Source organism: Streptomyces sp. CG4 (assembly GCF_041080655.1).
Lineage (GTDB): Bacteria > Actinomycetota > Actinomycetes > Streptomycetales > Streptomycetaceae > Streptomyces.
The window spans coordinates 3,205,838-3,321,180 of the sequence record NZ_CP163525.1 but is presented as its reverse complement, the minus strand read 5'-3'; the positions used below and the strand labels follow the sequence as shown (position 1 = coordinate 3,321,180).

At 68.1% G+C, this 115,343-nt stretch carries 94 protein-coding genes, 2 tRNA genes and 6 pseudogenes (2 of these 102 running past the window's edge); 48 read left to right on the top strand and 54 right to left on the bottom strand.

The annotated features are described in order from the left end of the window. Both AB5L52_RS14925 and AB5L52_RS14920 read right to left on the bottom strand, forming a co-directional pair. Positions 1 to 1,425, bottom strand: the 5' portion of a protein-coding gene (locus AB5L52_RS14925) for a SpoIIE family protein phosphatase (protein WP_369364449.1). Its footprint begins 975 nt before the window's first position; only the first 1,425 of its 2,400 coding nucleotides appear in the window; it begins with the start codon at positions 1,423 to 1,425; its stop codon lies off the left edge, out of view. Positions 1,426 to 1,537: 112 nt separating this feature from the next. Beyond that, positions 1,538 to 2,371: a lysozyme gene (locus AB5L52_RS14920; RefSeq protein WP_369364448.1), complete on the bottom strand. Its 834-nt coding sequence runs from the start codon at positions 2,369 to 2,371 to the stop codon at positions 1,538 to 1,540. A gap of 236 nt (positions 2,372 to 2,607) precedes the next feature. On the opposite strand from AB5L52_RS14920, the gene AB5L52_RS14915 reads away from it, so the two are divergent. Further along, positions 2,608 to 3,099 (top strand): MarR family transcriptional regulator, encoded by a 492-nt coding sequence (locus AB5L52_RS14915; protein WP_351023766.1) that lies wholly within the window; start codon positions 2,608 to 2,610, stop codon positions 3,097 to 3,099. A 101-nt stretch (positions 3,100 to 3,200) separates the two neighbouring features. Here AB5L52_RS14915 and AB5L52_RS14910 read toward each other — a convergent pair whose 3' ends face one another. Next, on the bottom strand, positions 3,201 to 3,989 hold the full coding sequence (locus AB5L52_RS14910; protein ID WP_369364446.1) for a protein phosphatase 2C domain-containing protein: 789 nt from the start codon (positions 3,987 to 3,989) through the stop codon (positions 3,201 to 3,203). Between the two features lie 384 nt (positions 3,990 to 4,373). Between AB5L52_RS14910 and AB5L52_RS14905 the strand changes: the two genes are divergently transcribed. The 5 genes from AB5L52_RS14905 to AB5L52_RS14885 are packed head-to-tail and all read left to right on the top strand — an operon-like array spanning position 4,374 to position 10,362. After that, a complete protein-coding gene (locus tag AB5L52_RS14905; RefSeq protein WP_369364444.1) occupies positions 4,374 to 7,535 on the top strand; it encodes a nitrate- and nitrite sensing domain-containing protein in 3,162 nt (1,053 codons plus the stop codon). Continuing rightward, positions 7,532 to 8,029 carry a roadblock/LC7 domain-containing protein gene (locus AB5L52_RS14900; protein ID WP_369364442.1) on the top strand — a complete coding sequence of 166 codons (498 nt, stop codon included), beginning with the start codon at positions 7,532 to 7,534 and terminating at the stop codon, positions 8,027 to 8,029. The genes AB5L52_RS14905 and AB5L52_RS14900 overlap by 4 nt, the downstream gene beginning before the upstream one ends. Then, complete coding sequence (locus AB5L52_RS14895; RefSeq protein ID WP_369364440.1) at positions 8,026 to 8,433, top strand: DUF742 domain-containing protein; 408 nt, start codon at positions 8,026 to 8,028, stop codon at positions 8,431 to 8,433. The genes AB5L52_RS14900 and AB5L52_RS14895 overlap by 4 nt, the downstream gene beginning before the upstream one ends. Next, on the top strand, positions 8,414 to 9,073 hold the full coding sequence (locus AB5L52_RS14890) for an ATP/GTP-binding protein (protein WP_351023754.1): 660 nt from the start codon (positions 8,414 to 8,416) through the stop codon (positions 9,071 to 9,073). The genes AB5L52_RS14895 and AB5L52_RS14890 overlap by 20 nt, the downstream gene beginning before the upstream one ends. Positions 9,074 to 9,108: 35 nt before the next feature. Further along, the gene (locus AB5L52_RS14885; RefSeq protein ID WP_351023752.1) at positions 9,109 to 10,362 is read left to right on the top strand and encodes a styrene monooxygenase/indole monooxygenase family protein; all 1,254 of its coding nucleotides are present in this window, start codon (positions 9,109 to 9,111) and stop codon (positions 10,360 to 10,362) included. On the opposite strand, the gene AB5L52_RS14880 is transcribed toward AB5L52_RS14885, so the two are convergent. From AB5L52_RS14880 to AB5L52_RS14865, 4 genes are all read right to left on the bottom strand, one after another. After that, positions 10,335 to 11,390 carry an NlpC/P60 family protein gene (locus AB5L52_RS14880; protein WP_369364438.1) on the bottom strand — a complete coding sequence of 352 codons (1,056 nt, stop codon included), beginning with the start codon at positions 11,388 to 11,390 and terminating at the stop codon, positions 10,335 to 10,337. The genes AB5L52_RS14885 and AB5L52_RS14880 overlap by 28 nt on opposite strands. A gap of 102 nt (positions 11,391 to 11,492) precedes the next feature. Continuing rightward, entirely contained in the window at positions 11,493 to 11,825 is a 333-nt protein-coding gene (locus AB5L52_RS14875; protein ID WP_369364436.1) for a hypothetical protein, read from the bottom strand. Continuing rightward, positions 11,812 to 12,465: a helix-turn-helix domain-containing protein gene (locus AB5L52_RS14870; RefSeq protein ID WP_351023744.1), complete on the bottom strand. Its 654-nt coding sequence runs from the start codon at positions 12,463 to 12,465 to the stop codon at positions 11,812 to 11,814. The genes AB5L52_RS14875 and AB5L52_RS14870 overlap by 14 nt, the downstream gene beginning before the upstream one ends. A 149-nt stretch (positions 12,466 to 12,614) precedes the next feature. Beyond that, the gene (locus tag AB5L52_RS14865; protein WP_351023741.1) at positions 12,615 to 13,553 is read right to left on the bottom strand and encodes a diiron oxygenase; all 939 of its coding nucleotides are present in this window, start codon (positions 13,551 to 13,553) and stop codon (positions 12,615 to 12,617) included. Between the two features lie 123 nt (positions 13,554 to 13,676). Here AB5L52_RS14865 and AB5L52_RS14860 point away from each other — a divergent pair, with 123 nt between their 5' ends. Together AB5L52_RS14860 and AB5L52_RS14855 are read left to right on the top strand one after the other, a co-directional pair. Next, positions 13,677 to 14,786, top strand: coding sequence for a ferritin-like domain-containing protein (locus AB5L52_RS14860; protein WP_369364434.1), 1,110 nt, complete (start codon positions 13,677 to 13,679; stop codon positions 14,784 to 14,786). Between the two features lie 92 nt (positions 14,787 to 14,878). Beyond that, positions 14,879 to 15,715, top strand: coding sequence for a hypothetical protein (locus AB5L52_RS14855; RefSeq protein WP_369368880.1), 837 nt, complete (start codon positions 14,879 to 14,881; stop codon positions 15,713 to 15,715). Here AB5L52_RS14855 and AB5L52_RS14850 read toward each other — a convergent pair. The 5 genes from AB5L52_RS14850 to AB5L52_RS14830 form a co-directional block, all read right to left on the bottom strand. Beyond that, positions 15,699 to 16,193 carry a DUF3291 domain-containing protein gene (locus AB5L52_RS14850; RefSeq protein ID WP_351023736.1) on the bottom strand — a complete coding sequence of 165 codons (495 nt, stop codon included), beginning with the start codon at positions 16,191 to 16,193 and terminating at the stop codon, positions 15,699 to 15,701. The genes AB5L52_RS14855 and AB5L52_RS14850 overlap by 17 nt on opposite strands. Before the next feature lie 45 nt (positions 16,194 to 16,238). Next, positions 16,239 to 17,696, bottom strand: coding sequence for a penicillin-binding transpeptidase domain-containing protein (locus tag AB5L52_RS14845; protein ID WP_369368879.1), 1,458 nt, complete (start codon positions 17,694 to 17,696; stop codon positions 16,239 to 16,241). Between the two features lie 23 nt (positions 17,697 to 17,719). After that, positions 17,720 to 19,081 (bottom strand): FtsW/RodA/SpoVE family cell cycle protein, encoded by a 1,362-nt coding sequence (locus AB5L52_RS14840; RefSeq protein ID WP_351023733.1) that lies wholly within the window; start codon positions 19,079 to 19,081, stop codon positions 17,720 to 17,722. A gap of 76 nt (positions 19,082 to 19,157) precedes the next feature. Next, a complete protein-coding gene (locus AB5L52_RS14835) occupies positions 19,158 to 20,408 on the bottom strand; it encodes a HAMP domain-containing sensor histidine kinase (RefSeq protein ID WP_351023731.1) in 1,251 nt (416 codons plus the stop codon). Continuing rightward, on the bottom strand, positions 20,405 to 21,199 hold the full coding sequence (locus AB5L52_RS14830; protein WP_351023728.1) for a hypothetical protein: 795 nt from the start codon (positions 21,197 to 21,199) through the stop codon (positions 20,405 to 20,407). The genes AB5L52_RS14835 and AB5L52_RS14830 overlap by 4 nt, the downstream gene beginning before the upstream one ends. A gap of 326 nt (positions 21,200 to 21,525) precedes the next feature. Here AB5L52_RS14830 and AB5L52_RS14825 point away from each other — a divergent pair, with 326 nt between their 5' ends. Further along, complete coding sequence (locus AB5L52_RS14825) at positions 21,526 to 22,329, top strand: NERD domain-containing protein (protein WP_369364431.1); 804 nt, start codon at positions 21,526 to 21,528, stop codon at positions 22,327 to 22,329. Positions 22,330 to 22,375: 46 nt separating this feature from the next. On the opposite strand, the gene ligD is transcribed toward AB5L52_RS14825, so the two are convergent. After that, complete coding sequence (gene ligD / locus AB5L52_RS14820) at positions 22,376 to 23,263, bottom strand: non-homologous end-joining DNA ligase (RefSeq protein ID WP_369364430.1); 888 nt, start codon at positions 23,261 to 23,263, stop codon at positions 22,376 to 22,378. Positions 23,264 to 23,304: 41 nt separating this feature from the next. On the opposite strand from ligD, the gene AB5L52_RS14815 reads away from it, so the two are divergent. Continuing rightward, positions 23,305 to 24,267, top strand: a complete 963-nt coding sequence (locus tag AB5L52_RS14815; RefSeq protein WP_369364428.1) for a Ku protein — start codon at positions 23,305 to 23,307, stop codon at positions 24,265 to 24,267. Between the two features lie 1,119 nt (positions 24,268 to 25,386). After that, positions 25,387 to 25,688 (top strand): annotated as a pseudogene (locus AB5L52_RS14810) (LysR family transcriptional regulator); the annotation flags it as partial. A 301-nt stretch (positions 25,689 to 25,989) separates the two neighbouring features. Here the strand turns inward: AB5L52_RS14810 and AB5L52_RS14805 are convergent. The 9 genes and pseudogenes from AB5L52_RS14805 to AB5L52_RS14765 form a co-directional block, all read right to left on the bottom strand. After that, positions 25,990 to 26,733: a 4'-phosphopantetheinyl transferase superfamily protein gene (locus AB5L52_RS14805; RefSeq protein ID WP_351573977.1), complete on the bottom strand. Its 744-nt coding sequence runs from the start codon at positions 26,731 to 26,733 to the stop codon at positions 25,990 to 25,992. Between the two features lie 363 nt (positions 26,734 to 27,096). Further along, complete coding sequence (locus tag AB5L52_RS14800; protein WP_351573974.1) at positions 27,097 to 27,996, bottom strand: alpha/beta hydrolase; 900 nt, start codon at positions 27,994 to 27,996, stop codon at positions 27,097 to 27,099. Then, entirely contained in the window at positions 27,993 to 28,943 is a 951-nt protein-coding gene (locus tag AB5L52_RS14795) for an aromatase/cyclase (RefSeq protein ID WP_369364425.1), read from the bottom strand. The genes AB5L52_RS14800 and AB5L52_RS14795 overlap by 4 nt, the downstream gene beginning before the upstream one ends. A gap of 33 nt (positions 28,944 to 28,976) precedes the next feature. After that, positions 28,977 to 29,762, bottom strand: coding sequence for a 3-oxoacyl-ACP reductase FabG (fabG, locus tag AB5L52_RS14790; RefSeq protein ID WP_369364423.1), 786 nt, complete (start codon positions 29,760 to 29,762; stop codon positions 28,977 to 28,979). A gap of 16 nt (positions 29,763 to 29,778) precedes the next feature. After that, on the bottom strand, positions 29,779 to 30,045 hold the full coding sequence (locus tag AB5L52_RS14785; protein WP_351573965.1) for an acyl carrier protein: 267 nt from the start codon (positions 30,043 to 30,045) through the stop codon (positions 29,779 to 29,781). 40 nt (positions 30,046 to 30,085) lie between these two features. Beyond that, positions 30,086 to 31,279: a ketosynthase chain-length factor gene (locus tag AB5L52_RS14780; protein ID WP_351573962.1), complete on the bottom strand. Its 1,194-nt coding sequence runs from the start codon at positions 31,277 to 31,279 to the stop codon at positions 30,086 to 30,088. Then, complete coding sequence (locus tag AB5L52_RS14775) at positions 31,276 to 32,547, bottom strand: beta-ketoacyl synthase (RefSeq protein ID WP_369364421.1); 1,272 nt, start codon at positions 32,545 to 32,547, stop codon at positions 31,276 to 31,278. Before AB5L52_RS14775 ends, AB5L52_RS14780 begins: the two co-directional genes overlap by 4 nt. After that, positions 32,544 to 32,876 (bottom strand): TcmI family type II polyketide cyclase, encoded by a 333-nt coding sequence (locus AB5L52_RS14770; protein WP_369368878.1) that lies wholly within the window; start codon positions 32,874 to 32,876, stop codon positions 32,544 to 32,546. The genes AB5L52_RS14775 and AB5L52_RS14770 overlap by 4 nt, the downstream gene beginning before the upstream one ends. Before the next feature lie 42 nt (positions 32,877 to 32,918). Beyond that, positions 32,919 to 33,194: pseudogene (locus AB5L52_RS14765) on the bottom strand (TcmI family type II polyketide cyclase); the annotation flags it as partial. A gap of 215 nt (positions 33,195 to 33,409) precedes the next feature. Here AB5L52_RS14765 and AB5L52_RS14760 point away from each other — a divergent pair. Next, positions 33,410 to 33,862: a nuclear transport factor 2 family protein gene (locus AB5L52_RS14760; RefSeq protein ID WP_351766873.1), complete on the top strand. Its 453-nt coding sequence runs from the start codon at positions 33,410 to 33,412 to the stop codon at positions 33,860 to 33,862. A 68-nt stretch (positions 33,863 to 33,930) separates the two neighbouring features. Here AB5L52_RS14760 and AB5L52_RS14755 read toward each other — a convergent pair whose 3' ends face one another. The 7 genes from AB5L52_RS14755 to AB5L52_RS14725 all read right to left on the bottom strand — a co-directional run bounded on the left by AB5L52_RS14755 (position 33,931) and on the right by AB5L52_RS14725 (position 40,200). After that, positions 33,931 to 34,125, bottom strand: a complete 195-nt coding sequence (locus tag AB5L52_RS14755) for a ferredoxin (protein WP_369364419.1) — start codon at positions 34,123 to 34,125, stop codon at positions 33,931 to 33,933. Positions 34,126 to 34,136: 11 nt separating this feature from the next. Then, positions 34,137 to 35,438: a cytochrome P450 gene (locus tag AB5L52_RS14750; RefSeq protein ID WP_369364417.1), complete on the bottom strand. Its 1,302-nt coding sequence runs from the start codon at positions 35,436 to 35,438 to the stop codon at positions 34,137 to 34,139. 18 nt (positions 35,439 to 35,456) lie between these two features. Next, positions 35,457 to 36,212, bottom strand: a complete 756-nt coding sequence (locus AB5L52_RS14745) for a response regulator transcription factor (protein ID WP_369364415.1) — start codon at positions 36,210 to 36,212, stop codon at positions 35,457 to 35,459. A gap of 84 nt (positions 36,213 to 36,296) precedes the next feature. Further along, a complete protein-coding gene (locus AB5L52_RS14740) occupies positions 36,297 to 36,728 on the bottom strand; it encodes a nuclear transport factor 2 family protein (RefSeq protein ID WP_369364413.1) in 432 nt (143 codons plus the stop codon). Between the two features lie 408 nt (positions 36,729 to 37,136). Beyond that, complete coding sequence (locus AB5L52_RS14735; protein ID WP_369364412.1) at positions 37,137 to 37,805, bottom strand: hypothetical protein; 669 nt, start codon at positions 37,803 to 37,805, stop codon at positions 37,137 to 37,139. Between the two features lie 198 nt (positions 37,806 to 38,003). Beyond that, positions 38,004 to 38,648, bottom strand: a complete 645-nt coding sequence (locus tag AB5L52_RS14730; protein ID WP_369364410.1) for a TcmI family type II polyketide cyclase — start codon at positions 38,646 to 38,648, stop codon at positions 38,004 to 38,006. Positions 38,649 to 38,685: 37 nt separating this feature from the next. After that, positions 38,686 to 40,200 carry an MFS transporter gene (locus AB5L52_RS14725; protein ID WP_369364408.1) on the bottom strand — a complete coding sequence of 505 codons (1,515 nt, stop codon included), beginning with the start codon at positions 40,198 to 40,200 and terminating at the stop codon, positions 38,686 to 38,688. 497 nt (positions 40,201 to 40,697) lie between these two features. Between AB5L52_RS14725 and AB5L52_RS14720 the strand changes: the two genes are divergently transcribed. Both AB5L52_RS14720 and AB5L52_RS14715 read left to right on the top strand, forming a co-directional pair. After that, on the top strand, positions 40,698 to 41,303 hold the full coding sequence (locus AB5L52_RS14720) for a TetR family transcriptional regulator (RefSeq protein WP_351579193.1): 606 nt from the start codon (positions 40,698 to 40,700) through the stop codon (positions 41,301 to 41,303). A 78-nt stretch (positions 41,304 to 41,381) separates the two neighbouring features. Next, positions 41,382 to 41,639 (top strand): transposase domain-containing protein, encoded by a 258-nt coding sequence (locus AB5L52_RS14715; RefSeq protein WP_351579195.1) that lies wholly within the window; start codon positions 41,382 to 41,384, stop codon positions 41,637 to 41,639. A 1,056-nt stretch (positions 41,640 to 42,695) separates the two neighbouring features. Here the strand turns inward: AB5L52_RS14715 and AB5L52_RS14710 are convergent. Both AB5L52_RS14710 and AB5L52_RS14705 read right to left on the bottom strand, forming a co-directional pair. Next, complete coding sequence (locus AB5L52_RS14710; protein ID WP_369364406.1) at positions 42,696 to 43,412, bottom strand: response regulator transcription factor; 717 nt, start codon at positions 43,410 to 43,412, stop codon at positions 42,696 to 42,698. Positions 43,413 to 44,048: 636 nt separating this feature from the next. Further along, a complete protein-coding gene (locus AB5L52_RS14705) occupies positions 44,049 to 44,336 on the bottom strand; it encodes a hypothetical protein (protein WP_369364404.1) in 288 nt (95 codons plus the stop codon). Positions 44,337 to 44,971: 635 nt separating this feature from the next. Between AB5L52_RS14705 and AB5L52_RS14700 the strand changes: the two genes are divergently transcribed. The 13 genes and pseudogenes from AB5L52_RS14700 to AB5L52_RS14640 all read left to right on the top strand — a co-directional run bounded on the left by AB5L52_RS14700 (position 44,972) and on the right by AB5L52_RS14640 (position 57,013). Continuing rightward, the gene (locus AB5L52_RS14700) at positions 44,972 to 45,934 is read left to right on the top strand and encodes a hypothetical protein (RefSeq protein WP_351579204.1); all 963 of its coding nucleotides are present in this window, start codon (positions 44,972 to 44,974) and stop codon (positions 45,932 to 45,934) included. 170 nt (positions 45,935 to 46,104) lie between these two features. Beyond that, positions 46,105 to 46,638, top strand: coding sequence for a hypothetical protein (locus tag AB5L52_RS14695; RefSeq protein ID WP_369364402.1), 534 nt, complete (start codon positions 46,105 to 46,107; stop codon positions 46,636 to 46,638). A gap of 4 nt (positions 46,639 to 46,642) precedes the next feature. Continuing rightward, positions 46,643 to 47,866 (top strand): MAB_1171c family putative transporter, encoded by a 1,224-nt coding sequence (locus tag AB5L52_RS14690; protein ID WP_369364400.1) that lies wholly within the window; start codon positions 46,643 to 46,645, stop codon positions 47,864 to 47,866. Next, positions 47,863 to 49,062, top strand: a complete 1,200-nt coding sequence (locus tag AB5L52_RS14685; protein ID WP_351579212.1) for a cytochrome P450 — start codon at positions 47,863 to 47,865, stop codon at positions 49,060 to 49,062. Before AB5L52_RS14690 ends, AB5L52_RS14685 begins: the two co-directional genes overlap by 4 nt. Before the next feature lie 217 nt (positions 49,063 to 49,279). Further along, positions 49,280 to 50,266 (top strand): annotated as a pseudogene (locus AB5L52_RS14680) (IS256 family transposase); the annotation flags it as partial. 552 nt (positions 50,267 to 50,818) lie between these two features. Then, complete coding sequence (locus tag AB5L52_RS14675) at positions 50,819 to 51,103, top strand: uberolysin/carnocyclin family circular bacteriocin (protein WP_351015377.1); 285 nt, start codon at positions 50,819 to 50,821, stop codon at positions 51,101 to 51,103. A 109-nt stretch (positions 51,104 to 51,212) separates the two neighbouring features. Further along, positions 51,213 to 51,743 carry a stage II sporulation protein M gene (locus AB5L52_RS14670; RefSeq protein WP_369364398.1) on the top strand — a complete coding sequence of 177 codons (531 nt, stop codon included), beginning with the start codon at positions 51,213 to 51,215 and terminating at the stop codon, positions 51,741 to 51,743. Positions 51,744 to 51,877: 134 nt separating this feature from the next. Continuing rightward, positions 51,878 to 52,366 (top strand): hypothetical protein, encoded by a 489-nt coding sequence (locus tag AB5L52_RS14665; RefSeq protein WP_351015371.1) that lies wholly within the window; start codon positions 51,878 to 51,880, stop codon positions 52,364 to 52,366. 70 nt (positions 52,367 to 52,436) lie between these two features. Then, positions 52,437 to 52,868: a hypothetical protein gene (locus AB5L52_RS14660; protein WP_369364396.1), complete on the top strand. Its 432-nt coding sequence runs from the start codon at positions 52,437 to 52,439 to the stop codon at positions 52,866 to 52,868. Positions 52,869 to 52,966: 98 nt separating this feature from the next. Further along, positions 52,967 to 54,577: a hypothetical protein gene (locus AB5L52_RS14655; protein WP_369364394.1), complete on the top strand. Its 1,611-nt coding sequence runs from the start codon at positions 52,967 to 52,969 to the stop codon at positions 54,575 to 54,577. Further along, complete coding sequence (locus AB5L52_RS14650) at positions 54,574 to 55,293, top strand: ABC transporter ATP-binding protein (RefSeq protein ID WP_351579225.1); 720 nt, start codon at positions 54,574 to 54,576, stop codon at positions 55,291 to 55,293. The genes AB5L52_RS14655 and AB5L52_RS14650 overlap by 4 nt, the downstream gene beginning before the upstream one ends. Further along, positions 55,293 to 56,258, top strand: a complete 966-nt coding sequence (locus tag AB5L52_RS14645; RefSeq protein WP_351579228.1) for an ATP-binding cassette domain-containing protein — start codon at positions 55,293 to 55,295, stop codon at positions 56,256 to 56,258. The genes AB5L52_RS14650 and AB5L52_RS14645 overlap by 1 nt, the downstream gene beginning before the upstream one ends. Beyond that, on the top strand, positions 56,252 to 57,013 hold the full coding sequence (locus tag AB5L52_RS14640; RefSeq protein WP_369364393.1) for an ABC transporter permease: 762 nt from the start codon (positions 56,252 to 56,254) through the stop codon (positions 57,011 to 57,013). Before AB5L52_RS14645 ends, AB5L52_RS14640 begins: the two co-directional genes overlap by 7 nt. Positions 57,014 to 57,420: 407 nt before the next feature. Here the strand turns inward: AB5L52_RS14640 and AB5L52_RS14635 are convergent, their stop codons facing one another. The 7 genes and pseudogenes from AB5L52_RS14635 to AB5L52_RS14605 form a co-directional block, all read right to left on the bottom strand. Next, entirely contained in the window at positions 57,421 to 57,669 is a 249-nt protein-coding gene (locus tag AB5L52_RS14635; protein ID WP_369368877.1) for a transposase, read from the bottom strand. Positions 57,670 to 57,771: 102 nt separating this feature from the next. Further along, positions 57,772 to 57,867, bottom strand: a pseudogene (locus AB5L52_RS14630) (maleylpyruvate isomerase); the annotation flags it as partial. A gap of 155 nt (positions 57,868 to 58,022) precedes the next feature. Beyond that, the gene (locus AB5L52_RS14625; protein ID WP_351579236.1) at positions 58,023 to 59,606 is read right to left on the bottom strand and encodes an amidase family protein; all 1,584 of its coding nucleotides are present in this window, start codon (positions 59,604 to 59,606) and stop codon (positions 58,023 to 58,025) included. Continuing rightward, positions 59,603 to 60,823, bottom strand: a complete 1,221-nt coding sequence (locus tag AB5L52_RS14620) for an MAB_1171c family putative transporter (protein WP_369364390.1) — start codon at positions 60,821 to 60,823, stop codon at positions 59,603 to 59,605. Before AB5L52_RS14620 ends, AB5L52_RS14625 begins: the two co-directional genes overlap by 4 nt. Positions 60,824 to 60,838: 15 nt before the next feature. Continuing rightward, a complete protein-coding gene (locus AB5L52_RS14615; RefSeq protein ID WP_351579242.1) occupies positions 60,839 to 61,393 on the bottom strand; it encodes a hypothetical protein in 555 nt (184 codons plus the stop codon). Positions 61,394 to 61,439: 46 nt separating this feature from the next. Next, positions 61,440 to 61,928, bottom strand: coding sequence for a hypothetical protein (locus tag AB5L52_RS14610; RefSeq protein WP_369364387.1), 489 nt, complete (start codon positions 61,926 to 61,928; stop codon positions 61,440 to 61,442). A 776-nt stretch (positions 61,929 to 62,704) separates the two neighbouring features. After that, positions 62,705 to 63,361 carry a TetR/AcrR family transcriptional regulator gene (locus tag AB5L52_RS14605; protein WP_351579245.1) on the bottom strand — a complete coding sequence of 219 codons (657 nt, stop codon included), beginning with the start codon at positions 63,359 to 63,361 and terminating at the stop codon, positions 62,705 to 62,707. Between the two features lie 120 nt (positions 63,362 to 63,481). Between AB5L52_RS14605 and AB5L52_RS14600 the strand changes: the two genes are divergently transcribed. Further along, entirely contained in the window at positions 63,482 to 64,489 is a 1,008-nt protein-coding gene (locus AB5L52_RS14600) for an N-acyl homoserine lactonase family protein (protein WP_369364385.1), read from the top strand. A 73-nt stretch (positions 64,490 to 64,562) separates the two neighbouring features. On the opposite strand, the gene AB5L52_RS14595 is transcribed toward AB5L52_RS14600, so the two are convergent. From AB5L52_RS14595 to AB5L52_RS14580, 4 genes and pseudogenes are all read right to left on the bottom strand, one after another. After that, positions 64,563 to 65,015 (bottom strand): hypothetical protein, encoded by a 453-nt coding sequence (locus tag AB5L52_RS14595; RefSeq protein ID WP_351579251.1) that lies wholly within the window; start codon positions 65,013 to 65,015, stop codon positions 64,563 to 64,565. 442 nt (positions 65,016 to 65,457) lie between these two features. Next, positions 65,458 to 66,096, bottom strand: a complete 639-nt coding sequence (locus AB5L52_RS14590) for a hypothetical protein (protein ID WP_369364383.1) — start codon at positions 66,094 to 66,096, stop codon at positions 65,458 to 65,460. A gap of 84 nt (positions 66,097 to 66,180) precedes the next feature. Beyond that, positions 66,181 to 67,092 carry an IS630 family transposase gene (locus tag AB5L52_RS14585; protein WP_369364381.1) on the bottom strand — a complete coding sequence of 304 codons (912 nt, stop codon included), beginning with the start codon at positions 67,090 to 67,092 and terminating at the stop codon, positions 66,181 to 66,183. 16 nt (positions 67,093 to 67,108) lie between these two features. Then, a pseudogene (locus AB5L52_RS14580) lies at positions 67,109 to 67,252 on the bottom strand (helix-turn-helix domain-containing protein); the annotation flags it as partial. Positions 67,253 to 67,555: 303 nt separating this feature from the next. Here AB5L52_RS14580 and AB5L52_RS14575 point away from each other — a divergent pair. The 3 genes from AB5L52_RS14575 to AB5L52_RS14565 all read left to right on the top strand — a co-directional run bounded on the left by AB5L52_RS14575 (position 67,556) and on the right by AB5L52_RS14565 (position 70,981). Then, a complete protein-coding gene (locus tag AB5L52_RS14575; RefSeq protein WP_369364380.1) occupies positions 67,556 to 67,933 on the top strand; it encodes a hypothetical protein in 378 nt (125 codons plus the stop codon). A 391-nt stretch (positions 67,934 to 68,324) separates the two neighbouring features. Continuing rightward, complete coding sequence (locus tag AB5L52_RS14570; protein ID WP_369364378.1) at positions 68,325 to 69,605, top strand: hypothetical protein; 1,281 nt, start codon at positions 68,325 to 68,327, stop codon at positions 69,603 to 69,605. 116 nt (positions 69,606 to 69,721) lie between these two features. Further along, a complete protein-coding gene (locus AB5L52_RS14565) occupies positions 69,722 to 70,981 on the top strand; it encodes a DUF4041 domain-containing protein (protein WP_369364377.1) in 1,260 nt (419 codons plus the stop codon). 579 nt (positions 70,982 to 71,560) lie between these two features. On the opposite strand, the gene AB5L52_RS14560 is transcribed toward AB5L52_RS14565, so the two are convergent. Beyond that, positions 71,561 to 71,624, bottom strand: a tRNA-Arg gene (locus AB5L52_RS14560). A gap of 864 nt (positions 71,625 to 72,488) precedes the next feature. Further along, positions 72,489 to 73,889, bottom strand: coding sequence for a hypothetical protein (locus AB5L52_RS14555; protein ID WP_369364375.1), 1,401 nt, complete (start codon positions 73,887 to 73,889; stop codon positions 72,489 to 72,491). A 263-nt stretch (positions 73,890 to 74,152) separates the two neighbouring features. Between AB5L52_RS14555 and AB5L52_RS14550 the strand changes: the two genes are divergently transcribed. After that, the gene (locus AB5L52_RS14550; protein ID WP_369364373.1) at positions 74,153 to 74,491 is read left to right on the top strand and encodes a hypothetical protein; all 339 of its coding nucleotides are present in this window, start codon (positions 74,153 to 74,155) and stop codon (positions 74,489 to 74,491) included. A gap of 285 nt (positions 74,492 to 74,776) precedes the next feature. Here AB5L52_RS14550 and AB5L52_RS14545 read toward each other — a convergent pair whose 3' ends face one another. The 7 genes and pseudogenes from AB5L52_RS14545 to AB5L52_RS14515 all read right to left on the bottom strand — a co-directional run. Further along, positions 74,777 to 78,931 carry a caspase family protein gene (locus AB5L52_RS14545; RefSeq protein WP_369364372.1) on the bottom strand — a complete coding sequence of 1,385 codons (4,155 nt, stop codon included), beginning with the start codon at positions 78,929 to 78,931 and terminating at the stop codon, positions 74,777 to 74,779. Between the two features lie 28 nt (positions 78,932 to 78,959). After that, positions 78,960 to 79,805 carry a hypothetical protein gene (locus AB5L52_RS14540; RefSeq protein WP_369364370.1) on the bottom strand — a complete coding sequence of 282 codons (846 nt, stop codon included), beginning with the start codon at positions 79,803 to 79,805 and terminating at the stop codon, positions 78,960 to 78,962. A 49-nt stretch (positions 79,806 to 79,854) separates the two neighbouring features. Further along, entirely contained in the window at positions 79,855 to 80,130 is a 276-nt protein-coding gene (locus tag AB5L52_RS14535) for a DUF3375 family protein (RefSeq protein ID WP_369364368.1), read from the bottom strand. 158 nt (positions 80,131 to 80,288) lie between these two features. Further along, the gene (locus AB5L52_RS14530) at positions 80,289 to 86,261 is read right to left on the bottom strand and encodes an AAA family ATPase (RefSeq protein ID WP_369364366.1); all 5,973 of its coding nucleotides are present in this window, start codon (positions 86,259 to 86,261) and stop codon (positions 80,289 to 80,291) included. Between the two features lie 147 nt (positions 86,262 to 86,408). Then, positions 86,409 to 88,889 carry a hypothetical protein gene (locus AB5L52_RS14525; RefSeq protein ID WP_369364364.1) on the bottom strand — a complete coding sequence of 827 codons (2,481 nt, stop codon included), beginning with the start codon at positions 88,887 to 88,889 and terminating at the stop codon, positions 86,409 to 86,411. Further along, positions 88,886 to 93,874, bottom strand: a complete 4,989-nt coding sequence (locus tag AB5L52_RS14520) for a DEAD/DEAH box helicase (protein ID WP_369368876.1) — start codon at positions 93,872 to 93,874, stop codon at positions 88,886 to 88,888. The genes AB5L52_RS14525 and AB5L52_RS14520 overlap by 4 nt, the downstream gene beginning before the upstream one ends. Positions 93,875 to 94,198: 324 nt before the next feature. Beyond that, positions 94,199 to 94,693 (bottom strand): annotated as a pseudogene (locus AB5L52_RS14515) (exonuclease domain-containing protein); the annotation flags it as partial. A gap of 1,078 nt (positions 94,694 to 95,771) precedes the next feature. Here AB5L52_RS14515 and AB5L52_RS14510 point away from each other — a divergent pair. Beyond that, positions 95,772 to 97,019, top strand: coding sequence for a tyrosine-type recombinase/integrase (locus AB5L52_RS14510; RefSeq protein WP_369364362.1), 1,248 nt, complete (start codon positions 95,772 to 95,774; stop codon positions 97,017 to 97,019). 301 nt (positions 97,020 to 97,320) lie between these two features. On the opposite strand, the gene AB5L52_RS14505 is transcribed toward AB5L52_RS14510, so the two are convergent. After that, positions 97,321 to 97,857, bottom strand: coding sequence for a nucleotidyl transferase AbiEii/AbiGii toxin family protein (locus tag AB5L52_RS14505; protein WP_369368875.1), 537 nt, complete (start codon positions 97,855 to 97,857; stop codon positions 97,321 to 97,323). A gap of 242 nt (positions 97,858 to 98,099) precedes the next feature. Between AB5L52_RS14505 and AB5L52_RS14500 the strand changes: the two genes are divergently transcribed. Further along, positions 98,100 to 99,296, top strand: coding sequence for an IS110 family transposase (locus tag AB5L52_RS14500; RefSeq protein WP_369362243.1), 1,197 nt, complete (start codon positions 98,100 to 98,102; stop codon positions 99,294 to 99,296). 32 nt (positions 99,297 to 99,328) lie between these two features. On the opposite strand, the gene AB5L52_RS14495 is transcribed toward AB5L52_RS14500, so the two are convergent. Together AB5L52_RS14495 and AB5L52_RS14490 are read right to left on the bottom strand one after the other, a co-directional pair. Beyond that, a complete protein-coding gene (locus tag AB5L52_RS14495) occupies positions 99,329 to 99,649 on the bottom strand; it encodes a hypothetical protein (RefSeq protein WP_369364361.1) in 321 nt (106 codons plus the stop codon). Positions 99,650 to 100,064: 415 nt separating this feature from the next. Then, a tRNA-Arg gene (locus AB5L52_RS14490) sits at positions 100,065 to 100,136 on the bottom strand. 233 nt (positions 100,137 to 100,369) lie between these two features. Between AB5L52_RS14490 and AB5L52_RS14485 the strand changes: the two genes are divergently transcribed. From AB5L52_RS14485 to glyA, 14 genes are all read left to right on the top strand, one after another. Beyond that, complete coding sequence (locus AB5L52_RS14485; protein ID WP_369364359.1) at positions 100,370 to 100,951, top strand: response regulator; 582 nt, start codon at positions 100,370 to 100,372, stop codon at positions 100,949 to 100,951. A 285-nt stretch (positions 100,952 to 101,236) separates the two neighbouring features. Further along, on the top strand, positions 101,237 to 102,370 hold the full coding sequence (gene nrtL / locus AB5L52_RS14480; RefSeq protein WP_369364357.1) for an ArgS-related anticodon-binding protein NrtL: 1,134 nt from the start codon (positions 101,237 to 101,239) through the stop codon (positions 102,368 to 102,370). Between the two features lie 54 nt (positions 102,371 to 102,424). Then, a complete protein-coding gene (gene lysA, locus AB5L52_RS14475; RefSeq protein WP_351023714.1) occupies positions 102,425 to 103,816 on the top strand; it encodes a diaminopimelate decarboxylase in 1,392 nt (463 codons plus the stop codon). A gap of 155 nt (positions 103,817 to 103,971) precedes the next feature. Beyond that, on the top strand, positions 103,972 to 105,264 hold the full coding sequence (locus AB5L52_RS14470) for a homoserine dehydrogenase (protein WP_351023711.1): 1,293 nt from the start codon (positions 103,972 to 103,974) through the stop codon (positions 105,262 to 105,264). A gap of 6 nt (positions 105,265 to 105,270) precedes the next feature. Continuing rightward, the gene (gene thrC / locus AB5L52_RS14465; protein WP_351023708.1) at positions 105,271 to 106,329 is read left to right on the top strand and encodes a threonine synthase; all 1,059 of its coding nucleotides are present in this window, start codon (positions 105,271 to 105,273) and stop codon (positions 106,327 to 106,329) included. A 227-nt stretch (positions 106,330 to 106,556) separates the two neighbouring features. Beyond that, positions 106,557 to 107,474, top strand: a complete 918-nt coding sequence (gene thrB, locus AB5L52_RS14460) for a homoserine kinase (protein ID WP_369364354.1) — start codon at positions 106,557 to 106,559, stop codon at positions 107,472 to 107,474. A gap of 403 nt (positions 107,475 to 107,877) precedes the next feature. Next, positions 107,878 to 109,830, top strand: a complete 1,953-nt coding sequence (rho, locus tag AB5L52_RS14455; RefSeq protein WP_351023702.1) for a transcription termination factor Rho — start codon at positions 107,878 to 107,880, stop codon at positions 109,828 to 109,830. Between the two features lie 415 nt (positions 109,831 to 110,245). Continuing rightward, a complete protein-coding gene (locus AB5L52_RS14450; protein ID WP_351023699.1) occupies positions 110,246 to 111,379 on the top strand; it encodes an LCP family protein in 1,134 nt (377 codons plus the stop codon). 150 nt (positions 111,380 to 111,529) lie between these two features. After that, entirely contained in the window at positions 111,530 to 111,754 is a 225-nt protein-coding gene (gene rpmE, locus AB5L52_RS14445; RefSeq protein WP_014675000.1) for a 50S ribosomal protein L31, read from the top strand. A gap of 106 nt (positions 111,755 to 111,860) precedes the next feature. Beyond that, complete coding sequence (prfA, locus tag AB5L52_RS14440) at positions 111,861 to 112,949, top strand: peptide chain release factor 1 (protein WP_351023696.1); 1,089 nt, start codon at positions 111,861 to 111,863, stop codon at positions 112,947 to 112,949. Between the two features lie 32 nt (positions 112,950 to 112,981). Beyond that, positions 112,982 to 113,827, top strand: a complete 846-nt coding sequence (gene prmC / locus AB5L52_RS14435) for a peptide chain release factor N(5)-glutamine methyltransferase (RefSeq protein ID WP_351023693.1) — start codon at positions 112,982 to 112,984, stop codon at positions 113,825 to 113,827. Positions 113,828 to 113,888: 61 nt separating this feature from the next. Continuing rightward, complete coding sequence (locus AB5L52_RS14430) at positions 113,889 to 114,536, top strand: L-threonylcarbamoyladenylate synthase (RefSeq protein WP_351023690.1); 648 nt, start codon at positions 113,889 to 113,891, stop codon at positions 114,534 to 114,536. Then, positions 114,533 to 115,210, top strand: a complete 678-nt coding sequence (locus tag AB5L52_RS14425; protein WP_351023689.1) for a protein-tyrosine-phosphatase — start codon at positions 114,533 to 114,535, stop codon at positions 115,208 to 115,210. Before AB5L52_RS14430 ends, AB5L52_RS14425 begins: the two co-directional genes overlap by 4 nt. Before the next feature lie 129 nt (positions 115,211 to 115,339). Next, a protein-coding gene (gene glyA / locus AB5L52_RS14420) for a serine hydroxymethyltransferase (protein WP_369364350.1) crosses the window boundary here: on the top strand, positions 115,340 to 115,343 show its 5' portion. It continues 1,235 nt past the right edge of the window; only the first 4 of its 1,239 coding nucleotides appear in the window; the start codon lies at positions 115,340 to 115,342; its stop codon lies off the right edge, out of view.

Below are 115,343 nucleotides of genomic sequence, written 5' to 3'. Positions count from 1 at the left end.
CACCCGCGCCCCGGACAGCGGGATCACGTCGAACCAGTCGCCGCCCACCCCGGCCCGGGTCGCGGCCGGCAGATAGCGGGTGGCGATCTCCAGGGCCGCCTGGTCGGGCAGCGTGTGCGGGAGCAGGCTCTGCTGCAGCGCCATGGTGGTGGTGCGGGCCCGCGGGTAGGCGGGGGCGCCTCCCTCGCCTTTCGGGCGGTGCGGGAGGGCCTGCCGGATGCCGGCGGCCGCCCTGGCCGTGAACTCCTGCGCCAGCCGCAGGTCCTCCGGGTCGAAGTCCCCCCGGCCGGGGCGCCGGCCGAAGAGCGCCACGCCGAGCGCGCTGTCCTGGACGAGCAGCGGTACGGCCAGGACGGCGCGCGCTCCGGAGGCGCGCAGCCAGGCTGCGCCCGGATCCGCCGCCGCCCACTCGGTGACGACCGGGTCCGTCGTCTCGTACAGCAGCGGCCGGCCCGCCGCCAGGCACTGGGCCGGCGGGGAGTCGGCCGGGCAGACGATCGCCTCGCCGACGCCGGTGCCGTAGGCGGGTCCGGCGTCGTCCGGGACGACGCGCAGCGCGGCGCGGCGCAGGACGACCGGGCCGGGTCCGGGGGCGGAGTCCTCGTCCGTGTCGCGCGGGGAGTCGAGCAGGTCGACCGCCATGACGTCGGCGAGCCGGGGGACCGTGACCTCGCCGAGTTCCTGCGCGGCGCGGGCCTGGTCCGCCGCCGTGCCGGCGCGCACCCCGATCTCGCCCGAGGGGCGGGAGCGGCCGGCCGAGTCCGGGCCGGGCACCTGCGCGGACAGGCAGACGGCGTGCACCCGGCCGCCGGCGTCCTTCAGCGGGGTGAGCACGGCGGTACGGCCGAACTGGGGGCCGAGCCGGGCCTGGGCCTCCTGCGGCCGGCCGGACTCCAGCGCCTGCCGCATCGACCGGTCGGCCTCCTCGCTCGCGACGCCGGGCACGATGTGCGGCAGCCGCAGTCCGCGGACGGCGGCCTCGGGCAGCGCGAGGGCGTGCTCCATCCGGCGGTTGGCGCGGACGAGCCGCAGATCGGCGTCGAAGATGGCCAGCGGGAAGGGGGACTGCAGGAAGGTCCACTCCTCCAGCGGTTCGCCGCGCGGCGGCTGCTGCCGGGCCGTCACGGCGCTCACCACGAGCCAGTCGGTGACCCCCGCGGCCGACGTCCGGCGGTGCGCGAGCACGCCCAGCTCCAGCAGCCGGCCGTCGCGGTGCCGCAGCGGGACCGTGCCGTTCCAGCGTTCGCGCCCGGCGACGATCCGCCGGGCCGTGGAGCCGTCGGCGGCGAGCAGCGCGGTCGCGGGCCGGCCGACGACGGCCGGGGAGTCGTAGCCGAGCAGCCGCTCCGCGCCTTCGCTCCAGCTCGTGAGGATGCCGTGCTCATCGATGGTGGCCGTGGCCGTGTATGTCGACTGTCGCTCCATCGCCGATCATCTCGCCCTTGCTCGGCAGGCTCTCCTGACCAGCATGATCCCGAGCGGCGCGGAGCACCAACGCAGTCACCGGGGCAACGGCCGCGGGCCACCCCGGCCGGGGCTACCCGTTCGCCAGCGCCTGCACCCGGTCGATCGCGCCGTTGAACGTGTCGTGGTCGCCGACGGCCGGGCCGGACGAGGTGTACTGCCACATCGTGTAGTACGGCCAGCCGGCCGGCAGCGTCCCCGGGTCCGAGGCGTAGCGGGCGATCCACAGCGGGCTGTTCGCCGCGAAGCCGCCGTAGTTCCCGGTGCACTGCGTCCACCAGCTGGTCGCCGTGTAGATCACGGGGTAGCGGCCGGTCAGCGACTTGTAGGTGGTGATGAAGTCGGCGATCCAGCCGACCAGCTGGCTCGCGGTCCTGCCGTAACAGGCCGCCCCGTACGGGTTCCACTCGATGTCGAGCGCGCCCGGCAGGGTCTTGCCGTCCTTGGACCAGCCGCCGCCGTGGCTGACGAAATAGCTCGCCTGGGCGGCGCCGCTGGTGGTGTCCGGGGTCGCGAAGTGGTAGGAGCCACGGATCATGCCCACGTCGTAGGAGCCGTTGTACTGCTGGGCGAAGTACGGGTTCGTGTAGTACGTGCCCTCCGTGGCCTTGGTGTAGGCCCAGCGCACCCCGCTGCTCCACAGGGCCGGCCAGGCGACGTTGCCCTGGTAGGCGGAGACGTCCACGCCCTCGGTCTGGGCGACGGCAGCGGGCGCGGGGGAGCCGTGGCCGCCGTCGTGCGCGAGGACGCCCATGCCCATGTGGGCGGAGCCGCGGCTGGGAGTGGTCGCAGCACGGGCCGCGGTGAGGGGAAGAGTGAGGGAGAGTGCCGTGAGCAGCGTTGTGACGAGGACGGCGAGGGGGCGGGGGCGGACGGGACGGTCGGAGCCGGGTCTGTGCACGGACATGACGTGCCTCCGGGGAGTGGGGTGGGGGGACGTGGCAGTGACCGTGGACCGGATGCCGCACTGGCGTGGGCATGCCATTTATTGCCTGATAAAGAAGCTACGCACGTAGACGACGGCGTGGGAAGGGGGTCCGGGCGGCGCCGTTGGTCTACGCCTGCGAAATACTGACGGAGCTGCGGCAATGACGACTTTTGGCAGAAACTTTCAGGACCGCGAAACCGAGCAGGGGTGCTGACGTGCACGAGGATGGAAACGGCGACGCACACTGCGGCGCCCACCAGGTGACGCCCAGTGGCGCAGACCAGGAATTCCTGGCGCTGGAACGGGAGTTGACCGTGTTGCTGCGGCGGGCCCGGGCCAACCAGGGCGAGATGGCCCGCGAGGTCCATCCCGACCTGGAGTCCTCCGCCTACGGCCTGCTCATCCGGCTGGACGAGTGCGGCGGCCAGCGGGCCACGGAACTCGCCGGCTACATCGGCGTGGGCAAGGCCACCATGTCCCGCCAGCTGCGGGCCCTGGAGGAGCTGGGCCTGATCGCCCGCGAACCCGACCCCGCCGACGGCCGGGCCTGGCTCGTCACCCTGACCGACGAGGGACGCGGCCGGGTCGGCAAGGTCCGCGAGGCGCGCCGCGCCCGCTACGTCAGCCAGCTCGCCCACTGGGACCGCAGAGAGGTGGCCGAACTGGCCCGGCTGCTGCACCAGTTGAACGGCGTCATGGAGAAGTAGCTCCCCGGAGCCTCTCGGCGCCTCTCGGAGCCCGCGAACCCGTGCGAAGCCCTCGAAGCCGTACGAACCCGTCCGGAGCCTTCGAAGCCGTTCGCGGAGGCTCACAGCTCGACGTACACCACCGTCGCGTCGTCGTGCGTCTTGCTGCGCCGCAGGTACGCCCGTTCCTCCCGGTCCGCCGTCTCCAGCTCCCGCACCCGGTCCACCAGCGACCGGGCGCCCTCCTTCGCGACCACCTCGAACAGGGCCCGCCAGTCGCCCTCGTGGAACTTCTCCGTCCAGCGGGTCGCGCCGTCCGTCAGCGCGGCCAGGGCGCGGACCTCGCTCCGGGGCACGGTGCCGGCGACCGCACGGGCGGCCACCGAGGGATCGGCGGCGGCCGTGAAGAAGCCGCCCTCCTTGTTGCGCAGCGTGGCGTCCACCAGGGCCTCGGTGGCGAGCGCGGAGCGCGGCAGCCGGTCCAGCCGGTCGTCCAGGACCGGGGTCACCGTCCCGCCGGGACCCTGCAGCAGCAGCGCGGAGTCGGACAGCACCAGAAACTCGACCGTGTCGGCGGACCAGCGCGCCAGGGCGACAGTTGCCTGAGGGGTTCGCGGGTGAGAAAGTTCACAGGTTTGCGCATGGGCCTCGGCGGTGCGGCCGATGGCTTGCGCGAGAATCTCCGAGAGCGTCAGATCTCTCCTCGAAACGGTCAGTTCGGTCAGCGCGCCGCCGAGCCGCGCCGTGAACCAGGGGACGGAATGCAGACACCCCGTCGCACTCCTCGGTGGAGTCACTCCGTCCAGGACGATCACGCAACCTCCCTGTCCGGAGGCGGGTAGTCCGACACCGGCGAAGTCCTCGTTGGGGCGGTTCGCGTCACCGGGTTCCGAAACGAGATCAGTTCGCATTCGGCCAGTCTGCACGAGCCCTTCACAGGATGCGCCAAAGGCTGGCAACCGCCCTTGAATTGCTACGACCTCGCAGGTCAGACGCCTGGTTTGGGAGGGAATACGACACTCCGGGAAGGCGTGGTGGCGAATACTGCCAAAGCCTGCCGCGCGCGTCCAACCGGCCTGCCGCACAAGGGCCCCGCGCGCGCCACGGGAACTTGCCCGCCAACTCTCCTCCGATGTTCACTCCTTCGGGTGGCGGGTCAGGTGATGCACGACCCCTGCCCATCGGCGCTGGGAGGGTCGGGAACCGTACGAACCGGGCGTAGGCACCACGTGGCACAGGGATGACAGGGCGCCACCCGGGCCCTTGGGGAGACGAGTTCAGGAGTGCGAGCACCGGTGCAGATGAAGCGGCCTCGGCGCACAGTCAGGCAGACGGCCCCCGAAGGGACCGCCCCGCAGACCCCCGTGGGCAGCGGTCGCCCCACCCATGTGCGCACCCGGCTGATCGTCGCCGTCGCCGTGGTGGCCGCCGCCGTCGCGGGAGCCGGCGTGCCCTCCCTGCTCACCGCCTCCCAGGACGTCAGTGACTCCCAGGACCTGGTGACGCTGGCCGGCCGCACCGAGGACGCGCTCGCCCTCGCGCACTCCCTGGCCGACGAGCGCGACCAGGTCACCTCCTACATCGCGGCCGGGCGGCCCAAGGCGAAGGCCCCCTCCGAGGACCGCAGCGCACGGGTCGACCGGCAGATCGAGGACCTGCGCGCCGAGGGCGACACCCCGGCGAGCCTGCGCGGCGACCTCGACGGCATCGCCGCCGTCCGGCACGACGCCCTCACCGGCCAGAGCGGCGCCCTCCAGGCCCACCAGGCCTACTCGGCGGCCATCACCGAACTGCACCGGCTCGCCGAGCAGCTCGCCGACCGGACACCGCCGCGGGCCGGCTCCGGCGCCCACGCGCTCGCCGAACTCGACTCCGCCGTCCAGCAGTCCGCGGCCGCCCGCGGGCTGCTGCTGGCCGCGCTGAACGTGCCGTCCACCACCCGGACGGTCATCAGCCCCGTCACCGGCCTGCCCACCACGACCGCCACCGGCTCCGCGGCCGATGCGAAGCAGCGCGACGAACTGACCGCCGCCGCCCAGCAGGCTCGGCTGCGCGCCGACGCGGCCCTCGCCGACTTCCGCGCGACCGCCCCCAAGGCGGCCGTCGACTCCTACGACTCCACGGTCACCGGCTCCGACGTCAACTCGGCGGACAAGTACCTGGCCACGCTCACCGGCCAGCCGACGCTGGCCGACAGCGAGCTGACCACCAGCACCAAGAAACTGGACGCGGCCCTTTCCGCCCGCATCGACCTGATGCGCGGCGCGGAAGCGGCCCTCTACGACCACCGCACCAAGGACCTGGCGACACTCCGGGACGACGACGTCACGGCCCTGGAGATCCGCATCGCCGTGCTCGGCGCCCTGATGCTGGTGGCCGTCGGCCTCGCCACCGCCATGGCCCGCACCCTCACCCGCCCCCTGTCCGTCCTGCGGCGCGGCTCGGCCCGACTGGCGGAGTCCGCGGACCCGACCACGCAGGAGCCGATCGGCTTCACCGGCCGCAACGACGAGTTCGCCCAGGTCGTCCGCTCGGTCAACGCCCTGCACGCGCACGCGGTCGCCCTGCGCGAGGAGACCGCCGCCGCGCACGAACGCGTCAGCACGCTGGAGACCGACCGCAAGCACCTGGTCGGACAGCGGCAGAAGATGGCCGACGCCCGCGAGGCCCTGCAGGCCGAGCTGAGCCAGGCCGCCGAGCAGCTGGAACGACTGCGCACCAGCGTCGGCGGCACGTTCGTGAACCTCTCGCTGCGCACCCTCGGCCTGGTCGAGCGCCAGCTCGCGGTCATCGAGGGACTGGAGGAGCGCGAGCAGGACCCGGAGCGCCTCGCCACGCTCTTCAAGCTGGACCACTTCGCCACGGTCATGCGCCGGCACAGCGAGAACCTGCTGGTCCTGGCCGGTGCCGAGCACGTCCAGCAGCACCACGGCGCGGTACCGCTGGTCGACGTCGTCCGGGCGGGCGTCAGCGAGATCGAACGCTACGAACGCGTCCGTATCGCCGCGCTCCCGCCGCACGCCCACGTGGCGGGCTTCGCCGCCGACGACCTCTCCCATCTGCTGGCCGAACTGATGGAGAACGCCACCTCGTTCTCCCCGCCGGAGCTGCCGGTGGAGGTCTCCGGCTGGCTGCTGGAGAGCGGTGAGGTGATGCTGTCGGTCCAGGACGAGGGCATCGGCATGGCGACCGACCGCCTGCACCGCCTCAACACCCGCCTGGCCGACTTCGACCCGGAGTCGCCGTACGACCAGGAGGCGGAGGACGGTCTCGGCCTCGGCCTGTACGTCGTCGCTCGCCTCGCCCACCGCCATGGCGTCCGGGTGCAGCTGCGCGAGCAGAAGCAGGGCGGCATCGCCGCGGTCGTGGTCCTGCCGGCCACCCTCCTGGCCGAGGCCCCGCCGACCGCACTGCCCCCGCAGCCCACCTCCATGAGCACCACGGCCACCTTCTCCCTCCCGGGCGCCGACGCCGAGGTCAACTCCAACGTCCTGCACGGCCGCACCAAGGACACGGACCCACTGGTGGCGCTGGCGGAACGGGCAGTCCGATCCGCCACCGCCAACCCGACCGAGGCCCCCACGCCTGCCTCCGGCGGTTCGGCGGGGGGTGTGGTTGGCGATGCGTTCGGTGGTCCGGCTGAACATGCGGTACGGGACTCTGCCGATGACGCGGCTGGGGAGTCCGCGTCTGCCTCCGGCGGTCCGGCGGAGGGCATGGTCCGCGATGCTTTCGGCGGTCCGGCCGAACATGCGGTCCGAGCGGCTGCCGATGACGTGACCGGGGGGCCCGTGTCTGCCTCGGGTGGTTTGGCGGGGGGCGTGGTTCACGCCGAACATGCGGTACGGGACGCGGCCGACGACGACCCGGCGGAGCAGCCGGTCCACGAACCGGTCCATGAACAGGCCACCCCGGTCGCCCAGGACGCGGAGACCCGCCCGAAGGCCCCGGCGGAAACGTTCGCCGAGTCGACGATGGAGCTCCTGCTCCCGGACATCACGGCCATGGCGGCCATGCCGGCCATGACACCCGAGGCGCCCGAGACACCCGGCCGAACGGACCTGGCACCCACGGCTCCGGCGGCCGCCGACGGTGGGGACGCCCCACAGGGGCCACCCGCACTCGACGACGAGACTCGCACGGGTGGTGCGGGTGGGAACACGGACGCCGAAGGCGGAGCCGAGGCGGACGCCGTACGGGCCGAGGCTCCGCAGGAATCCGCCGAGCCGGTCACGGCGAAGGGCCTGCCCAAGCGCACGCCCAAGATCACCGCACCATCGCAGACCCCGCGCCGGCGGACCGGCAGCGTCGACGCCGAAGCCCTCCGCAGGAGACTCGGCGGCTTCCGCCGCGGCGCCCAGGCCGGCTACCGCGATGTAGAGGCGGAGATCGCCGAACAGACCGGCCAGTTCAGGACACCAGCTACGGGGGGCACCGTCGAGGAGGCAAGCAGTTGACCGCGCCCAGTACCTTCGGACTGAGCAGTGAGGCCCGCAACCTGCACTGGCTGCTGACCAACCTGGTCGAGGAAGTCCCCGGCATCCAGTCCGTCGCCGTGGTGTCCTCCGACGGCCTGCTCCTGCTCTCGTCCGACCCCGCCCGCACCGCCGCATTCCGCGAAAAGCGCCCGGCAAAGGGCCCCAGGGGCTCCTCCGCCGACCTCGCCACCATCGTCTCCGGCATCGGCAGCCTCACCATCGGCGCCGCCAGGCTGATGGAGTTCGGCGCGGTCAGGCACACGATGATCGCGATGGAGGAGGGCAGCCTGTTCGTCATGTCGATCAGCGACGGCTCGCTGCTCGGTGTGCACGGCTCCGCCGAGTGCGACATGAGCGTCGTGGCGTACCACATGGCGCTGTTCGTCGGCCGCGCCGGCCATGTACTGACCCCCGAACTCCGCAGCGAGCTGCGTAAATCGCTGGAAGCCGAGTCGACCGGGAGTACCCGATGAGCGGGCCCATGAAGCTCCCCGTGCGCGGCGGCGACCGCAAACCCGCCCGCGTCCGCCCCTACTCGCTCACCGGCGGCCGTACCCGCTTCGGCCATGTCCTGCTCGTGGAGACGTTCGTTGCGGCACTCGAAGCCCCGGAGGAGCGGAAGGAGTTGACGAACGGGTCCCTCACCGGCCGGGTCATGCCGGAGATGCGGGCCATAGTCGAACTGTGCCGCCGTATGCGCACGGTGGCCGAGATAGCCGCGCTGCTGAAGATGCCGCTCGGCGTGGTCCGCGTGCTCCTGAGCGACCTCGCGGACCAGGGAAAGATCCGTGTGTACGGCACCGGCACCGGTCACGGCACCGGCCGCCCGGACCGTGCGCTGCTGGAAAGGGTGCTGAGTGGACTCCGCCGTCTCTGACGCCGCCGCCTCCGCCGTAGGAGGCACCCCCCTCGTCGCCGGTTTCGCCGAGCCCGACGACGACCTGAAGTCCTGGCAGACGGACCGCACCCGGGCCCCCATCGCCACGAAGATCGTGGTGGCCGGAGGCTTCGGCGTCGGCAAGACCACACTGGTCACCGCCGTCTCGGAGATCACGCCGCTGCAGACCGAGGCGCTGATGACCGAGGCGAGCGAGGAGACCGACGACCTCACCGCCACGCCGGGCAAGCTCACCACCACCGTGGCCATGGACTTCGGCCGCATCACGCTCGACGACGACCTGGTGCTCTATCTGTTCGGCACACCGGGCCAGCAGCGGTTCTGGTTCATGTGGGACGACCTGGTGCGTGGCGCGATCGGTGCGGTCGTGCTGGCCGACACCCGCCGGCTGAAGGACTGTTTCCCGGCGCTGGACTACTTCGAGAGCTGTGGGCTGCCGTACGTCGTGGCGGTCAACCACTTCGACGGCAGCGAGGTGTTCGAGCCGGAGGACGTACGGGAGGCGCTGACGATCCCCGCGCACATCCCTGTCATGATCATGGATGCGCGGCGTCGTATTTCGGCCATCGAGACACTGCTGGCCCTGGTCGGCCACGCGCTGGACGAAACCCCCGAGTAGTCCCCGAGCAGTACCCGTTAGGAGTCCCCACCCGCATGCGGAAGATACTCGTCGTCGGAGCCGGGCAGTCCGGCCTCCAGCTCGCCCTCGGCCTGCAGTCGCACGGCTACGAGGTCACCCTGATGTCGAACCGGACCGCGGACGAGATCCGCACCGGCCGGGTCATGTCGACGCAGTGCATGTTCGACACGGCACTGCGGCACGAGCGCGATCTCCAGCTGAACTTCTGGGAGTCCCAGGCCCCGAGGATCGAGGGACTCGGCGTCTCGGTCGCGGCCCCGGGCTCGCACGACCCGGGCCCCACCCAGCGGGCGATCGACTGGGTGGGCACGCTGGACGGGTACGCGCAGTCGGTCGACCAGCGGGTGAAGATGGCCGGCTGGATGGAGACCTTCGCCCAGCGCGGCGGCCAGCTGGTCATCCACGGCGCGGCGGTCGGCGACCTCGACTACTTCTCCCGCACCTACGACCTCGTCCTGGTCGCGGCGGGCAAGGGCGAGCTGGTCCAGATGTTCGGCCGCGACGCCTCGCGCTCCCCGTACAGCGAGCCGCAGCGCGCCCTCGCGGTGGCGTACGTCCACGGGCTGGGCCCGCGCCCCGAGCACCCCGAGTTCGACGCGGTCCGCTGCAACCTGGTCCCCGGTGTCGGCGAGCTGTTCATCATGCCGACGTTCACCACCTCCGGCCGCGCCGACATCCTGTTCTGGGAGGGCATCCCCGGCGGCCCGCTCGATGTCTTCAACGGCGTCAAGGACCCGGCGGAGCACCTCTCCCTGACCCTGGAACTCATGGAGAAGTTCACGCCCTGGGAGTACGCGCGGGCGACCAAGGTCGAACTGACCGATGCGGGCGGCACGTTGGCCGGCCGCTACGCGCCCACCGTCCGCAACCCCATCGGCCGGCTCCCCGGCGGCGGCCTGGTCCTCGGCGTGGCCGACGTCGTCGTCGCGAACGACCCGATCACCGGCCAGGGCTCCAACTCGGCGGCCAAGTGCGCCGCCGCGTACCTCGCCTCGATCCTCGAACACGGGGACAAGGAGTTCGACGAGGCCTGGATGCAGGCGACGTTCGACCGGTACTGGAACACCGCCCAGCACGTCACCAAGTGGACGAACGCCATGCTGGCGCCGCCGCCGGAGCACATCCTGAACCTCATCGGCGCGGCCGGCCGGCTCCAGCCGGTGGCCGACCGGTTCGCCAACGCGTTCGACGACCCGGCCGACTTCGAGAACTTCTTCTACGACCCGGAGAAGACGGGCGCCTACCTGGCCTCGGTCTCCGGGGCCTGATCCGGGCGTACGGCGCCGAGTACCGGAAAGGACGCCAGAGGGGAGACCTTCACCGTCTCGCCCGGTCTCGGCGCCTGTACGACCTCGCCGTTCCCCACGTACATCGCCACGTGCGTGGCCTCGGGGAAGTAGACGACCAGGTCACCGGGGCGTAGCGCACCGAGCGGGATCCTCCTGAGCCGGTGCCACTGTTCCTGGCTGGTGCGGGGGATGGGGCTGCCCGCGTGGCTCCAGGCCTGTGAGGTCAGCCCCGAGCAGTCGTACGCGTCCGGGCCCTGCGCGCCCCACGCGTACGGCTTGCCGAGCTGGTCCATGGCGTAGCGGACCGCGCGGCCGCCCGCGGACGAGGCGGGGCGGTCCGCGGGCAGGGCGCCGGCGGTGGTGAGCTGCTGCTGGGCCGCGGTGACGCTCTGCCGCTCCATGGCGGTGATCGCGGCCAGCTGGGCCGGGGTGAGGGAGGCCAGCAGGCGTGCCACGTCGGCCAGCCTGGTCCGGACGTCGTCGCGCTGCTTCTTCTGCTGGTCGGCGAGGTTGAGCTGGGTGTCCAGGGCCGTGCGGGCGGCGCGGGCCAGGGCGTCGTTCCGCTGCTCCGCCGCGGTCAGCCGGGTCACCGCATGGGCCTGCTCGCGCGCCAGCTCGCCGATGACATGCCCCTCGTCCAGGGCGTGCTGCGGGTCGGGCGCGAACAGCACCCGGACGTACGGGCCGAGGCCGTCGCCGGCGCTGCTCTGGTACTGCCGGCGGGCCAGTCGGCCGGCGTCGGTCCGGCCGTCCTGCAGGGCGAGGCGGGCACGGGCCAGTTCACCGTCGAGCCGGTCCACCTCGGCGCGCTGCCGCTTCAGCTTCTCCGCGGTGGCGTTGTAGGTCTCGGTGGCCTGTTCGGCCTGCCGGTACAGCTGCTGAAGGTCCGTCAGCAGCTGGGACACCGACCGCTGCGGGTCCGGTGCGGCCGCGGCGGGTACCGGCGCGAGGACGGCCTGGGCCGCCAGCGCGGCCGTACAGGCCAGGCGCGGAAGCGTTCCTGACACGTCATCACCTCGGGTGCGGGGAGGAGGGCGGGCTGTTCGCCTCCTATGGCACCGCGATAATCAGATGTAATCCGTGCGGGGCGCGCGCCTGGCGTACGTCTGTCACCCGTTCGCACCGTCCGGCTTGCCGGATCGCGGGACGGCTGGTGGGGCGGCCGGCTTCGACCAGGGCCACCGGAGCCGTCCGCCCAGGGTGTCGTCCGGGTCGTACTGGTACTTCCACCCCTGGATCAGCCCCAGCCGCTTGCTGTGTCCACGCGGCACCCGGCGGTAGACGAGCACCGTGGGCGGTCCGCCCTCCGGGTCCGGGACGGGGATGCGGTACGTCTTCGGGGGGTGCCCGGTGGGGCCGACCATGACGGGCAGCACGCGCCCGTCCATCGGGCCGCCCTCGAAGGGGGTGTCCTGGCTCTTCACGGCTTCAGTCTCGGCCATCCTCGGCGAGTGCGCCGACGACGGCGGCCGTCTGCGGGTCCCGGCCCGCGGTGACGGTGAGTACGGCCACGAACTGCTCCACCAGCCAGTCGCGCAGCTCCTCGACCGGGGGCTGCTTGTCCTCGTCCAGCCAGATCAGGGAGGCAGCCTCGACGGCCGTGATCCAGGTCCGTACGGTCATGCGCAGCCGCGGGCCGGGGTCGGCGACGCCGAGGTGGCGGTAGATGTGCTCGGCGGCGGCCCGGCGGCACCCGTCCACGATGGCCGTGGTCCGCGAGGTCTCCACCACGCTGCCGCCCTGGAGCAGCGCGCTGAAGCCGGTGTCGTGCCCGTCGACGAAGGCCAGATAGCGGTCCAGGACGCGGGACAGACGGGACAGCAGGGGGCCCTGGCGGGGCTCGTCGAAGCAGTGCTGCAGCTCCTCGGCGGCGGAGCGCAGCGCGGCCTCGTACAGCTGTTGCTTGCCGCCCGGGAAGTACCGGTACACCAGGGGGCGCGAGACTCCGGCCGCCTCCGCCACGTCGTCCAGCGAGACGTCCTCGGGGGCGCGGTGCGCGAAGAGTTTCAGGGCGGCTTCGAGGAGCTGACTTCGTCGCTCCTCGACACTCAACCTGCGGTAGGCAGGGGCGGCGGGGGTCATGGGGTTCAGCGTAGTCGTCCCGGCTTCGGGTACGTCGTGGCTGGTCGCTCCCCCAAGTTCTCGGCTTCGCTCGAACCCGGGGGGACCCCCATCGCGGCGGAGCCGCACATCAGGCACGGCCCCGCGCCCCTTCTGTCGGTAGAGCTCACCTACGCCAACAGGCCGGACGACCTCCACAGCCGCCTGCCGACCCCCCGCAGCACGCCTATGTCGTCCAGGAAGTCGGTCAGTCGCTTCGCGCCCGTCTGCATGACCTCCCTGCGGTGGGCGCTCGCCCTCACCTGGGCCATGGCCTCCCGTTTGTCGAGGCCGACGTTCGTGTAGACGTCGGGATTGACGAAGGCCACCGAGAAGATCCGGGCGAACTCGCCCGAGGTGACCCGGGTGAACTCCTGCGACCACTTCGGCGCCGTCACCATCTGGCGCCGCAGCTCCTCACGGGCGTACCGGACATGGCGGGCCTCCTCGACCACATGGATGCGGGTGACGCCGCGGATCAGCGGCTGCACCCGCTCGTCCGGGAAGGTCAGCCGCTGCATCCAGTCCAGGATCTCCTCGCCGAGGAGGGTGGCGGTGAAGGAGCCGGGCGTGGTGGAGACGGTCTTGAAGACGCGGCCGAGGTTCAGGTGCACCCTGCTGACCGGGTACCAGGGCGTGTCGCCGTGCGAGATCAGCCGGGCGAACATCTTCGAGTGCCGGCACTCGTCCTCGATCTCGGTGAGGGCGTAGCGGACGTGCGCGCTCGTCGCCGCCTTGTCGTAGATGTGCCGCACCAGCAGCTGCATCAGGATGATCTCGAACCAGATGCCGAGCGAGGCCAGCGCCGCCGCCTCGTGCTGGGAGAGCAGGATCCGCTGCTCCTCGCTCATCCGCTTCCACATCGGCGTGCCGTACAGCGACACCAGCTCGGGCGGCCAGAACCACTTGCCCTCCTCGAAGGGCGCGTCCCAGTCCAGCTCCCGGTCCGGGTCGAAGGAGTGCTTGGCGGAGGAGACGAGCAGCCGCTCGGCCACCTGCTCCCGGTCCTTGAGCAGGCCGAGCGCGTCGCGCAGACCGTCCAGCGCGTCCGCTTCCGTCAGGGTCGTCATGGCTCCCTCACCTTGTTACCGGGGGTACATCGCTCTCTCTCTTATGAGACTGCCTGTCAGCAAGGCCGTCAATCCCTTGCGCATGACTTGTTGACTCCGCGTCTACGTGTGAGCCTGCGAGGTATGCCGACCCATGACCTGTACGCAGGCGATCCGAAAGACTCCCCCTGGCAGGTGCCCGCGAGCGGCGCAGCCCGGTTCAGCTGGGAGTACGACGACGGCCGCGAACGGCTGCTCGCCCTGTACCAGAAGGGCAAGGACAAGCAGTGGGACGGGCAGCAGCGCATCGACTGGGACCTGGAGGTCGACCCGTACGACGCGCTCGGCACGCCCGACGAGTCGCTGTCCCTGTACGGCACCCCGTACTGGGGCAAGCTCACCGAAAAGGACAAGGGTGAGCTGCGCCTGCACTACGCCTCCTGGCAGTTCAGCCAGTTCCTGCACGGCGAGCAGGGCGCGATGATCTGCGCGGCGCGGATCGTGGAGTCGGTGCCCGACCTGGACGCCAAGTTCTACTCCGCGACCCAGACGATGGACGAGGCCCGGCACGCCGAGATCTACGGCCGGTTCCTGCACGAGAAGCTCGGGCTCCTCTACCCGATCAACGACAATCTGCAGTCGCTGCTCGGCGACACGCTCCGCGACAGCCGCTGGGACATGCCCTATCTGGGTATGCAGGTGCTCATCGAAGGCCTGGCGCTGGCCGCGTTCGGGATGATCCGGGACACCACGAACAAGCCGCTGCCCCAGCAGATCCTCACCTACGTCATGCAGGACGAGGCCCGGCACGTGGCCTTCGGCCGGCTGGCCCTGCGGGACTACTACAAGCAGCTCACCGACGCCGAACTGCGCGAGCGCGAGGAGTTCGTCATCGAGGGCTGCTATCTGATGCGCGACCGGCTGCGGGGCGTCGAGGTCCTGGAGAACTTCGGCATACCCAAGGCCGAGGCGGAGGCCCTGAGCGAGCGCTCCGAGTTCCTCCAGCTGTTCCGCCGGCTGCTGTTCAGCCGGATCGTGCCCTGCGTCAAGGACATCGGCCTGTGGGGCAAGCGGCTCCAGGAGGCCTATGTCGACATGGGCGTCTTCGAGATGGGCGACTCCAGTCTGGACCTGCTCATGGCCCAGGACGAGGAACTGGCCGAGCAGTTGGACGCACAGCGCTTCGCCGCCGAGGAGCGGGAGCGTGTCGCGGAGGTGCGCGAGGCGATCGAGTCGGGGGCGGAGGAGAACTGAGGCGGTCCAGGGCCGGGGCGGCCGAGTGCTGTCGAGGGCTCGGGCGGGGCGCCGGGACGTTCACTGGGGTGCAGTAGATTCCGTGCGTGTCCATGCCTCCGCCGCCGCAGCCGTATCCCAACGGCCCCCAGCCGCCGCCTTACCCGTACGGCCGGCAGCCTCCGCAGGCCGCCCCCGGCCCGTACGGCACCCCCTATGCGCAGCAGCAGCCCTACCCGCAGCAGCAGCCCTATCCGCCCCAGCAGCCCTACGGTCAGCAGCCGTACCCCTGGGGCGCGCCGCCGCCGGTCCCGCTGCCGAAGGGGCGGCGGGTCTGGATGATCCTCGGGATCGTGGGAGGGGCCGTCGCGGCGGTCGTCGTGGCGCTCGTCCTGATCGGGATGGCGGCGGCCGGCAGCGGTTTCCCGGCGGCGAAGAACAAGCTCACGCTGCCCACGACGCTGCTCGCCGGGAAGTACCGGCTCGCCGAGGACCTCTCCGGCTCCGAGGGCAAGAAGATCGAGGGCAAGGCCGACGGGGCCTGGGACGCCAGGGAGGTCCACGCGGTGGTCGGCGCCTATCACCTCGACGGCGAAGCGGCCAAGGGCACCCTGGTGGTCTCGGGCGTGTACGGCCGGCTCAAGCACACCGACGTGGCCCGCGAGAGGGTGATGAAGGGCGCCGCCCAGCCCGACGGCGCCAAGGTCGCCGTCCCCGCGAAGGACTTCGACCTGGGCGGCGTGACGATCAGCTGCGAGGTGGTGACGCAGGACCAGATGGGCGCGAGGATCACCGTGCCCGTCTGCGCCTGGGTCGACGGCAATACGAGCGCCACGGTCGCCTTCCTGGACACGCCGCTCGCGTCGCAGAACCCGGCGGACGTCGATCTGCGGGCGCTCGCGAAGAACACCCTCCGGATCCGGTCCGAGTCGGTCAAGCCGATCGGCTGACCGCCGCCTCCTGTGGCGACCGCGGCGCCGGGAACGACGTCCGCAGCGTGAAGGCGTACGGCGTCGCGCCGTGCGCCCTCAGGTGCAGCAGCCGGTCCTCCGCCTCGGCCACGGTCGGGCGGTGGCCGGCCGGCACCCACCACAGCGTGGTCACCGCCTCGTCGAGCTGCTCGAACCAGTCCCGGCGCCGGGCCAGCAACTCCCGGTGCAGTCCCCGGTACATGAACGCCGTGAGCGCGCTCAGATCGCGCCATGTCGACATGTTGATGATGAGCCACTCGTCGCCGAGGACGGGGATGTCGGTGGCGTTCCCGGAGTCGCTCTGCAGCCGCCACACGAAGCCGTCCGCGGCGTCGGCCGTCGCGTTGACCGGGTCGAGCCCGTCGGTGAAGTCCTTCAACTGGGGCGAGTCCAAAGGGAATTTGAGGCGGGCGATGTTCACTTCGGCGAGTTCGTACGCCGCTGCCGTATCCGTCATGGCCGAACGGTAGGCCGGGCTCGGTCGGCGCCGGTACCCCCCGTCTCACAGGCCGAGAACCGCCCGCATCACCCCCCGCGCGATCGGCGCCGCGACCCCGCCGCCGCTGATCTCGCCCCGGTTCGCCGAGGCGTCCTCCACCACCACCGCGACCGCCACCTGCGGCTGCGGCGAGTCGTCGGCCTGCGCCCAGGAGACGAACCAGGCGTACGGCGCACCGGAGTTGCCGACCCCGTGCTGCGCGGTGCCGGTCTTGCCGCCGACGAGGGCGCCGCGCAGCGCCGCGCGCCGGCCGGTGCCCTCCCGGACCACGTCCGTCATCAGCTCCTTCAGCCGGGCGGCCGTCGCGGGGCTCATCACCTGGCGCAGCGGATGCGCCCCGCTCCCGGCGACCGTCTCACCGCCGTGCCGGGTCGTCCGCTCCACCAGGTACGGCGTGCGCAGCTGCCCGCCGTTGGCCACGGCCGCCGACACCATCGCCATCTGCAGCGGCGTGGCCCGCGTGTTGTACTGCCCGATCGACGACAGCGCCAGCTGCGCCCGGTCCACGCGGGTGTCGAAGGTGCTGGGCGCGACCGCGAAGGGGATGCGCAGCCCGGCGTCGTTGAACCCGAACGCGGCCGCCGTGGCGGCCATGTTCTTCGCCCCGACGTCCACGCCGAGCTTGGCGAACACCGTGTTGCAGGACCATTCGAACGCCGACCGCAGCGAGGCGTCGTCGCAGCCGTCGCCCTCGTTGGTCAGCCGGGTCGTGGTGCCGGGCAGCCGGTAGGGGTCGGGGGAGTCGGTGTGCGCGTCCAGGTCGGTGACCACACCCGCGTCCAGCGCCGCCGCCGCGGTGACCACCTTGAACGTCGAACCCGGCGGATAGGTCTGCCGTACCGCCCGGTTGAGCATCGGCTTCTCCGGGTCGTGGTTGAGCCGCGCCCACGCCGAGGCCACCGCCTCGCCGTTACCGGACAGTTCCCCGGGGTCGTACGACGGACTCGACACCAGCGCCAGGATCCGGCCCGTCTCCGGCTCGATCGCGGCCACCGCGCCCTTGCGCCCGGCCAGCCCCCGGTACGCCGCCTGCTGTGCGCCCCGGTGCAGCGTCGTGACGAGGTTCCCGACCCGGCCGGGGCCGCGCGTCACGCCGCTCCACAGCGGCAGCGGCGTGAGCATGGGATCCGTGCCGGAGAGCACCCCGTCCCCGGTGTGCTCCAGGAACGTCGTGCCGTACGACTGCGAGGCGAAGCCGGTGACCGGGGCGTACAACGGGCCGTCCTTGTAGCTGCGTTCGTAGCGCAGCTGCTCGCCGGTGTCCACGGAGCCGGTGACCGGCTCGTCGCCGACCAGGATGTCGCCGCGCGGCCGGCCGTACCGGGCGATCGCGCCGCGCCGGTTGGCCGGACTGTCGTCGTAGAGCCGGGACTGCACCACCTGTACCCGGGCCGCGTTGACCAGCAGCGCCGCGAGCAGCAGCGCGCAGAACGCGCAGGCGTGCCGGATGTAGCGGGCCATCGGCCGCCCGCCGCCGTACTCGCTCACGGTGCCTCCCGCCCGTCGTACTGGCTGCGCGCCGAGTCGCTCACCCGGATCAGCAGCGCCACGATCGCCCAGTTGGTGACCACCGAGGAGCCGCCCTGGGCGAGGAACGGCATCGCCATGCCGGTCAGCGGGATCAGCCCGGTGACCCCGCCCGCGATCACGAACACCTGCAGCGCCAGGAGCGAGGCGAGCCCGACCGCGAGCAGCCGGCCGAAGGGCTCGCGCAGGGCGCGGCCCGCCCGGTAGCCGCGCTCCACCAGCAGGGCGTACAGCAGGAAGATCGCCGCGAGCCCGGTGAGCCCCAGTTCCTCGCCCGCCGTGGCCAGGATGAAGTCCGACTTGGTGGCGAAGCCGATGAGGATGGAGTGCCCGAGCCCGAGCCCGGTGCCGAGCACCCCGCCCGCCGCGAAGGCGAACAGCGACTGCGAGAGCTGGTTGGGCCCCTGCCCGGCCTCGATGGTGCGGAAAGGGTGCAGCCAGTCCTCGATCCGCTGGTTCACATGCGGCTCCAGCCGTCCCACGGCGACGGCCCCCAGCACGGCGAGCACCAGCCCCACCGCGATCCAGCCGGTCCGCCCCGTGGCGACGTACAGCACGACCACGAACAGCCCGAAGAACAGCAGCGAGGTGCCGAGGTCCCGTTCCAGGACCAGCACCCCGACGCTCAGCAGCCAGATCGTCACGATCGGGCCCAGCACCCGCCCGGTCGGGAACTGCAGCACCCACAGCCGTCGGCCGGTGTACGCCAGCGCGTTGCGGTTGGCGGCCAGATAGGCGGCGAAGAACACCGCGAGCAGCACCTTCGCGAACTCGCCCGGCTGGATGGAGAATCCGGCGAGCCTGAGCCAGATACGGGCGCCGTTGACCGCCGGGAACAGGATCGGCAGCACGAGCAGTCCGAGCGCGGAGGCCACCCACACATACGAGTACCGCTGCAGCACCCGGTGGTCGCGCAGCACCAGCACCACGGCGATGAACAGCCCGACCCCGAGCGTGGACCACACCAGCTGGGCCGGGGCCGCCTGATCGTGCGGGGTCTCCAGGTCCAGCCGGTAGATCAGCACCAGCCCCAGCCCGTTGAGCAGCACGGCGATCGGCAGGAACAGCGGATCGGCGTACGGCGCCCGGACGCGCACCACGAGGTGCGCCAACAGGGCGAGCACGCCGAGCCCGGCGCCGTAACCGGCGGCACCGGGCGGGACGGTGCCCGTCCGTGCCACCCCCACCGCGCAGTAGCCGGACACGGACAGCAGCACGGCCAGCACGATCAGGGAGAGTTCGATGCCACGGCGCCGGGGAAGGCGTACGGCGGGAGCGCGGGCCTGCGCCGCCGCCACGGTGGTTCCGCCCTTGGTCATGCCCGGAACCTACCCAAATAGGCCCCCTTGTGCGCAGGCCCCGGCACCAGCGTGGCGCGGGGCGTCCCCGAGCCCGCTACCGCCTCTCCGCCATGGGCAGGACCAGCGTGGCGACCGCGCCCCCGTCGATCGCGTTGGCGAAGAACAGCTTCGCCCCCAGCACCTCCGCCTGCCCGAGCGCGATGGTCAGTCCCAGCCCGTGCCCGGTGGCCCCGCCCTCCGTGCGGAACCGCTGCGGCCCATGGGCCACCAGGTACCCCGGGTACCCGCCCCCGTGATCCCGCACGGTCACCACGGCCCCGTTCACGGTCACCACCACCGGAGGCTCCCCGTGCTTGTGCGCGTTCGCCACCAGGTTCCCCAGCACCCGCTCCAGCCGCCGCCGGTCGGTCTCGACCCGCGCGTCGGCGAGGACGCGCACCTCCGTGTCGGTGCCCGAGGCGCGTACCACCCGCCGGGCCAGCGCCCCCAGCTCCTCGGTGTCCACGGCCGGCTTCTCCCGCCCGGTGTCCAGCCGGGAGATCTCCAGCAGGTCCTCGGTGAGGGTGCGCAGCGCCGCCACCCGGTCCCGCACCAGCTCCGTCGGCCGGCCCGGCGGCAGCAGCTCCGCCGCCGCGTGCAGCCCGGTCAGCGGGGTGCGCAGCTCGTGCGCCACGTCCGCGGTGAACCGCTGCTCGCTCAGCAGCTTGCTCTGCAGGGTCGACGCCATGGTGTCCAGGGCCGCCGCCACCGCGGCCACCTCGTCCTGCGGCCGGGACGGGTCCTTCGTACGGGGGTCGTCGACGCGTGCGTCCAGGTCGCCGCCGCTGATCCGCCGGGCCACCTGTGCGGTGCCGTGCAGCCGCCGGGTCACCCGGGTCACCCCGAACACACCGACCAGCACCGTCGCCCCGATCGCGAGCCCCGACGACCACAGAATCGATTTGTCGAGCCCGGCGATGGTGCGGGCCTGCTGCGAGTAGTCGACCGCCACGGCCAGCGCCCGATGCCCGGCCACCGGACCCGCCGCCCACATCGTCGGCCGCCCCTGGTACGCGGAGACCATCGTGCCGCGCCGCCCGCCCGCCGCCAGCGCCCGCAGCGGCGTGGGCAGCCCGGCGGGATCCACTCCGGCACTCGGCAGCAGCGTGTCCCCGGCCTCGTACGCCTCGGTGGCGTCCGCGAGGCGGGACAGCGCGAGTTCGCGGGCCTGGCCGACGGTCTGGTCGGTCACCGAGACATGCACCAGGACGCCGAGCAGCGCGGCCAGCGCGCAGCACATCACCGTGATGAACGCGGCCGCCTTCACGGCGAGCGGCCCGGCCCACCGGGGGAGAGCGATCCTCATCGCGCGCTCGCGGAGAGAACGGCGGACGGTGTGAGGGACGGCGTGGTGGACGCTGAGGCGGACGGCGTGAGGGACGGCGAGACGGACGACGACGGCGAGTGCTTCTCGGGGTGCCGGCCGCTACCGGTGTGCAGATACTCGTCGCGCGAGAACACCATCGCGCGCTGCCCCGGGTCCCACACCCAGGTGGTGCGGTACTCGTAGCCGGAGATGTCGGCCGGCGAGCGCTCGATCAGCGCCCGGCCGGCCAGCTCCACGCCGATGATCGCGTCGTTGTCGGCCAGCACCTGCACCAGCTTGTGCTTCTCGACGGTGTAGACCCGTACGGCCGTCTGGTTGGTCGGGTAGAGCCGGAAGCCGAGCGTCATGTCGTCCCGGCCGTCGCCCGTGAGGTCCCGGTAGTACGGGGTCAGCAGCGGGCACCGGGCCTTGTCGCCGCCGGGCCGGCAGTCCTTCAGCCGGTCCACGGTCGCGTGATACGCCCCCTTCGAGCCGTAGTCGTCCGGATGCGCCTTGACCTCGGCCTCGACCACGCTCACCGGGTCCACCTTGTGGATGTCGTCGCCGGGGACCGTGATCCCCTTGACGACCGCTCTCGTCGCCACGGAGTACGGGTAGGCGGGGCTGGATGCCGGGCGCAGGTCGGGCCAGAGCTTGGCGGGGCTGACGGCGGTCGGGGTCGCGCCCGCGCCCCGCAGCCCACCGGCGTCCCCGCAGGCCACGGCGGTCGCCGACAGCAGGGCGACGGCTGCCGCGGCGAGGGCGGCGCGCAGGGGACGGCGGGCTGGCACGGTACTCCTGGGGCGTCGGGGTCGGTGGGGGCCCCGTACACCTTATTCGTAGACGAAGAATTTCGTATGTACGTCCTTTTTGCACCCGTCGGGGTGGTCTTCGAGGAGAGGCTACTCGGTCGTATGCTCGGTGCCTCCGGCGGCCCGCACCGGACGACCGGTGCCGCGCGGCCGTCTCCAAGGGCTCTCCGGGGCCGGTGCGCCGGAACGCCTCCCGCCTACCCGCAACGGCGCCTCACCAACTCCCCCTCGCCGGACCGCTCCACGGTAACCGGTCTTGCCCCGGGACCACCCCGCCTGTTCCCATGGTCGAGGGGTGATGGCGCATGAGCGCACTGCGCGTGGTGCCGGCGAATCGGCACGGCCGGGAACGGCTGTACGTCTGCCGCCCGGACGGATCCCATGTCGCCTGGTTCGACCGTGAGACAGGCCGGGTCAACCTGCTCGCCGAGGACAGCAGAGACGACGTACTCCAAGCCCTGAAACCCTTCCTGACCGGCCCGGTGACCGTGGGCCCGCCCCCGGTCCCGACCCCCGCGGAACTCGCCCGGCTGACCCTCCACCCGGACGACGACCTGGCACCCAACCGCCCCGGCGAGGCCCTGCTCGTCGCCCTCGACCGCGACCCCGGCCCCACCCACCGGCTGCGCCCCGACCCGCGCCGCCGCGCCCTGGCCGCCGAGGAGACCGTCGGCAGGACCCTGGACGCCCTGGAGGGCGCCGGCTGGCACACCCTGCACTCCATCCCCCTCCCCGGCGGCGACCGCATCCACCATCTGCTGCTCGGCTCCGGCGGCCTGTTCGCCGTCCACGCGCTGTACGCCCGCAAGACCCGCGTCCTGGTCGCCGACCCCATGGTCACCGTGGGCCGCCGCGAGGCCGAGCCCCTGTTGCGCCGACTGCGCTCCCTCGCCGACCGGGCCTCCTACGCCCTGACCGCCGAGGTACGCCCGGTACTGGCCCTGGCCGGCCCGGCCGACCTGACCGTCACCGCCCCGCCACGGACGGTACGGATCCTCCAGGACACCGAGCTGACGGGACTGGCCCGGCTGGGCGGGGTGCTGAAGCCGGCGGATGTGGAGGCCCTGCACGCGATGGCCCGGGACCGGAACATGTGGGGGAGGGTCTAGGTCCGGGGCGGCAGCCCCCGGCAGCGGCTCCGACGGCCTCGACGGCTCAGGGCAAGGGCAGCGAGCCGGCCGACCCCGGATCCAGCAACCCGCCCAGAAGATCCCCGTACCGCTGAACCCGCGGAGCGACGTCGTCGGCCAGAAACTCCAGCTGCGCCGGGCTCCGGCACTCCGCCACCTCCTCCCAGGTCACCGGCGCGGACACCAGCGGAACCGGGCGGGCGCGCAGCGTGTACGGCGTGGCGGTGGTCTTGCGCGCGGCGTTCTGGCTCCAGTCGACGAACACCTTCCCCGGCCGCAGGCTCTTCGTCATCCGGTGCACCACCAGCCGCGGCATCGCGCGCTCCGCCTCCACGGCGAGCGCCTTCGCGTACTCACTCGCCCGTTCGGGTGAACCTCCGCGCACCGCCGCCAGCAGATGCAGCCCCTTCGACCCGGCCGTCTTCGGGTACGCCGTGATGCCGTCCCGCGCGAGCCGCTCGCGCAGCCACAGGGCCACCTCGCAGCAGTGCACGATGTGCGCGGGCGCCCCCGGATCGAGGTCGAAAACCAGCCGGTCGGCCTGGCCGGGGTCCTGTACGAGCCACTGATGCGTATGGAACTCGGTCACGAGATTCGCCGCCCAGACGAGGCTCGGCAGATCCTGTACGACGACCATCCGCGCCGGCCCCTCCGAGCGCGGCACCTCGGCGGTGGTGACCCACTCGGGCGTACCCGGCGGCACGTTCTTGGTGAAGAAGACCTGGCCCTCCGGGCCGTCCGGATAGCGCAGGAAGGACACGGCCCGGTCGCGCAGATGCGGCAGCAGTACATCGGCGCTGGTCGCGTAGTAGTGCACCAGCTCCGCCTTGGTGAAGCCGGTCTCCGGATACAGCACCTTCTCCAGGTTGCTGAGCGCGACCCGCCGCCCCTCCACCTCTGTGATAGGCGTCATACGATGACAATCCCAGACAAGCCGGTGAAATCGCAGGAAGGGTGCGGCACGTGCGATCCATATGGAACGGCGCCATCTCCTTCGGTCTCGTCAGCATCCCGATCAAGCTGGTGAACGCCACGGAGAGCCACTCGATCTCCTTCCGCCAGATCCACACCGAGGACAACGGCCGCATCCGCTACCGCAAGGTGTGCGAACTGGAGGACCGCGAGGTCACCCAGACCGAGATCGGCAAGGGGTACGAGGACGCGGACGGCACGATCATCCCGATCACCGACGAGGATCTCTCCCACCTGCCCATCCCCACGGCGCGCACGATCGAGATCGTGGCCTTCGTCCCGGCCGACCGGATCGACCCGCTCCAGATGGACGCGGCGTACTACCTGGCCGCCAGCGGCGTGCCCGCCGCCAAGCCGTACGTCCTCCTGCGCGAGGCCCTCAAGCGCAACAACAAGGTCGCCATCGCCAAGTACGCGCTGCGCGGCCGGGAACGGCTCGGCATGCTGCGGGTGGTCGGCGACGCCATCGCCATGCACGGCCTGCTCTGGCCGGACGAGGTCCGCGCCCCCGAAGGCGTCGCCCCCGACACGGACGTCACCATCCGGGACAAGGAACTCGACCTGGCGGACGCCCTGATGGACACGCTCGGCGAGGTCGACCTGGAGGATCTGCACGACGAGTACCGGGCGGCGCTGGAGGAGGTCATCGCCGCGAAGGCCTCCGGCGAGGCACCACCGGAGGCCCCCGCACCGGCCGCCGGGGGCAAGGTCCTGGACCTGATGGCGGCCCTGGAGAACAGCGTCCGCGCGGCCCGAGAGTCCCGCGAATCGCCGCCCGGCGCCGAGGCCGAGGTCAGACCGTTGCCCCGCAAGAAGAAGCCGGCGACCGCGTCCACCCCTGCGGCCAAGAAGACGGCCGCGGCGAAGAAGACCGCAGCGGCGAAGAAGTCGACGGCGAAGAAGACCGCGGCGAAGAAGACCACGTCCCGCAAGCGGTCGGCTTGAGGGCGACTTCCGGGCGCCGTAGGCGCGCAGCCGGTCATTCTCGTACCGGCACGCCGTGGCTGATCGCGCAGTTCCCCGCGCCCCTCAGGGGGCCGCAGCCGTCTCCGGCAAGCAGTGGACCGACTCAGGCGAGCGGCACGACCGCCGGGGCCTGAAAGCGCGGGAGGGAGAGCGGCCCGGCCGCAGGCGAAACAACAGGTACCCGACTCGTTCGCCTCGGAGTGCATCGAAGGTGCGTCGCGAACAGTGCGAGACAACGAGAGAGGGCGTGAGCCAGTGAGACTGACTCCCGCCCTCCTCTGTCGGCATCCGCCCTGGTCACGTACGGATTTCCGTAGGTGGTCGGGCGAGTGCCCCCGGCGGGGGACTCAGAACATGGGAACGGGGAAAATCGCCGGTTGGCAGCGGCCAGCTCGTGATCCAGACCGTTGTCCGGCTGAACCGGTAGTGGGTTGGCAGCGGTCGCAGGTTCGGGTCCCCGACAGAGTCGGGGACCACGGGAAGTGGAATCGCCGCGGACACGGGGCGGGACGTTGGTGACGGCGACCGTCTCGCTCTGAACCTGGCGTACGGCCCGATTCGTCTGCCGCTGAGGCTCTGACCAAGAGAAACGGCTTGGTTCGGACCCAGGTGCGTCTGGCTGGGGTTTCCGCTTGTACCTGCGGTTTCCCAGGAGTTCCCGGGCGATTGTGCGCCCTGCCACCGCAGTGGTCAGGGCGACCGCGGCGGCGACGAAGACGATGATGTCCCGGTCGGGGAAGGGCCCTGCCAAGTGGAGGGCGGTGGGGCTGACTGGGTCACGGCCAGAGAGGGCTCCGAGGAAGCCGGACATGGCGCCGACCGGTGCCGGTGCCCCATGCGACGTACCCGCCGCGGGAGTCGGTCGAGCCGTCCTGCACCGAGGGGATCGGCCTTCTCGTGAGGAGGCACCAGATCGCAGGGAGCGCAGGTAGAAGAATGGCTGTGGAAGCGGGAGGGACTCGCCTCCACAGCCGCAGGGAAGTCAGCACCTGGAGGCTTCGACCCTGTAGATGCCCGGGCTGGAAGCCTCAGTCGCACTTCGGGTTGTGGAAGTACTGAACGCCCCTGCCTGTCTTGGCCCGCGAGGCCGGGGACGGGGACGTCGCCTTCGTTTGGCTGCCCCTGCCCGACGCCGAGCGCTCCGCATGGACGATGGTCGCCGAGAAGCCCCGCTTGGGTGCTCTCGTCGAGACCCATCTCCTGACGGCCCGGGAAGAGAACGACTTCACGGACTTGGTCGACGATTCGTGACACGCCTTGCTCGACCGATCGGGTCCGCTACGGGACTACTGGTTCGCCCTCGACCAACGCGGCGACCGGCCGCCTTGCATCGGCGCGGAGATCGCCAGCATGGAGGAGACGTAGAGGTCCTGGTCGCGGGCTTCGGAGCCTGCCCTGTGCCGGCATGGTGGACGCAGGACCAAGGGGGCGCTGGTGCGGGGGTACATGGAAGGCGTGTCGGCCGGTGACAGAGCGGACGTGAACGCCGACGGCCCGCGCTCGTCGCACCCGGGTGCAGTGCCTGCGGTGAACGGGGGATTTCACACGCATGCCGTTCACACCTGGGTGAGCGTCGCTCCTTCCCTGTCGCCATGGCGAGAAGGACACGACAGATGACGACCACGCGAGCCGTCGGGACCGGGTGGTCAGAGCAACTGCCCGCTTGCCCTGACCGGTCTCATGGGGTGCCGACGGAGGTGCTCAATTGACGCTGAGCCAGATGTGCGGTTCGGCCTCATCCAGGTCCGGTTCCACCCGAGGTGCCATGGCGGGGCCGCCCCCGTCGGTCGTGCCGTCGGGCTCCGGGCCGCTGTTCTCGTGGACGGGCCGCCTGGACATGAGTTGCATGGAGAAGTCGCTCCTCTCTGTTTCCAGCCATGGTCGGTGACCGGCGGCGAGGAACAATGGGGTCGAAGGCGGTGTGCCCGCCGACATCCCCACCGCACAGACATAACCGCCGGGAAGACGGCAGACCGTGAATTCACCGGTGGTGTAGGTGGTTCGGGCGGCACACAGCCCCCGCGCTCCACTCCGCCAGCGAAACCCGATCTGCTTCATGCCCGCGCGCAGTCCCTCGCCGGTCAGTTTCGTCGCGGCTTCCTTCAGCACCCACAGCATTGCCCTGGGCTCCCCTCCTTGCCGCGCTGGAGGCAGGGCGGAGATCTCCGCAGGGGTGAGGAAGGCACTGTCCGGCAGCGCGGCTACCCGGGAGATCTCCTCCACGTCCACGCCCACTCGCCCGCCGAGCGCCACGGCCGCCATCGCGTAGCGTCCGCTGTGCGCCATGCTGACGGACAGGTGCGGCCGCGCCACGACATAGGGGAGCCCTTGGCGATGCCGCCTGAGCTGGAGGCCGGTCCACGGTGTTCCGAGCACCTGGGAAGCGGCCCGGAGGGCGAGCCACCGGGCCATCACAGAACGTGTCCGGTCGGTGGAACGGTGCATGCGTGCGATCCGTTCCTGGTCGTTCGTGGAAAGCCGGCGGAGTACTGCCCGGGCTGCTGCCTCGGTCCCCGGTTCCTGTAGATCGCAGGCGAGGACGAGGCTCTTGGGTGACGGGTCCTGTGCCGTCCTCGCGTTCATGCCGCCCCCCGTCGGGTGAAGTGCCGAGCCACCGCTTCACAGAGGTCCGCGTCGTCCTCCGTCTCACGCTCCGCACTCCCGGGTGCGCCGTTGATGCCGGGGACGAAGATGCTCAGTGCCGCGACCAAAGGGTGTTCCGCGTCCGCAACGAACGGCGGGGGTGTGCTCGCCGCGCAAGCCATCAGCGTTCTCCCTGCTGCCAACTGACCTCGTACCGGTTCCCGGTCATCTCCGCTGCCCCCTCCCGGTCGCCTGCTGACGCAGGCACTCCTCCGCGAAGCCGAGGACCCGCAGGTGGTAGGCCCGGGCCGTCCAGCCGAGGCTGATGTTGTGGCCCGCGTCGGGCTGGTGGTCGATCAGCACCCGGGGCGCCGCTCCCAGTCGGTTACGCAGCCGGGCGAGTGCCGACTGGTCCCGGCGCCACCATGCCTCGTGTTCGGCGAAGGTGAACCGGACGGGAACGCGGATACGGCCCGCCAGCGCGGCGAACACATCGGGCCAGTGCGCGACGTCGTCGAGTTCATGCCGCGGCGCCGGCGCGACAATACCAATGCTGGACTGGAATGTTCCCGGCGGATACAGCCTCAGGGGCCCCCAGTTGAGCTTCCAGCTCCCGGCCCGCGTACCCGGCGCGGAGGGCGAGACCACATATTCGTCACCGCAACCGGACACGTCGAGGCCAAACAGCCCGGGAACCGTACCGTCCGCCGCCATCAGCAGCGCGGGCTTGCTTCCGAAGGAGTGGGCCATGAGGAAGATCCCCGCGCCTGCCTCGCAGTGCGCCGACAGGCTGCGCAACGCCACGGTCAAGGTGGCGGCCTGCTCCACGATCCCTTGCCCGTAAGGGAGTTGCTCGGCCGAGGCCCCGTATCCGGGCCGGTCGACGGCCACAACCGCGAAGCCCAGTTTTGCGGCGACCGCCAACAGCGAAGTCTCCGGGTGGGCCGGTCCGTCGAAGTACGCCGAGCTCATCCCGGCCCCGTGCAGGGCGACGATCGTCGCCCTCGGCGGGACGTGTACCGGCTGGGCGAGGCGGGCGGACAACGTGATGCCGTCCGCGTCCAGGGTGATGTGCCGTTGGTCGACCACCCGTTCCGGAGGCGGGGCGGGGGGTGCCGTTGTCATGGCCGGCCTGCCCTGGCGAGACCTTCCGCGTGTGCCTTGGCGAGGGTGAGCGTCGTCATGCTGTTGGTGCTGAGCGCGGCGCGCACGTACTCGATCGCGTCCTGCACGGTCGACTGCTCTCCCAACACCTTCGTGATGGCGGCTGTGTTGACCGTGAAAGTGTGCTGCGAGGACGCCTCGACTCCGTCGTCGGTCGGCGTGAAGGTCCAGCGACCCGTGTGCAAGGTGATCAGCGCCGGCAGTGTGATCTGCTTGTAGACGATCCGATGGGGTGCGAGTCCCACGCGGTACGACTTCGTGGTGTGTGTGCTGCCGTCCTTGGACAACGTCTCCATCTCCAAGGCCTGGAGCCCCGGCGCAGGCTGGTCGAGGCGCACCGTGACCACATGGGGCAGCCGGTCGGTCCACAGGTTCGCTTCGTAGATGAAGTCGTAGACATCCTGGGCTTCGCCCATGACCTGCACCGTGTCCTCGAAGGAGCACGTCAGTTCGTCAGTCGCCTCCTTCGACTCGGCGAGTGCCTTGAGGGACTCCAGCTCGGCACGGGAGTTACGGTCCACGATCTCTTCGAGCCAGGCCAGACTGCTCTCGTCGGTGGCCCGGAAGTCGTGGCCGAGGCGCACCAGTGCCTCTCCGGACGGCAGATCCTCGATCTGCCAGGTCCCCCCCATTGCGGCGACGGGGGGCGAACTGATTTCCTGGCGGAAGGCGATACGTAACGCTTCCGGGTTCAGAGTGCGCCGCGAGGTCCAGTTCTTGACGGTGTCGCCGGCCGTCGCCCAGATACGGATACGTTCCTCGCGCTGACCACGCTCCACATGGTCGACGTGGATGTTCGGCGGAAACAGCTGGGGCCAGTTCTCCGCCTGTGCCAGCAGCCGGTAGATGTCCGCGGCGGGCGCCGCGATCTTGATCTCGTGTTCGGACGTGCGCAGTTCGGACGGCATGGGGCTCCTCGGATGGGGACGGGCGCGGTGCGGTCAGAAGTTGCCGAGGCCACCGCAGACGTTCAGGGCCTGGGAGGTGATGGACGCCGCCGTGTCGGAGGCCAGATAGCCAACCAGACCGGCCACTTCCTCGGGGGTCGAGTAGCGGCCCAGCGGGATCTTGGCCTGGAACTTTTCCAGAATCGCGGTCTCCGACGATCCCGACAGCCGGGCGTAGTTCTGTCGTACGCGCTCGGCCATCGGCGTCTCGACGTACCCAGGGCAGACGGCGTTGACGGTGATGCCGGTGGGAGCCAGCTCGTTGCCCAGCGCCTTGGTGAAACCGACGACGCCGTGCTTGGAGGCCGAGTACGGGGCGCCGAGCACCACTCCCTGCTTGCCGGCGGTGGAGGCGATGTTGACGATGCGGCCCCAGTTCCTTTCACGCAGTCCCCCCGTGGTGAGGACTTCCCGGGTCAGCCGGAACACGCTGTTGAGGTTGGTGTCGATGATGTCGTCCCACAATTCGTCGGTGATGTCGGCGGTCACCCCACCTCCACTGATGCCCGCGTTGTTGACGAGCACGTCCACCGTCCCGAACCGATCGACCGCGGCCCTGACGTAGCCACGCATCGAGTCCACCGAGCGCACGTCCAGGACCGCACCGTCCACCTCCAGCTGCTCCTCCTGAAGCAGCTTGACGGTGGTCAGTACCTTGTCCTCGGTACGTGAACCGATGAACACACGGTGGCCCTGTGCGGCCAGCAGCCGTGCCACGGCCAGGCCGATCCCGCTCGTCGCGCCGGTCACCAGGGCGACGCGCTGCTCTCGCTGTGTCATCTCTTCCTGTTTCCCTTCAGGCGGCCGGTACGGCGAGGTGGTTGTTGACGGCGTCGATGAAGGCGCGCGGTGTCGTGGCGTCGCCGATGACGGACTCGTCGAGGTCGGTCCCGTACTCCCGCTCGATCCGGCTGGCCGTCTCCAGCAGTGCGAGCGAGTCGTAGCCAATGTCGCTGAACTCGGTGTCGAGGACGTCCGCTTCGAACCCTCCGCCCTCGGGGGCGCCGGAGCCTTCGAGGAGGATGCGCTTGAGGTCGTCGAGGGTGAACGTGGTCTGGGACATGAGGGTTCTGCCTTTCATTGACAGGGTGTGGATCGGGGGTTCAGGAACGTACGACCATCGCCGAGTTGAAACCGCCGTGGCCGCGGGCCAGAACCAGCGCTGCACGGACATCGGCTGCCCGCGCCTGCGCGCTGACCAGGTCAAGGCCGTACCGCTCGGCGGGCTCCGTGTGGACGGTCGGAGGTATCAGTCCTTCCTCCATGGAGAGGAAGGCGGTGGCGAGGTCCAGGGCGGCCGCGCCGGCGTACAGGCGGCCCGTCATCGTCTTGGGCGCCGTGACCGGGACACCTCGGTGACCGAACACGTCGACCAGCGTCTCCGCTTCGATCCGGTCGAGTTCGGGCTCGGCCGCGGCGTCCGCGAAGACCACGTCCACGTCCGAAGGCGCCAGACCGGCGTCCGCGAGGGCCAGCTCCACCGCCTTGCGCAGCCCCGGCTCGCGACCGTCGAAGGTGGCGGCGTATCCGGCGATCTCGCCGTACACCTTGGCCCCGCGGGCGCGGGCGGCATCGACGGCCTCCAGTATGAGCAGCGCACCACCTTCGCCCGGCACATGACCGGCTGCCCGGTCGTCGAAGGGCAGGTAGGCGCAGCTGGGTTCGTTCACCGTGCTCAGCCGGCCGCTGGTGTGCAGTCCCACCCAGCCCCACGAGCACAACAGGGCATCGACGGCTCCGGCGACCACGAGCGAGGTGCCCTTGCGGATCTGGCGCCTGGCCTGCGCCACCGCGTCCAGGCCGCCGGCGTGGTCGGTGACGACGACACCGCTGGGGCCCTTCATGCCGTTGCGGATGGAGATCTGGCCGGTGTTGACCGCGTAGAACCAGGCGAACGACTGGTACGCGCTCACGTACTCGCTGCCCTTGTTCCACAGGCTCTTCAGTTCGTTCTGGCTGAACTCGAAGCCGCCGGCCGAGCTGGCCGTGATGACGCCCATGTCGAAGGCCGGCAGGTCCGCTGGGCTGACCCCGGCATCGGCGAGTGCCCAGTCCGCCGCGACCAGCGAGAGCCGGGTGACCTGGTCGGTCTGCGGCATCAGGCGGCTGGGCAGATGCTCTGCCGCCGCGAAACCGTTGATCTCGCCGGCGAGCTTCGCAGGGTACGGTGCCGCTTCGAAGCGGGAGAGCGGGCCGATGCCGCTCTTGCCTACGCGGGTCGCACTCCAGTAGTCCTTTGTGCCGAGGCCGTTGGGGGCGGTGATCCCCAGGCCGGTCACCACCACTGAGGCGGTCATGCCGCGTTCCTTTCCGGTTGGGCCAACACCATCGCGCTCTGGAATCCGCCGAAGCCGCTGCCGACCGTGAGCACCGTGTCGACGATCTGGTCGCGTGCCGTCAGGGGGACGTAGTCGAGGTCGCACTCGGGGTCGGGTGTGTGCAGGTTCGCCGTCGGCGGGACGACGTTGTGCCGGATCGCCAGTACGGACGCCGCGATCTCGATCGAACCGATCGCTCCCAGCGAGTGCCCGACCATGGACTTGATGGAACTCACGGGGGTGCGGTACGCGTGGTCGCCGAGGCTTCGTTTGAAGGCGGCGGTCTCGTGCCGGTCGTTCTGCTTGGTGCCCGAGCCGTGCGCGTTGATGTAGTCGATCGCTGTGGGGTTCATCCGTGCCTCGTCCAGCGCGACCGTGATCGCCTCGGACATTTCGGCGCCGTCGGGGCGCAACCCCGTCATGTGGTAGGCGTTGCTGCGCGTCGCGTATCCCGCGATCTCGGCGTAGATGCGCGCGCCGCGCCGCTGTGCGCTGTCCAGTTCCTCCAGGACGAACACCGCCGCGCCTTCACCCAGCACGAAGCCGTTGCGGGTGCTGTCGAACGGCCGGGAGGCGTGCTCCGGCTCGTCGAAGCGAGGCGTGGTCGCCTTGATCGCGTCGAAGCAAGCCATCGTGATCGGCGAGATCGGCGCGTCGGTGGCCCCGGCGACCATGACGTCCGCCGCGCCCTCCCTGATGAGTTCCACGGCGTACCCGACGGAGTCGAGCCCAGACGTGCACCCGGCCGACACCACACTGCTCGGCCCCTGAGCACCCACGGCGCGGGCGACCTCCGCGGCGAAGGAACTCGGCACGAAGTAGTTGTAGAAGAAGGGGTCGGCGTAAGTGTGATCCACCAGATCCAGCCGCCCGCCGTCGCTGACGACGCGGTAGTCCTCGTCGAGGCTCATGGTGGCGCCCACCGCGCTCCCGATGGTGACACCGATCCGGTACGGGTCCAGCGCATCCGTCTCAAGACCGCTGTCGGCGACGGCACCGCGCGCCGCGACCACCGCGAACTGTGCAGCCCGGTCCATGCGCCGTACCTCGTGCGGGGTCAGGCCGTGCGCGTAGGGATCGAAGTCGATCTCCGCGGCCACGCGCGAGCGGAACTGTGTGGGGTCGAAGAAGGTGATACTCCGGGTGGCCGTGCGGCCTTCGCTCAGCAGGGACCAGAAGTTGTCGGTGCCCACACCGCCAGGGGCCAGCACCTCCATCCCCGTGACGACCACGCGACGCTCGCTCATGCCGCGACCTGCCAGGTGTAGAAGCGCGACGCCATGGCGTCGGAAGGTGAGCGCCAGGTCGCCGGGTCGAAAACGGTGATGTACGGCAACAGGTCCTGCTGGATCTTCACGAAGCGCGGATCCAATTTTGCCCGCTCGATCAGCTCACCGCCGTTGTCGGACTCGAAGTCCTGGATGTGGAAGTAGAGCCCTTTGTGGGCGAACAGCTGCCGGCGCCGCGTGCCCATCGTGTGCGGCAGTTCGGTGCCGGTGTCGAAGTCTGCGAACAACTTCGCGACGGTGTCGATGTCGGCCGGGGCGAGCCGGGCCACGATCACGGTGCTGTACATCAGGTGCGGATCGGTCACCGGCTGTCCGCGCCATTCGTAGAACCGGCGCGCGATCATGTCTGAAGGCGCGGTGCGGGTTGCCGGGTCGTGGATGTCGAGGAACGGGGCGAAAGCCTCGTCACTGCCGTGTTCCACGACCTCGGTCGAATTCTCGGCGGTGTGGTCCTGGAGGTGGATGTACACACCTTTGTACTCGAAGAGCTGGCGGCGCAGGAGATTCCGGGTACCGGACGTCTTACCGTCCAGCTTTGCAAAGGAGCCGGCGACCTGCTGAGTGGATCCGGGTTTGATCCGGGCGACGATGACACTGCTGTGCATATATCCTTCTCCGTAACGCAAGTCCACTGAATTCCGAATCGGTCTTCGGGAAGCCTGATGAGAAAGAGTCTTCCGGTGCGCGATACAGGTTTCAATACGGACAACTTCAGAACTCTGCACAGAACTCTGCACTCAGTGAGAAGTCTTCGTCAGGGATTCGTCAGAAGATTCCGAAACCGAGACGTCACCGCCTTTCTCACCGCATCATCACAGTTATGGATGAGATGGATTCGATCGCTGCGGTCAAACGCATGGAAGACATTATTCGACTACAGGCTCTGGTGGCACGATTCGCGCGTGCCGTCGACACTCGCGACTACGAGGCGCTGTCCACCGTATTCGTTCCGACTGTGACCATGAAATTGGCGCCGGACATCCGGATAGACGGCCGTGAGGCGTTGGCCGGCATGCTGCGCGACGACCTGATCTGGGCGGCCACCATGCACTCCATGACGAATGTGGTCCCCGAACCAGAGGGCGACAGCGCGACCGTCCACGCGAACGTCACGGCAGTGCATGTGAGCCGGGACGGGTCGGGCAGGCATTTCGATCTGGGTGCTCGCTACACCTTCACCGCAGTGCGGACCGAAGGGGCGTGGCTGCTGTCCCGGATCGAGATCGAACCCGTGTGGACGACGGGCGACGACGAGGGCATGCACAACGGCTGACCGACGGGGCGAAGCCGCGCCGGTCCCCTTCACCGCGGTGAAGGGGACCGGCGCGGCTCCTCAGGAGATCATTCCTCCGTGATGGACAGAGCCTTCGCGGGGCAGATGAAGGCCGCCTTGTGGGCGGCGGCCTCGTCGGCTCCCTGCGGGCGCTCGATCAGGACGCGGACCAGGCCTCGGTCGTCCTGATCAAACATCCTCGGCTCGGTCAGCACACACTGCCCGGCGCCGATGCAGCGGTCGTGATTCTTCTCGACCTTCATGGCCACCTCTTTCACCAGGTCACGGGGAGTTCGTACAGGCCGTAGACCAGCGCGTCGCTCTTGAAGCACAGTTCCTCGACCGGCACGGCCAGGCGCAGATCCGGCAGCCTCCGGAACAGTGTGTCGAACACGACCTGCAGTTCCATGCGGGCGAGGTTCTGCCCCAGGCACTGGTGCGGCCCGTAGCCGAAGGCCACGTGATGCCGCGCGTCCCTGGAGAAGTCGAGTTCCTCCGGATCGTCGAACATCGCGGGGTCGCGGTTCGCCGCGAAGGTCGAGGCGATGACGGCCTCGCCCTTGCGTATAAGGACGCCACCGATCTCGACGTCGTCCATCGCCAGCCGGTGCGCGCCGAAGTCGGGAATCGTGTAGAACCGCAGCAGCTCGTCGACGGCCTTCGGGGTCATCGAGGGATCCGCCTTGATCTCCGCGAGCAGTTGGGGCTTCGTCAGCATCGAGAACACGCCGAGATTGATCATGTTTGCCGTGGTCTCGTGCCCTGCCAGCAGCACCAGCAGGCACAGGCTGGCGAGCTGCGGTCGGTCGATACCGCCCTGTTGCCGCTGGAGTTCGATCTGTCGGCTGAGCAGGTCGTCGCCCGGATTGTCGATCTTCTCCTCGACCAGCTTGTCCATGTACTTGCGCAGCTCGATCGAGATGTTGATCCGGCCCTGTTCATCGGTGGTGCGGCGCAGCAGTACTTCGGCCAGCTCCATGAAGTACTCGTGGCCCTCGTAGGGCATGCCGAGGATCTCCGAGACCACCAGTGACGGAACCGGCAGGGAGAAGACCTGGTTCAGGTCGACGGGCTTCGGCAGCTTCAGCATGTCGTCGATGAATCCGTCGACGATCTCCTGGATCCGCGGTTTCATCGAGGCAACGCGCCGCACCGAAAATTCACTGATGACAGGCCGCCGTGCCGCCGAGTGGTCCGCACCGTCGAGGATGATCATGAATGGGGCGTGCTTGTTCAGTGCCGCGTTCTGTCCGGGCACCACGACCGGGAAATCCTTCTTACGGCGGTCCGAACTGAGCTTGGGATTAGCCATCACGGCCCGCACGTCTTCGTACTTGGTGACCAGCCAGGCTTTTCCGCCGTCCGGGAGGACCACCTGACTGACCGGAGACTCCTCCCGGAACTGCGTGTAGACCGGCGGAATTGCGAAAGGGCACGTGCGCTGAATGGGGAAGTTGACGAGCTCGTTGGTCTCGTCGATATCGGTGTTTGTCATGCGACCCCTCGATCGGAGTTTCCGCTTCTGCGAACTCACGATAACCGGGGAAGCTACAGGCCCGGGTTCAGCGAACGTCAATTCAATGGCAATGAATTGTCAGCGCATGCTGCGGAGTTTGAAGCCGACTCCACGGACGGTGACAATCCATTCCGGTCCGCCCAATTTGCCCCGGAGGCTGCTGACATGGGTGTCGACGGTACGGCGTGACCAGGATTCGCCCCAGACCTTGCGCATGATGGATTCCCGGGAGATCACCTGCCCCGGAGAGCTGGCCAGCAGCGCGAGCAGGTCGAATTCCTTGCGCGTCACTGCAATGGGCCGGCCGCTCACCTCGACCTCGCGTGAGTCGCTGTCGATCCGGAGCGGGCCGAGTTCGAGCACCGCCCCGCTGTCGGCGCACACCTCTGGGTACGGGGTGCGGCGCGCACGCCGCATCACAGCATCCAGCCGGGCCATGAGTTCCCGGAATCTGTAAGGCTTGATGACGTAGTCGTCCGCTCCGGCCTGCAGTGCGAGAACGCAGTCGAGTTCGGACGCCCGTGCGGTGACAGTGACGACCGGGGTGTCACTCACCACCCTGATCTCGCGGCACACTTCGAGGCCGTCCAGATCCGGAAGGTCGAGGTCGAGGAGCACGAGGTCCGCGGTCTCGAACCAGGCCAGCGCCTCGCCACCCGAGTTGACGGCATCGACCTGGTGACCATGACGCTCAAGCGCCGCACTGAGCGTCGTGCGATCGGTCTTGCTGCCTTCGACGACCAGGATCCGCCAGGCGTCCGAGATGTTTCGAACGGGCGCCGACGGCGCCGTCGCCGCACCGTCTCGGCTGCCTAAGGGTACTCGGACCGCCATATGGTGCTCGGTGCCACGGGTTTCGGATGTCTCCGGTCGAGAACTCGCTTCCATCTGCACTGATCGCATTGCTTCCCCCGTTGCTCAGTCCGGCGGGTTGCCGGTCCTCCATATCAGATCGAACGAAAGACGGGAAAGGCGCCAGCCCCGTTCGGCGCGCACCGCGTCGCCGGTGACACAGGTCCCGGAAACGTAGTGCGGTCGCATCTCGCCTTCTCGCTCATGGTGCACATGCACGGACGTCATATTGGCGCGAAGCGTCGCACGATCCCCCGTGACGCTCACGATCGACGGCGTGTTCACATGATGGGTTCTAGCCCACATCGCCAGCGCCCTCTGATGATATTCGACAAGACCGTCGATTCCCGTGTGCCGACTGACGGGGAACTCGATGACCACGTCTGCGGTGAAGAGTCCATTCGCCCACTCGTTGTCGAGTTTGTCGTAGTCGAGCCCGAGGACATAGCGGTCGAGTAATCTGCCTATTTCACTGTTCGCTGATCTCGTGTCCACCATTCCACCCTCCAGCTTCCCCGTTGATTACGCAAGCACAACTGGATCTATGTGATTGGCATCACCACGGATCGATTTCTGTGTGTCGACCCCGCCTGCAAACTTCATGAACTACATGGGTTCGTTAATTGTTCTTGACGTTCCGCATGCAGCCATCGCGACATCGAGGCCATGTCGATCACACCTGAGCTATTTCAAAACCGAACCAAGCTTGCGGGTGCGCATGCGGACGGCAAGGTCGACCCATCCATACCTCGTCAGGCGCATGCGCGGCGCATCGTCGACGCGCCCCCGGTATTGCCGCACCCGGGCAAGGTCAGCGTACACGAATCGGAGTCGCATCGGAATCGAAGTTGCTCTCTAAGTCTTGCGACTACGAATTTGTGGTGCCTCGTCCTTAGCTGTCGCAGGTCAAGGGGCTTTTCGGTCGATCAGGAGGGACACGGAGCGATCATGTGCGTCGGGGACGGCGGGCAGATGGCGCACCAGTCGGCGCAGCTCCCGGCTGCCCACCTCATCGAGGACGGTGTCGACACCGCTGCGCAGTGCTTCCTGTTCGGACGGATGGAGCCGTTCCATGCCGCGCAATTCGCAGCAGGGGGAGGCGACAGTCGCGCCAGGGGCACTTCGGCCGCCCCGGTAGACGGTGGCACGGTCCCGATCCCATTCGCGCAGGGCGCATTCGGCGGCGGGGTCCAGGTGGAAGACGAGCTGCCCGTGCCCGTCGTGGCGGCACAGTTCGAGGCGGCCCGGCCGGCCGGGCATGAGCCGCAGTCCGGGGACGCCGACCAACTGCTCGCCGACATGCACGACGGCGGGGGTGAGCCGGTGGACGAGGTAGCCGACGAGGGATGGTTCCGCGTCCACGTGCAGACAGACCGGGCCTGCCGAAGCCGCCCGCAGGCCCAGTACCCCGTCGTCCAGGGGCTCGACGTCCCGGGCATACTCGATCAACACCTCCAGAACACGGCGCTCGAGGCCCGACTGCCCCTTGCATGCCGCCGGAGGGGCTTGGCAGCTCTGTGGTTGTGCGGCGCGGTACACATCGACGACCCGCTGCTTGAACCACGTGAGCCTCATGCCGCCCTACCTTCTTTCGCACGGCCCGGTTCTTCGCGGCGACGGGGTGCCGCGAAGCCGGGCAGGGATGGGTTTCATGCCGACTGCCGTCCACAGGTGAAGAAGCCCGGGAACGCGGACCTGGTCTCGCTCGACCGGCTCTCCCCCGCACCAGGAGCTTCACACCTGCCCAGCCGTCGCTGTCAGCAGCTCATCGCGTCAGGAAGCCTCCCAGCCGTAGAAGCGGCTCGCGTTGCCGTCCGTCGTCAGCTCCTGGAAGGCGAGCTGCGACAGGTCCTGGAGCACCTTGCACCAGATGTCTGATGCGGCCTTATGCGCAATATCCGCGCCATTGATACCTGCGTGGTCCTGGATGTGGATGCACAGATCCTTGAAGGCGAACAGCTGCCGCCGACGGATTCCCAGCAATTGGGCGGTGGCGTCGAACTCCCGGAAGGTCTTCTGGACGTCAAGAATTGCGTCCGGGTCCATCCGGGTGATGGTGACAGTGGTCCCCGTCGGCCCCGGGTCCTCGACCTGCTCGCCCTCCCAGCCGTAGAAGCAGGATGCCGCGGAATCGGCCGGGGATTTCCACGTCTCGGGTTCATAGGGCGCGACGAACGGCTGGAGATCGATCGAAAGCTGAGCCATCCGCGGGTCGGACTTGACCTTTTCCAGCGCGGCCGGGTCGGACTTCTCGACGAAGTCGTACAGGTGGACCGAGATGTCATGGTGAATGAACAGCTGGCGGCGGTGCAGTCCGATCAGGCCCGGGATCTCCGTGCTGTCGAATTCGGCCATAAGCCTCGAAACCTCAGGAATGGAGTTCCGATCCATCTTCGAGACGGTAACCATGCTGCGCATGTTCATCCCTTCCTCGTGGGAGAGTATCGGTTTTCTGCTACGCGACCGGCGCGGTCTCCGACTCGGGCAGTTTTGTGTCGGATTCGCCAGTGCGGCTCTTGGTGGCGACCGCCGACAGGAGGAGACCGAGAAACGCGATTCCGGCACAGACGACCATCAGAAGGTCCATGCCGCTCATGAAGGCCGTTTTGACGTGGTGGAGCATCGACTGGTCACCGAGTGAATTGGCGACGGCCACGCCGGGCCCGACGCCGTCGGAGATCGGCTTGTGGTTGAGCGTGCCGAGTTCGGAGTGGTACCGAGTGGACAGAACCGTGCCGAGCACGGCCACGCCGGTGGTGCCGGCGGCCTGACGCAGGGCCGACAGCAGGGCCGATCCGGCACCCGCCCGCTCGGGGGTGAGCGCGCCCACGGCCAGGGCCATGGAGGTGGGCAGCACCAGGCCGATTCCGAGGCCGACGATGACCATCCAGGTGGCGACGAACCCGTACGAGGTGTGTAGGTCGGTCGACGCGCCGAGTCCCATCCCGACCGCGAGAGTTCCGAAGCCGATCACCAGGGTCAGCTTGATGCCGATCTTGTCGCGCAGGCCCTCCAGGAGATTCGAGGCCACCAGCAGGCCACCGATCATCGGGAGCATGCGCAGGCCGCTGCCGAGCGAATCGACGCCGAGTACCGACTGGAAGTACAGCGGGATGGTGAAGAACAGGCCGAACATCGCGAAGGCGTTGGTCAACTGGAAGAAGGTGCCCAGGCGGAATCCGTGATCCCCGAAGAGATTGAGATCCGCGAGGGCGTGTTCCCGGGTTCGTTCCCAGGCGACGAAGCCCGCGATCAGGACGAGGCCCAGCGCGAAGGTCACCCAGGCTGTGCCGTTCCCCCAGCCCTTGTCGCCGAACCGGATCAGACCGTAGGTGAGACCGACCAGGCCGGCCGCCGAGAGCACCACGCTGACCAGGTCGATGGGCCGACGGATCTGGCTGCGGGTCTCCGGCACCAGCAGGCCCACCGCGAGCGCCCCGATGACAACGGTCGGAATGTTCACCAGGAAAACCGAGCCCCACCAGAAGTGGTTGAGCAGCAGGCCGCCGACGATGGGGCCCAGCGGCATTCCGAGTGTCACCGCCGTGATCCACACGGTGGTGGCACGACCGCGTTCCGCCGGGTCGGGGAACAACACCGGGATCATTCCCATCGACAGGGACATCAGCACTGACGCCGCGACACCGAGCAGTACGCGGGCCAGGATCAGTTCGCCCGACGACGAGGCGAACGCGCACCAGACCGAGGCGACGCCGAACAGAGCCAGGGCCCCGAACACGAACTTCTTCCGCCCGAACCGGTCGCCGAGCGCACCGGCCGGCAGCATGACGCCCGCCAGCGTCAGCGTGTAGGCCGTGCTGAACCACTGGAGCGCGGCAGTGCCGGCGTGCAGGTCGCGGGCAAGCGTGGGCAGGGCGATGTTGAGCACCGTCATGTCGAGCCCGACGGTCAGCATCGCGAGAGCGAGTGCGCCGAGGGCTAGCCATCGGCGCGTGGCTGTTACTTCCACGAGTTCCCCAAAATTCCGAAGTGACTACGAGTTCAGAGTAGATATGAAGTTATGGTGCATGTCAATACCGAGGGGCTCAACTTCCGGACCGGCGCTGGAAGGGGTAGCTCTCAGAGCTGCATGATCTTGTGACGTCGCACGTCAAACGGGGTGTGGCCCGATGTGGCGAGGCTCCGCCAGGTCGAGCGGGCAGGCCGCGAGGGCGGCGACGCCGGGGTTGGCTGACGGACCCGCGACCGCAGGCACTGGTCTCCGACCAGCCTCTTCTCGCTGACGATCACAGACAGATCGCGATCGGCCCTGTACGCTCACTCGGCGGAAAGGCGCCGCTGATTCCGCGCCGAGTACAATCTGAACACTCGCATCTTTGCAGGTCAGAGGTCCTTTTCGAGCGCCGGTGAGCCTGCTTGCCCGTTCCGCTGGAAAAGTTTGGGCCGGTCGGGGTCGTCGCCGGACAATTGGAGCAAGACGTCCCTAGATTGCGAGAGGGTGCCTGAGTGTCGGGACTGCGAGAACGGAAGAAGGCGCAGACGCGAAAGCGCCTGGCGGACACCGCGTTCACCTTGTTCCGCGAGCGCGGGTTCGAGAACGTGACCGTTGCAGAGATCGCTGACGCCGCGGAAGTGGCTGTGAGCACACTGTTTGCCTACTTCCCCTGCAAGGAGGCGCTGGTCTTCGACGCGGAGGACGAGTACGAGCGCGCGTTGACGGCAGCTGTGCGCGACCGCGACCCCGGCGTCTCGATGCTGGACGCGCTGGAGGCGTACCTGGTGCCTGCGGCGTTGCCCGTAGCGGACGGCCCGTCCGGCGAGGACTTTGTCGAACTCGTCAAATCCACACCGGCGTTGCTGGAGTACGCCGGACGGGTGCGGCGTCACTGGGAGGCGAGCCTTGCCGCCACGCTCGCACAGGAGGCCGGGCGCCCCGAGCGCGACCTGCTCGCGACGACGCTCGCCCGCTTTGTGCTGGACGCCAACTTCCTCGCCATCTATGGCGATTACTCACTGGCAGATCTGAAGGCGGTCTTCGAGCGGTTGCGGTACGGCTGGGCGGATTTCGGGACCAAGGCCAACCGGAAGACCGCAGCCGTCGCCGCGGAGTAGGAACGCGTACCTGGGACCCGCGTCTCCGGCCCGCCCGGCCAATGCCGTGTGGCAGACGGGAGTTGTTAGCCACCGTTCATGTCGATGGGGCCTGCGGGACGTCTGACGGATCTGGTTTCGCTGGGGGCGTTGACGTCGCTGGTGCCGCGCGGCTTGCTGGATGAGGCGATCGAAGCCCACGGTTGCCACCGGGTCGTATCCCTGCTGATCGCGTTGTGCCTGGTCCCCGACGACGACTACGAGGAGGTAGCCGGGAAGCTGACTGGGATGCTCGAGGCGGTGCCGGGCGCACGGTGGCAGGCCCTGTCGCGCGGTCCGATCACCCGGGCCAGGTAGCGGCTCGGGCCTGATGTGCTGCGCGAGATCATCACCTACCTGGCGAGGTCGACGGCGACCTCAGCGACGCCCGGGGCCGGGCGGTGGCGGCTGCTGGCGATCGACGGGTTCGTGCTGGACCTGCGCGACACCGCGGCGCATGTCGCCGAGTTCGGCCGTGGGCACGGCGGCGACGCGACTGTCTACCCGCAGGCCCGCGTGGTGGCGATCAGCGAGTGCACCCCCCACGCTCTGCCGCCGCTGACGGGGCCGGCTGCTGGGCGGGCGAGTAGACCTCGGCCTACTCGCTGTACGAGCACCTGGCCCCAACATGCTGCTGCCGGCCGACCGCGGCTTCTACAGTTTCTATACCTGGGAGCAGGCCCCGCCGATCCGCACGCAGCTGCTGTGGCGGGTGCAGGCCAACCTCCACTTCGACCACCACCTACCTGATCCCCTCGACGGGTCGTGGCTGGCGTTGGCCTCCCGCGCAGGCCAACGCCAGCCACGCAAGCGGCTGCAGCGCGCCGCAGCCCGGGCCGGGCAGATGCCGTCGTGGTGCGAGTGGTGCAGCATGTGGTCCTCGACCAGGGCGGTGAGGAGTTCCCGCTCGTCACCAGCATCCGCGATCCTGCCGATGCCTCCACAGAGCAGTTGGCTCGTGTGTGGCGCACTGCGGAGCGGGCGTACCAGGAGATCTGGTCCTACCTGCTGACGCACTGGGCGGTCTCCGCGCTGATCTCGATCCGGACCGGATCAAGTTCCTCGGCACCCTCCGCATCGTCCACCGCTCGGTCACCCTCCCACCTGAGTGCCACACGGCGCTCCTGCCGGGGTGTTGGAACGCATCGCAGGCCCCCGCAACCCTCGACACCGCCACCGCAGTTGCCCGCGCACGGTGAAGCGTCGACACCACAACAGCTGTCCCGAACGTCGAGGCCCAGCCCGAGGCACCCGCCACAGCGGACCGCGGACCGTCGCGTTCCTCCCCTCACCAAAGCGCCCAAGATCGCCTGCTATCTACTAATCGGCATGGGGCCTGCATGGGACCAGGGCCGCACCCGCGGGTTTTTCCCATCAAGTCTTGGCCAGCATAAATCCCACACCCCGCACCGAAACTATCAGGCCACGGTCGCCCAGCTTGGATCTCAGATTGCTCACGTGTGTGTCGATGGTGCGCTGAGACAGGGAATTCCCCCATACTTCGCCGACTATCTTGTCTCGCGAGATGACTTTCCCGGGATTCCTCGCGAGGAGAAGTAGAAGTTCGAATTCTTTGAGCGTTAGTCTCGGGGAGTGCCCGCTATAATTCACTTCCCGTTTCTGTATGTCAATTATCAGCTGCCCCCTTTCTAACCGAGAAGGCGTCTGCCTGCAGGCGTGGGCCCGCCGCATGACCGCACCGATCCGTGCCACGAGTTCACGGATCCCGTACGGCCGCGCCAGGTAGTCGTCGCCGCCGGCCCGCAAGGCCAGCACGGTGTCCAGCTCCGAGGCGGTGGAGCCGATGAAGATGACGGGAGTGTCGGTGACGGCACGGAGCAACTGGCACACATGGAGCCCGTCAAGATCTTTCAGTTTCGTTCCGAGCAGTATGAGGTCGGATTCCGTGGCCCTCTCCAGCGCCTCCTGGCCGCTTTCCACGGCTCGCACGTGTTGTCCGCTCCGGCATAGCTCGGCCACGAGGATCTCCCTGTTCTCCTCGTCACTCTCCGCGACGAGGATGGTCCAGGGACCCGTCTCCTCGCACGTCTGCTCCTGCGCTGCGGACAACGCCGCTAACGGCAAGTCCATAGGTATCTCCCTGAAATCCTTATAGCAAATTAATAAACCTAGCCCCACATGGGCTCGCGCCCGCTGCAACGGTATTCCCGGCGCGCACGGGGCATAGGAAACGGTGCGGTGAACCGTGACCGAGCAGTCATCCAAGGCCGCCTCCAAGAAGGTTTGCGCAAATCCAGCTTTCGGTCCCCGGTTAGTCGCTAGATTTCGGCTTTTCCTTCAGTGCGCCTGTGCGGCGCAGACGCACTTCGAAGAGTCGTCGAAGGGTTGCCGCGCCACACGTCCGCCGGTGGGCAGTCGGCGTGACGCTCGGGCATCGACTTGACAGGCTTTCTGAATCTGGCAGCGGCAGCTGGACAGGTGCGGCCGGGGATAGCACTCGTTTTACCGCAGTTGATCCCACTGCAGCACCGAAGCCAACATAAGCAGCGGATTCTGATGACTCGGCCCCGGCGTCGCTCCGTTAACCCCTTTTTGGGCTGACAGTTCCCCTAGCCTGACTCATTACGGATGGATCGCTTTCCCGAGCGACGTCCGAGGCTGGACAGGGACTGGGACAGCCGCCGTCAGACAGCGCACGAGCCACCCATAAGGTGGCGCCCCCCATGTGCGCCGGGAGCCGGGCCGGCCGTGACGAGGCATTGCCTCCTAGGACCGCCACGAATGGTCGCAGCGGCCGCCATCCCGACGCGTACGGGCCCTGGCAGTGATTCTCCGGATACCCTTACGCGTCTTGTTGAGTTGCCGGGAAATATCCGCGGTGACCTGCATGGATTCCTCGAACTGCTCAAGGAGGTCGGGGGCGGTCGCAACCCATTCGTCACCCAGCGCGTACCGCTCCCCAATCGCCTTGCACACGACGACAATCTCCGCCATCAAGCAATGAAATTCAGCCACATCCGCTTTGGTGAAGTCCTCGCCGGTCAGTTGAAGCACCGTCAGAACAGTTGGCGCACGCATACGCAAGTCTCCGATTCAAAGATTGAAAAACAAACGGATCATGTTGCGTCCGTCAGGAGTAGTCGCCCGTCGGACACGGCTCCACTCGCCAGGATCGTGCTAGGCGCAATGCGCCATGTCAACGATCGTTTTCGGCTAAAGGATCGTTGAAACCGTGCGGTGTGCAACGCCCGCTGGTGTTGCACACCTGGGCGTTCAGACGACACAGCCCGGCTCTACCGGCGCTGCCTGACGCGACGGACTCGACCGCGTCCCATTCCGCGAACTTCGCGGGGTAGGTCACAGGCCGCGCCGACGGTGACCGGCCCAGCCATGCGCCTTGGCGGGCCAGCTCAGGATCAAGCCCACGGCCGCCTCGAGCGCCTCCTGCCAGCGGCGGTTCCTGCGTTCCGAACTCTGCGCCAACAACGCTTGTCGTGACAGATGTCGAGTAGCCACGAGGGGCTCGCGACGTCCTGTCGGCACGAGCGGACCGATGTGCAGCGAGCCCTTTTCGGCGATAAATGATCGTTGAGGCCTGTGACCTGCGCACTGTAAGGTGCCATGCACGGACCAAGCCAATCCCCCCGTAGTCTGGGAGTATCGCAGTGGGCTCTGCCTCACCCCTGCCGATGACGCTTGCGCGTCTCGAGGCACTGCTCAAAGAACGAAGCATGCAGCGATCGCAACTGCTCAACATCAGGGAACTAGCGGCCAAGACGGCGCTGCCCGAAGACACCATCGCCGTCCTGTTGGAAGGCGGTCAAATTCCGGCCGACACCGTTGCTGCCCGGGTCAGCGCACGCATTAAGACCCTCGCAGATGCCTACTTGGCACGCACCGGAAAGCCCATGTCGGACCTGGCTGGCAGCATTTCCCGACAGCTAGGTGTTTCCTCTTTCTGGGCACGCCAGGTGTGCTCGGGCGACAAAGTGCCCAGTGTTGAACTGCTGCACGGTCTGGTGGGATTCTTCGGGGTCGAGGGGGGCGAGGCGTTCTTCACCGCGCCAGCTGCTGAGGCTCTCAACCGCGTACTGCTGCCCATGTTGGCCGCACTGCAGCAGACGTCAGGGAGGCCGGAGGTCGATGGTTCGGCCACTTCGCCGGCAGAGCGCGAAGTGGCGGTGCCCTCACCCCGGGAGGCGGACGCCGAGAACCCGCCGAGGGCTGCACAGCCGCCGTCCGCCGTCTCGGAGCTCTCGGCGAGACTGAACCGCCTTTTCGCGGCCATGCACCCGAGGGGGCGTGAGACGTACACCTCGCACGAGGTTGCCGAGACAATCACTGCGCGCGGGGTCAAGATCACAGCAGCACAAGTCGAGGAGCTGCGACTCGGCACTTGGACTTCGCCGAGTCCTGAGCAACTCGATGCGCTCGCCAGCTTCTTCGGCGTATCCGTCGGCTACTTCGTCAACGACGAAGTAGCTTCTCAGGTCTCCGCGGATCTCAACCTGGTGGAGACACTGAAGTCCCAGGGCATCGGCCCCCGCCAGATCGCTCTACGGGCAGTCGCCGACCTGGACGAGGAGGCGCTTGCTGCCCTTGTCCCGGTGATCCAGCACCTGCAGCGGGCAAGCAAGAGGCAACGGATGTGAGCTGCTGGTAGGGCGGCATTTGGAGATGCGCCACTGCAGCCAACCGGGTTGGGTCCGGCGGTTCATTCGGGCTTCCACTGCTGCCGTGCGAGAGAGCCGCCGCGGTGGCGAGGGGGAGTACGAGAGTGGTCTTTGTTCAGTGGCAGTGGGCCGACCCGGGGGGAGCGGGGATGAACGACAGGGAACTGCGTCGCTACTGCGCCGATCTGGTCAGGCAACTCGATCTCCCCGAGCCGTTCAACATCAACGCTCTCGTCGACCAGATAGAGGAACGCCGCGGACGACCCATCTCGCTCGTACCGATGCCGTTTCCCGCCGACCGAGGCCTGTGCGGCATGTGGGTCGCTACCCCCGACGTGGACTACGTCGTCTATCAGGCGAAGGCCAGAAAAGCCCACCAAGGCCACATTGTTCTCCACGAGATCGGCCACATGCTCTGTGAGCACGAGTCCACCCCGGCAGAGGAGGAAGAGGTCTCCCGACTCCTTCTGCCGAACATCGACCCTGCGCTCGTGCGCACCGTCCTCGGGCGCACCTGCTACGACCGGAGCGAGGAGAAGGCTGCCGAGCTCGTTGCCTCACTGATCCCCCTGCAAGCCACCAACGCCGCTCCCCGGCCGACAACAAGTCTTTCGGAAGACGTGGTCAACCTCGTCAGCCACCTCGAGCGCTCCCTGGGGCGCAGTTCCACACCAAGGACATAGCCGAGTGTTATTCAACGTCGTCTACGGGATGCTCTCCTTGATCACCTGGAGCGCATTCGCCTTCAAACTGAGAGACCTCGCCCGCGACTGGCGCAACAAGGAGCTGCAGCGGCTTTGCCTGGCGATCGCCACGTTCGCCGCACCGTTCGGCTTCGCCACCCCCGCGGTGTACGTACGTGTCGATGCCCTGTTCGGCACGCCAAACATCAGTTCGCTGATCATCTACACGACTGTGGAGGTCTGCCTCAGCTCGTTCCTGGCCCTCCTCGTCAGCTGGTCGTCTGCGCAGTCGAAGGTCCGGCTCCGTCACCGACTGATCCTCGGATACGCGATCGCCACGGTCACTACGAACTGGGTGCTGTTCTTCCTGGGGGACGCCACCGACGCGTCGCACGCCCTTGACTTCGACGTTCACTATGCCAAGACCGCCTACATCTGGGAGTTCCTCCTCGTCCACCAGACCCTGTTCACGGTCAGCATGATCGGCCTGATCCGCCTCTGTCGGCGCTACTCCAAGATCGTCGGCCAGCCTTGGCTGCGCCGCGGCCTGCGAATCGTCACCGTGGGAGCAGCCGCCGGCTTGGGCTACTGCCTACCCAAGGCAATCTCCCTCATCTGGGACAAGCTCGGCATCTCACCACTCGGCTTCGTCAACTCCGTTGTCGCCCCCATGTGCGCCAGCGTCTCGGCAGCATTCTTCGCCGTAGGGTTCACCATGCCTGCCTGGGGCGTCGGCCTCAGCAGGGCCATGGCATGGATCTCCGACTACCGCACCTTCCACCGCCGCTACCCGCTCTGGCAGGCGATCACCCGCACCTTCCCCGAAGTCGTCCTCGTCGCCCCGCCGGCTTCCCGCAGGGAACTGGCACGCGACCTCCGGTTCTTCCTTGGCCGCCAGGTGATCGAGATGCTCGACGGCGAAATGAGGCTTCGTCCCCACCATGACGCAGAAATCAGTCGCATGACACGAGAAATAGCAGCCACCCAAAGCATTACCGGTGACGAGGCGGATGCCGTAGTAGAAGCCGTGCAAATCGCTGCAGCACTGCAGGCTCGGGCTGCCGGCCATGAGGTATCACAGGGGCACGGCACGGACTTCGACGATGCCGCCAACGGCGACCTCAGCAAGGAAGGTGCTCGTCTGACCCAGCTCGCCGACGCCTTCAGCACGTCCACCGTCATCCCCGCCGTCCTCAAGCGGCTCCAGCCGGCGACAACAGACGCATGAGCAGCGCCAAACGGACCGGCAGCGTGTCGTCACTGCTCAGTGAAGCCCTCGTCGCTGACCCACATGGCGCCTATGCCCAGCTCCGCGAAACCGCCCCGGTCCACCGCACCACCACTCCTGACGGCGAAGCCGTGTGGCTGATCACTCGGTATGCCGAGGCCCGCGCGGCTCTGGCAGACCCCCGGCTCTCCCTGAACAAGGCAAACGCCAAGACCAGCGGCGAGTACAGATCCTCCATGCCCCCTGAGCTCGACGCTCACCTGCTCAACATGGATCCGCCCGAGCACACTCGCCTGCGCCGGCTCGTCGCCAAGGCATTCACTCCCCGTCGCGTCGAGGGCTTGCGCATGCGCATCCAGAAGCTGACCGACGAACTCCTCTCCACGTTGACCGGCCCTCGCGTGGACCTCGTCCACGCCCTGGCCGTCCCGCTGCCGATGGGCGTTATCTGCGAACTGCTCGGCATCCCGGAGACAGCGAGGCATGACTTTCGAGCCTGGACGGACACCCTTTTCTCGCCGACGCCGGGCGCAGCAGCGGAGTCGCGTACTGCGATGAGGCAGATGCACGCTTTCCTTCGGGGTGTCATGGAAGACAAGCGGAAAGAGCCGGCCGAAGACCTCTTGTCTGCTCTCGTGCACGCGCGGGACGACTGTGACGCACTCACCGAGCCGGAACTTCTTGCCCTTGCCTTCCTCACTCTCTTTGCCGGCTACGACAACGCCGTACACCTCATCGGCAACACGGCACTCGGTTTGCTACTACACCCAGAACTACTGTCCGCAGTACGAGGTAAGGCCCTCTCCACCCGAGCAGTAATCGAAGAGACACTACGTTGGAACCCGCCTTTCACACTCGGGGTACGCCGCTTTGCCCTTGAGGATCTGAGCATCGGAAACGCTGTCATCCCGGCCGGAAGCCGAGTCTGGATCTCCATAGCCTCGGCGAACCGGGACGAACGAGAGTTTCCATCTCCCGAGGTGTTCGACCCCGGTCGCGCACCAATTCACCTGGCCTTCGGTCACGGAGTCCACTACTGCCTCGGTGCCCCGCTCGCACGGCTGGAAGCCGAGATCGCCGTACGATCCCTCTTGCGGCAGTTCCCTGCCCTCAAACTGGCAGTACCGGCCGATGAGCTGCAGTGGTGGCCGTCGTTCCACAAGCGGGGACTACGTAGCCTGCCCGTGGAGATCTAGCGTCTTGAGTCGTACTGCAGCCCCAGTTATGGGGGGCCGGTGGCCGCGGCGGCGGTAGTGGCTGAGCGTGGCTCGGTGTTGATGGCGTCGCCGCCAGCGTGAGCACCGTCCAGGCGAGCCTCGACGACGGCGGTGGAGGCGCGGCCACGGTCCACCACACGGGCCCGTCGGCAACGGCGCAGTCCAGCAGGCGGGCGGTCTCGCCGGGAACCTGGATGGGAGTTACTTCCCGCACTGGCTGCTGGAACGCCGTCGGCGTGCCGAGCAGGCCCTGATCTCGGTGGTCGCCACCGCCTACCTGCTGGGCGTGAGCACGCGCCGGGTCGAGAAGCTCGCCGAGTCCCTCGGGGTGACCCAGCTGTCGAAGTCCCAGGTCAGCGCGATGGCCAAACACCTGGACGAACAAGTCGCCGCGTTCCGTAACCGACCCCTGGATGCCGGCCCCTACGCCTTCGTCTGGGTGGATGCGCTCACGCAGAAGGTCCGCGAGGGCGGCCGCATCATCAACGTCCACGCGTTGATCGCGGTCGGCGTCAACGCCGACGGCCACCGCGAGATCCTCGGCCTGGACGTGGCCACCGCCGAGGACGGCGCCGGCTGGCCGGCCTTCCTGCGCTCACTGATCGCCCGCGGCCTGTCCGGCGTCCAACTGGTCATCTCGGATGCGCACATGGGCCTGGTCAACGCGATCGGCGCCACCCTGCCCGGCGCGAGCTGGCAGCGATGCCGCACCCACTACGCCCGCGCGCTGCTGAGCCAGGTCCCCAAGTCGGCCCAGCCCTGGGTGGCCGCGCTGCTGCGGACCGTCTTCGAACAACCCGACACCGACGCCGTCCGTGCCCAGATGCGGCACGTGCTGGATGCCCTGGAAGCCAAGTTCCCCAAGGCCGCAGCCCACTTGGACGCCGCCCAGGGCGACGTGCTGGCATTCACCGCGTTCCCGCGCGAGATCTGGCGGCAGATCTGGTCGAACAATCCCCAGGAACGGCTCAACAAGGAGATCCGCCGCCGCACCGACGTGGTCGGCATCTTCCCCGACCGCACCGCCCTGATCCGCCTGGTCGGCGCGGTCCTGGCCGAGCAGAACGACGAGTGGACCGAAGCCCGCCGTTACATGGGACTCGACCTGCTCGCCAAGGCCCGCCTCCACCCGATCGAGTCAGAAACCGACGAGACCGCCCTGCCCACCGAACTCACCGCATAGCCTCAAAGAAGAGATCACCGAGTGGCCGTCGATACACCACTTCAGCGGACGTGACCCAGCGCAGTGTGGGCGGTGTCGGCGAACCTCCTCAGGACAGACATCCGCTCCGTCCCCGGACGTGCAACTGTTCACGTGTCAGCGCCAAGTCTGCTGACCGTTCATTGCAGCGCTTGTCATGCTCGCGAACGCCGATTCCGTGTGACGCGCCTCACGAAACCAACACCCCTCTTTCCCCCTCTTTCTTGGAATTGACCTCAGGGTGCGCATGTGAATCACACGTGATGAATCATTGACCGTAGTTTGACGGTGACTTGGAGACCTGATTACATGATCAAGCCGTCACGGGGGAGCGAATCGGGGGTGAAGCTCGAGGCGAAGCATCCATAGCCTCGCGACTGTCATGTTCCTGAACCATTCCCTGTCGGGACGTCACCGCAGGAGATCTCGTCTTTTCATCAGGTGCCGTTCACTGACGGCATGACAAAGGGGTGCGCCGCCCTACCAAGACTGACGCACCCCGACCACTCAATCAGAGCAGTTACTGGAGAATACATGTCTGCTGTTGCCACCTCCAAGAAGCGCCTGGCCGCGGCCGGTGCCGCCGTCGCCGGTCTCGCCGCGCCCTTCACCCTGGCGCTGTCCGTTCCGGACGCCCTGGGCAGCTACTTCGGCCTCTCGACCGTGACGGCGAACCGCGTGTTCGATGCCATCGAGGCCGGCACGGACGTCGCCACCGCGCTGTCCGTGCTGGGCGGCGTCACTGCTGCCGGCGGCCTCGGTCTGTGGATGTTGAAGAAGGCCATCGCGAACGGCGGCAAGAAGGTCGTCATCGCCTGATCTCAGTGAACAGGTGAACCGTGGTGCGGCCCCGGCGCTCCGGGGCCGCGCTCTCCGAGTCACGCAGCCTGGGAAACCTGGTGCGCATCCGAGAAATACGGGGAGTGCCGTGACGGCCTTTATGGCTTCGATCCTGCGACGCCAACGACTGACCCTTCTCTGTGGTGAGGTCCTGTGGCTGGGCTGTCTGCTGTGCGGAATTCTCTTCGCCGATATGAAGTCGCAGCCCGTCCATGTTGCGCCAAAAAAACCTGGCGTGGAATTGTTCGCTGACATTCTGACGAACAACTGCAGAATTGCCGCTGTGGCATTCAGCGGAGTCGTCACCCTTGGACTCGGCGCGGTCGCGGTCTCGCTCTTCGCCGGGCTCAGTGGCGGTCTGTTCATGGCGCACGCCTACGCCCTCGGCGTTGGGCCCTTCGCGCGGACGGTGCTGCCCCATGCGGTGCTGGAACTGCCCGCGTTCGGTGTGGCCATAGCCGCCGGGCTGGTCCCCGCGACGACCTTGGTGCGCTCCCTGCTGGCCGGTCGTAGAGCCCGGATCAGTGAAAGTCTTGTCGATGCGGCAGCCCTGCTCGGGCTGTCTCTGGCCATGCTCGTCGTGGCCGCTTGCGTGGAAACGTGGGTGAGTACGAGGTGAACTCCGAACCGGCACCGGCCAGTCGGCACAGTGACGCACTGCCAGGCATGGCCCCGGAAGAGGATGCGGCCGCAGAACCGAACCGGTCCTCGGCCACCTCGCGCCGGACCTTCCGGCTCCTCACGCTTCTGCTCATGCTGACGATGCCGCTGGCCAACCTCACCCTGCTCGGCCAGTACCGCGACGGCGTGGTCCAGCGAGTCCCGGACGCCGACGCCGCAACGGCCAGAGTCGGCATCGCCTCGGCGTGGGTCTTCGGCTCGGTGCTCAACGCGCTCGGCATGCTGTTCGTCGTGCTGATCGCCGGTGCTGCCGGCGCGGCCGCATGCCGGCTCGCCGGAAGCCGAGGTGCCTTCTCCGACGACCGGACCTTCCTCGGGCTCTCCGTCTCGGGCTTCCTCCTCGGCAAGCTCCTTGTAGTGACGCTCGGTTCGGTGCTGTTCTCCCTGCCGTCCACCGATCACATCGTGGCGGTCCTGGGCGGAACGGATCCGTCTCTGGCGGTGCTGGCCGGCGTCTGCACGCTGGCGGTACGGCACTCCGCGCGGCTGTCGTGGCCGCGCAGTATGGCCTGCGCTCTGGCGCCCACCGGCTTCTTCACGGTTGCCTGTCTGATCGCCTGAGAGGCCAGACGGCCCGCCGTTCCGCGATCCCCCTCTTTCCCTCACGCGGTTCTCCCTCGAAAGGATTCCCATGTCGGCGTCTCCCCAGCGGAACCCGCGCTCCACGATGGCTCTCGCGGGTGGCCTGGCCGCGACAGCCGCCGTGCTGGCTGTGGTGCGCGGTGTCTGGTACCGGATGACACGGGACGCCACGAAGACCGCGATCGAGCAGGCCCCGCAGATCTCTGTCGATGCCCGTGCCGGGGTGCTGCGCACACAGGACCTGCTGAACTGGGGATGGTTCGCGGTCGCGGTGCTGCTGGTGGTTCTCGCGATTCTGGTCGGGCTGGCGTCGTTCGGGACCTGGCTGCTGTTCGGGCTCTCGGCTCTCGTGTGTGTCCCCCTGGGAGTGGCCGGCTGGCGGCTTCCGGCGGCGCAGGGACTGGACGTCGTGGCACTGGCCTTCATCGCGTGCGTGGTGGCGGCAAGCGCTGTCGCCCTGCTGTGGCGTCGACCCGCTTGAGCGACCGGGGCTGAGGAATGAAGCAACAGACACTTGTCGGAACACCGGTCGGGCGGTCGGTGCCCGGTCGGGGGTATGTGTGGCGGGCCGGACTGGCCGTGCTTGAGGTGGATCTACGGCGCCGACGCAACCGGCTTCCGGGGTACCGCGACCTGTCGGCCCCGTTGCGGACCTTCGTGCTGGTCGTCGGCGCGGGCGGGCTGCTGATCGTCGCCACGTTGATCTGGGGCATCAGTACGGCCTTGGGCCGGGCATTCCCGCCAGCCGAGTCTGACGGCCCTGCAGTGGCCGGTTTCTGTTGGATCACTGTGCTGGCGATTCTGTTCGCGCATGTCCTGGCAGCCAGGCCTTCCGAGACCCGGCAGCTGCTGGAACCGCCCGACCGCGGCATGCTGCTGGCCTGGCACGTCCCGCCCAGGGCGGTCTTCCTGGCCCGCCTGTGGGCGCCCCAAGTCGCAGGGACATGTGCAGTGTTCACGGCGGGTGTGCTGGTCGCCGTACCGTGGCTGTCGGCGTCCGAGGCCGGTGCACGCCTGCTGCCGACCGTCCTGGCGACGGCGGCGGGCGCAGCCTTGACGGGAGCCTTGTTGCACGTCTGCGCGACGGCGGCTCTGGCCACGTCCCGCGCAGTGCGCTCACCGGGCCGCAGGGTCGCAGGCGCGGCGACGGCGGGGTTCGCTGTCGGCTACCTGGTCTCCCCTCTTCTGGCAGGTATCGCCCCGTCCTCATCCGTCCGGCCGGAAGAGGTGTCCGCTTCCCTGCGGCGCATCGCCGCCGACATCCGCCCCGGTCTGTGGGACGAACTGTTCCGTCCCGGACACCTGGGCTGGATGCTGGTGGCCTGGTCGGCCTTGATCGCCGTACTGGGCGTGCTGGCCCGCTACCTGTTGCGACGCGCCGAACGGCACAGCGCCCTGCACCCGCGCGGTCCGGCGTCACCGGCGGCCGATGAACGCATCAGGTCCCGCCCTCTGCACACCAAGGGACTCATCACCGCTGTTGTCGCCAAGGACCTGTTGTCCGCACGGCGCCGTTCCGCAGCGGTGACAGGTCCCCTCTACCGTGTGTGCGTGCTCGGACTCGGCCTGACCGCGCTCGGCTGCGGCATACGGGTCCGTTACGGCGCCCACCTCCCGTGGTCGCTGCCCGCCCACACCTGGGGCACCGCGGCAGCGGTCGCGATGTACCTCGCCGTGTCCGGTGTCGTGGCCCAGGTCGCGGGCGTGGAGGCGGAACACAGGTCCATCGAGGTACTGCGCCAGGCGCCGGTCCCCTTCGGCCGCGTCCTCGTCGGCAAGGTCGCTGCCTGCACCGCGGTGGCGGCGCTCCTGGTGGCGCCTGCCTATCTCGGGCTGCTGCTCGCCGGGGGCGGCCCTATGGCCCCCAGTACGTTTCTGGCGCTGCCGGTCGCGCTGCTCGCCGGAAGCTGCGCGGTCGTGGCGACGGCATTCCTGGTACCGCCGCCGGAACGGTTCGACGACGAGCGAGCCAGCCGTTCGGGCGTCGCCGAGACCGTCGAGGGCATACTCGCCGCACTGCTGGCCTCACCCACCGCGCTCGGCCCCCTGCTCCGCACCGCGACCGAAGCCCGGGGCGGCAGCGCGCTCGCCATCGACACCGGGGCCGACCTCGCCACCCTGCTCGTGCTCTGCGCGGGCCTGGGAGTCCTGGCCCGCGGTGACCCGCACTTCAGGAAGGCAACACCGTGATCGACGTCGAATCCGTCACCGTACGCTTCGGCGACCACACAGCCCTGAGCGAGGCGTGCTTCACCGCGGCCGACGGCGAGTTCGTCTGCCTGGTGGGCCGCAACGGGTCCGGCAAGACGACGCTGCTGAGGCTGCTGGCCGGGCTGGCCGAGCCCAGCACCGGCCGGGTACGCGTCGCCGGTCACGCCGCGACCGATCTCGCCGCCCGGACCGTCCGTGGTTTCGTACAGGCCGAGCCACCCCTGTACGACTACCTCACGGTCCGGGAACAGCTGTCGTTCGTCTGCCGACTGCACGGCACCTCCCTGCGGGCCGCTCTGGAGCGACTGGAAGACACAGTGCTGTCGGACCGCCACGACGCACTGGTCCGCGAACTGTCCCTGGGCATGCGCAAGCAACTCGGACTCGTCGCCGCCACCCTCCACGACCCCGCCCTCGTCCTCATGGACGAACCGACCAACGCCCTCGACGCCACGGCCGTCAGCGCCCTGCGCGCGACCGTGCGGGACTGGCACGCCCAGCGCAGAACCATCGTCCTGTGCACCCACGACCTGGCCTGGGCCGACGACCTCGCCGACCGCCTCCTGGTTCTCCAGCGGGGCCGCATCCTGCACGACGTGCGCCTGGCGGACGAGACCGTCACCGCCGCCCTGCGACGTCTGGATCCCACCGGCGCACTCACCCGCGCCGAGCCGACCCACGCGGAGGCCACCTGATGACCTCGACCGTCCCGAGATCCCGTACTGCGCTCTCCCCGCTGACTCCTCAAGCCGACCCCGCCATACATGTCACGGGTCTGCGCCGGTCGTATCCCGGCCGCACCGCCCTGCGTCACCTCGACCTCACGGTGCCTGCTGGATCGCTCACCGCTCTGATCGGTCCCAACGGCTCCGGCAAGACCACCACGATGCGCATCCTGCTCGGGCTGGACCGCCCCGACACGGGGGCGGGCACCGTGCTGGGCGTTCCCCTCACCCACCCCGCCCGGTACCTGCCGGCGGTGGGCGCTCTCATCGAGCAGCCTGCGCTCTACCCCCGTCTCACCGGCCGTACCAACCTGAGAGTTCTGGCCGAGCTCGCAGGCGTCGGCGGCGACAGCATTCACCGAGCCCTGGCCCTCACCGGCATGGAAGAGCAGGCAGACCGCCAGGTGGCCACCTACTCGCTCGGCATGCGGCAACGGCTCGGCATCGCCGCGGCCCTCCTGACCGAGCCGCGCCTGCTGGTCCTGGACGAACCGACCAACGGCCTCGATCCGGTCGGCACCGCGCAACTGCGTGCACTGCTGCACGGTCTGACGTCCGACGGGACCACGGTGCTGATCTCCAGCCACCAGCTCAACGAACTCGACGCCCTCTGCGACCACTTCGTCTTCCTTCACCAGGGCACCACGCTGTTCCAAGGAGACCGGGAGGCACTCGCCGCCTGCCAGCAGGCCTTCGTCGAAGTGGCGCCGGAACGTGCAGAGCAACTGGCGCCCCTCATCGACGCCTTCGAAGCGGCGGGCCACGGCGTCCGACGGCACGAGGACCGCCTGCTGGTCGACACAGTTCCGGAACAGGCCGGAGATCTGAACCGCGTCGCGGCGGCCCATGGCATCACCCTGGCCCACCTCGCGGTGCGTCGCCCCACGCTCGAAGAAGCCTTCTTCTCCGTCCTCGGTCAGGAACCGCAGTGCTGAACGCCCTCGTGCACGCCTACCGCAGCGAACGCGTGAAGACCCTTCGCCCCCGCGTACTGGTGCCTCTGCTCACCGGTACGGGGGCAGTGGCTGCCGTCGCGGCGGCGACGATGGTCGCCCTCACCCACGTTGGGACAGCAGGCAACGGTGGGCCACTGAAACCATTGCAGACGGCCACGTCCGTCATCTGCCTGATCCTCATGGCGGTGGCGGCGACCTCCGTCACCAACGAATACCGCTACGGCACATGGCGCAACTTGCTCATCCGGGTGCCCGCCCGTCCCGCACTGCTGCTGGGCAAGGTCGCCGGGCTGGCCATGCTCGCCATCCTCGTGGCATTGACCACCTGCCTGGCCACTGGGACAACGGCCTGGATCGCTGCCGGCGTTCGCCATCTGGACACCTCGGCCTGGGCAACCGGCGCGGCGTGGAGCTGCTGCGTTTCCGTCACCCTGCGGGTGCTGGCGGCTTTGATCGCCGCAACGGTCTACGGCGCCGCGGCTGGTCTGCTGATGCGCAGCGCCGGGGCCGCACTCAGTGTCATCTTCACGTGGGTCCTGGTGGCCGAGTCCGTCCTCACCGCCGTCGCCGCGGCGCGGGGCTGGACCGTGTCCGGCTGGCTGCCGGGCTCCTCCCTCACTCGACTCGCCTCCGATCCGCACTGGGCACCGGCTGCCCTGTCCGCCGCTGTATGGTGCGCTCTGCTTCTCTCCGGAAGCCTCTGGCACTTCACCCGCACGACCAAACTCACATGACATGTCACGGGACCGTCCGGGCACTGGCCTCTCGGCCGCTCACCGGTCTGCTCCGCCGGAGCCGGAAGCAGGCAGGATCCAGATGGCCAGCGCTATACGCCACGTCAGCGTGATTCAGGCCACATAAGCGTCGTTGAATTTGGGACGACCCATTCCGGCCGTTGCGGGTCGTCTCTGCCTACACTTTCGGCCACTCACGCCCCTGAGGTTCGCATGGAGCTTCGCCGCTCTCTGCTCTGGCTCTCGCTGCCGCGACGGCCGTCATAGCTCCGGCCGTCCTGCTCGCGGCGCCTACTGTCTATGCGACGGAGGGCGGCAGCGCTGCCTTGGCTGTCGGTGAGACGGCTTGTGGGCGGACGTCGCAATTGGCTCTGATCAACATTTCGGGATGACCGTGCGTGATCGGTTCACGGTGTGAGCAGAATGCGGCGCCGCAGGAGATCGAAGTTGGCCCGTCCATACCCTTGACGTTTGAGGTATTTCACCCGGTTCACGTGGCCCTCGACCATGACGCTGGAGTAGGGCTGGGTGAGGCCGGCGGTGACGGTGTCGAGGTCCTTGCTGAGGTTGCGGGCGAAACCGCGCAGGGGTGGCAGCTCGCTGCCCTGGGCCGCCTTCATCCAGCGAGGCAGCAGACGGCCGTCGAGTTTCTTCATCATCGCGGCGAACGCCGCGATGTGCCGTATCGGGTGAACCGATCTGGCCCGGGAGGGCATCGCCGTGAGCAATGGTCAGGAACCCTGCTCGTCCCGGGCGGCCGGACTCGGATACTCCGGCGTCTCCACTCCGGTCCGGGCCCAGACCAGCAGGTTCCGGCCGCCGTCGGCATTACGGGCCAGGTGGGTCAGCACGTACGTTCACGGCCCGCCACCGCTCACCGCTCCCGCGCGGACTCTACGAGTCTGACGACCATGGTCAGGGCGGCGACGCTGGGTGACCGACTTCCCGGGCTCACGGACGTTCCGGACCGACCCGGCCCGGAACTCCGCGAAGCGAGCTGCAGATTCGGCTACGTCGAGAACACGGACGGCTGAGCCGGCTCGGGGAGCCGCTGTGCGAGCTGCTTGGCCGCATGGAGAACTGTGCGGTCGGCGAGGTAGGGGCCGATGATCTGGACGGCGAGCGGGAGCCCGTCGCTGGTCGTGCCGGCGGGCAGGACGATGGCCGGCAGTCCGACCGGGCTGGCCAGGTTGAGCCAGCTGGTCTGGTCGAAGAACGGGCGCTTCGTGCCGTCAACCGTGATGTACCGCTGCGGGAGGGGAGTGCTGCTCTGGTCGGGGACGGCGGCAGTCGGCGTGGCGGGGGTGATCAGGATGTCGTGGTCCGTGAAGTAGGCGTCCCAGGCGCCGCGCAGCTTCTGCCGTGCTTCGTCGGCTACGCACCAGTCGCGGTGACGCATGGTGCGGGATCGGAGGAAGAACCCGCTGGGGTCGTCGGCGGTGATCTTCTCGGCAGCCGCGACGTCGGCTGCGAACGCGGTGTCGGTGGCGGTGGCCGAGGCGGTGGCGTACATGAGGCGCTGGAACAGCTTGTCGCTCTCGGCGAAGTCGACGGGCTTGGTGGAGTCGTCAACAGTGGCACCCAGTCCCCTGACGAGCTCGGCGACCTGGGCGAGGAGTGCGCGGCTGTCGGCGTCGATGCGGCAGTACGCGTCGTCCGCCCAGATGCCGACGCGGTAGTCGCCCAGCTCGGTCTTGGCCGGGGTCGGCAGGTCGATCTTCCATCCGCCGCGGTCGGCGGGGGCGGGCGCGGCGATGACGTCGAGGAGGAGACCGAGGTCCTCGACGGTCCGGGCGATCGGGCCGAGCGTGATCATGTCGCTGCTGGTGGCCCAGCCGGGCAGGCGGGGGATGTGACCGCGGGTGGGCACGATCGGGCTGGCTCCGCGCGAGGTCCGCAGCGCGTAGACACCGCAGTACGCGGCCGGCAGGCGCAGCGAGCCGGCGAGGTCGGAGCCGACCTCCAGGCTGGTGAAGCCCGCGGCGACCGCGGCGGCCGGGCCGCCGGAGGAGCCGCCGGCGGTCTTCTCGGAGTCGAAGGGGTTCAGGGTCCTGCCGAAGATCGGGTTCGACGTCTGGATGTCCTGGCACATGGTCGGGACGTTGGTGTGGCCGATGATGACGGCGCCGGCGGCGCGCAGGAGGGCGACCGCGTCGGCGTCGCTGTCGGGGACATGGCCCGAGAGGCTGGGCGTCCCGCATGTGGTGCGCATGCCCTCGACCTCGAGGGCGTCCTTCACCGTCATCGGCAGGCCGTGGAGCGGGCCGAGTACGTTCCCGGTCTCGGCGAGGTGCCGGTCGGCCTTGTCGGCGGCCGCTCGGGCACCTTCCAGGTCGAGCGTGATGACGGCGTTCAGCTCGGGGTTCGCTCGCTCGATGTGTTCCAGGTGCTGTTCCAGCAGGTCACGACTTGTGATCTTGCCCTCGCGCAGGGCGGTGAGCTGGTCGCCGGCGGACGCGAGGCGCAGCGGGGCAGCGCGGCGCCGGCTCGTGCCGGTGTGGGGCCCCGCACTGGCGGAGGCGCTCAGGGCGGTGACGGCGGTGACGGTGGCGAGGGCAGGCGTGGTGGCGAGCACGGTGCGGCGGAGGATCACGAATGGGCTCCTGATGCGGTGCTGGGGAGATCGGTGGTGGGTGTCGCTGGGTCGGGCGGAGTGAAGAAGCGGGCGACGCGTTCGAGGTGAAGCTGTTCGTCCTCGGCTGTCGGCAGGGGCAGGTGGGCGTCCACGTACTCGACTGGCGCCTCGACGGGGGCGTCCGTGTGGACACGGGTGAGGGCCGCATGGATCTGGTCGGCGGTCACGGCCGCGACCAGTTCGGCGCCGGTCAGCCCTTCGGCCGCGCGCCGTGCCTCGGCCTCGGTGCGTACAGCGGGGTCGAGGTAGCGACGCAGCAGCTTCTGGCCGTGGCGGATCTCCGTGCGGCGTCGCAGAAGGGGAAAGTGCGCGCTGCGGCCGTGAAGGATGGAACCGCGCTGCGGGTCCGGTCGGAGCAGGGTGATTCCGGGGTGTGCCTGGACCAGGGCGGCCCACAGAGGCCGCAGGCGCCGATAGCCGACGTGCGCGGATGCCCAGTTCCTGCCGTCTTCCACGCGGCGGACGAGCGTGGGGAGGAAGTAGCCGATCTGAGTGAGGGCGGCACCCACATCGCCGCAGATCCACGCGTAGGGGTCGAGACCCTTGACGCTGAATCCGAAGACCGCGCCGAGGACGGCCCCGATGCGGATGGCGCTGTAGCCAAGGGTGATGGCCGCGCCGACGGCCACGAGGCGCAGGCCGACGGCGATCGACCGGTTGGCGGTCGCGAGGGCGTACTTCCAGCACGACCGGGCGAGGTAGATCTCGGCCAGCGTGTAGGCGCCGATGTAGAGCCACAGGTACGCCTGGAAGTACGGATTGCCTGCGTAGTAGAGCGAGAAATCGAAGGGCCGCTCGACGGTGGGGGCCAGGAGCGCGAAGAGCGAGGCCATGCCCGCGATGACGCAGCCGGCTGTGATGAGCAACTGGCGGCCGCGGCGCCGGGCCGCGTCGAGGGGCCTGGACCAGTAGGCCAGGACCGTGGCCTGGAGGGCGAAGACGAGGACGACGCAGCTCTGGGCCAGCGGCACAGCGATGTTCGGCACGCCGAGGATGCCGTCGATGCGCACCCACACCCAGGTGAGTGCGATGAAGTAGCTGAGCGCGGAGAACCCGAACGTGAAGGCGAGGACCACCAGGGCGGGGTCGCGTCTCCGCTTGCCCAGGTCGCGGAGCAGGAGGAGGAACCCTGTGCCGGCGATCGCAAGACACAGGGGGTGGAGTATGTCTTTCACGGTGGTCTGTTCCGGTCAGCGCAGCAGCGTGCGGGCTATGGGGTCGTCGGCCTGGGAGCCTCGGGCGGAGGCCGCCCGAGCCTTGGACACGTGCTCCTGCAGGAGGGAGCCGATCATCTCCGCTTCGAACTCGTCGGGTTCGTCGTACTGGGTCCGGCCGAGGACCAACTGAGCGGTGGCAGGGTCGATGTCCGTGATGAGACCGCCGAGGCCGGCGACGTCCAAGGACTCCTTCTTGTGGCGGTGCTTGAGCATGTGGGCGAACTCGTGGCCGGCGACGATCTCGGTGTATGCCGCACTGACCCCTTCGTCGTAGAAGAGGTAGTCCGTGTCGACGGTGGCAAGCCACAGACCGCACGGCGTCGAGGGGTCCAAGGAGGCCGGGTCCGAGAGGTCCGGCGTGAACGGCATCAACTGGATCTCTCGGTTGAGCTTCCGCTCGATGAACGGACGCAACTCCAGGACGCTGTTGACGGCGGGAAGCTCAAGTTCCTCGACGAACGCTCTGCTGCGCCGCTCGACTTCTTCGGTTCGGTCGACGGGCCGGCGCGCACGGCGGCGATGCCACATGCGTGTTCCTCTCAAGAGCCCCGTGGGAGTTGAGCGTAGTGGCTGGTCAGGAAAGGTCGTCTTCGGGGGAGGGGGGCAGGCCCTCCTTCTCCCGCACGGAATCAATCTTCTGCATGACCTCGTTGAGGCTGTGCGGGGACAGTCCGATGGCACGAAGTGCGATCTGTTTCACACCCGCCTGGCTGAGCTTGCGCAGCAGCTCGAACTGTTCGGCGACCTTGCGGGTCACCTCGTCCTCGACGAAGAAGCCGGCCTCTACGCCGAAGAACCGGCCGAACAGCGGGACGAGTTTGACGGTGGGCGTCTTGCTGCCCTTGCGGAGCTGGCCGATGTACGCGCCGGTGATGCTCTCCTGGCCGTACGAGGAGATCGTCCGCGCCACGTGGGCGTTGCTGAACTCGTCCGCGCCTGGCGCCCGGACCCTGTCGAACAGGTAGTTCAGACGGTCGGCGAAGGACGCGCCGGGACCGGGTACGGGAACCGGGGGCACCGGCAACGGCGTCTCACGGTCCGCTGTCTCGCCTGCATGGGGCACGATGCGCTGCTCTCTCTTGACGTGGCTAAACTATAGTTGACGCTGCGGCTGACGGGAAGCTACCTTCACCTGCGCAAGCAGCGGGATTCTTCCTGGGCCACAGGGGAGCCCAGGAAGATGACCGTCATCGGTGCACCTGCGACGAGTGAGTCGCTGGACGAGCGGGAACACCCGCCCCGGCTGCGTGTGGGCGGGACCAGTACCGGGGCGTCGGCCCCGGCTGGTCCTCCCGATTCGCGGGTTCAGGTACCTGGGGACTGCCGAGCCGCGCCAGGGCGACGTGTACACGGATGCCCCGTTCGCGCATGGGTGGCTGCTCATGACCCCACCAGGCTAAGCGGTCGGCTCCGGAAGACCTTCGGGGGGTTGGGATCTGCAGCTTCAAGGGGAGCCCGGCTGCGAGGAGGGTTTCGGCGACGGTGGTGCGGGCGCAGAGGCCGGCGCGGTGGGCACTCACCAGACCTGCGTTGCGTAGCGCGGTGAGGCGAGATCGTCAACTTGTTGGGGTTGGCGGGTTGTTGAGGGTGTAGCGGGTCGTGGTGAGACTGGACGGCGCCTCGCAATTTCCCCGGTCATGGACAACCGCAGCCAGCAGCGCTGACAGGATGACTCCGCAGTGACGGTCAGGGCGTGATTCAGTGTGTTTCCGCGTGGTCTGGTTGTTCGGGCTACCGGACTTCGATCCCGGCGAAAGAGGGCGTTAAGTCCGTTTCTGATCGAGACCCCGTCCGGGTTACACAAGGTGGCCATGGCGTTGAACTTGGCCCGCGTTCCGTCTATCTCCGGGCGGGCGAAGTACCTGGGGCGGCGGAGGTGAGCCCGGCGACGATCACGGTCGTCAGGGTGTCCAGATAGACGCCGTCCACCGGCGGGGCGCCGGGGAGGAGCAGCCGCAGCAGCAGGGGCGAGATCAGCAGGTCGGTGCCGAGTTCGGGGTCGAGTCCGGCGGGCAGTTCACCGCGCCCCACGGCCCGCCACAGAATGGCGGCGGCGGCCTCGCGGCGCGGAGCCAGGACGGCGAGACGCAGCGATTCGGCGAGCGCCGGGTTGCGTACCGACTCGCCCAGCAGGTCGACGGCGATCCGTACCACCCGGGGGTCGGCAGTCTGGGTGACGGTCAGGTCGAGGAAGCCGCGTACATCCCCCGCCAGGGTGCCGGTGTCGGGCACCTCGGGGACTTCCCGGCGCACCAGGCGAGCCACCAGGTCGAGCAGCATGGCCTCCTTGGACATCCACCTCCGGTAGAGCGCGGCCTTGCCGACGCCGGCGCGCCTGGCGACCGCGTCCATGGCCAGGCGGCGCCAGCCAGCCGCCGCCAACTCATCGAAGGCCGCCGCCTCGATGGCCGCGGACACGGCCTCGTCCTGGGCGGGGCCGCGGGTGCCGCGGCGGCGGCCCGGGGCGAGGGTGTCGTCATCTGCGATCTCCGGCATGTCTCTACGGTACCGGAAACGCGGAACTCTTGCGTTCCTGGTTTTTTAGGGTCTACGGTCACTTCATAACCCGAAACGCATTGGTTCCGAGTTTTCGTCTATCCTCACCCAGGAGGGGGCATGGACAGCTCCACGGCAGTGCAGGTGATACCGCTCCGCGTCGGCCGCACGAAGGTTCCCTACGGCCAGTTCTACGGCGGACTCGACGGCTACAGCGGACTGGACCTCGTGACCGACAAGTCCGCGTTTATCTGGGTCCCCATCCACGCGTACCTGATCGAGCACCCCAGCGAGGGCCCGGTCCTGCTCGACACCGGCATCTGCCCCGCCCAGGCCGAGGGCCACGCCGGCTATTACGGCGGCACGGTGCTGGAGTACTTCACCGACGACGACGAGTACGACCTGCCCGCCGGCCAGCGCATCGAGGCCCAGCTCGCGCTGCACGGCCGCCGCCCCGAGGACATCTCCCGGGTGATTGTCACACACTTCCACGAGGACCACATCGGCTCACTGCCGCTCTTCCCGCACGCCGAAGTGGTGCTGGGCCGCGGCGAATACGAGGCCCGCGACTCACTCATCCTCGGCCTGGTGCCACTGGCGTACGAGCGCTCGGTGGCCGGAGTGACGAGGTGGCGGCCGGTGGACTTCGCCGGCCCGGAGGTCGGAGGCTTCAGCGGCTCCTACGACCTGTTCGGCGACGGCTCGGTGGTGCTGCTGCCGACGCCGGGCCACAGCCCCGGCTCCACCAGCGCCCTGGTCTCGCTCGGCGAACGGCGCGTGCTGCTCACCGGCGACGCGCTGTACACCGTGCGGCATTTGGCGGTGGACGACGTGCGACAGATGCAGACCGGCGCCGACGACCTCTTCATCGACTCCGTACGGCGGATGCAGTGGCTGCACCGGCTACTGCCGGACCTCGTCGTGCTGCCGGCACACGACGACACGCCCTACGGCGAGCTGCTCGTACGCGATCTGCTCGCGCACGACGGGCGGCTGTCGCAGGACGCCTTCGCCGAGCTCAAGGAGTACGAGGCGACCACGTTCGACGCGGCCTACCGCCTCAACCCGGCACGCCGACCACGCTATGTCGCGGATCCGGCAGGAGGAACCCTGGGATCCGTGGCTTGACAACTGCCCGACCCTCCCCTCGGCATCCTCCACGCGACCTTCTCGCATGCCGAACCGTCAGGCTGCACCGAACTCAGGGCAGTCCGGAGTCCCTACCGAACCCGGAACGGTTCACGGTGGGCGGGCACGGCTCCATCCCCAGGGCACGGCGGTACTGGGGCACGCTGACGCGGCCGGCGCCCGCCTCGCGCGCTTCCTTCAGCAGCGAGCGGAGCGTGCTGTAGCCCTCGTCGTACGGCTTGCCGGAGGGCGCCAGGCGGGCCCCCTCGCGAAGCGCGCTGTAGCTGACGTGGACGCCGCTGTCGGACACGAACTGCCGTACCGGCGGGGTGCACATCCGGGCGGTGTGGCGATACTCGCGAGCGGTGCGTTGGTTCAGGCTGATCTCGTCGCAGTACCGGTCGAAGGCGGCGTCCTGTCCCGGGACTGTCACGGACAGAAGTTTGTCGCCGATTACCAGCCGGTTCTCGCGGCCGTTGTCCATCAGCCTGCGGCCCTCGCGCACGTCCTGATCGGTGTAGCTCATGCGAATGTCCCATCGCAGTCAGTTCGACGGGCGCGCAGTGTAATCAGAAGACAACCCACAATTACGTACTCAGCGTGCGGCGGACGGGGCCGAGTTGACGTCTTGGCCCTGTGATCTGCGGTGTAGGAGCGTCACAGTGTTCCGCGCGAGGTTCACCCGTGAGGGGAAGACGGGTGGCTGTGCCTGTCCTCTGGCCCGGATTGCAGCGGGACACAGCGAGGTGAGGGTGCGACAGGAGTCGCAGCGGGTTGCATCCAGGCCCGCTGGCCGTCGCCGCGCAGGCGGATGCGGCCGGAACCGCCGCAGGCTTCGCAGGTGCGCTCGGAGGTGGGGTCCCGGCCGCGACAGTCAGGGCGGTGGTCCGGTCGGCGAACTCGCCGTCGAACTCGCCGTCTTGAAACGATTAGGCGGCGGTTGTTATGTAGGTTGCTGAGAATCCGGATCAGCTGCAATGCCAGCGGGTTTTCTCCTCATGTGCGGCCAGCTGATCGAAGGTTGGCCGCAGCCCCCGGATGAGACTGGTGCACAGGTTCTCCCAAGGGAGGTCGCTGCTGCCAGTTCGGGTGAAGGTAGGTTCCCAGTCCGGAGAGAAGTGGATGAGACCGATCTCCGGGCCAGACCATTCCTTGAACGGGGGGTTAGGGAGGGACGGCGGGGTGTTGCTCTTCCATGTCTGGTTCCTGGCGGCTTCCGGCAGAGCCTTCAGGGCCCTCTCGTTCTTCGTCCGGATCGCCTCGTACTCTGCCCGGCCTGTCATTCCGGGAACCATGAGTAGGAGACGCTGCGGCGGGAGAATGCGCATGGCTTCAGTGAGTTCCCACATCGTTCCGGCGCTTGAGCCTAATGTGAGAGTGACCAGACGGGCTCGCTCAATTAGTCGACTGACCGGCTGGTGCCAGACTTCCTCCTCCTCCGGCAGATACATGCGCGCTGCTCCCGCAAAGGGAAGGATTTCACCAGGGGTGCCGACGGCGACCAGCGGCCCGACGGGACGAAGTGCATCCGCGATATATTCTTCCTCATCGCGGCTGGCTGTGGCCAGGTAGAGTAATCTGGTCATAGGATCCGCAATTTCAGGCATGAGCTCGCTCGGTAGCGCAGTGCGTGATTTGTCTTCCTCGAATGGCCTATCAGGTGACCCTAGTATCGCGTGATCCTGATTGTGTTACTTCGCGTTGTTATTGACGAGTTTCTTCACGCTGGTCTGGACGAGTCGGACCTTGACGAGGATCTCGTCGGTGGTGGCGGTCCAGATGAAGGGTTTCGCGTTCTCGTTCCAGGAGTCGATGTAGTCGCGGATCTGTTTGACCAGGACGTTGACGTTCGCGAACGTGCCGCGGCGGATGGACTGCCGGGCGATGATCCCGAACCAGATCTCGATCTGGTTCAACCATGAGGACCCGACGGGGGTGAAATGGAAGTGGACGTGCGGGTTCTTCGCCAGCCACGCCTTCACGTCCGGGGTGGTGTGCGTGGAGAGGTTGTCCAGGACGATATGGATTTCCTTCCCTGTATGTGGCTTGGCGGCCCTCTTCAGGAACGCCAGGAAGGTCGCGCCGTTCCGGTTCGGCCTGCACTCGCCCAGCACTTCACCGGTCGTGACGTTCAGCGCGGCGAACAGGTTCGTGGTGCCGTGCCGCACATAGTCGTGGGTGCGCTTCTCGGTGGCCGCGAAGGTCACCGGCAGCACTGGCTGGGTCCGGTCCAGGGCCTGCACCTGCGTCTTCTCGTCAATCGACAGCACCACGGCGCCGCCGGGCGGGGCCAGGTACAAACCGACGACATCGGCGACCTTGTCCGCGAACGCCGGGTCTTTCGAGATCTTGAAGGTGCCCGAGCGGTGCGGCTTCAGATTCTCCTCACGCCAGATGCGGGCGACGTAATGCCACGACACCGAGATGCCCTCCCGCCGCTTCAGGTGGTCGGCGAGTGTCCGCGTCGACCAGTGCGACAGACCGGATTCCGCCGGCGGGGACATCCTCGTCAAAGCGATCACCCGAGCCCGCACCTGCGGCGGCACCTGGGTACGCGGCCCGCCGCGGCGCTTCCCCCAAACCCGCAAGGCCCCGCGCGGCATAACGGGCCTTGCAGCGGTCCACCGTCAGCGGCGCCACACCGGCGAGCTCGGCAATGTCCTTGCGCCGGCGTCCTTCGCCGGACCACAACACGATCCGTGCGCGAAGCGCCACATCGGCCGGAACATCCCGCGACCCGGCCAACTCCCGCAGTTCTGCCATCTGTTCAGAGGTGAGATCCACACCAGACTCAACGATCACAGTAGCCTCAGGTTCCATGAACAGGATTACGAGACACTAGTTGCATTCTTCGGCTGCATCCTGTATGCCGCGATGCGCCCGGCCGAAGTGGTCGGACTCCGGTTGTCTGACTGCCATCTCCCTGACACGGGATGGGGGACGCTCACTCTCTGCGAGACCCGTCCGATCTCGGGTAAAAAGTGGACCGATTCGGGTGAGCGGCACGACAAGCGGGGGCTGAAGTCACGGGAGCCGGGCGCGGACCGGCCGGTACCGATTCCACCCGTGCTGGTGGCGATGCTCCGCGCGCACCTAAAGGAGTTCGGCACCGCCAAGGACGGACGGCTCTTCCCCAACGAACGGGGGGATCTGCTCGGTACGTCCAGCTACTGGCGCGTGTGGCAGGAAGCCAGACCGCTGGCGCTTCCGCCCGACAAGGTGACCTCGCCTTTGGCCCGGAAGCCGTACCACCTCCGGGCGACGTGCATCACGAACTGGCTCCGGGCGGGCCTCCCCGTAGCTGAAGTGGCCAGGCGCGCCGGCAACTCGCCGGAGGTCATCCACCGCCGATACGCGGGCGTCATCGACGACAGCGAGACGGAGAACAACAAGAAGATCGAAAAGACGATGGGATGGGAGGACCCCTTGGCGGGGAGTGCCTAGCTAGGCGCTGTCCGACGGACCGAGTGTCGCTGCTGACAGCAGGGCGCTCCCGGGGGGCACGCCGTGGCTGGGGCGGTCTAGCTGCTGCACCAGCTATGGCGCGCCGATACAGGGCCGCATTTTGCCCGGGCCGCGACCTGGGCGAGGCGCAGGGCGCTGTCAGAGACCGGTCGTGGGGAACACCGGCCGCCAGTGGTGCTGGAGATGTTCGGTCTCCGCCGAGGCAGCCTGCACCACGAAGGCAGCGGACAACACCTGACCCAGGGACGGGCCCGGGACCTGCGGCGACTCAGCCCTAAATCCTGGATCAACTTTCCAGCGGCAGTGATCATCGCTACGGTGAAACGCACAGGGGTTGAGCCCTAGGCACCGGGTCTTCTGGGGGGACGTCATGGGCAGACGTCGCGGTTTCATCGCGGAGCTGAACTACCAGGCACAGCAGGCGGAGAAGCGTCGACGGCAGCAGGAGGCCGCCGCCCATCGTGCTCACCTTGCAGCGCAGCGCGAAGCCGAACGAGCCAGGAAGGCACACGAGCGCGCGCAGGCGGCGGCAGCAAGAGCTTCTGCCGCCGAGAAGAAGGCCGCGGAGCGTGAGGCCGCACGGCTCCAGGTGGAGTCCCGGCTCGCCGAGGTCGAGTCCATGAACACCGATCTGGCCAGCGACCTCGCCGATATCGACAGTCTGCTCGCGTGGGCCCTGGACATGGACGACTACGTCGATCTCGAATCATTGAAGATCGCGCAGGTTGAGCATCCTCGGTTCGAGCCTGGTGGCCTGGCTCTCCCAACGCCCGAGGTCGCGGAGCCGAAGTACTCCCCTGAGCCCGTGTATCAGGAGCCGACTGCACCCAGCGGACTCTCAGCCGTGCTTGGCGGGAAGAAGCGGCACCAACGAGCCATCGAGGAGGCCAAGGCCGCTTTTGAGAAGGCGCATGGCGACTGGGAGCTCTCCAGGGATGCTCTCCACAACCGCTACGTCACGGCAGTGGCCCAGCGCGAGAAGAAGGAAGCCAAGCGCGTGGCAGAACTATCTGTCGCCGAGGAGAAATACAAGCAGGAATGCGAGAGGCGCGAGGCTGAGGCGTCAGATCACAACGCCGAGCTCACCAAGCTCATCAACGATCTTGCCTTCGATGTCGAATCCGCCATCGAGGAGTATGTCGGCATCGTCCTGTCCAACTCGCTCTACCCCGAGGTCTTCCGGGTCGAGCACGAGCATGCGTTCAATCTCGCATCGCGAGAACTCACGCTTACAGTCAGTGTTCCAGAGCCCTCAGTCGTACCCTCAGTGAAGGGCTACCGGTACGTGAAGGCGAAGGACGAAATAACCTCAACTTCCCTGCCGATTCGCGAAAAGAAGGAGCGGTACGCGAACGCGGTCTGGCAGGTTGCAGTTCGCAGTCTGCATGAAGTCTTCGAGGCGGACCGTGCTGGCAAAATCCACTCGATGGCGCTAACGGTCGGCGTCAATACAATCGCCCCCGCCACGGGCCTTCCGATCACCGTTCCTCTTGCCGTCGTCGCTGCGGACCGCGAGACCTTCAACGGGTTCGATCTGGCAAGAGTTGTCCCGCAGGCCACTTTGCAGCACCTCGGTGCCGCGATGTCGAAGTCACCATTCGACCTAGCACCAGCAGACACCAGTCGCGGTGTCCGCGTTCGAGGAAAGTGACGATGCGGTTCAACCCACCTCCAGGGTGGCCGACGCCGCCCGAGGGCTGGACTCCTCCGCCAGGATGGAAGCCCGACCCGGCCTGGCCGGCCCCACCACCTGGCTGGCACCTCTTCGTGTCCGACGACGAGTCCGAATCGGACTACGACGTCGGCGAGTCCGCCACCGCGTCAACCGCCGAAGCCCCCACCGGCGCGGCGCAAGGGACACCGGGAGCTAGGCCAGACCAGACATTTGCTGGCCCCCCGACTGCACTACCGTTGGGCGGAGTCGACCCCGCGCCGCTGTTGGCCCGTATCGCCGATCTCGAAGCCGCGCTCGCCACTGCACAAAGTGGCGCCGATGTGATCGATCTCAGCGATCAGCGCGCCTTGCAGGACGTCGGTATCTATCGCTACCACCATCCTCTGGAGAGCGCGGCGGCTTACAAGGACCGGCTCCGCAGCCTCGAGGGCCAAATCGATGACGTCATCAAGAGCGGGCGCGCGATCCTCGCCGCCGACCTGTTCACGTTCGATGGATCTCTGGCACGAGGGCGGAAACTGATTGGCGATCTGTCCAAGCTGATGCTACGGGCTTACAACGCGGAGGCCGACAACTGTGTGCGCTCGCTGAGATCAGGGAACGTGCGCACCGCGCAGAAGCGGCTGGAGTCGGCGGTCACCGCGATTGAGAGGCTAGGGGCGATCATGGAGATGCGGATCAGCCCCGAGTATCACGCTCTGCGAATCGCCGAGCTCGAACTGACCGCCGACTTCCAGATGAAGGTGCAGGAAGAGCGCGAACGCGCCCGCCAGGAGCGCCAGCTTCTCCGCGAACAGCGCCGGGCTGAGCAGGAGTTGGCCGCTGAGAAGGAGCGACTAGAGAAAGAGCGAGCGCACTACATCAGCGTCCTGGAATCCCTCCGCTCCAAAGGAGACGACGCCGCTGTCACCGAACTCTCCCGCCGCCTCGCGGACATCGAAAATGCCATCGCAGCCAACGACTACCGCATCGCCAACATCCGCGCCGGCTACGTATACGTCATCTCCAACATTGGTGCATTCGGCCCGAACATCGTCAAGATCGGCATGACCCGCCGACTTGAACCGATGGACCGCGTCAGGGAGCTCGGCGATGCTTCAGTGCCGTTCCGGTACGACGTCCATGCCATGTTCTTCTCCGAGGACGCCGTGACACTGGAGTCCGAACTCCACAAGGCGTTCGCCGATCGACGCGTCAACTTCGTAAACGAGCGACGCGAGTTCTTCTTCGCCACACCATCCGAGGTTCGAGCACTCTTGGCAGATAAAGTAGGCGGCCTGCTTGAGTTCACGGAGGAACCCGCCGCTCTCGAGTACTTCCAGAGCCGTAGCCGCTGGCCGCAGCGGAGCTGAATGCGGATCCGTTAGAGGCTCGGGCACAGTGCCAGCGGTATCCACGTCCTCCGGGCCCGGCAACCCATCAGCGCGCGGCGGTCCAGTAGCGAGGGAGTAGCTGGCCGGGCCTCGATCATTCAAGTGTGCGCGCCGAGGTGAGCGGGTCGGCTGGGGTATCCGGTTTCTGCTGGTTCGCTCTGCCGCGTGATCGCTGCGGGGCAGGCTGGTATGCCGCGTCTCGTCGCCGCGGGCGTCGGCTTCCACCGACCGAGGGTGCGGTGGTCCCTCCTTCCCGGGGTAGCGGCGGGTCGAGTGGGCCAGCTCAGGACCGGTGCGAGGCCGGTGGCCGGTGTGGCCGCCGGTGACCGGTCCGCATGAAGCTATGGATCAGAAGCTTCCCGTGCCGCACTCGTGCCAGATCTAGCGAGGTGCCACGAGGAAGGGGGATGGCCGGCAGGCGTGTCGCCCACACGCTCCTCACACGCGATCGGTGCGCAACAACGAGAAAGAGCGGGAGACAGTGAGACTGTCTCCCGCTCTTTCGTGTCGGCATCCGCCCTGGTCAGCGCTTGATTCTTGCTGATCCTGGGCGAGTGCCCCCGGCAGGATTCGAACCTGCGCACACGGCTCCGGAGGCCGTCCGATTCTCACACGTTCTCGCAGGTCAGCGAACTACCTGACAGGTTGTCAGGCCGACCGTCCCGCGCATGTCCCGTGAGAATGAAATGGCCTATTCGCTCGTCTTGTCCGGATCGTTCCCCGTGGCGGTCGATCCATGCATCATGACGTAGATCACGACTTCCTCGGGCAAGCGTAGGGGGTATATGGTGCGCCCCTCAATCGAACAGGGAGGCTGACCGGAGTGCGCGGGCATGCCAGGCGAGCCGGTTGTGCGCCGGGGGTGCTCCCATGTGGTGTCAGGGCGAGCGGTGGCTGGCGGGCGTGTCCCGCCGCCTCTCGTTCGGATGCCCTGAGGGCATGTGCCCGTGCTGGGCTTCCGGCGGGCTCGGTGGGGGCCCATCGCTGACGCGGTGCCGTAGTGGGCACCGCGCGCCGACCTGCGCGGTGATCGGCGTTGGTCGGAAGGGGCGGGGCCTCACGAGCCGCGACAGCGAACAGGCCCGTCGGGCGCTGGGCAGGGTTGCCAACGGCTATGGATCGACGGGTGAAGGCTGGCGAGGCGTACACCAGGGCAAAGTGACACCGGCCTCCGGCTACCCGTGGAGGTGCTCGGCGTGGAGGGTGCGACCTCTTGCGAAAGCCGTGGGAGACGGAACACGGACTGAGCTGATCGGGTCCTGGACGTCGTGCGGCGGTTCTGCCCGCTTGCTCGTGATTACGGGCGGCCGTCGTGTGGCGTTGCGAGTCGAGCTTGGGTTGCGGCCTTTCGACGTGCGGGTAGGCAGTGGCGGTGGACTGTCAATGATTCGGGGGATCGCCGGTTTGGCCAACCGGCGATCCCGAGCTATGTTGCGTGGCGCGAAATGGCGAGCGCAGGAGAATCATGGTCTCGTGAGCTGTTGGTTCAGAGCGTGCGTCGTTTGCGGATGGGCAGGATGCTCAGGGCCATGGCGGTGCCGTCGCCCTGGAATGAGATCGGGTCGTTCCATTTCGCGGCTTCAAGGGGGTCGCGTCGTTTGGAGCGGAGTTCGTAGGCCGCTTGCCGGTACTCTTCGACACACCCGTCTTTGATCAGTTCGTACAGTTCTGAGTCCATTCCGGAGAATGCCTCGATGCGCGCGGCCCCCATACGGAAGACGTTGTCCGTGCCCACATATTTCGTGTCGCCGACCTCGATGTCCGCGTCATCAATGCTCGATGTCGCAGCGAACGCAGGCACGTTGTAGTGTTCTCGCCCTTGGCGGTCGGTGAGATACCGGACCGCATGTTTTCCTCCGCCTGAGAAAGCGGTCAGGCCGGCAGCTGCGGTACGGGCCAGGAGCTGGCCGAACCAGGCGAGGTCGTCCTCGCCCACCTGGAAACCGTCGACCGTCCGCGCCCGTCTGCCGTCGCGGGCCGGTATGCGAATGGCGTTGGGGTAGGGGATTCCGGGTTTGTCCTTTATCTCCTCGTCGGCGTTCCCCGGGGCGCCAGGAATGCGGAGGGGGAGCAGCGCTTCGCCGGGGGATTGCAGGGCGTTGACCACCACTCCGCCCTGGCCCATGAGCTCGGTGGACAGCATCAGGCACGGTGTGGTGTTCCACAGGCCGATCTGCATGCCCTCGGTCAGTTCGGCTGCCTTGACCAGTTGCTGGATTGTGGTGCTGCGGGTTCGGCCGGTCCGCTTGCTCGGCTTCTGGTGGTTTCCCCGGCAGGCCACGAGGGTGACTTTCGACGGCTCGCCGGGCTTCCATGCCTCGATGAGGTAGTCGGGCCGGGGGCGTGAGCCCTTGTTCCGTTGCGAGACGCTCAGGGGCCAGCCGGCTCGCAGTACCGTGTTCGTGTCCACGACCGACACTATGTGGTCGGGGTAGCGCTGCTGCACGATGTGTTCAGCTACGGCGAGTCCGAAACCGACGGCCAGCTCCCTGGCCTGCATGCCCTTGTACCAGCGCTCGGAAGAGCGGCCCTTGTCGGTGAGATCCATGGAACCGGCGCGATTGGCGTCCAGCGCCTCGCAGAACTTCAGGCTGAGCCAGTGTTCTGCCAGCCCGCGGCCCATTCCCTGGCCAGCTAGCACGTAGCCGCGCGCCACGCCGTGCAGTACTTGCCACGGCCTCAGATCGATGGACCTGCCATGTTCTGCCAGCAGGACGGGCCGCAGGTCGGGTTTCCTGCGTGCTGCTTCCTGTCCCTTTTCCCGGCGCTTCTTGTCGATGGCCGCCGCCGCGGAGTCCACGTGCGCGGCCAGTTCTGTCGTTGACCGGATGTGAACGCTCGTCGAGCGGCTGAGTGAGTTCAGGATCTGTCGCGCGGTTCTCGCCATGCGTCCCCCACCGTGTCCGCGTGCTCTGGCCGGCCGGGAACCGTAGTTCGGAGCATTGGGGCGCATGCAAGTGCGCATGGTGCGCCAAGGACCACAACCGGCCACGCCGGGTCCACGTACGAGTAGGGCACCAACCGGAGCTGTGCCGAACGTCCGATGATCCGCACTCGTCAACCGGGCGCGGCCCGAGTGCCCTCCTGTCGGGGGATGTTCGAATGGATAGTCCGGGCCGTCATGCCCGCCTCGATCACGAAGAGGCAGGCATGGACCTCAAAGAGCATCACGATGGTGCTACACCGGGCCTCGGCAAGCTGGTGCATCCCTCGCCACGCGGCAGCACGGGATCCGCTGAACGCCGTCGCCTACGTGGGCGGCTACCGGAGGGCTCGGGGCCGCGGCGGCTGGTCGGGTTCTCCGCGGGCATGTACTACGCGGCTCTGCGTCCGGAGGAGGCGGTCGCGGTGGCGCTGCCGGACTGCCGCCTGCCCAGGACCGGTTGGGGGCGGTTGATCGTGCACTGCACTCTGCCGCACGTGAGCAACGGGTGGACCGCCACTGGCCGCCTTCGCGGGGAGTTCGGCCTGAAGAACCGGCCGCTGTGAGCGATCAGGGTGGTGTCCTTGTCAACGTATTTGGTAGCTCTGTGGCGCGAGAGCGTGGCCACCTTCGGTGCGGTCGGCTGTTCTTGCGGCAACCACCGGATCGTGTCCCAGGCTGTGGTCATCGCCACCAGTACCTCCGCCACCGGTCACTGCGAAATTCTCGGGTTGATGGTTGGCGACAGCGAGTGCCGGCGGATCTTCCCCAGGTCACGCAGTAGCCCCAATCGAATGACGTCAATTGACCCGGCATCCTCACTCTGGAGAGGCAGCGCTGAAAACGCTCATTCATTGAAATTTCTCGAAGGCTGCAATATCCGCCCCGAAGGCGGCAATGAGATATTTGTCATTTGCTGCCAGGCTTGTGCACGTAGCGGGCAGGAGGAACGTGTCCAAGCAGCGTTGAGTAATCAAATCCCATAGGCGCACAGTGCCGTCTATGTCTCCGGTGAGAGCTACGGGGCGGCCACACATTATGGTGCAGGTGACATCATTCAATGATTTGCCATGGCCGAGTGGCTCCTTCGAAGCTAGGTCGAGGGTTAGTACCTTGTGTTCAAGGTCTGAGTCAGTGATCGATTGCTCATCCGGAAACATGCTGTCGCACCAATCCACCGTGCCATCGCTGTCATTCAGGATATCGTCGATGGCTTGTTGGAAAAGCAATGACCACACCCGCCCCTGTTCGTCCGTTCCGCAGACGACGATGACTAGCTTCCCATCGACCATGGAACACGCCACTGCCCGTGCCCCACCGCGCGCGGTCGTTGGCAGCTTTCCTATGGATTTCCTCGAGATCAGATCCCATAGTCGTATTACGCCGTCTCGTCCACCCGTGATGGCAATTGGTCGACCTTCGACCGTGGCGCACGCCACTGCCGACACACCACTGCGGCCAGTACCGGGCAGCTCACCTACGAACCTCCTGGAGGTCAGGTCCCACAGCTGAACCGTGCCGCCATACGAGCAGGTAACGGCCAACGGCTGCCCAGCGACTACGGCGCACGCCACCGCCTGTACCTCACCGCGCGCGATGGTTAGCGGTTCACCGATAGAATTTCCCGAGGTTAGGTCCCACAGCCTTACCACACCGTCTCGAGCGCCGGTGATGGCGACCGGTCTGCCCTCGATGTTTGCACACGCTGTCGCGAAAACAATATCACGGTGCCCGGTGAGCGGACTTCCCACCGAATGCCTACGCGCGAGGTCCCATACTCGAACCGTGCCGTCAGAACCACCAGTAACGGCAACAGGACGACCCTCTAATTCGGTGCACGCGATGTCGTTCAAGAAATCCTCGTGTCCGACGAGGAGTTCACCGATGGGTCGTCTCGTGGCCAGATTCCAAGGCTGTACTGTGCCGTTATCTCCGCTGGTCAGAGCGATACACTGTCCGTCAAGATCGATAGTTGCCACCATCGGCCCAGAATTGTCGTGGTGGGGGATGAACGGCTCGCCGATCAGCCGTCCCGCATCCAAGTCCCAAACCTCTGTGATACCACCTCCGCTTGAGACGGCAATCGCCCGGCCATCCAGCGTTGCGCACGTGATTGAGGACAGCCGGCGATTCTCTCCTATGAGCGGTCGACCGAAGGATCTCCCTGACGTGAGATCCCACGTTTGAATCGTGCCATTTTCCTCTCCAGTTATGGCGATGGACCGCCCATTGACTGTCGTGCACGCGATCGACGACACATTACTGTGATGCCCTGAGAGGTGGGTTTCGATCGGTTTTCTGGTTGTTAGATCCCATATCCGCACTGTCCCATCATCGCCTGCCGCGATGACGATCGGCCGCCCATTAGTCATCGCACACGCAATGTCACTCACCCAGTATTTATCAATCAGCGGCTCGCCGATCTGTTGCGCAGTGATAAGGTCCCATACCCGGACGGTGCCGTCGTGCCCGCCTGTAACGGCAACTAGCCGGCCGTCCACGCCAAGGACCGCCAGCACATCTACTATCGCGTCGGCATGCCCGGTGAGGGGGTTTCCTCTCGGTTGCCCGGAGATCAGGTCCCAGACCCAAATTTCCCCGTCAGTGGTGGTGACAGCGACCGGACGCCCGTCCAGCTCGGTGCATGCTACCCGGTACACGGAACTTTCATGCTTAACCAGAGTATTAATGAGTGCCGGAGACACGTCTCCGCCGGTAGCGTGGACAGGCCGCCAGGTCTCCGAACCCATTCGGCTCTTTAGGGCTGAGGCGAGCTGGTGAGCATTGTAGCGCACCGCATCAATAGCCAAGAGGTGACGGCGAGCATTCGGTGCCAGGTATCGATGGGCCCCGATAGAAGCGAGGTATACCGCGGAGCTCAATTCGCCGAGTTCAGTCCGAGCTTGGCGTAGATAAGGGGCAAGGCCATCCGGAGCGGCATGGACGAGGAATTCTGTTTCCGCGAGAATGTCGTCCAGTGCCGTGCCTTGAGCGGCGTGAGCAGTGAGATTACGAAGTGTATAAGGGTGAGCACGGCTCCAGTTCAGGTGGCCATCGACGGTCTGCGGAACGCGGCTGGTCAGCGTCGACGCGAAGGCGGCGTGGACAGCAGCGGAATCGATGCCCCCGCGCAGGTATTCAGCGAGGGCTTGGTGGTAAAGACGGTAGGCGGAGCGGTCATCTTCGACGGACTCAACGATGTAAGAACCGGCTACCCGACGCAGCCACTGGATGTCCTCGTCTGTATAAGAGCGTCCACTTATTGCCGTCGCCAAGCGAGCCCACACGTCCTCCCATGGGAGACCCTGTCCATATGCATAGGCAAGTGGGCGCAGCAGATCTGTGGCGCGGTCCGCGTCCACGTCGAGCCGAACGCTGAGGTCGTGGGCCATGGCATGACCAGCATGCCGGGGCAGGCTGCTCCGCCAGTTGTGGTCGCGGTGATCGGGGATGTGCGGGGTGGCGGCGAGGGTCCCAGCGGTGATGCGTGCGATGAGGAACGAGTGACCTGCTGCCTTTGCGACCTCAGTGGCGATCGGTAGCCACGCGGAAAGGGAATGCCTGCGGTAGGGGGATTCTGGATTGGTGCTGACCAGGTTGCGGATCGTATAGGCGAGGATGGCCTCGGCGTCGGCATAGCGCTCTGCGTCGAGGTCGATCTGCTCATGACGTTGCAGTCCCAGTTGCGGAAGCAGGTGGGGGCGGGCGCCCAGGAGTAGACGGATGCGCCCGTTCGAGTGCTTGATAAGCGGGCGTAGGATTGTGGCGCACAGGGTTTCGGGCGATGCTGCCTCGTCGAGAGCATCCACCATCACGGTGATGGGCCTGTCTCGTCCGCTGAGGGCCTCGAGAAGTCGCCCGACCGTGGCGGCGCTAACCTTCGCGGCGGAGCTGATGCCAGCGAGCACCTGTTGGTCTGTCTGACTCTGGGCGTAAATGGCGACGTCGATATCACTGGCCGCCTGCTCTACACAGTGGTCGAGACCCAAAGCGTGAGTGGGTACGGTGTGGCGCAGCTCTCTGTGGGCAAGGGTGGCCAGGAGCCCTAGCAGGGCGGTCTTACCCGATCCGGGGCCGGCGGTGACTGCCAGAGCTGGCGTAGTCATCTGACTCAGGGGGCGTCTGAGCCATGTAGCGATGTCGGCCAGCGCTGTGCTGCGCCCGGTGAACCACCAGGCCGTTGGGTCAGTATCTCGGCTGGCTCTGGCACGCACGAGGAAGCGGCTCTGCAGCTCGGTATCGCGTAGGTCAGCCTGCCGCCTCCAGCTTGATTCCTGCTGTACGGAGAGGTCGACTTCGGTCAGGTAGGGATCATGCCGGGGATTAGGCAGGAACGGAGGAATCTCTCCAGCAAGTCCGACCTGGAGGAGGCTGACGTGCTGGTAGCCAGGGGTCGCGTTCATTTGTTGGGCGACCGCGTCCAACGCTAGCGCGCGGGGACCATGACCAGCAGTAATCAAGCTGTCAACGGCCCGGGCCAGCCTCCGTGGGAACGCTCCAGCCTCGGCCTGCTGCAGAGGTTGCGCGGAAGAGAGGATGATCAGTCCGGAGCCGGGCTGTGCGCTCCATTGACGGCTTGTCCGTTCCAACGCCACAGCGGCGAGTTCGTTGCCACCCTGTCCCGCATAGCAGGTATCTAGCATCAACAGCAGGCGGCGCACTCGCGTACCCGCGAGCATTTTGCGGGCCAATGTCTCCGTGGGTAGTGCGTCCGCGATGTCATCCGGATCGGTTTCTGAGGTCAAGAGAACGTGACCACCGCCGTCTTCCTCGTCCAGGACCTCTCCATGGCCCGCGATGTAGACGACGATCAAGTCGTCCTCGTGGCGCTCGGGTGACTTGCAGAAGGCCCGCAGTCTTTCTGTCAACTGATTCTCGGTCGGGTCAAGACCGAGATCGCTGACATGCTGGTAGCCGAAGCGGTCAGTGAACAGGTCGATGATGTTCTGCCGCGCCTCGACCAGCCCGGGACGGTCCCAATCCGGCTGTTCCTTGTAGTGGGCCACTGCGGTGGCGATCAAATACCTGCGTGGCTCAGCCGGCATCGAGGCCCTCGGCGATCGCGCTACCAGTGAGGAAACTGGTGAGGTAGATGGTGGCGTCATGGGCATGGGAACCGTTGTGCACCAGCGCAGAGCGGAGCTGCTGGCCGAACTGAGGCCGTAGGTCCTTGACCAGGGCTACAACATCACCGCTGTCGACGATGTTTGTCCAGGCCAGAGTGTCGGCCCCGGGCCAGCGGCCGGGCTTGGGCAGTAACCGATCGAAAATCATCGGAATGCCCAACGGCGACCCCATTGTGACTAGCGCCCGGACCCCGTGGTTGGGTAGGGCGCACAGCGCCTCGTAGGCGATGATGGTTCCCAGGGAATGTCCGACGACAACCTGGGTGTCCGCACCAATCAGCGCAGCGACCCGCTCCCTGGCCATCCGCCGAAGCTGATTATCTGTTAGGTAATGGCGGACCTGCTTGAGGTCGAAGATCATCGCCCGCAGCGCAATCCCGGAGAAGAACCGCGAGTTCGACAGTGCGCGCAAGGCGGCCTGCACTGAACGTGGCGTGCGTGCCAGAGTGTCCAGCCCCGGCGGGGAGACACCTGGGTCCACATCTGCCGCCGCCTGCCACCAGGACAGCAGCAACTCCTGTTCGAACCCGGCGGCCACATCGGCTGCGGTGTACAACGGGTCGCCGACCGCGAGCATCTTGCCTGCCGGCCGGAACAGGTCGCCGTAGAACGCCATGGCCAACTCATGTTCGCAGAGCGGTGGTCGGCCAGCGCGACGCAAACCGTCCTGCAGTGCGGGACACCACTCTTTGAGCAGGCTGTCCTCGCCCAGCATCTGCTTGCCAACCCCGTGGACCGCGACGACCCGGGCCATGCGACGAACCCCCCATCCCCGTAGTTCGTTTACTGATGAGCACCTTAGATCAAACCTTTTCGATGTCGTGCCGCGGCTGCATCAGCTCGGGCAGCCGCGCATCTGGGGCGCTTTCGGCCCCGAAGAGCGTCTGTTGCAACAGGTCCGAGATCGTTTTTAAGCGTGATTCGGTACCGACGGCGGAGCGCTCTTGCAGAGACCGCACCCACGAGATGGCCTTTTCCGCTGGGACCGTGGCGTCGTAGTGAGGTTCGCTAAGCCCGGAGGGCAGTACTTGCGTAGCTAGCCGTTCTCCCGTGCCGGCCAGTCGTCCAGATAAGGCCACCGGTGGTGTGCCCGTTGCACAGGGCGGTCAGGCTGTCCGGAAGAGCGTCTGAGCCCGGCACATCCCCTATGCCGGACCTTGCCACGTCGCGTGAACGGCGCTTCGGAGCGCCACTGCGCACCGCCTGTCTGGTGCGCAGTGGCGCTCCGTGCTCTCGGTCAGGCTGCGTGAACCCGATCCCAGCATGCGTGCAGCACGCCCTCGAGACGGTGCCTGCCCGCCGCGTTCGAATCGAAGACCTGGAGGGCCCGCAGCGCGCCGAGCGCCTCCGCAGCGTCGATCTGGTCACCGTCCGTGGCGGCTTCCACCGCCGCCAGGAGATCACCGGCACTCATGCCTTCATCCGTCATGAACTCACTGACCGCGCGGTAGGCGATCCACTGCGGCGTGCGCGGAACAAGGCCAGCCTCCGCTAGGAACTTTTTCGCCTCCTCGGCTTCCTCCAGACCGGCCACCACCTGGCGCAGGGCTTCATCTTCGGGAAGCCTGGCGAACAGGCTGGCGGCGAGCCGGTCGATGAGGAGGGGCCAACCTCCGGTGGTCTCCCAGAGCTGCTCCATCTGGGTATCGGAGGTGAATGCCTCCTTGTCCTGGGCCCAGGCGCGCAGTCCGTCCGGGCTGAATCGCCGTAGTACGAGTACCTCGATCCCCATACCGTCCTCGAGTTCGCCACTAGCGGCCAGGGACCACAGGGCCCGCTGGTTGGGGCCTGCGACGATCACGGCCGAGCGAGTGACACCGGACCGGTCCGGGATGAGGCTGACTGCGCTCTCCAGCGTTTTCAGACAGGCGTCGTCACGGGGGGCCTTCTCCGTGAGATCCGACACCACGACCCGCTTCCGACCAGGGGTGCCTTCTTGGAGGCGGCGGTCGAAGTCTGAGCGGCTGGACACCTGAGGCAGGTCCCAGCCAGTTGCCACGGCGACGTCTTTCAGGGCTTCGGCGACTCTGTCAACGCCAGTGGCGGGCGTTCCGATGATCAGGCGTGCCTGGTTGCCATGTCCGGGCAGCACGTCCGCGACCTGGTCGGCTGTGAGGGGGGAATAGGAGTAGCCGTTGCGTGACTGGCGGCGTGCTTCGAACTTGCTGAAGTGCTCTGGCACCTTACGGTTGGATGCCTGCGCTAGTTCGGCCTCCACCGTCCCCAGATTCCCGATCATGCTGAGAGCGTTGGCGCTGCGCAGGTGCCAGCCACGGTGGTCGGCGTCAGGTGCGAGCACCCCGAGCCCTTCCATCTCCGACAGATAGGCGCGGAACCGGTCAGTGTCCAGGTTCTCGAAGCCCTCGTGCCACCAGTATGTGCACTCCTCCCGCAACTGCACCTGGCTGAGCCGGGAGTCCAAGCCGTAGTGGTGCGCATGGTGCGCGACCACATTCGCGATCACGTTGTAGCGGGGATCGAGCCGCAGTGTGTCGTGGAAGGCTTCAGTGATGCTGAACCGCAGATCCTTGTCCGACTGGACCGTCTCCACATCGGCCCGGGTGATGGTGTACGGCGGGCCCGAGGCTGAACCGGTCCGCTTGCCGTGCATGGTCTGCACCAGGCGGTGTCCGAACATCTGGAGCAGGAACGGCTGGTACGAGCAGTGGCCGAGGATGCGGTGCACCAGCACGGGCTCCTCAAAGCGGTACCCCAGAGCCTCCAGTGGTTTTGTGAGCAGGTCGACCGCGTCCTGCGGGGGCAGCGGGCCGATTGCCGTGGGGTTCTGGGAGAGATGGCCGAACGGGCTGTTCTCGGCGATTTTCGCGTAGCGCTGAACGGAGTGCAGGCCGGCGAAGACCACCTTGACCCGGTCACCCGTGTCGGCACCCAGATCGCGAAGGAACCTGGTCTCGGTGAACTGTGGTGAGTCGGACTCGAAGAAGCCGTCCGCCTCGTCGAGCATGATGAGGAGTCTGCGCTTTGGGTCCACACGCAGCCACTCCTGGATGTCGGCCAGGACATGCTCGCGGGTCAGGACGGAACTCGCCTTCACTTTGCGAGACGGAGTGAACTCGTCGCGTTCCAGCAGGCGACGCCCGATTCGATCCCAGACGACGGATGATGGAGCGTTGGTGCCGGTGAACGTCGAGTCCAGGGAGATGAGTAGACTGAGCCGCGCACCATGCAACTGCGCCTCGTATTTGCGTCCAGCGGCCTTCAGAAGTGCCGACTTTCCGAGGCCGCGCCCGCCGAACACCACCTGCTCTCCTGTGGCGCTCAGCACCTCGTCGAGCTCCGTGTCACGGCCGTAGAACATCTCCTCGGCCACCGGAGCACGTTTGCCCATCACATACGGATTTACCGCGGAGAAGGGGAGCAGCACGCGCATGGCGGAGTCCAGGCGCTGGTTGCCGCAGGCGGCCAGATGGGCCAGGGCCGCATCGTCGAGCACCACGAGGGCACGTCGTCCGCCCGCGCACTGGGCTGCGAACACTTCGCGATCACGCACCGGCAACGTGCCGAAGTACGCGACAAGCAGACTGTCGTCGTTCGGATCCTGCTGGATCCAGGACATCAGTCGCTCGGACGACGGCCGGTCCCACACCAGCATCACACGCAGGCTGCCACGCAGCCCAGATCCGAACGCCGGCACCAGGGCCGACCCGGTGTACTCGATCGCGGGCACGTCGATGAAGCGGTAGCTGAGGGAGCGGGGCGTGTCGATCCGTTGGGGGAGTTTTTTGCTGCCGTACCCAATCAGGCGAAGGGCGGGCATCAACAGCTCGCTCTCACGAACGCCGTGAGTACGCTCCCGGCCCTTGCGAGCGGCGAGGTTAGCCCAGCCTGCGAGTGCCTGTGCGGTCTGTTCCGCGATCTCGGGGGACAGAGAGGAATAGTCGAGCGCTTCCAACCCCAGGTAGCGCGTCCGCTGTCGAATGGCATCGATCAGAGCGCCGCAGACTCCCATGTCGGCCATGGCCTTCGGGACATCCGGGAAGAAGGCGGCGAGGCTGCGGTCGGACGACTCGATGTCGGGAATGCTCTCACCGTTCACCAGGTGGGAGACCAGTTCGTCGGCGGTGAGCAAATCACCGGCATCGATCAGTTGCTCGACGCGGTCCTGGTCCTCGGGGGACAACCCCTCGATGTTGCCGAGCCGGGTACGCAACTTGGCGGCGTGGCCCGCTCGGGCCCGGTTCAGTTCCTCGGAGAGGGCTACCAAGGCCCGGCGCACATGTGTGAGATCACCGTCCGGGCGGGGGACGGCGTCCCGCAGCCGCCGCTCGAACAGGCGCTCCTGCTCCTCGTTGAGTGCTCCGTCAACGCGGGCGTGACGCAGCATCTCCTCCAACCGTTCGCGCGTGTCGCGCAGCTCCCGCGCGATCCGCCGACCGGCTTCCTCGACGTGGGCGCACAACCCTTCCGAAGGCACGCTCTGCGGGGGCAGGAAGGGAAGCTGCTGTTTCGCCCACAGATCGAGAATCCTGTGCGCCGTGGCGAACACCTCGCCGGATGCCTGAGCCCGCACTGCCTCCTCCCAAGAACGGCCGCCCGCCTCCACCAGCTCGCGGACGGACACCTCGGCGTGCGGCTGAATGGCGCCGGCTTCGTCGATCACAGTTCCGGGTATCTTGAGGAGCTCCGACCGCAGGGCGAGTTCGACGGACAGCTCGGTTTCGTCGAGCTGCGTTTCCCCCGCCAGCAGGGCGAAGGTCGTGGAGAGCGAGGCGACGGTGGCATCCAGCGCGGCAGTCGTGAGCACGTCGGCCGCCACCCCTTGTTCCCGCACGTCACGCAGGACGTCCTCGCGGAACCTGAGGACCACGATGCGCATCTCCTGCACCTGGTCGACGCTCCAGTCCGTGTCCCGTGCAGTGAACTGCTGCATCTGCCGGACCCACCGGTCAACGACGGTGAGGCTCTTCGCGGTCTGGCGCAACAGGTCGTGGCGGGACGAGCCCTCGAGCCTCGTTCGAGCCCCGGGCGCCATGAATTCTCGGTCCGCCTTGTCCAGCGTGGGCTGCAGGATGGAGGGATCGCGCAGCTCTCGAACCCTTTGCGCGAGCGCGTCGAGGCCGTGCCTGTTGTTGTCCGCCGCCTGTCGCAGCAGCGAACCGATTAGTCCTTTTTCGGAATCCCACCAGTTGTGGGCGATCTTCTGCCCACGCGGGAACCGGATGGTGGGCACCTGTTCGAGGCTCCGCCGGCACTCGTCGCGTGCGTCCTCCAGGGCTCTTTCGAGTTCCGCCCGGTTGCGTGCCAGAGCCAGGGGCGGGGAGTGCAGGAGAAGCGACTTCAGGGCCCGCTGGGCCACTTCATCCGCTACACGGGCCAGGCTCCGTGGCACGCCGTTCGCTACCCGGCTCAGGGAGGCGCCCACTTCGGGGTCACCCGTCACAAGGACAGTACGCAGCAGCGCCGCGGTCGTGAGCGCTGCGTCGGGACGGTCGCCCGTCAACTCGTCGATGGCGTGACCTGAGAGCAGGCCGCGCATCTCGGTAAGGCTTTCGCTGCTCGGCGAGTGCACGGCAGCCGCGCAGGCAGCGAGCTGTAGCGCGGTGATCCTATGCGGTGGTTCGCCGAGGCGGACGGCGAGGGCGGCGGCTAGGCCATACTGCTCGGCCGAGATGAGCTTTGCCAGAGAGGTGCGGGTCTTCGACTGTCCGGTCTGGGCTTTGTCTGCCAGGGACTTGTGCGGCGGTGCAATGGGAGACGTCTGGCCCTCTGGAGCGCTCGTGGTCGAGGAAGGACGCGTCGGGGTGGGGCTGGGGGTCCGGGGCTCGGGTGCCGGCGTCCGAGGGGCGAGGTCGGTGGGGAGGATCTCAGGGGAGCCTGCCTCGCGGGGCTCGGGGGCAGGGTGGCCGTTGTCGCCCGGGGCCGCGGGCCGTTGTTGCGCTATGTCGTGTCCCGACGCGGAGGGAGCGGGGGAGGCGTCTCGCGTGGCTGCCGCGGGCGGGCGGGGGGTCGGGACTGGTATAGGCGGCGCAGACTTGGCCCGAGGGGGAGCCGACGCGGCAGCCTTCTGGGCGGCTGCTCCGAGCCGAAGTTCGCTGTAGCGCCCAGCCGGATATGCCGCACAGCGGCCTTTCACGGCTGTGGGCAGCAACGTGAGGATGTCGTTGGGGTTTTGGTCTGCTTCGTGCCGCTCCACCATCGTCAACAGCGCGTCGAGGGCCTCGGCGTCCACTTGGTCCGTGGGGCCCCAGTCGTCGATCCCCACCAGGGCGCCTGCCCGATCGCGGGCCGTTTCCAGGTCCTGGGCGAGCGCCGGATCGCCCGGCGCGCACTCCAACTGTGCCACCCTGGTGAGTCGTTGGCGCAGGCGCCCGGTGGACAATCGGGCCAGTGCTGTGTCGGTCGCCTGCCGGAAGTGGGGCAGATCGGCCACAGCGGGTGTCGCCCCGTGCGCCTTTAGGCTTCGCGCCGCGGAGTCGAAAGCCTCGGTTACCTCGCACAGCACGTTCAGATCGTCGGTGGACGGTCGGGCTTGGGCGGCAACGGCCTCCGCCGTCCGGCGGGCCGGTTCGGCCGCGGCGGTCAGCGCATCAGTAATGCGTGCGAGCGCGGCTTTCAGCTGGTCCGCGTCAGGGGGGTCGGTGGGTAGGGCGGCCGACGCATCCGCAGCAGTGGCGTTGATGGCAGCGGTCGCGTTGTCGTCTTCGGGCGCAGTGGGCGTCTGCTGAGCCAGCTCAACGACCCGGTGTGCGGCTTCCCGTACCACCTGGACCGGGACGTCCGTCTCCGCCAGCCACGGCTGCTCCAGAGCCCACGCCCACAGGGGAGCGTCCTCAGCGCTCGCTCTGAGGTGCGACCAGACCGTCAACTGCAGCAGGGCGGGGGTCCATCGGTGGGTGAGCGGACCAAGGTCGTCGTCGGACTGGCCTACAGCGTGCCGTCGGCCAGCCCGGGCCAGGTCGTCGAGGACGGGAAGACTCAGATGCCAGGCCGCCTGACGGCCGCGGGGCGCTTCAGGGTCGCGCCGGATGCGGGTCAGGACGTCGTGGCACAGGGCACGGTTGACCTTGGTCCCGTCCATAGGAATGCGCAGCGCGTGCAGCAGGTGGCGCCGCCACGATACGCGCGTCGAGTTGAGGGCATATTCGACGTCTGCCTCGCTGAGGCGCAGAAGGGCGTCAGCCGTCGGGGACGGGCGCGCGTCCAGGGACCGGGTGAGCGCGGCGGACAGCTCCTCTAGAGCCGCGAGCAATTCGGGAGGTACCTCTTGCCGGTCGCGGGTGCCGAGGTCGACAGGGTAAGGAGTGTCGCTCTCCCCGCCTGGTACGGCGTGGGACGGGCGAGGATGGCTCATACGGGCTCCAACGGCTGATGCGGGTCTTGCGGCTACATCGCGGAGTTATCGGCTCCGCTTGTGTGGTCGTACGTAAGTGAATCCGTCCGGCAGCTCGGGTGGGCCGGTCAGCCGGAACCTTCGGTGGTCCTCGCGGTACAGGGCGCGTTGCTCTGGAGTGGCCTCTTTCCTGAGGTGCCCGATGCGGCGCAGGAATCCGGCCACGTTGTGCTCGCGCACTGCCCGGTCAGCCGAAGCCGACGGGACGTGGTCCGTTCCCTCGGCGGGCGAAGCGTCCGGAACATCGACGCGGTGCGGCCGGTAGCAGACGAGCTCCACGGTCGGTTCCCCCTGCCGGGGCGGATGGTGTGTGCTGTCGTCCGCACCCCGGCTGCCCCAGGCGACCGTGAGCCGTTCGGAGCCGAGCAACTCGGTGAGGACTGTCTCGATGCTGGCGGTCTCGATGACATCTTCACCCGTGACGGCGCGGACAGCCGCGGGCAGATCCACCCTGGCCAGCAGCGCACAGCCGAACCGGTCGAGAAGCCCCAGTCTGCGGATCGCGGTCAGGAGCTGGACAGTGGTCATGGCCCGGTGGGCCGGAACAGTTTCACCGGCCGGTTCCATCCCGGCGTTCAGCCCGTTCGATCCGTCACGGGTGAGCACTCTCGGGTCGTAACGGTGTTCAATCAGCTCACCGTCGACGGTCACCGGCTGCGGCAGAAGGGTGGTCCGCGCGTGGATCACTCTGCTCCCGCGCTGCCAGGTGAACGTCAGCCATATACCGGGGAACAGGTCCAGCGGCCACTCGACGCCGTCGAGCCGTGTTCTCTGTCGGTCCACCGTGACGCACGCGTCATGGCAGCACTGATCGGTCGCCAAAACCCGACCATCGTGGTGGAGGACGATCCTGACGGAGCCCTGCGGAACACCGGGCGAGAAAAGTTCGGCGGCGACATGGTCGGGGAGCGGCAGACACTCCTGGAGGACGTGGAACAGCCGAAGGGGCTGAGCCCACTCGATCTGGCTGTCGTTCACCGCTAGGTCGATGGGGCAGCCGAGATTACTGTCGTCAGGCCACAGAGGCGGACGTGCCGTTTCCTCCCCACTAGCCGGTGTCTGCTCTCCGGTCGGGAGCGCTCCGTCCGACATGGCCGGAGGAGCATCTACACCGAGTTCCGGGGAGGGTGCGGTGCTGGGGCGGTCATAGTGGCCACCCTGCGACTTGGGATACGGCGGTGTCGTGGGCATGGGGGATGGCGGAGCCTGGTTGTCCGGCCGGTGCGGGAGGCTGTCCGCCCAGCCCCGGCCGGCGGGCTTGTCCACAGTGCCGGACGGGGGCGCGAGATCGCCGGCGCTCTCCACGAACTCGGCCCGCCAGACACCTCCTCCCTGCCATCGATCGTCCAGGCTCAACCGGACGCCGGTCGGAAGAAGCCCCGTCGTCTCGTCTTGCTCACGCCGCGCGTAGTCGGACAGAACGGAGTTGGCATGGCAGACAGCTATTGGATAGGCCGTGCCGTGGAGCTGGTCCTGCCACTCAGGGTGCGAGCGCAGCGCGGTGCCGAGCGCGGTGTAGGCAGGTCTGGGCTGCAGGACCCCGGTCCGGCGTCCGGCCCGGGGTATCGCATGGCGCACCGTCGAATCGGCCAGTCGGGCCAGGTCGTCGCGCCCCAGCGGCCCGGGGTCCGCCAGCCGCCGGGCCAGTGAAGCGCGAGTAAAGGCGTAATCGCCCCAGATCCTCGCCGTGTTGAGCTCCACCAGAGCCTGACGCAAGGTGTTCATCAGCCCCCTCACGGCCGCCAGCAACTCGGCGTCCCCGCCTCCTGGCGCGAGCAGCGTCGGCAACGGCGTCGGCACCAAGGCGCTGGTGAGCTGATCCCGGCCGCGAGTGACCAGGTAGCGCGCGTAGTAGTCGGCGTCGCTCAGGTCCGCGTCCGCCCACTCGTACTGGGCCTCCACGACGAGGTGTCCGAAGTCGTCAGTGCGTCGTTGGCGGCGCAGTCGCTGGAGCCGTTGCGTCGCGGGTGCCAGGTCCTGACCGAAGGCGGAGGTGTCGAAGACCAGCCGCTCACGCAGCACGGGTGTCTCGTCGGGAGCGAGGAGACCGGCGCCCCGGGCACCAGCCGGCGCTCCGGACACCCAGCCCGGCGTCTCGCCGTACGGGCCGAGGTCGACGTGGGCGCCCTCCTTGTAGACGATCTCTGCGGGGAGCAGGTCACCACCCGTACGGATGTTGATCATCGCGCCGACCGGCAGCGCCTCCACCCTGTCGCCGAGGGCGACGGACGGAAAGTCCTCGAAGTCCAGTGGACCCCCGACGTAGCCACCGGCTTCCACGTCGTAACCGAAGTAGACAGCGTTGAAGGCCACAGCCGTGTGCACCGGAGTCGTACGATGGGCGATGGCCGCGGCCAGATGAGCCAGCAGCGCTTCTCGCGCCGCCGGTTCGCAGGCGTGCAGGCCGATGATCATGTCTCGCGTGATCAGTGGATCGTCGTCGTACGGCCGCCACACACGATCGGCAACATGCAACGCACTCGTCATGCAGTTCCCCCCATCCGCGCCATCGGAGACCCCGTGCCACCGGGCGGCACCGCGCGCCACCATCCCCCCGATGACGTCACACGCCCGGCCTGCGCCAGTCGCTCGACGCTCTCTTCCACAGCGCGCAACGGAACGTCCGCGTGCGCTCCGAAATACCGGCTGCCGACGAGCCCCTGGGGGAGCCGCACACGCCGACCGAGCTTCGGCGAGTACGAACTGTCCTCGCCGCGCAGCGCTCGCCAGACACTTCGTGCGTGCACCCCGCGCGGTACTGCCCAGATCAGCCGGTACACCTGTTCGTCCAGGCGCCGCAGCCGCGACTCTGGCTGGGTGCCGCTGTCGATCGGCCGAGGCCGAGGGGTGAGCAGGGCCCTCGCCGACACCGGCATGGTCTCGCCCGCCGGCCAGTCCGGTCTGCCCCAGCAGGCGCCGCAGCGGTTCGCCTCAGTGGTACAGCAGCTCTCGGGTAACTCGGTCACGCCGAAGTAGTCGGCGAACTTGCGGTGCGCGCAGGTGGCCGAGTCATCGAAGAAGTCGCGCAGCCGGGCGATCTCCGTGGCAGCTCGCCTGGCCTTTCCGGACATGGCAGTGAGGAAGCCTGCCGGTAGTTCGGCGCGGTGGACCTCGATTCCGCTGACCCAGTGACGGCTTGGCGCGGCCGAGACGTCCAGCAGTCCGCGGTCGTGCAGGTCACTGAGTAACTGCCAGGTACTCGCGGGACCTTCCGCTAGCTCCAGGTATCCGGAGACTCGGCCCGCCAGCAGACCGTCCAGTGAAGCCACGTTGAGCCGTGCCCTGGTGAGGCCCTGTGCCGACGGCTCCGACCCCGGGAGGCCGTTCACCACCCCGAGGACGTCGCGAACGACCGACTCCTCGTCGTCCTCGGGGAGCAACTCGCCACGCCGTACCCTGCACAACGGTGGAAAGTCGCCGTGGTCGGTGACCGCGCCCAGCCGGGCCAGCTGACTGAACGCACGCATCGCACCAGCCACATAGGCGTCTGTTACGCGAGCCGAACGTGCTTCCTGGACGCTGATCCGCCCCGATTGCACATCTTCGCCGATCAGCCGGTCGGCGATGCCCCGGGCGTCCAGCACCCCGTCGCAGGCCAGCACCGCACGCCCCATGCGTCTGACGAGGTCAGGGTGTAGATCCTGCCCGGTCATGAAGGCGACCGTGCGCAACCCTCTGGAGGTCAGCAACGCCAGAGCCGTGTTGGCCGGAGCCTCGGGCACGGTGGACGAACCACTTCCTGCGACGTCACGGCCGGCTCGTCCCAATTGCTGGTAGAGCGAGGCCAAGTCAGTCGGGGCCGACACACAGAACACGGTGCGCACGTCAGCGCGGTCGATGCCCAGTCCGAAGGCGGAGGTCGCCACGACGACCAGGGGGGCGAAACCCTCCTCGCCCAGGCATGGGGCCTCACGGAATTCTGTCATGACCGCCGACTTTTCGGCTTGCGTCAGCCTGCCGTGGAAGCGGCGTACCCGGACTCCCAGGTCACCGACGTACTCCTGGAGGTAGGCATGGAGCGCGACCACCTCCTTGACGGTGAGGCAGTAGAACACTGCATGCCCCGTCAACGCCTCCAAGACGTGCCGGGCGAGACCGGCCACCACGGCGGGGCTCGACTGGTTGAGGGAGCGCCGGAATATCGCAAGCTCTGGTCGGATGGGATTCTCACGTACAGTCACCAGGCCGCCGTCATTCACCGCCCGCGCGGCTTCCTGGCTAGCGGCCTCACTCTCCGACAGCGGGGGTTCCTCGGGTACTTCGAAGACTCCGGTCCGCAGACCGGTGTGCACGGCTTGGTTTGCGGTGGCCGTCAAAGCTGTCACCGGAACCGCGTACGAGTGCCGCAGCTGTCGGAGGAACTGCTCGACGCGCTGCATGCTAGGCCGGAAGTCGTCCCACTGGACCATCGTGTGAGCTTCGTCCAGGACGATCCGGCTGAGGGTGCCCGCCGCCGCTGCGGCTCGTATCAGTTCACGGAAGCGGCGCTGACAGAGCCGTTCCGGACTGACGTACACAATCTTGATGCCGTGGCTCGCCCGCCCCAGCAGCTGGTCTGCGACCTCTGTTTTGCCCGCTCTGCTGCTCGACTCGCGCAGCGGTGCGATCAGCGCCCGAACGGCACCGCCGATTGATCGGTTGAGCTCCAGGGCCTGATCCTGCATCAGCGCTACGAGCGGGCTGACAACAAGCGTGACGCCCGGCAGCACCAGGGCAGGGAGCTGGAACGTGAAGCTCTTGCCGTATCCGGTCGGGAGCAGGCCGAGAACATTGTGTCCCTGTGCCACCGCCCCGATGACTGCCCGCTGGGCGGGCTTGAGTCGGAACTGACTCGGATCGTCCATCAGGCGGAGTAGCCCGGCCACTTCCGAGGCGCGCCGGAGGACCTCCTCTTCCAGCTGATCATCGGACGCGAGCTTCTGGACGTCTTCAGCCGACAGCTCGAGCTGCCTGATCCGGAGGGTCTGCGGCAGCAGGGTGTGCCGCTGTAGGGTGTCGAGCTCCGACAGCTCTTTCGCCCGTTCAGGGGAGAGCAGGCCGTGTCGAGCGAAGAACGACCAGATCCGGGCCCATCCCTCAGCCATGGTTACGACGTTGGCGGCGCCTTGCTCCCCGGTGCGCGGGTCGGTGCGGAGCAGACCCTCGTCCAGGCTCCCCAGGAAGGCCCGGCGATAGGCACGGCGCAAGGCTGTGTACCCGGCCAGCTTCCGGTCGCTGATCACAACCACGCCCCGGTGCCGCTCAGAGCGAATCAGACGCCCCACGGCCTGGCGTAACTGCAGGGCCGCAAGCGGGATGTAGTAGTGCTCCGTCGCATGGGCGTCCGGGTCCTCTCGGCCTGCGGCTTCCGCCCGCGCGCGTACGGCAGCGCGCCGGGCCTCCACCAGCGGTGCCGCGAAGGGTGCGAAGGGCAGCTTGTTGATCCAGACGAGCCGTAGTCGGTGCTCGTCCGAGACGTCCACGCCCTGCCACAGGCCCTTGGTGCCGACCAGGAATCCGCCGCCGCTGCCGGGGTTGGTGAACTGGTCGAACGCACGGGAGTTGCCCAGGGCCAGTGCGTTAACCACGTAGGTGGGGGCATCGCGCCGACGTAGCTCGTCCGTCAGGAACTCCGCGATCCCGGCTGCCGTGGACCGCGCCGTGGTCAGGACCAACGCGCCACCGTCCACCCCCCGGTCGCCGGTGGCGGGGCGCACCAGCTCCGTGGCGTATCCGCCGAGTTGGTGAGCCACGGTTCGCATGGCTCCTTCCTGCTGCTCCGCCCAGGACGGGAAGTCTGAGAAACAGACCAGTTCTGCTTGGCGGCGCAGGTCGAACGGGGTGTCCACGCACATGGTCGCGAGTCCGGCCAGCCCCAGGCGCCCCATGATGAAGTCCCAGTCGCCGGCGACGCGCAGTGTCGCGGACACGTAATACGTGCGAGGGAACGAGCTCAGGAACCGCCTCCATCGGGCGTCACCCGGCAGTTCCACGGGGCTGGAAGAGATGCGAAACCGGTAGTGGCGCAGCCCTGCGAGGGGGATGGCGAGCTCTTCGGCGTAGACGATCCGGTTGGGCAGCGGCGGGGGAAGTAGGCTGGCCTGGGCATTAGGAACGTCGTCGGTTAGGGACACGTCCTCTGTCGCGTCACCTGCATCGGTTTCGCCCTCGGGCTCCTCTTCCTGCCTTTCCTCCTCTTCTTCTACAGCCGTAACAGGCTCAACGCAGGGCTGGGTACGGTCGGCCGTGGAGCCCTCCGGGGGGAGTGCACCGAGAACGTTCTGAATGTCCGCCAGCAGCACCTCAGCCGTCTCCCGCAGCTCGGACACCTGAGTCTGCATCGCGGAGAGCGCGTCCAACGAGAAGAAGTCCAGTGCAGGTGCGTGAGCCTGTGCGAAGGCGGCCAACGCCCGCTCCAGACGGAGGGCTATTGAGGACAACCTACGGATAAGCACAGATAGCGTCCGGACCTGTCCGAGTCCGGTTCCCCCGCCATAGGGACTGGCCAGGGTGACTGAGCGCGAGCCAATGACGGATGCGTCCTGACCGCCCAATGTGTCGAACGCACGGCTGGCAGCCTGGGGGAAGGACTCGTGGTCGAGAAGCGTTTCAAGTTCCGCTATAGCATCCGCCACCCGATCCCGGGCCAGCCCTGATGCCGCGTCTTTCAGCCAGGTGCGGACGGACGCGACAAGCTGCTCCACCGCACCATAGTCCAGGGAAACGGTCAAGGCCGAGGTGGCGGCGTCCTCAAGCAAGTGAGCTTCGTCGACGATCAGCATCGTCTCACCGGGGAGAGACCGCAGATCCTCCAGATGAGCCAGGAGCACCGAATGATTGGCCAGGATCAGCCGGTGAGAGGCGATCGCTTCGCGCACGCTGTTTGTGTGCGCCGCGAGCGGTGTGGCTGCTGTGGCCGCGTAGTCCCCGCCGGTTTGGGAGAGCGACTGAAGCCAGAGGGACAGGACCGGCCCGCAGTATTCGTCGAGGAAGGCGGGCACGTCGACGGGGTCCACCGAACGGGCGGTCCATGCATCGGGGGCAGACGGAGCCGCAATCAGCCGCAGCAGTAGGGCGATTACCAGCTCACGGAACCTTGGATGCTCGACGAACCGTGAGTGGGCACGGGAGCCCGGGTCCGTACCGAGGGTGGTCGCGTCGGACAGGGCAGCGGCCAAGGCGCGCAAGGAGAGCCGGTTCGTCTTGCCTTTCACCAGGTCGGTGGCCTGCAGCAAGCCGGGCATGGCACGGCCAAGAGTGTCGACGTCCCGAGCGATCTGGCTCTGCAGTTGCTTGGTGTACGTGGCTATGACAACGCTGCGAGCCTCCCCGCCGCCGAGCCAGTCCATCGCGGCGGCCAGCAAGGCGAAGCTCTTCCCCGTACCGGTCGGTGCCTCCACGAGAGCGGAAACACCGGCGCCGACCCAAGCGTGCAGGCCCGCAGTCATCTGCTGCTGCGCAGGCCGCGGACGGGCCGCGGCGCCATGGACCACCTTGGCCAATTCCCCTGGATCGACCCGGTCGTCAGTGCACAGCCGCTCTGGGACGGCGAGTGGTCTGCGGCCGGGTGCGGCGGCGGGTGGTCCGCTGCGCCGTGGTGCGTGGTCCCTAAGCCAACCGGCAAGTGTGGCCGAGACCGTCGGCCGGTCCCAGGCGAAGGGGGCATCGACTGTCCATGCTGTGCCTGCGGTCCCGCGGGCAAGGTTGTGGAGCAGGCTCCATGCGGGGGAATCAGGGCACGCAGCAGCGACGAGGGCGCGCAGGTTTATGGGCCATGAGGCGATTTCGCTGGCGCATCGGGACAGGAGCCGCACCAACAACTCCGCGTCATCTGCAGCGTCGTGCCATCGAAGGTCCGAACGATCCACCCCACAGGCATCACACAGCATTGCGAGCCGATGGCTGGGGGCGAGAGGCCACAGGCAGTGGGCCAAGTAGAGCGAGTCCACGCGGTCGCCCGGGAGCGGGGGTAACTCCTCGCGCTCGCAGGCTTCGTCGAGGAGAGGGAAGTCCGCTGCGGTGCCGTTGTACGCGACAAGTACGTCTGTATGGGTGCAGAACTCACGGACGCGCTCCAGCGCCGCGCGGGGATCTGATGCCCGGGCCCGCTGCTGTTCCCGGAGCCCCTCGTCGTGGATGGCCCAATCATCACTGGGCAAGGACAGAAAGACCTGTAGTCGTGGTTGCTCCGCAATCCAGGCCGCATCCGTCCCTGTCCGTACGGCACCGATTTGGAAGATGCGGCGGTCCACGTACGGGGGCGTGGTCGTTGTGCGTACCACACTCTCGACGTCTATGGCGACGGCACGCATGTAGCTCCGGGAGTTGGTGTCTCCGCTCCTGGGCTCTGGTTCTTGGCGACCTCCGCTCTCTCCGGTGAACAGCAGATCATCCCGCTCGTACAACTGTCCTGTGGACAGTGCCTGGTCGAGAAGCATCATCAGGCGCTGGGGCGGCACCCGCTTGAAACGGCCTCGGGCCGCTGCGATCAGATCGTCGACGGCGATGCCTCGAGGGTGTGCGGCAACGAGCTGGATCAAAGGGGCGGCAGCGGTCGACGGTCTCTTGCTGCTGGACGCGCCCATGAACCATCCCCGGTGGTGCTGGCATGCCAGATGGAGACCAATGGCCCAAATCGGCATAGTCTTTCGGAACTTGACTATTGTGCTGCCGTAACCGCCTGTTGTGGGAGTGTTACGGCAAAACAAGTGGCGTCAGTTCGGCCCTGGCCGGAGGTATCTGCGCCGGCTGTGTTGCTCCAGCCGATGGACTGTCCTCTTCTTCAGACATTGCAGGTTGCCTGAACAACGCCCTGGCCTGCGGCTTCACAGTGCCGGAAGGACCGGATCAGACCTCGACGGTGACCCGTCCGACGCACGGGGGACAGGTCCTCGGGGCCTGAGGGTGAGGATCGTGACGTGTTCGGGGCCGGCGAGGGCAAGCTTGTGGCTGTGCAGGCCAGCATCGGCGAAGAGGGCGATGCCGGGTTGGTGGTGGGTTTGGTGACCGTTTCGACGAAGCGGGAGAGGGTCCGCTCCAGGGTCGGGCGATTGATCCGAGGGTGAGCCCCCTCGGCCAGGGGGCCGTAGTGGTGACCACTCGACCACTCGTAGGTTGTCGGTGCGCGCCAGAGTGGGCATTTGGTGATCGTGTGGTCACGCAGAGCAGCCTTGGTCGGCCCTTGTTGTTTCAAGAGCCAGAGTGCTGCCGCTCAAGGGCGCCATTGTCTCCGGGTTCTTCTGCGTTTACCTGGCCGGAAGGGTGGTGGACGTGATGAGGAGTTCGGCATCGCATACACGCGGCGTCCCCAGAAGCAGACGTGGTGGAAGGACGGTGATCGCGGCTAGGTCTGGCAAAAGCCGTTCCGCGGGAGGCGCGACGGACGTCACGGTGCTGGCCGAGGAACTTGGTGCCGCGCTGGTCCGGGCAGTCCGGCAGGGCGCGGATGATGCGCCGTCCACTGCAGGGACGGGCCACGGCTCGGTCACCATCAGCTGGTACGCCTTTGCTCTTGATTACCTGGCAATGCGCTGGCCGCAGATCGCGGCGAAGACCCGCAACGAGACGAACGCCGCGCTCTGCGCGATCACCCAGGCAATGCTTCGCGACGTGCGAGGCCGCCCGAATGACGAGTTGCTGCGGCGTGCACTGCGGGACTGGGCCTTCGTCCTGCCCCGGCCGGAGCTGCACACGGCACCCCCGGACGTGCGGCTTGCTCTGCGCTGGGTGGAGAAGGCGTCCCGCCCGCTGACCGACCTGATGGATGCGGCCGTGATGCGGGCCGTGTTGCAAGTCCTGCAGCTGAAACAGGACGGTACGGTTGCAGCCGCCGAGACCCAGCGGCATAAGCGCATGACCCTCGTGAATGCCGTGCGGTACGCCATCGAGCAGGGCACGCTCCGCAGCGATCCGATCGCCAACATCAACTGGCGGATCGCCAAGACCGTCAAGCAGATCGACCCTCGGGTGGTCGCCAACCCCGCCCAGGCTCGCTCCCTGCTCTGCGCCGTCTCTTACGTAGGCGGTTACCGGCGGGCCCGCGGACGGCGGCTGGTCGGGCTATTCGCCGGCATGTACTACGCCGGGCTGCGGCCAGAGGAGGCGGTCGCGGTGACCCTGCCGGACTGTGTCCTGCCTGCGGAGGGCTGGGGCAGGGTGATTCTGCACGTCACTCGACCCCAGGCGGGCAAGAAGTGGACCGACACCGGACAACTCCATGATGAGCGTGGTCTGAAGGGGCGTCCGCCGGGGGAGACCCGCCCCGTGCCGCTTCCTCCCGGTCTGGTGGCGATGTGGCGAGAGAGTATCCAAACCTTCGGTACGGCCAGCGACGGGCGGCTGTTCTTCAATGAACGGGGTGGCATCCTCGCCTTCAGCACGTACGACACCGTCTGGCACGAAGCCCGGCAACTGGGCCTTCCATCCGACCTGGTGAACACCCCACTCGCGGCTCGCCCGTACGACCTGCGCCACTCAGCCCTTTCCACCTGGCTCAATGCCGGTGTCGACCCCGCAGAGGTCGCGGAACGCGCCGGCAACAGTGTGGAGGTCCTCATGACCAAGTACGCCAAGTGCCTGTACGGGCGGGTCGCGATCGCCAATCAGCGCATCCAGGCACTGTTGGACGAGTACGACTGAGCATCCTTTAGAGCAGGCACAGCGGCTGGTCGCTGTGCCGTAGCCCCGGACGGGGACCAGCTCCTGCAACCACCACGCAGCTGTGATCGTTCGAGAGAAATACGGCCAGGCTACAGAGGGTTCGCATTGGCGGTCGGGTTCTGTCGCATGGCTGCTGGCAAGACGACGAAACGGTCGCTGCTGCTGTGGCTCGCTACTCCGCGGGCTTCTCGTTCTGCGGAGCGACGAGTTCGCGTTGCCAGTCGCCGAATCTCTCACGCAGGGATGCAGCTTCGGCGGCGGTAAGGCCGTAGGCGGCAAATTACTTGTCGGTGTAGCGCTGGATACGGGCGAGTGAGTCAGCGAACATCCGCGGATCAAAGCCGTCGTCGTTCTGCTTGGCCAGCTCCATCAGGCGTTCGCGGGTGTATCCGGCCTTGAGGAGGCCGTCGACGTCGATGGCGTCGCGGACCTCGGCCCGGCCGTCGAGGGCGGTGGTCTTCCCTGCGGCGACGTCGTCGGGGTGCAGGACGGGGCCGAGCTCGGAGGGCACGGGTGGGTGGTTGAGGAACTCGGCGACGAGTTCCACCTTGTTCTGGGTACCGCTGACGGGGTCGGTGACGCTCAGCCGGGTGTAGGTGCGCTCGGGGTTCTGGTGGGCCAGTTCCACAGTGAAGCCCGCGGCTTCGTATGCGGCGATGACGCGTTCCGTGGCTGCTGGCATCTCCACCGTGGCCCGGTCGATCGGAGCAAAGAGGTCGACGTCGTCACTGACTCGGTTGACGATCTGGTGGGCTTGGACGGCGTAGCCGCCTGCCAGGGCATAGCCGAAGTCGTCAGCGAGAGCGTCGAGCCCGATGCGGATCAGTCGGCTCTACCTTCTTGATCGGGTTGATCGAGCCATTCGTAGGGTTGGGTCGCCCAGGGGTGCTGGGTGTGGCTATCAGTTGGCTGCCGCCTCGTGGCTTGCATCGCTTCGCCGCCCGGCACCCCACGACGACTCGGCCGCCGATTAGGAAGTGCGAACAAGTCGCTGTGTAGAGCAATGCCGGCGAGGTCGTCCGTGGCACATACAGAATGAACACGCACGTCAGGAGCGCGATGAGCCGGATATGGGCGGGGATCGACAGCGGCAAGGGCCACCATCACGCCCTCGCCCTGGACGCAGACGGCAAGACGCTGCTGTCGCGGCGGGTGGCCAACGACGAGCCCGAGCTGTTGAAGCTGATCGGCGACGCCCTCGACTTGGCCGACGGCCGCCAGGTCACCTGGGCCATCGACATGACCGGCGGGGAACCCGCACTGTTGTTGGCCCTGCTGGTCAACCACGGCCAGGAGGTCCTCTACATGCCTGGCCGCCTGGTCAACCGGGCCTCCGACGGCTACCGCGGCGAGGGCAAGACCGACGCCCGCGACGCCTACGTCATCGCCGACCAGGCCAGGATGCGTCGCGACCTGCGGCCCATCCAACCCGGCGACGAAGCCGCCATCGAGTTGAAGCTGCTGACCGGACGCCGGGCCGACCTCGTCGAGGACCGCACCCGCGTCGTCAACCGCCTGCGCGGCACCCTGCTGAGCATGTTCCCGGCCCTGGAAAAGGCCCTGGACGTGACCAACACCGGTCCGCTCAGGCTGCTGACGGGATACCAGACACCGGACGCGATCCGCCGGGCCGGGGTCGCGCGGCTGACGAAGTGGCTGACCAACCGCAAGGTCCGATGCGCCAGAGCCCTGGCCGAAACCGCAGTCGAGGCCGCCGAGCGGCAGCACACCGCCGTCCCCGGGGAGAAGACCATCGCGAAGCTGGTCCACACCCTGGCCGAGGAGGTGATGGCCCTCAACGAGCAGATCTCCGGGATGGACAGGCTCATCGAGGGCCGGTTTCGCGAACACGAGCTCGCCGACATCGTCCTGAGCGTCCCGGGCATCGGCACCGTTCTCGGTGCCGAGTTCATCGCCGCTGTCGGCGGCAGCCTGGACGATTTCGATTCCCCAGATGCCTTGGCGGCCTTCGCCGGCGTCGCTCCAGCTCCTCGTGACTCCGGCAAGGTCAGCGGCAACCTCCACCGGCCAATCGCCTACCACCGAAGACTCCAGCGCGTCTTCTACACCTCCGCACTGGTCAGTGTCCGCTACGACCCGAACTCACGGAAGTTTTATGACCGCAAACGCGCCGAGGGCAAGAAGCACGTCCAGGCCGTGCTCGCCCTCGCCCGCCGACGCGTCAACGTCATCTGGGCTCTGATCCGTGACCGGCGGTGCTACGAAGTGACACCGCCGGTGACTACGGCAGCTTGACAACAGGATTAGGAAGCGGTGCAGCTCGTCCACTACGCTGCGGCCGCCGCAGGTGAGAGCTCGGGGAAGCGGGCCTGCCAGGACGCACGGACCGGGGCGGGCAGGAACAGGTCCGCCCAGTGCCGGCGCAACAGATCGGCGCTCAGGTATGCCCGCAGGTCGGCTGCGGTCTGGGCTTCCCGGATGACCCGCTCGTACATAAGGAGCAGGTCGGCCTCGTCGGCTAGGTCGTACTCGTAGTGCGGGCCCCAGTCGATGTGCCGGGGCAGGGTGACGGTGCCGGAAGTCGGCCCGACCAACTCGTCGAGCGACTCCGGGAGGGCGTAGATCCTCGCGGCTGCGTACCTGCTCATACGCCCAGCATGCCGTAACCGGTCGCGTCGTGGTGCCGACTCCAGCATCCGCGTGAGCAGTGAGCGTGACGCGCGATGAAACGCCTGATCACAGCCGTATCCAGCACTGACCCGGGAAAGTCAAACGGCCTGCTCGTCCGTATGTTTTCCGACCGTCCTTGTCGGCAAACGCGCAGGTCACAGCGGGTTCCCTCCGGTGTTGGCTCCGCCTCGCGGCTTTCCCGTCCCACGAATGTCCCACGCGAAGTCATTGTGTGGGATCAGACATTTGGGATTTCGTCCGCCTGGCGCAATAAAGTCGCAGGTCGAAGGCTTGCTGGACCGAGTGGGCATGGCCAGGTTGGCCGTTGCAGTTTTGGCATGCACAAGAAAGGCGCTGATCTGCATTTCTGCAGTTCAGCGCCTTGATCCGGAGTGCCCCCGGCAGGATTCGAACCTGCGCACACGGCTCCGGAGGCCGTTGCTCTATCCCCTGAGCTACGGGGGCGTGTCGGTTGCGGAGCTCTTCGCTCGCGGCGACGGGTAGAACACTAGCAGGTCCGGAGGGGTGATCAGGAACCTGATTCCCTGGGCGGGCAGCAGGGCAGCTCCCCGCGCGGGGCGGAGCGGAGCTGCTCGCGGGCGGGGCGGGTTCGCTTCGGGGCGAGAGCGGTTCCCCTGTACGGGGTGGAAGTGGGGAAAACCCGGACGCGGTGGCCGGTCCGGACCTACTCTCGACTTGTGCCAGGCGCCTCGGGTCGGGTGCTTGTTGTGGACGACAACAAGGTCATCCGGCAGTTGATCAGGGTCAATCTCGAGCTGGAAGGGCTCGAGGTCGTGACCGCGGCCGACGGTGCCGAATGTCTGGACGTGGTGCACCGGGTGCGGCCCGATGTCGTGACGCTCGACGTCGTCATGCCCCGCCTGGACGGCTTGCGCACCGCCGCGCGCCTTCGCGCCGATCCCCGTACCCACCATCTGCCCCTCGCCATCATCAGCGCGTGCACGCAGTACGAGGTCGACACGGGCCTCGACGTCGGTGTCGACGCCTTCCTCGCCAAGCCCTTCGAACCCTCCGAACTCGTACGGCTCGTCAAGCAGCTCATCGAACGCGGAAGCGGCGACGACGGCGGAGGCAGCGAAGACGGGGGAGAAGGGCACCGGGGCGGCGGAGGCGGGAGCGGCGGCGGAGGCGGGGATGGAGAGGGGGATGAGGGCGGGGACGGCGACAATGACAATGGCGGAGGACCGATCGAGGGCGTCGGTGAGGTTTCCGGCGGAGTCTCCGATGGCCTACCCGGGCGGATTCCGTCCGGCGGTTAGGCCCGGTCGTTGGCGGTGAGGGCGGCCGGTCGTCAGTCGGGTCTGGTGGTCAGGCCCAGTGGATGGAGCCCTGGCGTTCGAGCCGGTGGTTGAGGCCTGCCGTTCGGCCCAGGGAATGGAGCCTCGCGTTTGCCCGCTGGTCCCCGCTGGTCAAGGTCGCTTTCAGGGCAGTTGTCCGGGTGTGTGGAATCGGGGTGGGTTTCCCCTCCCTCCTCCCTCCTCCCCCCTGTCCCACACTGAGAACCAGTTCGTCTACCCACCCCCACCCTCCCCTACGCTTGTCTCGTGACCCCCGTCGAGCTGTCCCGCACCGTGTTGCACGCGGTGCGTCGTGCTGTCGATGACGGGGAGCTGAGTGTGGCCGTGCCCGAGCGGGTCGTGGTGACCGAGCCGGGGCCCGGGGGATGCGGGGACTTCGCCACCAATGTCGCCCTGCAACTCGCCCGGCCGGCCGGGCAGTCGCCGCGGCGGGTCGCCGAGATTCTGCGGCCCCGGCTCATCGGCGCCGACGGTATCCGCGACGTCGTCATCACCGGGCCCGGCTTTCTCAACATCAGCCTCGATGCGCAGGCGGATCCCGTCACCGGGCTCGTCCGGGAGATCCGGGACCGCGGTGCCGCGTACGGGCACGGCGACGCCCTCGCCGGGCAGGTCGTCGCGCTGCGCGTGCCGTACGAGGTCCGGGCCGAGGTGGTCGCCGACGCCGTCGTACGGATCGTCGCCACGCAAGGCGCGCGAGGGACCGTCGAGCACGGGGAGCCCGTCAATCTGCGGCCCGTGCCCGCGCCCGAGGACCCCGCGCCGCTCGGGCCCGACGCCGCCCAGTGGGCCCTGCTCCACCCCGCCCCGCGCGACCGGCCCCGGATCACCGCCGATCACCTGGTCCAGCGGGAGAGTAATCCGCTGTTCCGGGTGCGGTACGCCCACGCCCGCATCCGGTCCCTCAGCCGCAACGCCGCCCGCCTGGGCTTCACGGCCGAGCCCGGCCCGCTCGACATCGACATCGACACCCGCACGGGCAACGACACCCGTGCAGGTGTCACCGACGCGCCCGGCGCCGCCCCCATCGACGCGGGCGACAGGGTCATCGGGGCCGACGGCGTCAGCAATACCGGCACCAACGCCAACATCAACGCCAACACCGGCGACGCCCGCGCCTCCCACCCTCTCCTCACCCCCCTCGCCGACCACCCCCGCATCCTCGCCGCGGCCGCCACCCACCGTGCCCCGGACCGGCTTGCCCGGCATCTCGTCACCGTCGCCGATGCCGTGCTGCCCTTCCTGCCCTGTGTGCTTCCGCGCGGCGAGGAGAAACCCTCGGCCGCCCACCGCGCCCGGCTCGCCCTCGCCGAAGCCGCCGGGACGGTGCTGGCCGGTGGCCTGTCCCTGCTCGGCATCGACGCACCCGAACACCTCTGAGGATCCTCGCGAGAGACGTCCCGGAGAGAGACAGAGAGTCTGAGAGTCACCGACATGAGCCGTTCCGCCCATCCCGCCGGGCCCCGTCACGCCGACGTCCTGCCCGAGGGGCACTACGCCGCGCCGCCCGCCGACCTCAACACCCTCGACCCGAAGGTCTGGGCCCAGACCGTCGCCCGTGACGCCGACGGTGTCCTCACCGTCGGCGGGATCACCGTCACCCGGCTCGCCGAGGAGTTCGGCACCCCCGCCTACATCCTCGACGAGGCCGACTTCCGGGCCCGGGCGCGCGCCTGGCGCACCGCCTTCGGGGCCGGGGCCGACGTGTTCTACGCCGGCAAGGCGTTCCTGTCCCGGGCCGTCGTGCGGTGGCTGCACGACGAGGGGCTCAATCTGGACGTGTGCTCCGGCGGGGAACTGGCCACCGCCCTCTCCGCCGGGATGCCCCCCGAGCGCATCGCCTTCCACGGCAACAACAAGTCCGCGGAGGAGATCCAGCGGGCCATCGAGGCCGGTGTCGGGCGGATCGTGCTCGACTCCTTCCAGGAGATCGTGCGGGTCGCCCACACCGCGCAGTCCCTCGGCAAGCGGCAGAAGGTCCAGATTCGGATCACCGTCGGCGTCGAGGCGCACACGCACGAGTTCATCGCCACCGCCCACGAGGACCAGAAGTTCGGGATTCCGCTCGCCGGCGGGCAGGCGGCGGAAGCCGTGCGGCGGGCGCTGCAGCTCGACGGGCTCGAACTGATCGGGATCCACTCCCACATCGGGTCGCAGATCTTCGACATGTCCGGCTTCGAGGTCGCCGCGCACCGCGTCGTCGGGCTGCTCAAGGACGTCCGGGACGAGCACGGGGTCGAGCTGCCCGAGATCGATCTGGGGGGTGGGCTCGGCATCGCCTACACCAGCGACGACGACCCGCGCGAGCCGCACGAGATCGCCAAGGCGCTCACCGAGATCGTCACGCGCGAGTGCGAGTCCGCCCGGCTGCGTACCCCTCGCATCTCGGTCGAGCCCGGCCGGGCCATCGTCGGGCCGACCGCGTTCACGCTCTACGAGGTCGGCACGGTCAAGCCGCTGGACGGGCTGCGCACGTATGTCTCCGTCGACGGCGGTATGTCCGACAATATTCGGACGGCCCTGTACGACGCCGAGTACAGCGTCGCCCTCGTCTCGCGGGCCAGCGACGCAGAGCCGATGCTCGCGCGTGTCGTCGGCAAGCACTGCGAGAGCGGGGACATCGTCGTGAAGGACGCGTTCCTGCCCGCCGATCTGGCGCCGGGTGATCTCATCGCCGTACCGGCGACGGGCGCGTACTGCCGGTCCATGGCCAGCAATTACAACCATGTGCTGCGGCCGCCGGTCGTCGCCGTGAAGGACGGCGAGGCCCGGGTGATCGTCCGGCGCGAGACGGAGGAGGACCTGCTGCGTCTCGACGTCGGGTGATCCCCCGGGTCCCCGGAACACCGGGGTGGAAGATCTGCGGTCATCCACCCCCGCACACATGAAATAGATGTCTCACGATCCGGACGAAGGGTAGAAACTCCCGTCCGGTGAGTGAGACTGGTCCAACCGTAGACGGTAAGAGGAAACGAGGTCGGATGATGCGTACGCGTCCGCTGAAGGTGGCGCTGCTGGGCTGTGGAGTGGTCGGCTCAGAGGTGGCGCGCATCATGACGACGCACGCCGACGACCTCGCCCAGAGGATCGGCGCCCCGGTGGAGCTCGCGGGCGTCGCCGTACGACGGCCCTCCAAGGTCCGCGAGGGCATTCCGCAGGAACTCGTCACCACCGACGCCACCGCCCTCGTCAAACGCGGGGACATTGACGTCGTGGTCGAGGTGATCGGGGGGATCGAGCCCGCCCGGACCCTCATCACCACCGCCTTCGAGCACGGCGCCTCCGTCGTCTCCGCCAACAAGGCACTGCTCGCCCAGGACGGGGCCGCCCTGCACGCCGCGGCGGAGGAGAGCGACAAGGACCTCTACTACGAGGCCGCCGTCGCCGGCGCCATCCCGCTGATCCGCCCGCTGCGCGAGTCCCTCGCCGGGGACAAGGTCAATCGGGTGCTGGGCATCGTCAACGGCACCACCAACTTCATCCTCGACAAGATGGACTCCACGGGCGCCGGCTATCAGGAGGCGCTGGACGAGGCCACCGCCCTCGGGTACGCGGAGGCCGACCCGACCGCCGACGTCGAGGGCTTCGACGCCGCCGCCAAGGCCGCCATCCTCGCCGGGATCGCCTTCCACACACGCGTGCGCCTCGACGACGTCCACCGCGAGGGCATGACCGAGGTCACCGCCGCCGACTTCCGCTCGGCGAAGGAGATGGGCTGCACCATCAAGCTGCTCGCCATCTGCGAGCGGGCGGCGGACGGGGAGTCCGTCACCGCGCGCGTGCACCCCGCGATGATTCCGCTGACCCACCCGCTCGCCTCCGTGCGCGGCGCGTACAACGCCGTCTTCGTGGAGTCCGACGCGGCCGGGCAGCTCATGTTCTACGGCCCCGGCGCGGGCGGTGCTCCCACCGCCTCCGCCGTGCTCGGCGACCTCGTCGCCGTCTGCCGCAACCGGCTCAACGGCGCAACGGGGCCCGGTGAGTCGTCGTATGCCGCCCTGACCGTCTCGCCCATGGGCGAGGTCGTCACGCGCTACCACATCAGCCTCGACGTCGCGGACAAACCGGGTGTTCTCGCCCAGGTCGCGACCGTGTTCGCCGAGCACGGGGTGTCGATCGATACGGTGCGCCAGCAGGGCAAGGACGGCGAGGCCTCCCTCGTCGTCGTCACCCACCGTGCCTTCGACGCCTCCCTTTCCGGGACCGTCGAGGCGCTGCGCAAGCTCGACACCGTGCGGGGTGTCGCCAGCATCATGCGGGTTGAAGGAGAGTAACCAGCAATGACCCACCAGTGGCGCGGAATCATCGAGGAGTACCGGGACCGGCTGCCGGTATCCGACACCACGCCGGTCGTGACGCTCCGCGAGGGCGGTACGCCCCTCGTGCCCGCGCAGGTGCTCTCCGAGCGCACGGGCTGCGAGGTCCACCTGAAGGTGGAGGGGGCCAACCCCACCGGATCCTTCAAGGACCGGGGCATGACCATGGCCATCAGCAAGGCCAAGGAGGAGGGGGCCAAGGCCGTCATCTGTGCCTCCACCGGCAACACGTCGGCGAGTGCCGCCGCCTACGCCGTGCGCGCGGGGATGGTTTCGGCCGTTCTCGTCCCGCAGGGCAAGATCGCCCTCGGCAAGATGGGCCAGGCCCTCGTGCACGGCGCGAAGATCCTCCAGGTCGACGGCAACTTCGACGACTGCCTCACGCTCGCGCGCGCGCTGAGCGAGAACTACCCGGTGGCGCTGGTCAATTCGGTCAATCCGGTGCGTATCGAGGGCCAGAAGACGGCCGCCTTCGAGATCGTGGACATGCTCGGCGACGCCCCCGACATCCACGTCCTGCCGGTGGGCAACGCGGGCAACATCACCGCCTACTGGAAGGGCTACAAGGAGTACGCCGCCGACGGGATCGCCACGAAGACCCCGCGCATGTGGGGCTTCCAGGCCTCCGGCAGTGCGCCGATCGTGCGCGGCGAGGTCGTCAAGGACCCCTCGACGATCGCCACCGCCATTCGCATCGGCAACCCGGCCTCCTGGCAGTACGCCCTTGCCGCGCGCGACGAGTCGGGCGGTGCCATCGACGAGGTGACGGACCGTGAAATCCTGCGCGCCTACCGCCTGTTGGCCGCACAGGAGGGCGTCTTCGTGGAGCCCGCCTCCGCCGCGTCCGTGGCCGGTCTGCTGAAGGCCGCCGAGCAGGGCAGGGTCGACCGGGGGCAGCGCATCGTGTGCACCGTCACCGGCAACGGCCTGAAGGACCCCGACTGGGCCGTCGCCGGCGCCCCGCAGCCGGTCACCGTGCCGGTCGACGCGGCCGCCGCGGCCGAGCGCCTCGGCCTGGGCTGAGCGGATCCGCCTCGCGAGGGGTGCACAGGGGGCTTACGACACGCATCGTGCGCCTCCTGTGCGCCCTATGTCGCCACAGAACCTTCCTTCGATAGGCTGTACTGAACCCGCCCATTGCATATGCCTGCGCATATGGGTGACGTCGCGCCGTCTGCGCGACCCGAGGGTCTCCCCGTACGTATCGAATGTCTTCGACAGTCACGCAGCTCAAGGAGAGTCAACGAGCGATGGCCGGTCCAGCGTTCCGCGCCGCCGCCGTCCGGGTGCGCGTTCCCGCCACCAGCGCCAATCTCGGCCCGGGCTTCGACGCCCTCGGCCTCGCGCTGGGGCTCTACGACGACGTGGTCGTCCGGGTGGCCGACTCCGGGCTGCACATCGACATCGCGGGGGAGGGCAGCGAGACCCTCCCGCGTGACGAGTCTCACCTCCTCGTCCGCTCCCTGCGCACCGCCTTCGATCTGCTGGGCGGACAGCCCCGCGGCCTGGAAATCGTCTGCGCCAACCGCATTCCGCACGGCCGGGGCCTGGGCTCCTCCTCCGCCGCCATCTGCGCCGGCATCGTCGCCGCCCGCGCGGTGACCATAGGCGGCGAGGCCCGCCTGGACGACGCGGCGCTGCTGGAACTGGCCACGGAGATCGAGGGCCACCCGGACAACGTGGCCGCGTGTCTGCTCGGCGGATTCACCCTGTCCTGGATGGAGTCCGGCGCCGCCCGGGCGATCAGGATGGAGCCCGATGATTCCATCGTTCCGGTGGTTTTCGTGCCCGGAAAGCCGGTGCTGACCGAAACCGCGCGCGGCCTGCTGCCGCGCACCGTGCCGCACGTCGACGCGGCTGCCAACGCGGGCCGTGCCGCGCTGCTCGTCGAGGCCCTCACCCGGCGCCCCGAGCTGCTGCTGCCCGCCACCGAGGACCGCCTCCACCAGGAGTACCGCGCCCCGGCCATGCCGGAGAGCGCCGCGCTGGTGGAGCGGCTGCGCGCCGACGGCATCCCGGCCGTCATCTCGGGCGCGGGACCCACCGTCATGGCGCTGGCCGACCCTGCCAGTGCCGACAAGGTCGCCCACCTCGCAGGCGCGGGCTGGGCGGCGAACCGGCTGGACCTCGATGTCCAGGGAGCGAGCGTGCTGCCGCTTGCGACCTGACACACGGTTGCCGGATTTCGAGAGGGGGAATGTTTGTTGGATCCGGTAGTGTTAACCTCAAGTCTGCACCCGACCCCACCATGGCGAGGTGCCTCGTGTCCCAGTCCGGGACAGACATTCTTCCGGGAGCCTCCCACGCCACTCCGTGTTCCGTGCGCCGTACCTGGGCAGTACGTCGTATGCGGACATTGAGCGGGCCGCCGGGCACGCTTCGGAATCGGTGCTACCACGCCAAGTGACACTGGGTGTCACGGCTCGCGGAAGCGCCATCACCGCACATTTCCTCCGCCGCTTTGGCGGACCACCGCCCCGGCACGGTTCACGGAAGACAGGACCGTAGTCGGACAGCACAACCGGTCGCCGAGCCAGACAGGCCGACGTCCGCTCCAGGGAAGGACCCTTCGTGAGCGACACCACCGATCTGATGGGCGCACGTGTCGAGGAGACCGCTGCCGCGCCCGCCACGGACGCCTCCGCGCCTGCCACCGGTGCCGGCTCCCGGCGGCGCCGCGGTACCGGCCTCGAGGGCATGGTGCTGGCCGAGCTGCAGCAGGTCGCCTCGGGCCTCGGCATCAGGGGCACCGCGCGGATGCGCAAGAGCCAGCTGATCGAGGTCATCAAGGAGGCCCAGGCCGCCGGGGGCAGCGCCCCCAAGGCCGAGCCGGCCACCGAGACCAAGCCCAAGCGCCGCGCCACCTCCAAGGCCCGTACGGGTGAGGCCGCCGTCGACGGCGAGAAGAAGGCCGAGGCCCCCGCCGAGAAGGCCGTGGCCCAGCAGCAGATCGAGATCCCCGGCCAGCCGGCCTCCGACGACGCCCCGACCGAGCGCCGTCGTCGCCGCGCCACCGCCGACGCCGGCAGCCCCGCCGCGAGCGGCGCCGAGACCGTCGCCGCCGAGGCCAAGGCCGAGCCCAAGGCCGAGACGCCGGCCCAGCAGGGCGAGGCCGCCAAGGGCGACGCCGGTGACGGCGAGGGCCGTGGCCGCCGCGACCGCCGTGAGCGTGGCCGCGACCGCGACCGTGACCGCCGCGGCAAGGGCGACGACCAGCAGGGCGGCCAGCGTCAGCAGCAGGGCCAGCAGCAGGGCGGCCGCCAGGACCGGCAGCAGGACGACGACGACTTCGAGGGCGGCCGCCGGGGCCGTCGCGGCCGCTACCGCGACCGCCGTGGCCGCCGTGGCCGCGACGACGTCGCCGAGCCGCAGCTGGCCGAGGACGACGTCCTGATCCCCGTCGCGGGCATTCTGGACATCCTCGACAACTACGCGTTCATCCGGACCTCCGGCTACCTCCCGGGTCCGAACGACGTGTACGTCTCCCTCGCCCAGGTCCGCAAGAACGGCCTGCGTAAGGGCGACCACATCACCGGTGCGGTCCGCCAGCCGAAGGAGGGCGAGCGCCGCGAGAAGTTCAACGCCCTCGTCCGCCTCGACTCCGTCAACGGCATGGCGCCCGAACACGGCCGTGGCCGCCCGGAGTTCAACAAGCTGACCCCGCTCTACCCGCAGGACCGCCTCCGCCTGGAGACGGACCCGGGCGTGCTGACCACCCGCATCATCGACCTCGTGTCGCCGATCGGTAAGGGCCAGCGTGGTCTGATCGTGGCCCCGCCGAAGACCGGCAAGACCATGATCATGCAGGCGATCGCCAACGCGATCACGCACAACAACCCCGAGTGCCACCTGATGGTCGTCCTCGTCGACGAGCGTCCGGAAGAGGTCACCGACATGCAGCGGTCGGTCAAGGGCGAGGTCATCTCCTCGACCTTCGACCGCCCGGCCGAGGACCACACGACGGTCGCCGAGCTCGCCATCGAGCGCGCCAAGCGTCTGGTGGAGCTGGGCCACGACGTCGTCGTGCTGCTCGACTCGATCACGCGTCTGGGCCGTGCGTACAACCTGGCCGCGCCCGCTTCCGGCCGCATCCTGTCCGGTGGTGTCGACTCGACCGCGCTGTACCCGCCGAAGCGGTTCTTCGGTGCGGCGCGGAACATCGAGGACGGCGGTTCGCTGACCATCCTGGCCACGGCTCTTGTCGACACCGGGTCCCGCATGGACGAGGTGATCTTCGAGGAGTTCAAGGGCACCGGCAACATGGAGCTGAAGCTCGACCGCAAGCTCGCCGACAAGCGGATCTTCCCGGCGGTGGACGTGGACGCGTCCGGCACCCGTAAGGAAGAGATCCTGCTCGGCAACGAGGAGCTGGCGGTCGTCTGGAAGCTGCGGCGCGTGCTGCACGCACTGGACCAGCAGCAGGCGATCGAGCTGCTGCTCGACAAGATGAAGCAGACGAAGTCGAACGTCGAGTTCCTGATGCAGATCCAGAAGACGACGCCGACGCCGGGCAACGGAGACTGAGCGGCCAATCACCGTTGAGGTGACTGTGGTTGGCCGGCTGCGGGTCGTTCGCGGCCGGCCGCGCAGTTCCCCGCGTCCCTAGCTGGATATGCCCGCCCCCTGTCTGCACGTGACGGGGGGCGGGCTTTTGCCGCAAGGCCACCGGAAAGGCCACAAGCGAGATCTTTGCCACAAGAATCTCCGCCGGTACCGGCTTCCGGGCGTACGACATCCGGGGCTGAATCCGCAGGTGAGCGGGGTGCCCCCGTACGGGACGACTACACAGCGTGCCCGTCGCTGTACGCGGTGGGCACGCTGCGTTGTGCAACTCTTTCCCAAGTTTCTCCGTCTGACATTGCGGAGCGACGATGGAGCGGTACTGACCGCGCCCGACCCTGAAAGCAGGGGGTAATCGACCGCGAGACCTAGGAGCGATGTGTCCGCCGAGAGCACTCCGGAGCCCGTCATACCCGAGCCGGGCGAGACCGGTCCCCGCAAGGGTGGCAAGGGCCGCCGCCGCAAGGCCCCCAGCAAGGGGAGCAGGGCTCTGCGCGTCACGGCCTGGACCCTCGCGGGCGTGGTGGTCCTGGGCGGCGCCGGCATCGGGTACGTGTACTTCAAGCTCAACGGCAACCTCAAGAGCGTCGACATCGACCAGGCCCTCGGCAACGACCGGCCCAGGAAGATCGACAACGGCTCCCAGAACATCCTGGTCCTCGGCTCGGACAGCCGCGCCGGCTCCAACAAGACGCTCGGCGGCGGCGTCGACGACGGCAGCGCCCGCTCCGACACGGCGATGATCGTCCACGTCTACGAGGGCCACAAGAAGGCCAGCGTGGTCTCCATCCCGCGGGACACCCTGATCGACCGCCCGGCCTGCACCGACGCCAAGGGCACCAAGCACCCGGCCGCGTCCGGCGCGATGTTCAACGAGTCCTACGGCACCGGCGGCGCGGCCTGCGCGGTGAAGACCGTCGAGTCGATCACCGGCATCCGCATGGACCACTATCTGGAGGTCGACTTCGCGGGCTTCCAGAAGCTCATAGACGGCCTCGGCGGCGTCCCGGTCACGACGACCAAGAGCATCGACGACCCGCACAGCCACCTGACCCTGCAGGCCGGCACCCACACGCTCAACGGCCGGCAGGCCCTCGGCCTGGTCCGCACCCGGCACGGCGTCGGCGACGGCTCCGACCTGGGCCGCATCCAGCTCCAGCAGGCCTTCGTCAAGGCACTGATCAACCAGGTCGAGCACGTCGGCGTGTTCACCAACCCGAAGAAGCTCTACGACCTCGCCGACACCGCCACCAAGACCGTCACCACCGACTCCGACCTCGGCTCGGTCAACTCCCTGATCGACTTCACGGACGGCCTCAAGGGCATCGGCGCGAACCACATGACGATGGTCACCATGCCGGTCCAGTACGACCCGGCCGACCCCAACCGGGTCCTCCTGGAGAAGACGAAGGCCCAGCTGGTCTGGGACGCCCTGAAGCACGACCGCCCGATCCCGAAGTCGGCCACAGAGGGTACGGCCACAGGTGAGGCCAAGGGCGTGGTGAGCGGCTGAGGGGCGCCCCCTCACCCGCAGGAATAGAACATCCGCACCCCCGGTTTGGGTGGATGGCCCCAGTCCTGGCAGACTGGTACGTCGGCTCCGGTTCACGCTCCCGCACCCCGCGGCGGCGACCCGGCGCCCTCCCGAAACCTAGGAGACACCTTGAAGCGCGACATCCACCCCGCGTACGTCGAGACGCAGGTCAGCTGCACCTGCGGCGCGTCGTTCACCACCCGCAGCACCATCGAGTCCGGCACCATCCGGGCCGAGGTCTGCTCCGAGTGCCACCCGTTCTACACGGGCAAGCAGAAGATCCTCGACACCGGTGGCCGTGTGGCCCGCTTCGAGGCCCGCTTCGGCAAGGCTGCCGCCGGCTCCAAGAAGTAGCGAGCCCCAATTCGCCGGTCCACGGCCACGCCCTTGTGGGGGTGTGCCCGGGACCGGCGTTTTTGGTCGCCCGCCAGCCCTTCACCCGCAGTATCAGGAGCCCAAGATGTTCGAGGCCGTCGACGAACTCGTCGCCGAGCATGCCGATCTGGAGAAGAAGCTCGCCGACCCGTCGGTCCATGCCGACCAGGCGAACGCGCGCAAGCTCAACAAGCGCTACGCCGAGCTGACCCCGATCGTCGCCACGTACCGCTCCTGGAAGCAGGCCGGCGACGACATCGAGACCGCCCGTGAGCTTGCCGCCGACGACCCCGACTACGCTGCTGAGTTCGTCGCGGAAATCAAGGAGCTGGACAAGCAGCGCGAGGAGCTGACCGAGAAGCTGCGCCTGCTGCTCGTCCCGCGCGACCCGAGCGACGACAAGGACGTCATCCTGGAGATCAAGGCGGGCGCGGGCGGCGACGAGTCGGCCCTGTTCGCCGGCGATCTGCTGCGCATGTATCTGCGCTACGCCGAGCGCGTGGGCTGGAAGACCGAGATCATCGACGCCACCGAGTCCGAGCTGGGCGGCTACAAGGACGTCCAGGTCGCCGTGAAGACCAAGGGCGGCCAGGGCGCCACCGAGCCCGGCCAGGGCGTCTGGGCCCGGCTGAAGTACGAGGGCGGTGTGCACCGCGTGCAGCGCGTCCCCGCGACCGAGTCCCAGGGCCGTATCCACACCTCCGCCGCCGGTGTCCTCGTGACCCCCGAGGCCGAGGAGGTCGAGGTCGAGATCAACCCGAACGACCTCCGGATCGACGTCTACCGGTCCTCCGGACCGGGCGGCCAGTCCGTCAACACCACCGACTCCGCGGTGCGCATCACGCACCTGCCGACCGGCGTCGTCGCCTCCTGCCAGAACGAGAAGAGCCAGCTGCAGAACAAGGAGCAGGCGCTGCGTATCCTGCGCTCCAGGCTGCTCGCCGCGGCGCAGGAGGAGGCCGAGCGGGAGGCCGCCGACGCCCGCCGCAGCCAGGTCCGCACGGTCGACCGCTCCGAGAAGATCCGCACCTACAACTTCCCGGAGAACCGCATCTCGGACCACCGCGTCGGCTTCAAGGCGTACAACCTGGACCAGGTCCTGGACGGCGACCTCGACTCGGTCATCCAGGCCTGCGTCGACGCCGACTCGGCGGCGAAGCTGGCAGCTGCATAAAGGCACGTACGAGTACCACACGGAGGACTTGCGTGAACCTGCTGCTCGCGGAGGTGGCCCAGGCCACCCAGCGGCTGGCCGACGCCGGCGTGCCCTCGCCGCGCAACGACGCGGAGGAGCTCGCCGCGTTCGTGCACGGCGTGAAGCGCGGCGAACTGCACTCCGTGAAGGACTCGGACTTCGACGCCCGGTACTGGGAGGTCATCGCCCGGCGCGAACAGCGCGAGCCGCTGCAGCACATCACCGGCCGGGCCTACTTCCGGTACCTGGAGCTGCAGGTCGGGCCCGGCGTCTTCGTGCCCCGGCCGGAGACCGAGTCCGTGGTCGGCTGGGCCATAGACGCCGTACGGGCCATGGACGTCGTCGAGCCGTGCATCGTCGACCTGTGCTCCGGCTCCGGCGCCATCGCGCTCGCCCTCGCCCAGGAGGTCCCGCGCTCCCGGGTGCACGCCGTGGAGCTGTCCGAGGAAGCCCTGGTGTGGACCCGTAAGAACGTCGCGGGCTCCAGGGTCGACCTGCGCCAGGGCGACGCCCTCACCGCCTTCCCCGACCTGGACGGCCAGGTCGACCTGGTCATCTCCAACCCGCCGTACATCCCGCTGACGGAGTGGGAGTACGTCGCCCCCGAGGCCCGCGACTACGACCCCGAGCTGGCCCTGTTCTCCGGCGAGGACGGTCTCGACCTCATCCGCGGCCTGGAACGCACCGCACACCGGCTGCTGCGCCCCGGCGGCGTCGTCGTGATCGAGCACGCCGACACCCAGGGCGGCCAGGTGCCGTGGATCTTCACCGAGGAGCGGGGCTGGGCGGACGCGGCCGACCATCCCGACCTCAACAACCGCCCCCGGTTCGCGACCGCCCGCAGGGCGCTGCCGTGAGCACCCCCCAGGCAGTGTTTTCCGAAGTCCCGCATTACGTGTACGAGGAGGCCCGCTAGACATGGCACGGCGATACGACACCAACGACGCGACCGACCGTGCGACGGGTCTGCGCGAGGCCGCGTCCGCGGTCCGCCGGGGCGAGCTGGTGGTGCTGCCGACCGACACGGTGTACGGCATCGGCGCCGACGCGTTCTCCTCCGAGGCCGTCGCCGACCTGCTCGCGGCCAAGGGCCGGGGCCGCACCATGCCCACCCCTGTCCTCATCGGCTCCCCGAACACCCTGCACGGCCTCGTCACGGACTTCTCCGAGCTGGCCTGGGAACTCGTCGACGCGTTCTGGCCGGGCGCCCTCACCCTGGTCGCCAAGCACCAGCCGTCCCTGCAGTGGGACCTCGGCGACACCCGCGGCACCGTGGCCATCCGCATGCCCCTGCACCCCGTCGCGATCGAACTGCTCACCGAGGTCGGCCCGATGGCCGTCTCCTCCGCCAACCTCACCGGCCACCCGGCGCCGGAGGACTGCGACGCGGCGCAGGAGATGCTCGGCGACTCCGTTTCCGTCTACCTCGACGGCGGCCCGACCCCCGCCAACGTCCCGTCGTCCATCGTCGACGTCACCGGCCGGGTGCCGGTGCTGCTGCGCGAGGGCGCGATCTCCCCGGACGAGCTGCGAAAGGTCGTACCCGACCTCGAGGTGGCGAATTGACGGCCCCTGAAGCGGGGCGTGGCATAGGCATCGGGGAGCGTCTCGCGGAGGAGACGACGACGTTCGGCTTTCCGCGTGACACCTTCCGCATCCTCCACGTCAGCACCGGCAATGTGTGCCGCTCGCCCATCACCGAGCGGCTGACCCGCCATTTCGTGACGGAGCGGCTCGGCGTGCTCGGCGGCGGGCTGATCGTGGAGAGCGCCGGCACCTGGGGCCACGAGGGCGCGCCGATGGAGGCCAACGCGGAGGCCGTACTGGCCGAGTTCGGCGCGGACGCCTCCGGGTTCACCGGCCGGGAGCTGCTGGACGAGCACGTCATCAGAGCCGACCTGGTCCTCACCGCGACCCGCGACCACCGCGCCCAGGTCATCTCCATGGGCCATTCGGCGGGCCTGCGCACCTTCACCCTGAAGGAGTTCACCCGCCTGGTCCGCGCCATAGACCCGACCACGCTGCCGCCCCTGGAGGACGGCGTGGTCCTGCGCGCCCGCGCCCTGGTCCGCGCGGCGGCGGCCCTGCGCGGCTGGCTCCTCGCCCCCACCGCTGAGGCGGACGAGGTCTACGACCCGTACGGCGCGCCGATCACCTTCTTCCGGTCCATCGGCGACGAGATACGAGAGGCGCTGGATCCGGTGGTGACGGCGCTGACCGGGGTTCCGGCCCGGATGTAGGCGGCACGACGGCACGACGGCACGACGGCACGTCGGCACGACGGCACGTCGGCACGTCGACACCGGGCGCCCCGGCTGTCCCGGGCCTACATTGGGCATACGTCACCGTCGACCGCCCGGGAGCCCGCCATGT

Excerpts from the sequence above, each read along its gene's own strand:
- AB5L52_RS14920 (WP_369364448.1), bottom strand. The coding sequence starts at position 2,371 with ATGTCCGTGCACAGACCCGGCTCCGACCGTCCCGTCCGCCCCCGCCCC.
- AB5L52_RS14910 (WP_369364446.1), bottom strand. The coding sequence starts at position 3,989 with ATGCGAACTGATCTCGTTTCGGAACCCGGTGACGCGAACCGCCCCAAC.
- AB5L52_RS14895 (WP_369364440.1), top strand. The coding sequence starts at position 8,026 with ATGAGCGGGCCCATGAAGCTCCCCGTGCGCGGCGGCGACCGCAAACCC.
- AB5L52_RS14885 (WP_351023752.1), top strand. The coding sequence starts at position 9,109 with ATGCGGAAGATACTCGTCGTCGGAGCCGGGCAGTCCGGCCTCCAGCTC.
- AB5L52_RS14875 (WP_369364436.1), bottom strand. The coding sequence starts at position 11,825 with ATGGCCGAGACTGAAGCCGTGAAGAGCCAGGACACCCCCTTCGAGGGC.
- AB5L52_RS14870 (WP_351023744.1), bottom strand. The coding sequence starts at position 12,465 with ATGACCCCCGCCGCCCCTGCCTACCGCAGGTTGAGTGTCGAGGAGCGA.
- AB5L52_RS14865 (WP_351023741.1), bottom strand. The coding sequence starts at position 13,553 with ATGACGACCCTGACGGAAGCGGACGCGCTGGACGGTCTGCGCGACGCG.
- AB5L52_RS14860 (WP_369364434.1), top strand. The coding sequence starts at position 13,677 with ATGCCGACCCATGACCTGTACGCAGGCGATCCGAAAGACTCCCCCTGG.
- AB5L52_RS14855 (WP_369368880.1), top strand. The coding sequence starts at position 14,879 with ATGCCTCCGCCGCCGCAGCCGTATCCCAACGGCCCCCAGCCGCCGCCT.
- AB5L52_RS14850 (WP_351023736.1), bottom strand. The coding sequence starts at position 16,193 with ATGACGGATACGGCAGCGGCGTACGAACTCGCCGAAGTGAACATCGCC.
- AB5L52_RS14845 (WP_369368879.1), bottom strand. The coding sequence starts at position 17,696 with ATGGCCCGCTACATCCGGCACGCCTGCGCGTTCTGCGCGCTGCTGCTC.
- AB5L52_RS14840 (WP_351023733.1), bottom strand. The coding sequence starts at position 19,081 with ATGACCAAGGGCGGAACCACCGTGGCGGCGGCGCAGGCCCGCGCTCCC.
- AB5L52_RS14835 (WP_351023731.1), bottom strand. The coding sequence starts at position 20,408 with ATGAGGATCGCTCTCCCCCGGTGGGCCGGGCCGCTCGCCGTGAAGGCG.
- AB5L52_RS14825 (WP_369364431.1), top strand. The coding sequence starts at position 21,526 with ATGAGCGCACTGCGCGTGGTGCCGGCGAATCGGCACGGCCGGGAACGG.
- ligD (WP_369364430.1), bottom strand. The coding sequence starts at position 23,263 with ATGACGCCTATCACAGAGGTGGAGGGGCGGCGGGTCGCGCTCAGCAAC.
- AB5L52_RS14805 (WP_351573977.1), bottom strand. The coding sequence starts at position 26,733 with ATGCACCGTTCCACCGACCGGACACGTTCTGTGATGGCCCGGTGGCTC.
- AB5L52_RS14800 (WP_351573974.1), bottom strand. The coding sequence starts at position 27,996 with ATGACAACGGCACCCCCCGCCCCGCCTCCGGAACGGGTGGTCGACCAA.
- AB5L52_RS14795 (WP_369364425.1), bottom strand. The coding sequence starts at position 28,943 with ATGCCGTCCGAACTGCGCACGTCCGAACACGAGATCAAGATCGCGGCG.
- fabG (WP_369364423.1), bottom strand. The coding sequence starts at position 29,762 with ATGACACAGCGAGAGCAGCGCGTCGCCCTGGTGACCGGCGCGACGAGC.
- AB5L52_RS14785 (WP_351573965.1), bottom strand. The coding sequence starts at position 30,045 with ATGTCCCAGACCACGTTCACCCTCGACGACCTCAAGCGCATCCTCCTC.
- AB5L52_RS14780 (WP_351573962.1), bottom strand. The coding sequence starts at position 31,279 with ATGACCGCCTCAGTGGTGGTGACCGGCCTGGGGATCACCGCCCCCAAC.
- AB5L52_RS14775 (WP_369364421.1), bottom strand. The coding sequence starts at position 32,547 with ATGAGCGAGCGTCGCGTGGTCGTCACGGGGATGGAGGTGCTGGCCCCT.
- AB5L52_RS14770 (WP_369368878.1), bottom strand. The coding sequence starts at position 32,876 with ATGTACAGCACCGTGATCGTGGCCCGGCTCGCCCCGGCCGACATCGAC.
- AB5L52_RS14760 (WP_351766873.1), top strand. The coding sequence starts at position 33,410 with ATGGATGAGATGGATTCGATCGCTGCGGTCAAACGCATGGAAGACATT.
- AB5L52_RS14755 (WP_369364419.1), bottom strand. The coding sequence starts at position 34,125 with ATGAAGGTCGAGAAGAATCACGACCGCTGCATCGGCGCCGGGCAGTGT.
- AB5L52_RS14745 (WP_369364415.1), bottom strand. The coding sequence starts at position 36,212 with ATGGCGGTCCGAGTACCCTTAGGCAGCCGAGACGGTGCGGCGACGGCG.
- AB5L52_RS14740 (WP_369364413.1), bottom strand. The coding sequence starts at position 36,728 with ATGGTGGACACGAGATCAGCGAACAGTGAAATAGGCAGATTACTCGAC.
- AB5L52_RS14735 (WP_369364412.1), bottom strand. The coding sequence starts at position 37,805 with ATGAGGCTCACGTGGTTCAAGCAGCGGGTCGTCGATGTGTACCGCGCC.
- AB5L52_RS14730 (WP_369364410.1), bottom strand. The coding sequence starts at position 38,648 with ATGCGCAGCATGGTTACCGTCTCGAAGATGGATCGGAACTCCATTCCT.
- AB5L52_RS14715 (WP_351579195.1), top strand. The coding sequence starts at position 41,382 with ATGTCGATGGGGCCTGCGGGACGTCTGACGGATCTGGTTTCGCTGGGG.
- AB5L52_RS14710 (WP_369364406.1), bottom strand. The coding sequence starts at position 43,412 with ATGGACTTGCCGTTAGCGGCGTTGTCCGCAGCGCAGGAGCAGACGTGC.
- AB5L52_RS14700 (WP_351579204.1), top strand. The coding sequence starts at position 44,972 with ATGACGCTTGCGCGTCTCGAGGCACTGCTCAAAGAACGAAGCATGCAG.
- AB5L52_RS14695 (WP_369364402.1), top strand. The coding sequence starts at position 46,105 with ATGAACGACAGGGAACTGCGTCGCTACTGCGCCGATCTGGTCAGGCAA.
- AB5L52_RS14685 (WP_351579212.1), top strand. The coding sequence starts at position 47,863 with ATGAGCAGCGCCAAACGGACCGGCAGCGTGTCGTCACTGCTCAGTGAA.
- AB5L52_RS14675 (WP_351015377.1), top strand. The coding sequence starts at position 50,819 with ATGTCTGCTGTTGCCACCTCCAAGAAGCGCCTGGCCGCGGCCGGTGCC.
- AB5L52_RS14665 (WP_351015371.1), top strand. The coding sequence starts at position 51,878 with ATGCTGACGATGCCGCTGGCCAACCTCACCCTGCTCGGCCAGTACCGC.
- AB5L52_RS14660 (WP_369364396.1), top strand. The coding sequence starts at position 52,437 with ATGTCGGCGTCTCCCCAGCGGAACCCGCGCTCCACGATGGCTCTCGCG.
- AB5L52_RS14645 (WP_351579228.1), top strand. The coding sequence starts at position 55,293 with ATGACCTCGACCGTCCCGAGATCCCGTACTGCGCTCTCCCCGCTGACT.
- AB5L52_RS14635 (WP_369368877.1), bottom strand. The coding sequence starts at position 57,669 with ATGAAGAAACTCGACGGCCGTCTGCTGCCTCGCTGGATGAAGGCGGCC.
- AB5L52_RS14615 (WP_351579242.1), bottom strand. The coding sequence starts at position 61,393 with ATGTGGCATCGCCGCCGTGCGCGCCGGCCCGTCGACCGAACCGAAGAA.
- AB5L52_RS14605 (WP_351579245.1), bottom strand. The coding sequence starts at position 63,361 with ATGCCGGAGATCGCAGATGACGACACCCTCGCCCCGGGCCGCCGCCGC.
- AB5L52_RS14600 (WP_369364385.1), top strand. The coding sequence starts at position 63,482 with ATGGACAGCTCCACGGCAGTGCAGGTGATACCGCTCCGCGTCGGCCGC.
- AB5L52_RS14595 (WP_351579251.1), bottom strand. The coding sequence starts at position 65,015 with ATGAGCTACACCGATCAGGACGTGCGCGAGGGCCGCAGGCTGATGGAC.
- AB5L52_RS14590 (WP_369364383.1), bottom strand. The coding sequence starts at position 66,096 with ATGCCTGAAATTGCGGATCCTATGACCAGATTACTCTACCTGGCCACA.
- AB5L52_RS14585 (WP_369364381.1), bottom strand. The coding sequence starts at position 67,092 with ATGCCGCGCGGGGCCTTGCGGGTTTGGGGGAAGCGCCGCGGCGGGCCG.
- AB5L52_RS14570 (WP_369364378.1), top strand. The coding sequence starts at position 68,325 with ATGGGCAGACGTCGCGGTTTCATCGCGGAGCTGAACTACCAGGCACAG.
- AB5L52_RS14555 (WP_369364375.1), bottom strand. The coding sequence starts at position 73,889 with ATGGCGAGAACCGCGCGACAGATCCTGAACTCACTCAGCCGCTCGACG.
- AB5L52_RS14550 (WP_369364373.1), top strand. The coding sequence starts at position 74,153 with ATGGACCTCAAAGAGCATCACGATGGTGCTACACCGGGCCTCGGCAAG.
- AB5L52_RS14540 (WP_369364370.1), bottom strand. The coding sequence starts at position 79,805 with ATGGCCCGGGTCGTCGCGGTCCACGGGGTTGGCAAGCAGATGCTGGGC.
- AB5L52_RS14525 (WP_369364364.1), bottom strand. The coding sequence starts at position 88,889 with ATGACGAGTGCGTTGCATGTTGCCGATCGTGTGTGGCGGCCGTACGAC.
- AB5L52_RS14500 (WP_369362243.1), top strand. The coding sequence starts at position 98,100 with ATGAGCCGGATATGGGCGGGGATCGACAGCGGCAAGGGCCACCATCAC.
- AB5L52_RS14495 (WP_369364361.1), bottom strand. The coding sequence starts at position 99,649 with ATGAGCAGGTACGCAGCCGCGAGGATCTACGCCCTCCCGGAGTCGCTC.
- lysA (WP_351023714.1), top strand. The coding sequence starts at position 102,425 with ATGAGCCGTTCCGCCCATCCCGCCGGGCCCCGTCACGCCGACGTCCTG.
- AB5L52_RS14470 (WP_351023711.1), top strand. The coding sequence starts at position 103,972 with ATGATGCGTACGCGTCCGCTGAAGGTGGCGCTGCTGGGCTGTGGAGTG.
- thrC (WP_351023708.1), top strand. The coding sequence starts at position 105,271 with ATGACCCACCAGTGGCGCGGAATCATCGAGGAGTACCGGGACCGGCTG.
- thrB (WP_369364354.1), top strand. The coding sequence starts at position 106,557 with ATGGCCGGTCCAGCGTTCCGCGCCGCCGCCGTCCGGGTGCGCGTTCCC.
- prfA (WP_351023696.1), top strand. The coding sequence starts at position 111,861 with ATGTTCGAGGCCGTCGACGAACTCGTCGCCGAGCATGCCGATCTGGAG.
- AB5L52_RS14430 (WP_351023690.1), top strand. The coding sequence starts at position 113,889 with ATGGCACGGCGATACGACACCAACGACGCGACCGACCGTGCGACGGGT.